Origin of the sequence: Kribbella sp. NPDC050820, from assembly GCF_040653975.1 — a bacterium.
In the GTDB taxonomy this organism is placed as follows: Bacteria; Actinomycetota; Actinomycetes; order Propionibacteriales; family Kribbellaceae; genus Kribbella.
This window is the reverse complement of sequence record NZ_JBFAHB010000025.1, coordinates 1-96273: the sequence shown is the minus strand read 5'-3', so window position 1 is coordinate 96273 and position 96273 is coordinate 1. Positions and strand designations below refer to the sequence as shown.

At 68.8% G+C, this 96273-nt stretch carries 93 protein-coding genes and 1 pseudogene; 61 read left to right on the top strand and 33 right to left on the bottom strand.

Going from position 1 to position 96273, the window contains the following annotated elements; translation table 11 throughout:
* The first annotated feature begins 119 nt into the window (after positions 1 to 119).
* The 9 genes from rimM to AB0H36_RS22325 all read left to right on the top strand — a co-directional run bounded on the left by rimM (position 120) and on the right by AB0H36_RS22325 (position 7119).
* Positions 120 to 668, top strand: a complete 549-nt coding sequence (gene rimM / locus AB0H36_RS22365) for a ribosome maturation factor RimM (protein WP_360526386.1) — start codon at positions 120 to 122, stop codon at positions 666 to 668.
* Complete coding sequence (trmD, locus tag AB0H36_RS22360) at positions 668 to 1867, top strand: tRNA (guanosine(37)-N1)-methyltransferase TrmD (RefSeq protein WP_360526383.1); 1200 nt, start codon at positions 668 to 670, stop codon at positions 1865 to 1867. Before rimM ends, trmD begins: the two co-directional genes overlap by 1 nt.
* Positions 1868 to 2057: 190 nt before the next feature.
* A complete protein-coding gene (gene rplS, locus AB0H36_RS22355) occupies positions 2058 to 2417 on the top strand; it encodes a 50S ribosomal protein L19 (RefSeq protein ID WP_360526380.1) in 360 nt (119 codons plus the stop codon).
* A gap of 100 nt (positions 2418 to 2517) precedes the next feature.
* On the top strand, positions 2518 to 3186 hold the full coding sequence (gene lepB, locus AB0H36_RS22350) for a signal peptidase I (protein WP_360526377.1): 669 nt from the start codon (positions 2518 to 2520) through the stop codon (positions 3184 to 3186).
* Positions 3183 to 3950, top strand: a complete 768-nt coding sequence (gene lepB / locus AB0H36_RS22345) for a signal peptidase I (RefSeq protein WP_360526374.1) — start codon at positions 3183 to 3185, stop codon at positions 3948 to 3950. Before lepB (AB0H36_RS22350) ends, lepB (AB0H36_RS22345) begins: the two co-directional genes overlap by 4 nt.
* 194 nt (positions 3951 to 4144) lie before the next feature.
* A complete protein-coding gene (locus tag AB0H36_RS22340; RefSeq protein WP_360526371.1) occupies positions 4145 to 4843 on the top strand; it encodes a ribonuclease HII in 699 nt (232 codons plus the stop codon).
* Between the two features lie 76 nt (positions 4844 to 4919).
* Complete coding sequence (locus AB0H36_RS22335; protein ID WP_012922325.1) at positions 4920 to 5243, top strand: DUF2469 domain-containing protein; 324 nt, start codon at positions 4920 to 4922, stop codon at positions 5241 to 5243.
* 201 nt (positions 5244 to 5444) lie between these two features.
* Positions 5445 to 6053 (top strand): sigma-70 family RNA polymerase sigma factor, encoded by a 609-nt coding sequence (locus AB0H36_RS22330; RefSeq protein ID WP_360526368.1) that lies wholly within the window; start codon positions 5445 to 5447, stop codon positions 6051 to 6053.
* Positions 6046 to 7119, top strand: a complete 1074-nt coding sequence (locus tag AB0H36_RS22325; RefSeq protein ID WP_360526365.1) for a CU044_5270 family protein — start codon at positions 6046 to 6048, stop codon at positions 7117 to 7119. Before AB0H36_RS22330 ends, AB0H36_RS22325 begins: the two co-directional genes overlap by 8 nt.
* A 462-nt stretch (positions 7120 to 7581) precedes the next feature.
* Here the strand turns inward: AB0H36_RS22325 and dprA are convergent, their stop codons facing one another.
* The 4 genes and pseudogenes from dprA to AB0H36_RS22305 form a co-directional block, all read right to left on the bottom strand.
* The gene (gene dprA, locus AB0H36_RS22320) at positions 7582 to 8856 is read right to left on the bottom strand and encodes a DNA-processing protein DprA (protein ID WP_360526362.1); all 1275 of its coding nucleotides are present in this window, start codon (positions 8854 to 8856) and stop codon (positions 7582 to 7584) included.
* Positions 8853 to 10431, bottom strand: a pseudogene (locus AB0H36_RS22315) (YifB family Mg chelatase-like AAA ATPase). The gene dprA and the pseudogene AB0H36_RS22315 overlap by 4 nt, the downstream one beginning before the upstream one ends.
* The gene (locus AB0H36_RS22310) at positions 10431 to 10787 is read right to left on the bottom strand and encodes a YraN family protein (protein WP_360526359.1); all 357 of its coding nucleotides are present in this window, start codon (positions 10785 to 10787) and stop codon (positions 10431 to 10433) included. Before AB0H36_RS22310 ends, AB0H36_RS22315 begins: the two are co-directional and overlap by 1 nt.
* Before the next feature lie 76 nt (positions 10788 to 10863).
* Entirely contained in the window at positions 10864 to 12474 is a 1611-nt protein-coding gene (locus AB0H36_RS22305) for an amino acid permease (RefSeq protein WP_360526356.1), read from the bottom strand.
* A gap of 136 nt (positions 12475 to 12610) precedes the next feature.
* On the opposite strand from AB0H36_RS22305, the gene AB0H36_RS22300 reads away from it, so the two are divergent.
* The 3 genes from AB0H36_RS22300 to AB0H36_RS22290 all read left to right on the top strand — a co-directional run bounded on the left by AB0H36_RS22300 (position 12611) and on the right by AB0H36_RS22290 (position 14618).
* Positions 12611 to 13552, top strand: coding sequence for a tyrosine recombinase XerC (locus AB0H36_RS22300; RefSeq protein WP_360526353.1), 942 nt, complete (start codon positions 12611 to 12613; stop codon positions 13550 to 13552).
* Between the two features lie 61 nt (positions 13553 to 13613).
* Entirely contained in the window at positions 13614 to 14093 is a 480-nt protein-coding gene (locus AB0H36_RS22295; RefSeq protein ID WP_360526350.1) for an Rrf2 family transcriptional regulator, read from the top strand.
* A gap of 126 nt (positions 14094 to 14219) precedes the next feature.
* Entirely contained in the window at positions 14220 to 14618 is a 399-nt protein-coding gene (locus AB0H36_RS22290; RefSeq protein ID WP_360526347.1) for a VOC family protein, read from the top strand.
* Here AB0H36_RS22290 and AB0H36_RS22285 read toward each other — a convergent pair.
* On the bottom strand, positions 14615 to 15361 hold the full coding sequence (locus AB0H36_RS22285; RefSeq protein ID WP_360526344.1) for a M23 family metallopeptidase: 747 nt from the start codon (positions 15359 to 15361) through the stop codon (positions 14615 to 14617). The two genes, AB0H36_RS22290 and AB0H36_RS22285, sit on opposite strands and share 4 nt — an antisense overlap.
* Before the next feature lie 314 nt (positions 15362 to 15675).
* Between AB0H36_RS22285 and rpsB the strand changes: the two genes are divergently transcribed.
* The 6 genes from rpsB (at position 15676) to AB0H36_RS22255 (ending at position 20590) form a co-directional block, all read left to right on the top strand.
* Positions 15676 to 16650, top strand: coding sequence for a 30S ribosomal protein S2 (rpsB, locus tag AB0H36_RS22280; protein ID WP_360526341.1), 975 nt, complete (start codon positions 15676 to 15678; stop codon positions 16648 to 16650).
* A gap of 134 nt (positions 16651 to 16784) precedes the next feature.
* Entirely contained in the window at positions 16785 to 17603 is an 819-nt protein-coding gene (gene tsf / locus AB0H36_RS22275; RefSeq protein ID WP_360526338.1) for a translation elongation factor Ts, read from the top strand.
* 52 nt (positions 17604 to 17655) lie between these two features.
* Positions 17656 to 18417, top strand: coding sequence for a UMP kinase (pyrH, locus tag AB0H36_RS22270; protein WP_360526336.1), 762 nt, complete (start codon positions 17656 to 17658; stop codon positions 18415 to 18417).
* A 183-nt stretch (positions 18418 to 18600) separates the two neighbouring features.
* On the top strand, positions 18601 to 19155 hold the full coding sequence (gene frr / locus AB0H36_RS22265) for a ribosome recycling factor (protein ID WP_360526410.1): 555 nt from the start codon (positions 18601 to 18603) through the stop codon (positions 19153 to 19155).
* Positions 19155 to 20003, top strand: a complete 849-nt coding sequence (locus AB0H36_RS22260) for a phosphatidate cytidylyltransferase (RefSeq protein WP_360526333.1) — start codon at positions 19155 to 19157, stop codon at positions 20001 to 20003. The genes frr and AB0H36_RS22260 overlap by 1 nt, the downstream gene beginning before the upstream one ends.
* Positions 20000 to 20590: a GNAT family protein gene (locus tag AB0H36_RS22255; RefSeq protein ID WP_360526330.1), complete on the top strand. Its 591-nt coding sequence runs from the start codon at positions 20000 to 20002 to the stop codon at positions 20588 to 20590. The genes AB0H36_RS22260 and AB0H36_RS22255 overlap by 4 nt, the downstream gene beginning before the upstream one ends.
* Here AB0H36_RS22255 and AB0H36_RS22250 read toward each other — a convergent pair.
* Positions 20583 to 21584 (bottom strand): MsnO8 family LLM class oxidoreductase, encoded by a 1002-nt coding sequence (locus tag AB0H36_RS22250; protein ID WP_360526327.1) that lies wholly within the window; start codon positions 21582 to 21584, stop codon positions 20583 to 20585. The two genes, AB0H36_RS22255 and AB0H36_RS22250, sit on opposite strands and share 8 nt — an antisense overlap.
* Before the next feature lie 28 nt (positions 21585 to 21612).
* Positions 21613 to 22182, bottom strand: a complete 570-nt coding sequence (locus AB0H36_RS22245) for a TetR/AcrR family transcriptional regulator (RefSeq protein WP_360526324.1) — start codon at positions 22180 to 22182, stop codon at positions 21613 to 21615.
* A 56-nt stretch (positions 22183 to 22238) separates the two neighbouring features.
* Between AB0H36_RS22245 and AB0H36_RS22240 the strand changes: the two genes are divergently transcribed.
* From AB0H36_RS22240 to rlmN, 3 genes are all read left to right on the top strand, one after another.
* Positions 22239 to 23222: a saccharopine dehydrogenase gene (locus AB0H36_RS22240; RefSeq protein WP_360526321.1), complete on the top strand. Its 984-nt coding sequence runs from the start codon at positions 22239 to 22241 to the stop codon at positions 23220 to 23222.
* Between the two features lie 114 nt (positions 23223 to 23336).
* On the top strand, positions 23337 to 23729 hold the full coding sequence (locus AB0H36_RS22235) for a C39 family peptidase (RefSeq protein ID WP_360526407.1): 393 nt from the start codon (positions 23337 to 23339) through the stop codon (positions 23727 to 23729).
* A gap of 33 nt (positions 23730 to 23762) precedes the next feature.
* Positions 23763 to 24884 (top strand): 23S rRNA (adenine(2503)-C(2))-methyltransferase RlmN, encoded by a 1122-nt coding sequence (gene rlmN / locus AB0H36_RS22230; RefSeq protein WP_360526318.1) that lies wholly within the window; start codon positions 23763 to 23765, stop codon positions 24882 to 24884.
* Positions 24885 to 24911: 27 nt separating this feature from the next.
* On the opposite strand, the gene AB0H36_RS22225 is transcribed toward rlmN, so the two are convergent.
* Positions 24912 to 25259, bottom strand: a complete 348-nt coding sequence (locus AB0H36_RS22225) for a nuclear transport factor 2 family protein (RefSeq protein WP_360526315.1) — start codon at positions 25257 to 25259, stop codon at positions 24912 to 24914.
* Positions 25259 to 25963, bottom strand: coding sequence for an alpha/beta fold hydrolase (locus AB0H36_RS22220; RefSeq protein ID WP_360526312.1), 705 nt, complete (start codon positions 25961 to 25963; stop codon positions 25259 to 25261). The genes AB0H36_RS22225 and AB0H36_RS22220 overlap by 1 nt, the downstream gene beginning before the upstream one ends.
* 40 nt (positions 25964 to 26003) lie before the next feature.
* Here AB0H36_RS22220 and AB0H36_RS22215 point away from each other — a divergent pair, with 40 nt between their 5' ends.
* Positions 26004 to 26465, top strand: a complete 462-nt coding sequence (locus AB0H36_RS22215) for a GNAT family N-acetyltransferase (RefSeq protein ID WP_360526309.1) — start codon at positions 26004 to 26006, stop codon at positions 26463 to 26465.
* Here the strand turns inward: AB0H36_RS22215 and AB0H36_RS22210 are convergent.
* Complete coding sequence (locus AB0H36_RS22210; RefSeq protein ID WP_360526306.1) at positions 26458 to 27552, bottom strand: Rossmann fold nucleotide-binding protein; 1095 nt, start codon at positions 27550 to 27552, stop codon at positions 26458 to 26460. The two genes, AB0H36_RS22215 and AB0H36_RS22210, sit on opposite strands and share 8 nt — an antisense overlap.
* Positions 27553 to 27619: 67 nt before the next feature.
* On the opposite strand from AB0H36_RS22210, the gene AB0H36_RS22205 reads away from it, so the two are divergent.
* Positions 27620 to 28909 (top strand): aspartate aminotransferase family protein, encoded by a 1290-nt coding sequence (locus AB0H36_RS22205; RefSeq protein WP_360526303.1) that lies wholly within the window; start codon positions 27620 to 27622, stop codon positions 28907 to 28909.
* Between the two features lie 75 nt (positions 28910 to 28984).
* On the opposite strand, the gene AB0H36_RS22200 is transcribed toward AB0H36_RS22205, so the two are convergent.
* The 5 genes from AB0H36_RS22200 to AB0H36_RS22180 all read right to left on the bottom strand — a co-directional run bounded on the left by AB0H36_RS22200 (position 28985) and on the right by AB0H36_RS22180 (position 33976).
* The gene (locus AB0H36_RS22200; protein WP_360526300.1) at positions 28985 to 29854 is read right to left on the bottom strand and encodes an amino acid ABC transporter permease; all 870 of its coding nucleotides are present in this window, start codon (positions 29852 to 29854) and stop codon (positions 28985 to 28987) included.
* Positions 29854 to 30501 carry an amino acid ABC transporter permease gene (locus tag AB0H36_RS22195; protein WP_360526297.1) on the bottom strand — a complete coding sequence of 216 codons (648 nt, stop codon included), beginning with the start codon at positions 30499 to 30501 and terminating at the stop codon, positions 29854 to 29856. The genes AB0H36_RS22200 and AB0H36_RS22195 overlap by 1 nt, the downstream gene beginning before the upstream one ends.
* A 94-nt stretch (positions 30502 to 30595) precedes the next feature.
* Positions 30596 to 31525 carry a glutamate ABC transporter substrate-binding protein gene (locus AB0H36_RS22190; RefSeq protein WP_360526294.1) on the bottom strand — a complete coding sequence of 310 codons (930 nt, stop codon included), beginning with the start codon at positions 31523 to 31525 and terminating at the stop codon, positions 30596 to 30598.
* 47 nt (positions 31526 to 31572) lie between these two features.
* The gene (locus tag AB0H36_RS22185; protein WP_360526404.1) at positions 31573 to 32301 is read right to left on the bottom strand and encodes an amino acid ABC transporter ATP-binding protein; all 729 of its coding nucleotides are present in this window, start codon (positions 32299 to 32301) and stop codon (positions 31573 to 31575) included.
* 169 nt (positions 32302 to 32470) lie between these two features.
* Positions 32471 to 33976, bottom strand: a complete 1506-nt coding sequence (locus AB0H36_RS22180; protein WP_360526291.1) for an amidohydrolase family protein — start codon at positions 33974 to 33976, stop codon at positions 32471 to 32473.
* Between the two features lie 101 nt (positions 33977 to 34077).
* On the opposite strand from AB0H36_RS22180, the gene miaB reads away from it, so the two are divergent.
* On the top strand, positions 34078 to 35550 hold the full coding sequence (gene miaB / locus AB0H36_RS22175) for a tRNA (N6-isopentenyl adenosine(37)-C2)-methylthiotransferase MiaB (RefSeq protein WP_360526288.1): 1473 nt from the start codon (positions 34078 to 34080) through the stop codon (positions 35548 to 35550).
* Positions 35551 to 35603: 53 nt separating this feature from the next.
* Positions 35604 to 36275, top strand: a complete 672-nt coding sequence (locus AB0H36_RS22170; RefSeq protein ID WP_360526285.1) for a phosphotransferase — start codon at positions 35604 to 35606, stop codon at positions 36273 to 36275.
* On the opposite strand, the gene AB0H36_RS22165 is transcribed toward AB0H36_RS22170, so the two are convergent.
* Both AB0H36_RS22165 and AB0H36_RS22160 read right to left on the bottom strand, forming a co-directional pair.
* On the bottom strand, positions 36272 to 38107 hold the full coding sequence (locus AB0H36_RS22165) for a LamG-like jellyroll fold domain-containing protein (RefSeq protein WP_360526282.1): 1836 nt from the start codon (positions 38105 to 38107) through the stop codon (positions 36272 to 36274). The two genes, AB0H36_RS22170 and AB0H36_RS22165, sit on opposite strands and share 4 nt — an antisense overlap.
* A 230-nt stretch (positions 38108 to 38337) precedes the next feature.
* Complete coding sequence (locus tag AB0H36_RS22160; protein ID WP_360526279.1) at positions 38338 to 38787, bottom strand: NUDIX domain-containing protein; 450 nt, start codon at positions 38785 to 38787, stop codon at positions 38338 to 38340.
* Positions 38788 to 39119: 332 nt separating this feature from the next.
* Here AB0H36_RS22160 and AB0H36_RS22155 point away from each other — a divergent pair, with 332 nt between their 5' ends.
* The 4 genes from AB0H36_RS22155 to AB0H36_RS22140 all read left to right on the top strand — a co-directional run bounded on the left by AB0H36_RS22155 (position 39120) and on the right by AB0H36_RS22140 (position 42470).
* Positions 39120 to 39947 (top strand): alpha/beta hydrolase, encoded by an 828-nt coding sequence (locus AB0H36_RS22155; RefSeq protein ID WP_360526276.1) that lies wholly within the window; start codon positions 39120 to 39122, stop codon positions 39945 to 39947.
* A 213-nt stretch (positions 39948 to 40160) separates the two neighbouring features.
* On the top strand, positions 40161 to 41177 hold the full coding sequence (locus AB0H36_RS22150) for a ScyD/ScyE family protein (RefSeq protein ID WP_360526273.1): 1017 nt from the start codon (positions 40161 to 40163) through the stop codon (positions 41175 to 41177).
* A 6-nt stretch (positions 41178 to 41183) separates the two neighbouring features.
* Complete coding sequence (locus AB0H36_RS22145; RefSeq protein WP_360526270.1) at positions 41184 to 41687, top strand: hypothetical protein; 504 nt, start codon at positions 41184 to 41186, stop codon at positions 41685 to 41687.
* A 99-nt stretch (positions 41688 to 41786) separates the two neighbouring features.
* On the top strand, positions 41787 to 42470 hold the full coding sequence (locus tag AB0H36_RS22140; RefSeq protein ID WP_360526267.1) for a DUF899 domain-containing protein: 684 nt from the start codon (positions 41787 to 41789) through the stop codon (positions 42468 to 42470).
* 18 nt (positions 42471 to 42488) lie between these two features.
* On the opposite strand, the gene AB0H36_RS22135 is transcribed toward AB0H36_RS22140, so the two are convergent.
* From AB0H36_RS22135 to AB0H36_RS22120, 4 genes are all read right to left on the bottom strand, one after another.
* The gene (locus AB0H36_RS22135; RefSeq protein WP_360526264.1) at positions 42489 to 43250 is read right to left on the bottom strand and encodes an META domain-containing protein; all 762 of its coding nucleotides are present in this window, start codon (positions 43248 to 43250) and stop codon (positions 42489 to 42491) included.
* A 131-nt stretch (positions 43251 to 43381) separates the two neighbouring features.
* Positions 43382 to 44620 carry a hypothetical protein gene (locus tag AB0H36_RS22130; protein WP_360526261.1) on the bottom strand — a complete coding sequence of 413 codons (1239 nt, stop codon included), beginning with the start codon at positions 44618 to 44620 and terminating at the stop codon, positions 43382 to 43384.
* A gap of 465 nt (positions 44621 to 45085) precedes the next feature.
* Entirely contained in the window at positions 45086 to 45328 is a 243-nt protein-coding gene (locus AB0H36_RS22125; RefSeq protein WP_360526258.1) for an antitoxin, read from the bottom strand.
* A gap of 95 nt (positions 45329 to 45423) precedes the next feature.
* A complete protein-coding gene (locus AB0H36_RS22120) occupies positions 45424 to 45639 on the bottom strand; it encodes a hypothetical protein (protein ID WP_360526255.1) in 216 nt (71 codons plus the stop codon).
* A 123-nt stretch (positions 45640 to 45762) separates the two neighbouring features.
* Here AB0H36_RS22120 and miaA point away from each other — a divergent pair, with 123 nt between their 5' ends.
* From miaA to ggt, 4 genes are all read left to right on the top strand, one after another.
* Positions 45763 to 46734 carry a tRNA (adenosine(37)-N6)-dimethylallyltransferase MiaA gene (gene miaA, locus AB0H36_RS22115; RefSeq protein ID WP_360526252.1) on the top strand — a complete coding sequence of 324 codons (972 nt, stop codon included), beginning with the start codon at positions 45763 to 45765 and terminating at the stop codon, positions 46732 to 46734.
* Positions 46721 to 47236 carry a SigE family RNA polymerase sigma factor gene (locus AB0H36_RS22110; protein ID WP_360526249.1) on the top strand — a complete coding sequence of 172 codons (516 nt, stop codon included), beginning with the start codon at positions 46721 to 46723 and terminating at the stop codon, positions 47234 to 47236. The genes miaA and AB0H36_RS22110 overlap by 14 nt, the downstream gene beginning before the upstream one ends.
* A gap of 2 nt (positions 47237 to 47238) precedes the next feature.
* Positions 47239 to 47934 carry a hypothetical protein gene (locus AB0H36_RS22105; protein ID WP_360526246.1) on the top strand — a complete coding sequence of 232 codons (696 nt, stop codon included), beginning with the start codon at positions 47239 to 47241 and terminating at the stop codon, positions 47932 to 47934.
* Between the two features lie 110 nt (positions 47935 to 48044).
* Positions 48045 to 49865, top strand: a complete 1821-nt coding sequence (gene ggt / locus AB0H36_RS22100) for a gamma-glutamyltransferase (RefSeq protein WP_360526243.1) — start codon at positions 48045 to 48047, stop codon at positions 49863 to 49865.
* A gap of 11 nt (positions 49866 to 49876) precedes the next feature.
* Here the strand turns inward: ggt and AB0H36_RS22095 are convergent, their stop codons facing one another.
* Positions 49877 to 50971: a M20/M25/M40 family metallo-hydrolase gene (locus AB0H36_RS22095; protein WP_360526240.1), complete on the bottom strand. Its 1095-nt coding sequence runs from the start codon at positions 50969 to 50971 to the stop codon at positions 49877 to 49879.
* A gap of 106 nt (positions 50972 to 51077) precedes the next feature.
* Here AB0H36_RS22095 and AB0H36_RS22090 point away from each other — a divergent pair, with 106 nt between their 5' ends.
* From AB0H36_RS22090 to AB0H36_RS22075, 4 genes are read left to right on the top strand one after another with little or no spacing between them, the layout of a single operon-like run.
* A complete protein-coding gene (locus tag AB0H36_RS22090; RefSeq protein WP_360526237.1) occupies positions 51078 to 51803 on the top strand; it encodes a GNAT family N-acetyltransferase in 726 nt (241 codons plus the stop codon).
* A complete protein-coding gene (locus AB0H36_RS22085) occupies positions 51790 to 52440 on the top strand; it encodes an SIS domain-containing protein (protein ID WP_360526234.1) in 651 nt (216 codons plus the stop codon). Before AB0H36_RS22090 ends, AB0H36_RS22085 begins: the two co-directional genes overlap by 14 nt.
* On the top strand, positions 52430 to 53557 hold the full coding sequence (menC, locus tag AB0H36_RS22080) for an o-succinylbenzoate synthase (RefSeq protein ID WP_360526231.1): 1128 nt from the start codon (positions 52430 to 52432) through the stop codon (positions 53555 to 53557). Before AB0H36_RS22085 ends, menC begins: the two co-directional genes overlap by 11 nt.
* Positions 53554 to 55107, top strand: a complete 1554-nt coding sequence (locus AB0H36_RS22075) for a D-aminoacylase (RefSeq protein ID WP_360526228.1) — start codon at positions 53554 to 53556, stop codon at positions 55105 to 55107. The genes menC and AB0H36_RS22075 overlap by 4 nt, the downstream gene beginning before the upstream one ends.
* On the opposite strand, the gene AB0H36_RS22070 is transcribed toward AB0H36_RS22075, so the two are convergent.
* On the bottom strand, positions 55094 to 55348 hold the full coding sequence (locus tag AB0H36_RS22070; RefSeq protein WP_360526225.1) for a hypothetical protein: 255 nt from the start codon (positions 55346 to 55348) through the stop codon (positions 55094 to 55096). The two genes, AB0H36_RS22075 and AB0H36_RS22070, sit on opposite strands and share 14 nt — an antisense overlap.
* Before the next feature lie 99 nt (positions 55349 to 55447).
* Between AB0H36_RS22070 and dapF the strand changes: the two genes are divergently transcribed.
* Together dapF and hflX are read left to right on the top strand one after the other, a co-directional pair.
* Complete coding sequence (dapF, locus tag AB0H36_RS22065) at positions 55448 to 56290, top strand: diaminopimelate epimerase (protein ID WP_360526222.1); 843 nt, start codon at positions 55448 to 55450, stop codon at positions 56288 to 56290.
* 82 nt (positions 56291 to 56372) lie between these two features.
* Complete coding sequence (gene hflX / locus AB0H36_RS22060; RefSeq protein WP_360526219.1) at positions 56373 to 57854, top strand: GTPase HflX; 1482 nt, start codon at positions 56373 to 56375, stop codon at positions 57852 to 57854.
* A gap of 60 nt (positions 57855 to 57914) precedes the next feature.
* Here hflX and AB0H36_RS22055 read toward each other — a convergent pair whose 3' ends face one another.
* On the bottom strand, positions 57915 to 60284 hold the full coding sequence (locus AB0H36_RS22055) for an immune inhibitor A domain-containing protein (protein ID WP_360526216.1): 2370 nt from the start codon (positions 60282 to 60284) through the stop codon (positions 57915 to 57917).
* Between the two features lie 208 nt (positions 60285 to 60492).
* Here AB0H36_RS22055 and AB0H36_RS22050 point away from each other — a divergent pair, with 208 nt between their 5' ends.
* Entirely contained in the window at positions 60493 to 61617 is a 1125-nt protein-coding gene (locus AB0H36_RS22050; protein ID WP_360526213.1) for a DUF5931 domain-containing protein, read from the top strand.
* Positions 61618 to 61732: 115 nt separating this feature from the next.
* Positions 61733 to 62377 carry a response regulator transcription factor gene (locus AB0H36_RS22045; RefSeq protein WP_360526210.1) on the top strand — a complete coding sequence of 215 codons (645 nt, stop codon included), beginning with the start codon at positions 61733 to 61735 and terminating at the stop codon, positions 62375 to 62377.
* 21 nt (positions 62378 to 62398) lie between these two features.
* Here AB0H36_RS22045 and AB0H36_RS22040 read toward each other — a convergent pair whose 3' ends face one another.
* Positions 62399 to 63583 carry a S8 family peptidase gene (locus AB0H36_RS22040; protein ID WP_360526206.1) on the bottom strand — a complete coding sequence of 395 codons (1185 nt, stop codon included), beginning with the start codon at positions 63581 to 63583 and terminating at the stop codon, positions 62399 to 62401.
* Positions 63584 to 63859: 276 nt separating this feature from the next.
* Between AB0H36_RS22040 and secD the strand changes: the two genes are divergently transcribed.
* The 3 genes from secD to ligD all read left to right on the top strand — a co-directional run bounded on the left by secD (position 63860) and on the right by ligD (position 69195).
* On the top strand, positions 63860 to 66163 hold the full coding sequence (gene secD, locus AB0H36_RS22035; RefSeq protein WP_360526203.1) for a protein translocase subunit SecD: 2304 nt from the start codon (positions 63860 to 63862) through the stop codon (positions 66161 to 66163).
* Positions 66164 to 66229: 66 nt separating this feature from the next.
* Positions 66230 to 68227 (top strand): ATP-dependent DNA helicase, encoded by a 1998-nt coding sequence (locus AB0H36_RS22030; protein WP_360526200.1) that lies wholly within the window; start codon positions 66230 to 66232, stop codon positions 68225 to 68227.
* Complete coding sequence (gene ligD, locus AB0H36_RS22025) at positions 68224 to 69195, top strand: non-homologous end-joining DNA ligase (protein WP_360526197.1); 972 nt, start codon at positions 68224 to 68226, stop codon at positions 69193 to 69195. Before AB0H36_RS22030 ends, ligD begins: the two co-directional genes overlap by 4 nt.
* Before the next feature lie 310 nt (positions 69196 to 69505).
* Here the strand turns inward: ligD and AB0H36_RS22020 are convergent, their stop codons facing one another.
* Together AB0H36_RS22020 and lexA are read right to left on the bottom strand one after the other, a co-directional pair.
* A complete protein-coding gene (locus AB0H36_RS22020) occupies positions 69506 to 70012 on the bottom strand; it encodes a glutathione peroxidase (protein ID WP_360526194.1) in 507 nt (168 codons plus the stop codon).
* Between the two features lie 48 nt (positions 70013 to 70060).
* Positions 70061 to 70837, bottom strand: coding sequence for a transcriptional repressor LexA (gene lexA, locus AB0H36_RS22015; protein ID WP_360526191.1), 777 nt, complete (start codon positions 70835 to 70837; stop codon positions 70061 to 70063).
* A gap of 353 nt (positions 70838 to 71190) precedes the next feature.
* Here lexA and AB0H36_RS22010 point away from each other — a divergent pair, with 353 nt between their 5' ends.
* Positions 71191 to 71712, top strand: coding sequence for a LysM domain-containing protein (locus AB0H36_RS22010; protein WP_360526189.1), 522 nt, complete (start codon positions 71191 to 71193; stop codon positions 71710 to 71712).
* 19 nt (positions 71713 to 71731) lie between these two features.
* Here AB0H36_RS22010 and ubiG read toward each other — a convergent pair whose 3' ends face one another.
* Both ubiG and AB0H36_RS22000 read right to left on the bottom strand, forming a co-directional pair.
* The gene (gene ubiG, locus AB0H36_RS22005) at positions 71732 to 72508 is read right to left on the bottom strand and encodes a bifunctional 2-polyprenyl-6-hydroxyphenol methylase/3-demethylubiquinol 3-O-methyltransferase UbiG (protein WP_360526186.1); all 777 of its coding nucleotides are present in this window, start codon (positions 72506 to 72508) and stop codon (positions 71732 to 71734) included.
* 33 nt (positions 72509 to 72541) lie between these two features.
* Positions 72542 to 73111, bottom strand: coding sequence for a GNAT family N-acetyltransferase (locus AB0H36_RS22000; RefSeq protein WP_360526183.1), 570 nt, complete (start codon positions 73109 to 73111; stop codon positions 72542 to 72544).
* A gap of 71 nt (positions 73112 to 73182) precedes the next feature.
* On the opposite strand from AB0H36_RS22000, the gene AB0H36_RS21995 reads away from it, so the two are divergent.
* The gene (locus tag AB0H36_RS21995; RefSeq protein ID WP_360526180.1) at positions 73183 to 73782 is read left to right on the top strand and encodes a TetR family transcriptional regulator; all 600 of its coding nucleotides are present in this window, start codon (positions 73183 to 73185) and stop codon (positions 73780 to 73782) included.
* Here AB0H36_RS21995 and AB0H36_RS21990 read toward each other — a convergent pair.
* Positions 73765 to 74715, bottom strand: coding sequence for a nucleoside hydrolase (locus AB0H36_RS21990; RefSeq protein ID WP_360526177.1), 951 nt, complete (start codon positions 74713 to 74715; stop codon positions 73765 to 73767). The two genes, AB0H36_RS21995 and AB0H36_RS21990, sit on opposite strands and share 18 nt — an antisense overlap.
* A 97-nt stretch (positions 74716 to 74812) precedes the next feature.
* Here AB0H36_RS21990 and AB0H36_RS21985 point away from each other — a divergent pair, with 97 nt between their 5' ends.
* Positions 74813 to 76678 carry a glycerophosphodiester phosphodiesterase family protein gene (locus AB0H36_RS21985; protein ID WP_360526174.1) on the top strand — a complete coding sequence of 622 codons (1866 nt, stop codon included), beginning with the start codon at positions 74813 to 74815 and terminating at the stop codon, positions 76676 to 76678.
* A 24-nt stretch (positions 76679 to 76702) separates the two neighbouring features.
* Here AB0H36_RS21985 and AB0H36_RS21980 read toward each other — a convergent pair whose 3' ends face one another.
* Positions 76703 to 77386 carry a GntR family transcriptional regulator gene (locus AB0H36_RS21980; RefSeq protein WP_360526171.1) on the bottom strand — a complete coding sequence of 228 codons (684 nt, stop codon included), beginning with the start codon at positions 77384 to 77386 and terminating at the stop codon, positions 76703 to 76705.
* Positions 77387 to 77838: 452 nt separating this feature from the next.
* Between AB0H36_RS21980 and AB0H36_RS21975 the strand changes: the two genes are divergently transcribed.
* From AB0H36_RS21975 to AB0H36_RS21935, 9 genes are all read left to right on the top strand, one after another.
* On the top strand, positions 77839 to 78594 hold the full coding sequence (locus AB0H36_RS21975) for a carbohydrate ABC transporter permease (RefSeq protein ID WP_360526168.1): 756 nt from the start codon (positions 77839 to 77841) through the stop codon (positions 78592 to 78594).
* Between the two features lies 1 nt (position 78595).
* A complete protein-coding gene (locus AB0H36_RS21970) occupies positions 78596 to 80311 on the top strand; it encodes a glycoside hydrolase (RefSeq protein WP_360526165.1) in 1716 nt (571 codons plus the stop codon).
* A complete protein-coding gene (locus tag AB0H36_RS21965; protein WP_360526162.1) occupies positions 80311 to 81696 on the top strand; it encodes an aldehyde dehydrogenase family protein in 1386 nt (461 codons plus the stop codon). Before AB0H36_RS21970 ends, AB0H36_RS21965 begins: the two co-directional genes overlap by 1 nt.
* Positions 81693 to 82640: a dihydrodipicolinate synthase family protein gene (locus AB0H36_RS21960; protein ID WP_360526159.1), complete on the top strand. Its 948-nt coding sequence runs from the start codon at positions 81693 to 81695 to the stop codon at positions 82638 to 82640. The genes AB0H36_RS21965 and AB0H36_RS21960 overlap by 4 nt, the downstream gene beginning before the upstream one ends.
* On the top strand, positions 82637 to 84322 hold the full coding sequence (locus AB0H36_RS21955; protein ID WP_360526156.1) for a dihydroxy-acid dehydratase: 1686 nt from the start codon (positions 82637 to 82639) through the stop codon (positions 84320 to 84322). Before AB0H36_RS21960 ends, AB0H36_RS21955 begins: the two co-directional genes overlap by 4 nt.
* Positions 84323 to 84636: 314 nt before the next feature.
* Positions 84637 to 85131 (top strand): transcriptional regulator NrdR, encoded by a 495-nt coding sequence (nrdR, locus tag AB0H36_RS21950; protein WP_360526153.1) that lies wholly within the window; start codon positions 84637 to 84639, stop codon positions 85129 to 85131.
* Between the two features lie 102 nt (positions 85132 to 85233).
* Positions 85234 to 88131, top strand: a complete 2898-nt coding sequence (locus AB0H36_RS21945; RefSeq protein WP_360526150.1) for a vitamin B12-dependent ribonucleotide reductase — start codon at positions 85234 to 85236, stop codon at positions 88129 to 88131.
* 120 nt (positions 88132 to 88251) lie between these two features.
* Positions 88252 to 89880, top strand: coding sequence for a helix-turn-helix transcriptional regulator (locus tag AB0H36_RS21940; protein ID WP_360526147.1), 1629 nt, complete (start codon positions 88252 to 88254; stop codon positions 89878 to 89880).
* A 65-nt stretch (positions 89881 to 89945) separates the two neighbouring features.
* Positions 89946 to 91019 carry a class I SAM-dependent methyltransferase gene (locus AB0H36_RS21935; RefSeq protein ID WP_360526144.1) on the top strand — a complete coding sequence of 358 codons (1074 nt, stop codon included), beginning with the start codon at positions 89946 to 89948 and terminating at the stop codon, positions 91017 to 91019.
* 141 nt (positions 91020 to 91160) lie between these two features.
* Here AB0H36_RS21935 and AB0H36_RS21930 read toward each other — a convergent pair whose 3' ends face one another.
* Complete coding sequence (locus tag AB0H36_RS21930) at positions 91161 to 91904, bottom strand: aldo/keto reductase (RefSeq protein WP_360526141.1); 744 nt, start codon at positions 91902 to 91904, stop codon at positions 91161 to 91163.
* Between the two features lie 139 nt (positions 91905 to 92043).
* Between AB0H36_RS21930 and AB0H36_RS21925 the strand changes: the two genes are divergently transcribed.
* Positions 92044 to 92673 (top strand): hypothetical protein, encoded by a 630-nt coding sequence (locus tag AB0H36_RS21925; RefSeq protein ID WP_360526138.1) that lies wholly within the window; start codon positions 92044 to 92046, stop codon positions 92671 to 92673.
* Between the two features lie 234 nt (positions 92674 to 92907).
* Positions 92908 to 94002, top strand: coding sequence for a hypothetical protein (locus tag AB0H36_RS21920; protein ID WP_360526135.1), 1095 nt, complete (start codon positions 92908 to 92910; stop codon positions 94000 to 94002).
* Positions 94003 to 94060: 58 nt separating this feature from the next.
* Here the strand turns inward: AB0H36_RS21920 and AB0H36_RS21915 are convergent, their stop codons facing one another.
* Positions 94061 to 94357, bottom strand: coding sequence for a hypothetical protein (locus AB0H36_RS21915; protein ID WP_360526132.1), 297 nt, complete (start codon positions 94355 to 94357; stop codon positions 94061 to 94063).
* Between the two features lie 139 nt (positions 94358 to 94496).
* Between AB0H36_RS21915 and AB0H36_RS21910 the strand changes: the two genes are divergently transcribed.
* The 3 genes from AB0H36_RS21910 to AB0H36_RS21900 all read left to right on the top strand — a co-directional run bounded on the left by AB0H36_RS21910 (position 94497) and on the right by AB0H36_RS21900 (position 95392).
* The gene (locus tag AB0H36_RS21910; RefSeq protein WP_360526128.1) at positions 94497 to 94850 is read left to right on the top strand and encodes an XRE family transcriptional regulator; all 354 of its coding nucleotides are present in this window, start codon (positions 94497 to 94499) and stop codon (positions 94848 to 94850) included.
* Between the two features lie 31 nt (positions 94851 to 94881).
* Positions 94882 to 95085 (top strand): KTSC domain-containing protein, encoded by a 204-nt coding sequence (locus tag AB0H36_RS21905; RefSeq protein WP_360526125.1) that lies wholly within the window; start codon positions 94882 to 94884, stop codon positions 95083 to 95085.
* A gap of 118 nt (positions 95086 to 95203) precedes the next feature.
* Positions 95204 to 95392, top strand: coding sequence for a hypothetical protein (locus tag AB0H36_RS21900; protein ID WP_360526122.1), 189 nt, complete (start codon positions 95204 to 95206; stop codon positions 95390 to 95392).
* The last annotated feature ends 881 nt before the right edge of the window (positions 95393 to 96273 follow it).

Here is a 96273-nt window from a genome sequence, read left to right as displayed (position 1 = left end):
CCTCGACTTGGCAACGCGCGACCTCTTGATACTCGGTGATCATCGTCCTGCTCCCCTCACCGGGTGCGGCCCTTCGCCATATCCTCAGGTCAATCGTGAACGGCAGAAGGGTTGTACCGGTGTTGGTGACAGTCGGGCGGATCGGCCGGGCGCATGGGATCCGGGGCGAGGTCGGCGTGGACGTCCGGACGGACGAGCCGGACCGGCGGTTCGCCGACGGCGCCACCGTCGTCACGTCGTCGAAGACGCCCCGGACGCTCACCGTCCAGACCAGCCGGTGGCACAGCGGACGGCTGCTGGTGAAGTTCGCCGAGGTGCCGGACCGGACCGCGGCCGAGCAACTGCGCAACCTGTTCGTGCAGTCGGAGGTGGACAGCGACGAGCGCCCCGAGGACCCGGACGAGTACTACGACCGGGACCTGGTCGGCCTCGCCGTACGCACGGCTGACGGCACCGAGGCGGGTGAGGTGATCGACGTCGTACACCTGCCGTCGCAGGACCTGCTGGAGATCCGCCGGCCGGCCGGCAACGCCGTACTGGTGCCGTTGGTCGAGGAGCTGGTCCCGGAGCTCAACGTCGACAAGGGATACGTCGTGGTGGCGGACCGGCCCGGTCTGCTCGACCCGGAGGGCGCCGAGGTGGTTCCGACCGAGCCAGGCGCGGACTGATGAGGCTCGACGTCGTCACGATCTTCCCGGAGTACCTGGCCGCACTGGATCTGTCTCTGGTCGGCAAGGCGGCGAAGAGCGGCCTGCTCGACGTCAACCTGCACGACCTCCGCGAGTGGACCTACGACCGGCACCGGACCGTCGACGACACCCCGTACGGCGGTGGCGCGGGCATGGTGATGAAGCCGGAGCCCTGGGGCGAGGCTCTCGACGCCATCGCGCCTCCGGACGGGCCTGCGCAGCCCCGGCTGATCGTGCCGACGCCGGCCGGCCGGCCGTTCACGCAGGAGCTCGCGTACGAGCTTGCCGCCGAGCCGTGGCTGACGTTCGCGTGCGGTCGCTACGAGGGCATCGACGCGCGGGTCGCGTCGTACGCGGCGGAGCGGATGCGGGTCGACGAGGTCTCCATCGGGGACTACGTGCTGAACGGCGGTGAGGTCGCCGTACTGGTCATGGTCGAGGCGGTCGCGCGGCTGCTGCCCGGCGTGATCGGCAACCCGGAGTCGCTGGCGGAGGAGTCCCACTCGGGCGACGGGCTGCTCGAGTACCCGGTCTACACGAAGCCGCCGACCTGGCGCGGGCACGACGTACCGGATGTCCTGCTGTCCGGCAACCACGGCCTGATCGCGTCCTGGCGGCACGAGGAGTCGGTACGGCGTACTGCGGAGCGCCGGCCGGATCTGCTCGCGGCGTGGGGCGATGTGGTCGCGGGGAAGGACGATGCGACGTCGTACGTCCGGCTCCTGCCCGCCACCGCGGCCGACGCAGGGGAGATCCACACGCTCCAACTGGCTGCCTTCCTCGCCGAGGGCCGGCTGTACGACGACTACTCGATCCCTCCGCTGACCGACGACCCCGGCGCCACGGCCGCCCGGCTGGAGCGTGGCACCGTCCTGAAGGCCGTCGCCGGCACCCGCATCGTCGGCTCCGTCCAGCTCGTCGTCGACGGCTCGGTGGGCCACATAGAGCGCCTGGTGGTAGCTCCTGACTGGCAAGGCCGCGGCCTCGGCCTCCGGCTGCTGCGCGCCGCCGAACAACTCGCCCCCGCCGACGTGACGGACTACGCGCTGAGCACCGGTGACCGGAGTACCAGCAACCTGGCGCTCTACCGGAAGGCCGGTTACCGAGAGCAACGACGAGAGGCTCAGACTCCCAAGGTCGACCTTGTCCATCTCACGAAGCGTCGCCGTCGCCGCTGAGCGCTGGTCACCCGGCGCAGTCGGCCCCGGCTGATTTCGTCCCGGCTGGGGCGGTGTGGCAAGATTGTTCGCTGCTGCCCTTCGGTGCTCCTGCCACAGGGGGTGACCACCGACCGGCAGCGTTTTGATGACTTCATCACCACTGACATTCGTGGGTGACCTGTGGCACGCGCGAGGAAGAGAACACCTGATGAGCAACGTCCTGAACGAGCTCGACAACTCGAGCAAGCGCGACGACATCCCCTCCTTCCGCCCCGGTGACACCGTCAAGGTGCACGTCAAGGTCGTCGAGGGCAACCGGTCCCGCGTCCAGGTGTTCCAGGGTGTCGTGATCCGGCGCCAGGGTGGTGGCCTGCAGGAGACCTTCACGGTCCGCAAGGTCAGCTTCGGCGTCGGCGTCGAGCGGACCTTCCCGCTGCACACCCCGATCGTCGAGAAGATCGAGGTCGTCACCCGCGGTGACGTCCGCCGGGCCAAGCTGTACTACCTGCGCGAGCTGCGCGGCAAGGCGGCCAAGATCAAGGAGAAGCGCGAAGTTCCGGCCTCCTGAGCTAGCCTCACGACGACGGTCAGGTATGGCGCCGAGCACTGCGACTCGCGCTCGCCCGGTAGCCAAGAGGGCACGTCGCAGCAAGGGTCGTCATCGCAGGATGAAGCAGCGGAATCCGCTGCTCAGCCTGCTCATCGAGATGAGCACGGTCACCGTGCTCGCGCTCGTCATAACGGTCGTACTGCGCCTGTTCGTCGCCGAAGCGTTCTACGTACCGTCGGAGTCGATGTACGACACGCTCACCACCAACGACCGGATCCTGGCCGAGAAGATCAGCTACATGCACCGCGACGTCGATCGCGGCGACATCATCGTCTTCAAGGACCCCGGCAACTGGCTGAACGAGGAGCAGGCCGAGCCCGGCCCGTTCCGGTCGCTCGGTGAGTTCGTCGGCATCCTGCCGCGCAGCGGTGAGGGTCACCTGGTCAAGCGGGTGATCGGCATCGGCGGCGACCGGGTGATCTGCTGCGACCGGGCCGGGCGGATCACCGTGAACGGCATCCCGTTGGACGAGCGCGAGTACCTGCTCCAGGACGCCAAGCCGTCGTTGACGCCGTTCAACGTGGCGGTGCCGGCCGGTCACCTGTGGGTGATGGGCGACAACCGCGCCGAGTCCGCCGACTCCCGCGCCCACATGGGCGGCCCCGGCGGCGGATTCGTCCCGGTCGAGAACGTGGTTGGCCGGGCCTGTTGCGTAATCTGGCCGTCTGACCGGATGACGATGCTGCGTCCTCCGGAAACCTTCAAGAAGCCGGGGCTGAAGAAGTGACCGATACACCGACGAAGACGCCGGAGAAACCCGCTCACCGCTCGGGGTTCGCCGCGGCCGCCCGTGAGTTCGTCCTGATCGTGGTCGGGGCCCTCATCGTCTCGTCGATCCTGCGCGCGTTCGTCGGGCAGATGTTCATCATCCCGAGCGAGTCGATGGAGAACACCCTGCTGGTCGGCGACCGGGTCGTGGTGGAGAAGCTCACCGACGTCGAACGCGGCGACGTGGTCGTCTTCGAGGACCCGGGCGGCTGGCTCGGCCCGGAGGAGAGCGGCCAGAAGCGCGGCTCGGTGGGCCGGTTCTTCGAGGTCGTCGGCCTGCTCCCGGACTCCAGCCACGGCCACCTGATCAAGCGCCTCGTCGGGATGCCGGGCGACAAGGTCGCCTGCTGCGACGAGAAGGGCCGGCTGCTGGTCAACGGCCAGCCGCTCGACGAGACCGCCTACCTGTACCCGGGTGACGCGCCGTCGCAGATGGACTTCCAGGTGACCGTCCCGGCCGGGCGGGTCTTCGTGATGGGCGACCACCGGTCCGCCTCCGGCGACTCCCGGGTCCACCTGAGCGACACCAGCGCCGACGGCGGCAGCACCGGCGACGCCGCCTTCGTCCCGATGGACAAGATCACCGGCCGCGCCGTCCTGGTCGTCTGGCCCGCCGGCCGCTGGTCCAAACTCGGCGTCCCCGACACCTTCAAGTCGGTCCCGGCGGCCACCCAGCCACCCCCCGACAAACCCTCCATCTCCCTCACCGCACCGCCGAAGTAATCGAGCCCCCCGGTGCCCCCAACCCCCACCCGCCCCCAGGCCCCGGCAGCCCCCTCACCCAACGCCAACCGCCCCCAGGTCGGGGGCGCTGACAGGCTCGCTGGGCGCCTGGCTGTGTGCGACTCACCCCGGGTGCCGCGGGGTCTGCGCGGGGTGCCTAGGGTTGGGGTTGTGGGTGGAGTTCGGAGGGCCGCATGAGTGTGATGCCCCGAGGCAGCACGGTGCGGCGGGACGCCGGTTTGTACGGGTACGAGCGCGCCCTGCGCCGCGTCGGCCTCGACCCGATCGCCGGCGTCGACGAGGCCGGCCGTGGACCCTGCGCCGGCCCGCTGGTCGCGGCCGCGGTGATCCTGCCGGACGGCAAGCGCGGCCAGATCCCCGAGCTCGCCGACTCCAAGCTCCTGACCGCCAAGGCCCGCGAGCGCTGCTACGACGAGATCCGCAAGCGCGCCCTGGCCTGGTCGGTCGTCGCCATCGAGGCCACCGAGTGTGACCGCCTCGGCATGCACGTGGCGAACGTCGAGGCGCTCCGGCGCGCGCTGTTCCGGCTCGACGTACGGCCGTCGTACGTGCTGACGGACGGCTTCGGCGTGGACGGTCTCGGCGTACCGGGCCTGGCGATCTGGAAGGGTGACCGCGTGGCGGCTTGTATCGCCGCGGCATCTGTGATCGCGAAAGTGACCCGCGACCGGGTGATGGAGCACTGGGACCAGGTGTACCCGCAGTACGGTTTCGGGATTCACAAGGGCTACTGCACGCCTGAGCACCAGGCGGCACTGGACGAATACGGCCCGTGCCCGCAACACAGACGGCGGTTCGAGAATGTCCGCCGCAGTCTGCGGCCCGATATGGGACAGAATGTGACCAGTCCCACCGGAGTGGAGAGCCTGTGAGTGAGCGTAGCGAGCGAACCGATAGCAGAGCCGCCCTCAGCGCTCATGCCGCAGCCGAGCGCAGCGAGGTAGAGGTATGAGCGCTGACGACCTCGAGAAGTACGAGACCGATATGGAGCTGCAGCTCTATCGGGAGTACAAGGACGTCGTCGGGATCTTCAAGTACGTCGTGGAGACCGAACGGCGCTTCTACCTGTGCAACGCGGTCGACTTGAAGGTCCGCACCGAGGGCGGTGACGTGTACTTCGAGGTGACGATGGCCGACGCCTGGGTCTGGGACGTCTACCGGTCCGCGCGCTTCGTGAAGAACGCCAAGGTCGTCACCTTCCGCGACGTCAACATCGAAGAGCTCGCCAAGTCCGACCTGGAAGTCCCCAAAGACTCCGACTTCGGCCGCTGACCCCACCCGGCCCACGGCGGGCTGCGTACGGCGGCGCTCGCCTCGCCCACCGCGGTGACCGGCCCGGCCGGGTCGCGCCTGTGCTCGTACACCTGGGACACACCTCGACACGCTTGCGGTGCTCAACTCGACCGCGCATTTGGGTGAGTGGGGAGCCGGCGTGAACGTTCGGGGCGTGTACGGGCAATCAGGGGTATGACAATGACCGACACGACCGAGTCCGTGGCTCGCGACCGACCGCCGCCCGACCCGACGGATGACCGGCCCGAGTTGGCGGGGCCGGCAGTGGCTGAGGAGTTTGCCCGGCTGTTCGACCAGCACGCCGTACCCATGCACAGGTACCTGGCGCGCCGGGTTGGCGCGGAGCAGGCGCACGACCTGGTCAGCGAGACGTTCCTGACCGCGTTCCGGCAGCGGCACACCTACGACCCGGCGACTGCCGCCGCGAAGGCTTGGCTGTACGGGATCGCGACCAACCTCGCCCGCCGACACGTCCGTCAGGAGGTCCGCGGCCTGCGCGCCACCGCGAGGGCCGGCCGCCGCGAACCCGACGACCTCGCCGCACACGACGGCCAGGTCGCCGAACGGGTCGACGCCCAGCAACTCGCCCGCCGGATCGCTCCTGCGATCGCGGACCTGTCCGAGGGCGATCGCGACGTACTGCTGCTCACCTCGTGGGCTGGACTGACCACGGTCGAGGTGGCGGACGCGCTGGGCATCCCGGTCGGGACCGTGCGCTCCCGCCTGCACCGAGTCCGCCGCCAGCTCCGCATCCTGACTGCCTCCGAGGAGGTTTCCGACCATGACTGACCTTCGCCCCACCGACAACCTCGACCGCGCGCTGTCGACGCTCCACGCCGACGTCGAGACCGATCCCGAGCGCATCGAACAGATCAGGGCCGCCTTCCTCGACGCCATGAGGCAGACCACCGATGAGCGCCCGGACCTCACGCCCGCCGCAAACGGTCGAACAACAGCGGTGGGCGTCAAGAAGCGCGGGCCGCGTCGACGGTGGCTGATCGCGGCCGCCGCGGCGATCGCACTCGTGGCCGGGGGAACGCTCTACACGTCGACGCTGACCGGCAGCTCGGCGGAGGCCAAGGTCGAGCTGGACGGCGCCGCGCAGCGGATCGCCGCGGCCAGCGACCCGGTCGTTGCGCCGGGCAAGTACCGCTACCTGGTCTGGCACGTCTGGAACAGGAACTACACGGAGACTCCTGGAGGCGGCCTGGAGTACCTGGAGGAGTCGGTGCGGGAGGTCTGGGTGCCGGCGGACATCCGCGGCACCTGGTACAGGCGAGACACAAGCACCGGACGCCACCAGTGGGTCAAGGGTTCCGACGAGGAAGCACGCAAGGCGGGCTTCACCTTCGACCGGTCCACCCAGACGGCGACGGCCAAGTGCGGCGCCTTCGAAGGCGGCGGACCGTGCGCCGAGAACGGCCGCTGGCAGGACCCGTCTCTCGAATGGATCGCCGGACTGCCCCGGGACCCGAACGCGCTGTATGAGCAACTGAAGAAGGACGGCACGATCGAAGGCAACGACCGCGGTGAGACTCAGCTGCTCGTCACGGCCCAAGACGCCCTCCAGACCGGCATGCTCCCCGCCGACCTTCGCGCCAGCCTGTACCGGGCCCTGGGCAACCTCAAGAACCTCAAGATCACTGACAAGGCAGCCAACCTGGACGGCCAGATCGGCATCGCCTACAGCAGCGACGACGGCTCCTCCCGCGAGGAGATCGTCATCGACCCCAAGTCCGGCGCCTACATCGGCTCCCGCGAAGTAGCCACCTCCGGCCGCAACCAAGGCCAAGTCCTCTCCTACAGGTCCTTCACCACCGCCACCGCCCCCGCCCCCTGGAAAGCCCCCCGCTAACCCCACCGCCCGATGGGCCCGCAACCAACCGGGCCCATCGGGCAGGTCCGCTCCCAGCACGGGCGATCGCCGCCGGAATCGTGCGCACTCGTGCCCTTGGGGCAGGTCCGGTATCAGCACGGGGATCGCCGTTGGATTCGTGAGCTCCGGGCCTATCGGGCATCGTGCTCAGTCAGCGCCGATGGTGAGGCCGGTTCCCGATTGATCGGCCCGGACGCGCCCTTGATGAAGTCGGGGCAGGTGCTCAGGCCCACTGGAAACCCCTGCTAACCCACTCCCGGATGGCTCCCGGCGCCCGGCCGGGGCCCATCGGTCGAGGTGCACCCTCGGCGCGGCTGGTTGTGTGGGCGTCTGCTGCCCACCCCAGTCGGCGAAGCCGGGAGCGGAGTGGCGGGACGGTCCGGCGTCTGCGTGGTGCGGTTGAGCGTGGGGGGAGGTGTCGGGTTCGGGTGGTGCTGGTTGTCATGGGGTGGGCGGGATTGGTGGTGGGGTGGTTGGGGGCAGGCGCCAGCCTGAGTCGTCGTGGTGGACGAGACCTTGGGCATCGAGGGCCTCCAGGGATTGTTGGGTGGTTTCCAGGTCCAGGCCTGCTGTGATGGCTATGCGGGCGGTCGGGGCCGGCGCCACCACGGGGACTGCGTCGAGGGTGCGGCGGAGGTCGTGGGCGAGATCGTCTGTGGGGGATTTGGGGGCCTGGGGGTACGGGGTCAGGCGGGTGCCTAGTGGGGAGATGGCTTCGATGATGTCGGCAACGTTGGTGACTAGTACGGCGTCGCGTTCGCGGACGAGGAGGTGGGCGCCTTCGGACATGCGGGAGGTGATGGGGCCCGGTACGGCGAGTACGGCGCGGCCGCATTGCTCGGCCCAGCCGGCACTGTTGAGGGCGCCGCTTCGGACAGCTGCTTCGATCACGACTGTGCCGAGGGTGGCCGCGGCGATCAGGCGGTTGCGGGCGAGGAAGCGCAACCTGGTGGGAGAGCAGCCCGGTGGCAGCTCGCTCACGACCAGTCCTTCCTCGACGATGCGGCTGAACAACGCCGAGTTGCGCCTCGGGTAGCTGACATCGGCGCCGCACGCGAGGACCGCCACCGTGACGCCTGAGCCGGCCAACGCACCACGGTGCGACGCCGCATCGATTCCGAATGCGCCGCCGGAGACCACCGTGATCCCGTTGTCCGACAGACCGGACGCCAGCTCAGCCGCGACATGTTCGCCGTACGACGAACTGGCACGAGCGCCGACCATCGCGACGGATCGCGTGAGCGCCTGGCGGAGATTTGCCGGGCCTCGAACCCATAGTCCGAACGGCACTCCGGCGCGGCGGCTCAGTTGCCCGGCTTCCGCAAGGATTTCGACCTGCTCAGGCCACTCGTCGTCGCCTGGGATCACGAACCGAACGCCGGATGCCGCAGCCCGCTCCAGGTCGCGCTCGGGGTTCGCCTCAGCGAAGCGGGTGGACCACCGCCCGAGGCCGGGAGCGCCGTGCTGCAGCAGTTTCCAGATCTCCAGCGCCTCCATCCCGTCGAAGGCCTGCAGCGCCGCCAGATCGCCGGGCTCGACCACTCGAGACAGCCCGACCCGAGCCAGTCGCTCGTCATCGCTCGGTCCGCTGACGGCCGACTTCGGCGAACCGCCCGTCCCGCCGACGCCGGCTCGGCCCAGCTGAGCCACGGCGGTCTGAGCCACCTCCGACGAGGTCGGGCGGAGGTCGGAGTTGGGTGTGCAGTTGGGGGTCATGCGGCTGTTCCTTTGAGGGGGCGGAGGTCGGTCAGGTCGGTGAGGGGCTCGCCGCTGCGGAGTTGGAAGGCTTGGTGGGTGAGCTCGGCCGTGGGTCTGTCGATGCCCAGGAGGTCGGCCAAGGTCCAGGCCAGGCGGACGACTCGGTCGAAGCCGCGGGCGGTGATGCGGCCGGCGGCGTACAGGTCCTCGAGCATTTTGTGGCTGGCGGCATCCAACGGGAACTCGCGGCGGAGCACCGGGCCGGGGATCTCGCTGTTGAGGATCCAGCCGGTGTCGCGGTACCGGTGTGCCTGCCGGTCTCGGGCCGCCTTCACCCGCTCGGCGACGACCGCCGTCGACTCGGACTTCTCCCCGTCGGCGACGGCCCGCGCGGCCGGCAGGATCTGGCGCTGGATATCGAGCCTGTCCTTGATCGGTCCGCTGATCCGTTGCCGGTAGCGCGCGAGCACCTGCGGCGTACACGTGCAGATGCCACGTGTCGTGCCGGACAGGCCGCAGGGACAGGGATTGGCCGCGAGCACGAGCATGAATCGCGCCGGGAACTTCGCGACAGCGGCCGACCGGTGGACCTCGATGTAACCCGATTCCAGCGGCTGGCGCAGCGTGTCCAGCGTCAGCGGATGCATCTCGGGAGCCTCGTCGATGAAGAGGATCCCGCGGTGCGCGCAACTGATCGCACCCGGCCGCGGCATCCCGGAGCCGCCGCCGACCAGACTCGACAGGGACGCGGTGTGGTGCGGCGCGATGAACGGCGGACGGACCACTAGCTCGGCATCGCTGGTGAGCAGTCCCGCCAGCGAGTGCACGGCCGAGACCTCAAGTGAGTCGTCCGTGCTCAGATCCGGCATCAGCCCGGCCAATCGCTCCGCCAGCATCGTCTTGCCCGATCCCGGCGGACCATGCAGGAACAGGTGATGACCGCCCGCTGCCGCAGCCTCGATCGCCCGCCGTCCTTCGCGTTGACCGATCACATCGTCCAGGTCCACCTCGGGCACCCGTGTCAGCGACTCGGACAACAGCCGCGGCTCGGCACGTGGTGGCGCCTCGTCCGGGATCTCGGCGCCGCGCAGCATCGCCAGTACTTGTCGCAGCGACCGAACGCCGTACACGTCGATGCCAGGAACCAGCCGGGCTTCACCCGCATTCAGCTCCGGTACGACGATGCGCGCGAAGCCGGACCGCGCCGCAGCCAGAGTCATCGCCAGCGCGCCACGGACCTCGCGGGACCCGCCCGTCGAGCCCGAGCTCGCCGATCATGGCGGAGTTGCGCAACGACTCGACCTCGATGACGCCGGCAGCCGCCAGAAGCGAACACGCGATCGCGACGTCGTAGTGCGAACCCGTCTTGGGCAGCGTCGCCGGTGAGAGCCCGATGGTGACCTTGCGGTCGGGGAATCGCTCGCCGCTGTTCACCACCGCGGCCCGGACCCGATCGCGCGCCTCGGACAGCGACGCGTCGGGCAGGCCGATCAGCGTTGTCTTGGGCAGGCCTTGTGCGATGTCGGTCTCGACCTCGACGAGGTGCCCTTCGAGGCCGACCAGCGCGACCGACCACGTCTGTGCGAGGGGCATCAGACCGCGCCCCTGACGTGGTCCACACGCGGCGGAGTGTTGTGGTCGAACAGGACGGCGACGATGTCGATCCGGATCGCCGCAGGCTTGAGCTGGTGGGTCTGCAGCCAGCGCCCGGCCAGCTTCCGCAGGGTCGTCAGCTTGCGGTAGGTGATCGACTCGAGCGGGCTGCCGTAGTTGAGCCCGCGACGAGTCTTCACCTCGCAGACGACGAGCGCGTCGCCCTCTCGCGCGACGATGTCGATCTCGCCCAGCTCGCAGCGCCAGTTGCGCTCGAGGATGACGAAACCTTCGGTCGTCAGATACCTCGCGGCGAGATCTTCGCCGTACTGCCCGACTGTCTTCCTGGTCCGCATCGGTGACCACCTCCGGCTAAGAACATGCCGGGATCAGGCACCGATTTCGGGGGTGACTTTTCGGGCTGTGGAGAACTCAGCTGCGCATGTGCTTGCCGCGGGTCGGCTTCTGCGGCGGGGTCCGGACGGCACGAAGCTCGCTCTCCGGTCGGATCGCCTGCAGACCGCCGGTACCGGGGTCGGTGTCGCCGAGGTCGAAGTCCCAGCTGTCCTCGTTCGCGAGCCGGCTGTGCCAGCGCCCGTACAGGCCGTAGATCAGCATGCCGACGAGCATCCAGATGCCGAACTTGGTCCAGGTGCTCGTCTTCAGGTTGAGCATCAGCCACACCGTCGAACCCAGCGACACGAGCGGGACCAGCGGCACCAGCGGCACCCGGAAACCACGCTCGAGGTTCGGCTCCGACCGGCGCAGGGTGAGCACGCCGATCGCACAGAACGCGAAGCAGAACAGCGCCCCGATGACCAGCAACTCTTCCAGCTCGAGCACTTGCGGGTAGAGCGTCAGGGCCAACGCGGCGAAGCCGGCTGCGGCGGCCGCACGGGCGGGGGAGGAGTACACGCGGCTGACTCGGCCGAGGCTCTTCGGCAGCAGGCCGTCACGACCCATGTTGAACAGCACGCGGCTCTGCGCGATGAGCACCACCATGATCACCGTCATCAGCGCCAGCAGTGCGCCTAGGTTGACCACCTTTGCGGCCCAGCCGACCCCGACTGCGGCCATCGCCTCCGACACCGGTGCGCTGCCGCCGAGCTCGCCGTACGGGCGCATGCCGACCAGGACGACGGCCATCGCGATGTACAGGATCGTGACGGCGCCGACGCCGAGCAGCATGCCCTGCGGGACCGTCTTGCGCGGGCTGCGCGCGTCCTCCGACGCGGTCGCGATCAGGTCGAAGCCGATGTAGGCGAACACGATCGAGCTCGCCGCGGTGAAGATACCCATCATGCCGAACGAGCCGAACGACGAGTCGAGGATCCAGCCGAGCAACGTCGGACTGGCCGTCGCGGGCGCGGCCCGGGCCATCGGCACGAAGGGCGAGTAGTTGTCGGTGTTGATGTGCATCGCGCCGACCACGATGACCAGCAGGATCACCGCGACCTTCGCGATCACCACGACCGTCAGCACCCGGGCCGACAGCTTCGTCCCGGTGACGACCATCGCGGTGAGGATCAGCAGGAGCAGCGGCGCGACCAGGTTGACCTTCGCGTCCGGCCCGAAGAACTGCGCGACTCCGGCGGGCAACGTCACACCGAATCCGTCGAGTGTCGCCAGGAAGTACGCCGACCAGACGCGGGCGACGATCGCGGCCGCGGTGACCAGCTCGAGCACGAGCGCCCAGCCGACCAGCCAGGCCCACATCTCGCCGAACGTCACATAGCTGAAGGTGTACGCGCTACCCGAGACCGGGATCGTGGACGACAGCTCGGCGTAGCAGGCCGCGGCCAGCACACACACGATCGCCGCGATGACGAACGACAGGATCACGGCCGGACCGGCGACCTTGGCCGCCTGGTTGCCGCTGATGCTGAAGATGCCGGACCCGATCATCACGCCCAGGCCAAGTACAACCAGGTCGCGACGACCGAACAGGCGCGGCAGACGGTGCCGCGCGTCCTCGACTCGAGTGAACGCCGACTCGACCGGCAGGCGCCGGCCTACGGTCTGTCCGTTCGCTGAGGGGGCCATGGTCAGGGGTGCCTCCGTTGCTACTAGGGCAATCGGGCCGAACAGTAGTCGACCGTCGGGCTGCGGACCAGACCTCCTCTCCTCGGCCCCCGCGCGGTGCCTTGCGATGCCGGGTCCGCTCCCGCATGGTCGAGGCATGGCGCCGGACGATGTCGGTACGACCCCTTCCTGGCCGGAAGGTTTCACAGCGTTACTGACCGACTACGAACGGCATCTGACGGCGGAAAGAGACCTCAGCAGACATTCGGTCAGAGCGTACCTTGGCGACGTCGCGGATTTACTCGAACATTTGATTCGGCTTGGTCACGATGATCTCGACGGCCTGGACATCCGCGGGCTGCGGTCCTGGCTGGCCAAGCAGCAGAGCCTCGGGAAGTCGCGCAGCACGATGTCGCGCCGCGCGACGGCCGCGCGGGTCTTCACCGCCTGGGCACAGCGAACCGGCCGGATCAGCACCGATCCCGGCGCCCTGCTCGCGAGTCCGCGCCCGCACAAGAGCCTGCCCGGCGTCCTCGGACAGGCGGACACCCGCGCAGTCCTGGACGCGGCAGCCGTAGCGGCTGACGACGGCAGCCCGATCGGGCTGCGCGACCTGGCGATCATGGAACTGCTGTACGCGACCGGGATCCGCGTCGGCGAACTCTGCGCGCTCGACGTCGATGACGTCGACCCGTCGCGCCGGGTGGTCCGCGTCTTCGGCAAGGGCCGGAAGGAGCGGTCGGTCCCGTACGGCGTGCCGGCCGAAGCCGCCCTCCGTCGTTGGCTCGACGAGGCGCGGCCGCAGCTGGTCCGGCAGGGGAGCGGGCCTGCGGTGTTCCTCGGCGCTCGCGGGGGCCGAATCGATCAGCGCGCAGTACGGCGGCTCGTCCACGAACGGATCGGCGTCGTCGACGCCCCTGACCTGTCACCGCACGGCCTGCGCCACACTGCTGCAACGCATTTGCTGGAAGGTGGTGCGGACCTGCGCAGCGTCCAGGAGCTCCTCGGTCACGCGTCGCTGGCGACGACGCAGATCTACACACACATCTCCACCGACCGTCTTCGCAAGGCCTACGAGCAGGCCCACCCACGGGCCTGAGCCCGAGTGTCTGTGGGTGGGGTACGGCGCGGGTACGGGGGAATGCGGCAGACTGCGGGGCATGCGGGTTTCGGCGAAGTCTGACTATGCGTTGCGAGCGCTGATCGAGATCACTCAGCGCTGGGTGGCCAACGACCCCTCGGTCGTGTCGGCCGAGGAGCTCAGTCGCGCCCAGGGAATCCCGCACGGCTTCCTGCAGGGAATCCTCGCCGACCTCCGGCGGGCGGGGATCCTGGCCAGTCAGCGCGGGCAGTCCGGCGGGTGGAAGCTGGCCGTGGATCCGAACGAGATCTCCGTCGCCGACGTGATGCGTGCAGTGGACGGCCCGATCGTCAGCATCTCCGGCGTCCGGCCCGAGAGCGTCGCGTACAACGAGCGCGCCGTCGTGCTGCAGCGGGTCTGGATCGCCGCCCGGGCGAGCCTGCGGGACGTGCTCGAGCACACCACGCTGACCGATCTGGCCAAGAACAAGCTCCCGGCCGGCGTCGAGCGCCGCTCCCGCGACGAGGACGCCTGGCAGGCCCGCGTCCCCGGCAGCTGACACCCGCAGGGTTCCGGCAGCTGACATCTGCACGGTCCCGGTAGTTGTCGGCCAGGTGGCGTGCCGTCGCCGGAGCTTGGTGTTAAAGTGTTGGCTTATATAAGCGGATACTTTAGGAGGAGAGAGATGGCTGGACAGAAGATCACCACGTTCCTGATGTTCGAGGGCGCGGCCGAAGAGGCGCTGACCTTCTACCTCTCGCTCTTCGACGACGCGGAGATCGTCTCGATCTCCCGCTACGGCGCCGAAGGGCCGGGGCCCGAGGGGTCGGTGATGCATGCGCTCTTCCGGCTCGCCGGGCAGGAGTTCATGTGCATCGACAGCTTCGTGAAGCACGACTTCACGTTCACACCGGCGGTCTCGCTGTACGTCGACTGCGCTGACGAGGGCGAGATCGATCGCCTGTACGCCGCGTTGTCCGAGAAGGGCGCGGTGCTGATGGAGCTCGGCGACCACGGCTTCAGCCGCAAGTTCGGCTGGATCAACGACCGGTTCGGAGTCTCCTGGCAGCTCAACCTCGCCTAGTGCCGCCTGATCATCAGGCCGGCAGCAAGAGTCAGCGCAGCCGCGGTCGCAACCACTGCCGCCGCGACTCGCTCGCCACGCGGCCGGGGCGCTGGGACGTCGGCCGCCGGTCGAGTTGCCACACGAGCCGACCGTTGGCCTGACCCGCCAGCCTGAGCCGTCGCGAGCCGGGGCGCCCGTCCGGCGTCACCTGGAAGGTCCGCTTGTCGAGCGGGCACGTCGGCTGGTTGGGGCGGGTGCGCATTGGGTGGCATCGAGGCGGCGGTGAGGGGTAGGAGGCGGACCGGTCGGTCGGGGAGGAGCGTCAGCGGGTTGAGGTACTGCTTGCCCTGGACGAGGCCCCAGTGCAGGCAGGTCGCTGGAGCGCAGTGCGAGCCTGCGGCCGAGAGGCGACCGATCACGGTCCCAGGCGTGACGCTCGTGCCCACAGGGACACCGGCCACGACCGGCTCGTACGTCGTACGCCGTACGCCCGTGGTGACCACGATGACACCGCGGCCGGCGAGCTGGCCGGCGTACGTGATCGTGCCCGCGGTCGCCGCGCGCACAGATTGACCGGGGGACCCGGACAGGTCGACGCCGCGGTGGCCCGGGAGCCAGGGTTTGGCCGGGAGATCGAAGCCGCGCACGACCGGGGGTCGTGGCGTCAACGGCCAGACGGCAGGATCCGGCGCCGCCGCGACCGGAGCGACGGGCGCCAGGGCGGGAGCCAAGGGGGTCAGAAGGCTGAGCAGAATCTTCATGCCTGGAACATGCCGCGAAACGGACCGCTCACGGACGGTGAGTTCGGGGCCTGTGGACAACCGGCCCCGGTTCGCATCCGTCCCCGCCCGTCCCGTACACTGCCGGTGGCGTCCCATGTGAGTGGGACGACTACGCATGCCCGCACAACAGTGCGTCCTCCTCGGTCCCGGCTGACCCCGGGATGAGGCCGTACGACGGGCATCAGGAGTGGTGGACCACCCGGCCCACCGCTGACAACCGAGTAGGCCCGGAACAGACGCCCGGGCCGAAAAAGGCCCGGATGAGCGCCCGGGCCGACAGGAGGAAACACCTCATGGCCGTCGTGACCATGAAGCAGCTGCTCGAGAGCGGCGTGCACTTCGGGCACCAGACCCGGCGCTGGAACCCGAAGATGAAGCGCTACATCCTCACCGAGCGCAACGGCATCTACATCATCGACCTGCAGCAGTCGCTGTCGTACATCGACCGCGCCTACGAGTTCGTCCGGAGCACTGTCGCCTCCGGTGGCTCGATCCTGTTCGTCGGCACCAAGAAGCAGGCCCAGGAAGCGATCGCCGAGCAGGCGACCCGGGTCGGCATGCCGTACGTGAACCAGCGCTGGCTGGGCGGCATGCTCACCAACTTCCAGACCGTGAACAAGCGGCTCCAGCGGCTCAAGGAGCTCGAGCTCATCGACTTCGACGACGTGGCCGCCTCCGGCGTCACCAAGAAGGAGCTGCTGCAGAAGCGGCGCGAGCACGACAAGCTGCTGAAGACCCTCGGCGGTATCCGCGACATGGCCCGGGTTCCGGCCGCCGTGTGGATCGTGGACACCAAGAAGGAGCACCTCGCCGTCGACGAGGCGCGCAAGCTGAAGCTGCCGATCATCGGCATCCTGGACACCAACTGCGACCCGGACGAGGTCGACTTCCCGATCCCGGGCAACGACGACGCGATCCGCTCGGTCGGCCTGCTGACCCGCGTGGTCGCCGACGCCGTCGCCGACGGCCTGATGTCGCGTGGTGGCCAGGGCGCCGCCGCGGCCGGTGAGGAGCTGGGCGCCGAGGAGCCGCTGGCCGCCTGGGAGCGCGAGCTGCTGGAGAGCCAGAACGGCACCGCCGAGGCGAAGACCGACGCGCCGGCCGCCGACGCCAAGGCCGAGGCCCCCAAGGCTGACGAGACCGCGAAGGCCGACGACGCCCCGAAGGCCGAGGAGACCCCGGCCGCCGAGGCTCCAAAGGCTGACGAGGCCCCGAAGGCTGACGAGGCCCCGAAGGCTGACGAGGCCCCGAAGGCCGACGAGGCCTGACAGCCCCTGGATGCCGCCCGGCCCACGCCGGGCGGCACCCGACCCCAAGCAGCAGCCTGACTGGCGCGCACGCCGGGCCACCCTGCACGCCGCCCATCCAGCCGCACCGCACCGACAAGACGAGAGAACGAGGAATGGCGAACTACACCGCCGCTGACGTGAAGAAGCTCCGCGACGCCACCGGCGCGGGCATGATGGACGCGAAGAAGGCGCTCGAGGCGACCGACGGCGACTTCGAGAAGGCGATCGAGGAACTGCGCATCAAGGGCGCGGCCAAGGCCGCCAAGCGTGGCGCCGAGCGCTCCGCCACCAACGGCCTGGTGGCCGCGGCGGAGAACGCGCTGGTCCAGCTCAACTGCGAGACCGACTTCGTCGCCAAGAACGAGCAGTTCCAGCAGCTGGCCGCCGACATCGTCGCGCACGCCGCCGCGAGCAAGGTGGGCGACATCGAGGGCCTGCTCGGCGAGAAGCTGGCCGACGGCAAGAGCGTCGCCGAGAACATCGAGGCGCTGGCCTCGGTGATCGGCGAGAAGCTCGAGCTCGGCAAGGTGGCCGTGTTCGACGGCCAGGTGACGGCGTACATGCACAAGCGCGCCGCGGACCTGCCGGCTCAGGTCGGCGTCCTGGTTGAGTTCGAGGGCGACAACGTCGAGGCCGCCCGTGGCGCCGCCATGCAGGCCGCCGCGATGCGCCCGCTGTACACCACCCGCGACGAGGTCCCGGCCGACACGGTCGAGAACGAGAAGCGGATCGCCGAGGCGACCGCTCGCGAGGAGGGCAAGCCGGAGCAGGCGCTGCCGAAGATCGTCGAGGGCCGGGTGAACGGCTTCTTCAAGGAGGTCGTGCTGCTCGAGCAGGCGTCGGTCCAGGAGAGCAAGAAGACCGTGAAGGCCGTGCTCGACGAGGCCGGCGTGACCGTGAAGCGGTTCGCCCGCTTCGAGGTCGGCGCCTGAGGCCCTGGCCGACTGAGGACAGCACGAAGCAACGATCGAGGAGGCCGGAATCGTGACGGAAGCCCTGGGTACCGAGACGAGACCGGCCTCTTCGCCGTTCGATCCGGCCTACCACCGGGTGCTGCTCAAGCTGTCGGGTGAGGTGTTCGGCGGCGGCAAGCTCGGCGTCGACCCCGACGTGGTGAACTCGATCGCCAAGCAGGTCGCCGAGGTGGCCCGGGCCGGCGTCCAGGTCGCCGTGGTGGTCGGCGGCGGCAACTTCTTCCGCGGCGCCGAGCTCCAGCAGCGCGGTATGGAGCGGAACCGGGCCGACTACATGGGCATGCTCGGCACGGTGATGAACTGCCTGGCCCTGCAGGACTTCCTGGAGAAGCTCGGGATCGAGACCCGGGTGCAGACCGCGATCACGATGGGCCAGGTCGCCGAGCCGTACATCCCGCGCAAGGCCGAGCGGCATCTGGAGAAGGGCCGCGTGGTGATCTTCGGCGCCGGCTCCGGCATGCCGTACTTCTCCACCGACACGGTCGCCGCGCAGCGTGCGCTGGAGATCGGCGCCGAGGCGCTGCTGATGGGCAAGCAGGGGGTGGACGGGGTCTACGACTCCGACCCGAAGAAGAACCCGGACGCGGTCAAGTTCGACCAGCTCTCGTACGACGACTTCCTGGCCCGCGGGCTGCGGGTGGCCGACGCCACCGCGATCAGCCTGGCCCGGGACAACGCGCTGCCGATCGTCATCTTCGGCCTCGAGGAGGGCAACATCGCCCGGGTCGTCCGGGGCGAGAAGATCGGCACCGTCGTCTCGCTCGGCCAGTAGCAGCCGCGCGTACGGCGTACGCCGTCGAGCCGGGCCGGGATCGGCCTGGCGGGGGACAAGCACTAGGATCGGTCGACACACGGGCATGACGTCCGTTGTCTGGTAAACCTGCGTTCGTAGGGTTGCTGTTGCTGGTTAAGGAGGCCGCGCCGAGGCGGCCCTGAGGAAGCGAGGAATGTCGTGATCGACGAAGCTCTCCGCGAAGCCGAGCAGAAGATGGCGAAGGCCGTGGAGGTCGCGAAGGACGACTTCGCCGCGATCCGCACCGGCCGGGCGCACCCGCAGATGTTCGCCAGCCTCCTGGCCGACTACTACGGCACGCCGACGCCGCTGCAGCAGTTGGCCGGCTTCCAGGTGCCGGAGCCGCGCACCGTGCTCATCTCGCCGTACGACAAGGGCGCGATGAACGCGATCGAGAAGGCCATCCGCGACTCCGACCTGGGCGTGAACCCGGGCAACGACGGCGCGGTGATCCGGGTCGTGATGCCGCAGCTCACCGAGGAGCGGCGCAAGGAGTACATCAAGGTCGCCAAGTCCAAGGCCGAAGAGGCCCGGGTCTCGGTCCGCAACATCCGCCGGCACGCCAAGGACTCGATGGAGAAGTCCATCAAGGACGGCGAGACCGGCGAGGACGAGGGCAAGAGTGCTGAGAAGCGGCTCGACGGGTTGACGAAGAAGTACGTCGACTCGATCGACGAGCTGCTCAAGCACAAGGAAGCCGAACTGCTCGAGGTGTGATGGGCGTCGAGAGCACGCCCGCGCCGAGTCCGAGCCCGAGCCGCGCCGGGCGGAACCTGCCCGCGGCGATCGGGGTCGGGGTCGGCCTGGGCGCGCTGATCCTCGGATCGCTGTTCTGGCAGAAGGTCCTGTTCACCTTCCTGGTGCTGGCCACCGTGCTGGTGGCCGTCGACGAGATGATCAAGGCCCTGCGCACCGGCGGGGCGGTCATCCCGCGGATCCCGCTGTTCGCGGGCACCTCGGCGATGCTGCTGGCGGCGTACTTCGGTGGGCCGATGGCGCTCCTGGTCGCGCTGGCGATCACGGTGCTGGCCACGATCTTCTGGCGGATGCCGGGGGGCTCGGTCGGGTTCGTTCGCGACGCGAGTGCCGGCGTGTTCCTGATCGGCTACGTGCCGTTGCTGGCCGGGTTCGCGATCCTGCTGGTCCAGCCGGAGGCGGACGGGCCGATGCGGGTGCTGACCTTCTTCCTGGTCGTGGTCGCCAGTGACGTCGGCGGATACGCGGCCGGCGTGCTGTTCGGCAAGCACCCGATGGCGCCGACCATCAGCCCCAAGAAATCCTGGGAGGGCTTCGCCGGCTCGACGCTCGCCTGCATCGGCGCCGGCATCGGGTCGGTCGTCTGGCTGCTCGACGGCGACTGGTGGGCCGGCGCGATCGTCGGCGCGGTGGCGGTCTGTACGGCGACCGTCGGCGATCTCGGTGAGTCGATGATCAAGCGGGACCTCGGCATCAAGGACATGTCCAACCTGCTGCCCGGTCACGGCGGCGTGATGGACCGGCTGGACTCCTTGCTGGCAACGGCTCCCGCGGTCTGGCTGCTCCTGCATCTGCTGGTGAAGGCATGACGATCGCACCGGACGGACGGCCGCTGGCCGGCAACGTCGTACGGCTGGACCGGCTCGTTGCCTCCGACATCGAGCCGTTGTACGACGCGATCGCGCACGAGCAGGTCTATGCGTCGGGCTTCGGCGGGGGGATCGCCGGCCTGCCTGCCGATGCGGCGGAGATGGCCGAGCAGTGGGTGGAGTCGTCGGCTCAGCGGGTGGCGTACGTCGTCCGGACGGTTGCCGACGACGGCACGGTCGTCGGTACGACGAGCCTCGGCGACGTCGACCTGGCCAACGAATCGGCGCACCTCGGCTGGACCGGGTACGCGCCGTCCGTGTGGGGGACCAAGGTCAACCCGGAGTGCAAGTTCCTGCTGCTCCAGCACGCCTTCGAGGACTGTGGTTTCGGCCGGGTGAAGATCCAGACCGGTACGGCGAACACCCGCTCGCAGGCCGCGATCGCAAAGCTCGGCGCGACCCGGGAGGGCGTGCTGCGCCGGCACAAGCGGCTCGCGGACGGGTCGTTCCGCGACACCGTGGTGTTCTCGATCCTGGCCGACGAGTGGCCGGAGGTCCGCAAGCGGCTCGAGGACCGGCTCAGCTGACGGTGCTGCGCGTCCCGGCCAGCTCGGCGAGAGCGGCGTACGTGCGCAGCAGGTCCGACCGGTCGTAGGTGCTTGTCGTCAGCAACACCTCGTCCGCGGCCGTGCGACGGACGAGCCCGCCCAGCGCGGAGTCGACCTGGTCCGGAGTGCCGTAGATCTGGCCGCGCAGCGACTGCTCGAAGAACCCGCGCTCCTTCTCGGTCATGGTCCGGTCCTGCACCGGCTCCAGCGGTGGAAACACCCCACGAGTGCGCGAGTAGGCGCTTGACCACGCCTCAGGCATCAGCAACTGCCGAGCCTCTGCCGTCGTCGCACCCACTGCAGCGGTCGTTGCCAGTACGACGTACGGCCGCGGAGCCCACGTGGACGGCTGAAAGTCGTTGCGGTAGCGATCCAGCAGCCGCAGCACGTCCGACTCCACCCGGCCGCCCGCGATGACCAGCGGCAGGCCGAGCGACGCTGCGATGAGTGCGCCCTCTCCAACCGCGAGGATGAAGGGCGGAACGCGCAGACCCTCGCCAGGGCGGGCATGCACCTGGTCCTGGTGCGTGCCCTCGAAGTAGCCGAGCAGTTCCTGGACCTGGGCGGCGAAGTCCTCTGCCGCGTCCTTCTCGACGCCGAGTGCGCGGCGGATGCCGTTCGTGAAGCCGACCGAGCGCCCCAGGCCCATGTCGATGCGGCCAGGGAACAGCGCCTCCAGCACGCCGAACTGCTCAGCCACGACGAGCGGGCGATGGTTCGGCAGCATCACGCCGCCGGTGCCGACGCGGATCCGGCTGGTGGCGGCAGCGACCGCAGCCGCGAGCACAGTCGGCGCTGAGCCGACCACACCGGGCACGCTGTGGTGCTCGGACACCCAGAACCGCTTGTACCCAAGCTCTTCCACCTGCTGAGCCAGCGCGACGGTCTGCCGAAGTGTCTCGGCCTCCGACTCACCGGTCCGCGTCCGGGATCGATCCAGCACCGACAACGGAACACCTGTCAGCGCGGCCATACCTGGTCCAACCGCTAGGCCCGCCTGCTCATTCCAGCTTCCCCACGATCAGATCCGTCAGCGCGGCGACCGCATCGGCGGCGGTTGCGCGCTGCAGCGTCAGCTCGGCGGCGATCGCCTCAGCCGCACCCAGCACGCCAATGCAGCGCAGCCGGAGTGCTTCCGCACTGAGGCTGGAGTACGGCGCGAGCGCGTCGGCCATCACCTTCGTGTAGCCGTCGAGCAGTTCGTGCTGCATCGCCTCGGCTTCCGGATTCCCCTTCAGCGCCGCGGAGACGACGGAGAACTCCGGCATGTCGGTGGCACAGGCGAAGTAGGCGGTGCTCATCACCCGAGCGATCGCCGGTGCGTTGGGTTCGGCGGCATCCAGCGCCTCGGTCAGCGCCGTACGGTGCCGTTCGTCGAGTCGTCGGTAGACCTCGAGCAGGAGGCCGGCGCGGGTGCCGAAGTGGTCGTAGACGATCGGCCGGCTCACGCCTGCGGCCTCGGCAAGCGTGACCAGGGTCAGACCGTCGGTGCCGCGTGCCCGCACCAGCCCGGCGGCGGCGTCGAGCAACTGGTCCCGCCTGGCCTGCTTCGACAACCGCACTTGCGTCATGCTCCGAGTCTAAGCTACAAAATGTAGGCTACAAAATGTAGGTAAGACTGGAGGGCATGGTGAAATCAGTTCTGATCCTGGGTGGTTCGGGTCAAGCCGGCTCCGGGGCGGCGGCGCTGCTGCGACGCTGGTACCCGGACCTGCCGCTGACGATCGCGGGTCGCGATCTCGACCGCGCGCAACGGGTCGCGGACGACCTCGGCGCCGCGACCGCTGTGACTGTCGACCTGCAAAGGCCCGATCTCGGTCTGCAGACCGATCACTCGGCGGTCATCGCGGCGCTTTGGGACAGTCAGCTGCACGGCTTGCGGTATGCGCAGGAGCGCGGTCTGCCGTACCTCAGCATCTCCAGCGGCCTGATCGAGATCGCTCCGGAAGTCGTGGCGACTGCTCAGCGCCCGAGTGCTGCCCCGGTCCTGGTGGCGAGTCACTTCTGTGCCGGCGTCCTGATCCCCGCGGTGATGGAGTTGGTCCGGGACTTCGGTCCCGTCGACACTGTCCGGATCGGTGCCGTGCTGGACGAGTCCGACATCGGTGGGCCTGCGGGACTGGCCGACCTCGAGCGCTGGTCGGTCGCTGCTCCGGCGGGATTGGTGCGGCGTGACGGGATCTTCGAGTGGGTCAGGGATCAGCAGGTCGGCGTGTCCACGCTCGACGGAACTGTGGTGCCGGGGGAGCGCATCGGCATTCTCGACGTACCGAGTCTTGCGTTGGCCACGGGTGCGGCGAACGTCAGCTTCGACTTCGCGGTCGGTGAGTCCGCGGGTCGGCGCCGGGGTGCAGGTCCGTCGCTCGAGGTCCGGATCGACCTCGAGCGAGCGGGGGAGTCGACCGGCAAGACGCAGTACCTCGTCCACCCTGAGGGGCAGCGTCCGCTGACTGCGCTCGGCATCGCCCTCGGCGTGGAGCGGCTGCTCGGCCTCCGTGGGGAGCCGGTCGCGCCGGGGATCCACACTCCGGAGGGCATCCTCGAGCCGGCGTACGTGGTCGAGCGCCTGATCGAGGTCGGTGCTGCCTTCGTCGATGGCCCTTCGACGTGAGTCGAAAGGGTTGGCGAATTTCTCACCGAACTCCTCCGGCGGTCGGAAACTGAGTAATGAGCTGACCACGCCCGGTCATCTCTCCCGTGATGCGGAGGAGCGCCATGAGCACGAATCTCAAGGCCGCGCTGTGCGTACCAGCAGACCGGGTACTGGTGCGGACCGGCGGCGACCCGGATCGCGCTGTCGGCGCGGATCTCGCCGCCGAGTCAGCAGCAGCTGGCCAACGAACTGCCCACCGACGAGAACGGCACCGACTGGATCGGCCAGGTGACCCGGGTGCTCAACAACCACCTCGGCACCGGCTGGTACGAGACCAAGGAGATGCCGAACGACCCGCCCACCCAGGCGCAGCGCGATCTGCTCTGGCGTGACGTCGTACTCGACATCGACAACAACTACCCGATCGTCGCCAACATCGTTGCCCCGGCCAACAACCACCCACCGGGCTACCCGAACTACACGACCCGCTGTGATCCTGGGCACGCTGGGGATGTGAATTTGTGAATGCCGCCGGGCGCGGGCGACAATGGGGAAGTTATGACTACCTCCCTTCCGCTTGTTTTCGATGAGCCGCGTCGTGCCAAGAAGCCGCCGCGGCACCTGGCCGACCTGTCCGGGGAGGAGCGGCGTACGGCGGTCGCCGCGCTGGGTGAGCCCGCGTTCCGGGCCAAGCAGTTGTCGAACCACTACTTCTCCCGGCTGGTGTCCGACCCGGCCGAGATGACCGATCTGCCGGCCGCGACCCGGGACAAACTGGTGGCGGAGCTGATGCCGCCGCTGCTCACCCGGGTCCGCGACCTGGAGTGCGACCGGGGGCAGACCCGCAAGACGCTGTGGAAGCTGCTCGACGGTTCACTGGTCGAGTCGGTCCTGATGCGGTACACGGACCGCACCACGATGTGTGTGTCCTCGCAGGCCGGCTGCGGGATGGCCTGCCCGTTCTGCGCGACCGGACAGGCGGGGTTGACCCGCAACATGACCACGGCGGAGATCGTCGAGCAGGTCGTCGACGGCGCCCGGGCGCTGGGTCGCGGCGAGATCGCGGGCGGGCCCGGCCGGGTCAGCAACATCGTGTTCATGGGCATGGGCGAGCCGATGGCGAACTACAAGGCCGTGATCGGCGCCGTCCGGCGGTTCACCGACTCGTCGCCGGAGGGACTCGGGATCTCGGCCCGCGGGGTCACGGTGTCGACCGTCGGCCTGGTGCCGCGGATCAACCAGCTCGCCACCGAGGGCATCCCGGTCACGCTCGCGCTGTCGCTGCACGCGCCGGACGACGAGCTGCGCGACGAGCTGGTGCCGATCAACAACCGCTGGAAGGTCGACGAGGTGCTGGACGCGGCGTGGGGGTACGCGCAGCAGACCAAGCGCCGGGTGTCGATTGAGTACGCGATGATCCGCGACATCAACGACCACGCGTGGCGCGCGGACCTGCTGGCCGAGAAGCTGGCGGCACGCGGCGACTGGGGCTGGGTGCACGTCAACCTGATCCCGCTCAACCCGACGCCCGGCTCGAAGTGGACCGCGTCGGACCCGGCCGACGAGCGCGAGTTCGTCCGCCGGCTCCAGGCCGGCGGCATCCCGACCACCGTCCGCGACACCCGCGGTCAGGAGATCGACGGCGCCTGCGGCCAACTCGCCGCAGCCGACAGGGCCTGACGATCCTGGGCTGGCCGGTCGGCCGGCTCAGTGGGCGCTGAGGACGTTCGGGCGGTCGAGGATCCAGCGCCAGCTGCCGTCTGGCTGACGGCGGGCTACCTCGGCGGTCGCAGTCTCTGGGCTCAGCACCGTGGAGGTGAGCGCCAGGTCGCCGAGCATCAGTGCTTCAGACCGCTTACCGAGGGCGACCAGTTGGTTCAGCTGTAGCTGGGCGAAGTACGCGCGGATCGCCGCCGCACCCTTGGCCAGGGACCCGTCGGGCAGCGCCAGTACGGCGTCCTCCTCGTACAGCGCGACGATGCCGTCGACGTCCCGCGCGTTCAGCCGGTTGACCAGGAGCCGGGCCAGGTCGTTGGGATGATGGGCCTTCTCCATCAGGCCAGCCCGGTGAGGATCTTCGCGAGGGCGGCGGGCTGGGAGAACATCGGCCAGTGGCCGGTCGGCAGCTCGACCAGCTCCCACTCGGGGGACTTGAGTTGCTCCGCGACATCGCGGGAGGGCTCGGCGCCGTCCATCAGGCACTTGATGTAGGTGGTCGGCAGCTGGCCGATCGGCCGGACCAGGTGGGCCGGCTCGGAGATGGCTCGCCCCGGGTGCGGCGTACTGCGGCTGACGATCAGGGCGATCGCCTCGTCGGACAGGTCCTGGTCGGCGTAGTCCTCGGCGGCCAGCGGCGGCCAGAACCCGCCTGACTCGGCCAACTGCCCCTCGACCCACGCGCGCCCCTCCTGGGACCAGCCGTCGACGAACGACTTCCCGTCGGTCGGGATGTTCGAGTCGACGTACACGACCCGCCGCAGCCGGTCCCCGATCCGCGCCGCCGCCTGCCCGACCGGAATCCCGGAGTAGCTGTGCCCCGCCAGCACGACGTCGCGCAGCTCGTTGCCCTCAACCACCGACACGATGTCCTCGACGTGCTGCGCCTGCCCGACCTGGGCCGAATCCGCCTCATGCCGCTCCGCGAGCCCGGCCAACGTCACCGGATACACGGAGTGTCCGTCCGCCCGCAGCCCTTCCGCCACCTCGTCCCAGGCCCAAGCCCCCAACCAGGCCCCCGGCACCAACACAAAATTCACCATGCCGCGCACCGTAGACGACCCCACCGACATAACTTGAACCATGCGCACAGAAGTACGACGGTACGCGGACACGGACCGCGAGGCGGTGCTGGCACTCGCCCCGCGGCTCGCTGAGGGAGTCGCCGAGTGGCGCGCACCCGACAAGGTGCGACAGGCCGTCACCCGCTGGGTGGAGGACGCTGTCGCGCGGGCGGGTGCGCCGGGCCGCTTCATCTACGTGGCCGAGGCCCGCGGGCAGGTGGCCGGGTTCGTGGCGGGGGAGGAGCGGACGCACTGGACCGGGCAGGCCGACGTGTACCTGGGGGAACTCGTCGTCGACGTCGCATTCGAGCGGAAGGGCGTCGGCCGGGCGCTGGTCGAGGCTGTGGTCGAGCATGCCGCCCGGGCCGGGGTTGACCGGATCACGCTGGAGACCGGGGCCGCCAACACGCAGGCGCGTCGGTTCTACGCCAGCCTCGGTTTCGCGGAGGAGGACGTTCGGCTCACCAGAGTCCTCAGCTGACCAGGGCGGCGGCCTCTTCGATGGTGTCGACCAGGTGGATGGTGGCGGACATCGGGCGGTTGGTGGCGAGGGACTGGAGCAAGGGCCAGACGGGGAGCCTGGTGGTCCAGTGGGCGATGCCCACGAGGATCAGGGGGATCTGGGTGGCGGGGTCGCCGTAGTAGTTGGGGGTGACGGCCTGGAAGATCTCCTGGACGGTGCCTGCGGCGCCAGGGAGGTACAAGATGCCGCCACGGGCACGGCTCAGCAGGACGTCCTCGCGCTGGGCGTTGGAGAAGTACTTCGCGATCGACGACGCGAACACGTTCGGCGGCTCGTGCCCGTAGAACCACGTCGGGATGGACACCCCACCGTTGCCCGGGAACTCACGCCGTACGTCGAGACCCGCGGCAGCCCACGCCGCCACCGACGGGCGGAACGACGGTACGGCGGCCAGCCGCGGCAGCGCCGTGTCGACGGCGGCATCGTCGTACCCGGCCAGGGAGGCACCGAGGTTGGCTGCCTCCATCGCACCCGGACCGCCGCCGGTGACGACTGTCTGGCCGGCCCTGGCGAGCGTGCGACCGAGCAGGACGGCCGAGCGGTACGCCGTACTGCCGCGAGCGATCCCGTGTCCGCCCATGACGCCGATCCAGGGCCGGTCGTCGGGCAGCTCGGTCAGGGCGTCGGCTATGGCGTGGTCGTGCAGCGCTGCCGCGAGTGTGCGGCCGGTGTCGCCCTTCTCGTCGTGCTGTCGGGACCAGGCGTAGATCCTGGCGTCCGGAGTGGCGTCGTACCCGTTCTCCAGGCCGGCGTAGAGCTCCTCGGCGTCGTACAGCGTGCCGCGGTAGGCGTCGAACGGCAGCGACGGGATGGCGGGGAAGACCAGGCCGCCGCCGTCGCGGATCCAGGCCTCGGCCTTCTCCTCCAGCGCGCAGCCGAGGAACAGCGAGCCACGCGGATCCAGCTCGAGGAGCTCCGCCGTACGCCCGGACAGGTCGACGGACTGCACCCGCCAGCCCTCCATCGTCAGGGCCCCGGCGGCCACGATCCGGTCGAAGTGCGCCAGCGACTCGATGTCGACGTGCGGGATGCTCGGCAATGTCACGCAGAGCACCTTAGTGCCGATAGACCGCCACTATGAGCAAGCGGCGCGATGAGGTAATGCTTAGGGCATGACACATGCGGAGCTCTGGGAGCGTCACAAGGCCGTCATGCCGGACTGGCTCGCGTTGTACTACGAGGAGCCGATCGAGATCGTGCAGGGGTCCGGCCGCCGGGTCACCGACGGCGAGGGCAACAGCTACCTCGACTTCTTCGCCGGCATCCTGACCAACGCGATCGGCTACGACATCGCCGAGATCTCCGACGCCGTGCGCGAGCAGCTGTCCAGCGGGATCGCGCACACCTCGACCGTGTACCTGATTCGCAAGCAGATCGAGCTGGCCGAGCAGATCGCCGAGCTGTCCGGGATCCCGGACGCCAAGGTGTTCTTCGCCAACTCCGGCACCGAGGCGAACGAGACGGCGCTGCTGCTCGCCACTCAGAACCGCCGCTCCAACCAGGTGCTGGCGATGCGGAACTCGTACCACGGCCGTGCGTTCGGCACGGTCGCGATCACCGGCAACCGGGGCTGGTCCGCGAGTAGCCTGTCGCCGGTGAACGTGCAGTACGTGCAGGGCGCGTACCGGTACCGCAGCCCGTTCCGCGACCTGCCCGACGCCGAGTACATCAAGGTGTGCGTCGACGACCTGCGCAACGTCATCGAGACCACCACCTCCGGTGACGTCGCCTGCCTGATCGCCGAGCCGATCCAGGGCGTCGGCGGGTTCTCGTCCCCGCCGGACGGGCTGTACGGCGCCTTCAAGGAGGTCCTGGACGAGTTCGGCATCCTGTTCATCTCCGACGAGGTGCAGACCGGGTGGGGCCGGACCGGCGAGCACTTTTGGGGGATCCAGGCGCACGACGTGGTGCCGGACGCGATGACGTTCGCGAAGGGCTTGGGCAACGGGTTCGCGATCGGCGGCGTGGTGGCCCGGCCGGACCTGATGGACAGCCTGAAGGCGAACTCGCTGTCCACCTTCGGCGGCAACCCGATCTCGACCAGCGCGGCGAAGGCGACCATCGACTACCTGCTCGACAAGGACCTGCAGGCGAACGCGGCCAAGCGCGGCGCCCAGCTGGCCGACGGGCTGCGCGGGATCTCCGAGGAGTTCCCCGAGCTCGGCGACGTCCGCGGCAAGGGCCTGATGCTGGCCGCCGAGATCGTCAAGCCCGAGGACCGCAGCCCCGACGCGGCCGCGACCGCCAAGCTCCAGCAGGAGACCAAGAACCGCGGCCTGCTCGTCGGCAAGGGCGGCCTCTACGGGAACGTACTGCGGATGGCCCCACCGATGACGCTGACCGAAGCCGAGACCACCGAGGCCCTGGAAATCATCCGCGACTCCTTCAACACCTTGCGCTGAGAACTGGAAAGCACATTCGACTGCCGCGCTGAACAGCGAAGCGCCCCCGGTACGTTGTGCCGGGGGCGCTTTGGGTTAGAGCGGGGCTTCCGCTGAGGTGGCGGCTTCCGCTGCGGAGGGCGGGGGAGTGCCCCGGACCTTGCGTTGGCGGCGGGAGCGGGCCTCGAGCCACCTGGCCAGCAGCGACAGCAGGGAGCACAGGCCGATGTAGATGATCGCGATGACGATGTACGTCGGGATGTACGGGAAGCCGTACTGGAGCCGGCCACCCATCTGCTTGCCCACGTAGAGCAGCTCGGCGTAGGTGATGATGAAGCCGAGGGCGGTGTCCTTCAGCAGCACGACGAGCTGGCTGACGATTGCCGGCAGCATCGACGTGATGGCCTGCGGCAACAGGATCAGCCGGACCACCTGGTTCTTCCGCAGCCCGGTCGCGTACGCGGCCTCACGCTGACCCTTCGGGACGGCGGCGATACCGGCCCGGAAGATCTCTGCCAGCACCGAGCCGTTGTACAGCGTCAACCCGAAGACGACCGCCCAGAACGGGCCCAGGCCGAGATCGAACTGCAGGTTGCCGTAGTAGAAGAAGAACATCAGGATCAGCAGCGGGATGGCGCGGAACAGCTCGACGACCAACGTCGCCGGTGCCCGGAACCACCAGTGATCGCTGATCCGGGCCGCTGCGAACACGGCGCCGAACAGGAGTGCGAGCACTGTGGCCAGACCGGCCGCCTTGAGGGTGTTGAGCAGACCGTTCAGCAGTTCCTGCTGGATCGACTCATAGGTGAACTGGATCCAGCGGCGTTCGGCGAACTGCCCGCTCTCGTTCAGCCGGTAGACCACCCAGCCGACGACGCCCAGCAGCGCGACGATGACCACCGCGTTCAGGATCCGGTTGCGCGCTTTCGCCCGCGGGCCGGGTACGTCGTACAGGACCGCACTCATCAGGCCACCGCCATCCGTCGCTCGGCCCACCGCTGCAGGAAGACCAGGGGAATGATCAGGATCAGGAACCCGACGGTGATCCAGGTCAGCGTGGCGATCTGGTTCTCACCGCGTTCGGCCATGACCGCCGGGATCGCACCGGCCTCCGCGACGGAGAAACCGGCCGCGATCGTGGTGTTCTTCAGCAACGCGATCATCACGCTCATCAGCGGCGGCACGATCGCCCGGAAGGCCTGCGGCAGGACGACGATGCCCAGCACCTGCATGAACGTCATCCCGACCGAGCGTGCGGCTTCAGCCTGGCCGGCCGGGATCGTGTTGATACCGGAGCGGACGACCTCGCAGACGAACGCCGACGTGTAGACCGTCAGCGCGACCACCGCGGACCAGAAGAACGTCGGCAGCGAGATCTGCATCTTCGGGGCACCGAAGACCAGGAACGCGAACACCAGAGTCAGCGGAGTGTTCCGCAGGACGTTCACGTAGCCGGTGCCGACGCCGCGCAGGGCCGGCACCGGAGAGACCCGGAACCCGGCCAGGATGGTGCCGAACACCAGGCTCAGGACCCCGGCGATCAGGAACAGCCTGAGGGTGGTCCAGAACCCTTCGACGAACAGTTCCCAGTTGTCTGTGAGGACCGAGAGCATCGCGACCTTCCAGAAATGAGTGGCGCGCAATCCCCAGAATCAGCGGAGCGCGGACCGGCCGCGACGCCCTGGCGGACGCCGCGGCCGGAGTGGATCAGTACTTCTCGAGCGGCGGCGGCGTCGAGTCCGAACCCGACTTGCCGAGCGTCTCGTCGTAGATCGCCTTCCAGGTGCCGTCGGACGCGGAGGTCTCCAGGATGGAGTTCACCTTGTCCCGCAGCGCCTTGTCGGCCAGCGGCAGGCCGATGCCGTACTTCTCGGTGCTGAACGGCTTGCCGACCACCCGCAGCTCGTCGGGTGCGGTCGCCGCGTAGCCCTTGAGGATCGCGTCGTCGGTGGTGACGGTGTCGACCTTGCTGTCCAGCAGTTGCGAGACGCACTCGGAGTAGGTCTTGAACTCGGAGATGTTGCTCGTCTCGGTGAGCTGCTCGTCCTTGACCCGCTGGATCGGGGTCGAGCCGGTCGCCGAGCAGACCTTCTTGCCCTTCAGGGCGGTCTTGCCGGCGTCCATCGAGGTGTCGTCCTTGCGGACCAGCAGGTCCTGGCCGGCGATGAAGTACGGTCCGGCGAAGCTGACCTGGGTCTTGCGCTTGTCGGTGATCGAGTAGGTGCCGACGTAGTAGTCGATCTCACCACCGGCGATCGCGGTCTCCCGGTTCGCCGACGGGATCTCCTTGTACTCGATCTTGTCCGGGTCGAAGCCCAGGTTGGCGGCCACCATCCGGGCGACCTCGATGTCGAAGCCGCAGCGCTTGCCGTCGGCGTCCTTGTACCCGAGGTTCGGCTGGTCGGCCTTCACGCCGACGACCGGGGTGCCGCGGCTCTTGATCTTGGTGAAGGTCGCGCTGCCGGCGACGTCGACGCCGGAGGCCGTGGTGAACTTGTGCAGTTCGCCGCACGCGTCGGACGCGGCGGCGTCGCCGGTGCCACCGCCACCGGCCGCGGGCTCGTCCTCCCCGCAGGCGCCGACGGTCAGCGCGAGCGCCGCGACGCCGAGGGTGGCGACGAGGTTGCGCATTCTCATGATCTGGTTCCCCTTCGTGTGGTTGCTGGTACGGCAGCGGGCGGACGTCAGTGCTTCAGGATCTTGCCGAGGAAGTCCTGGGCGCGCCGCGAGGTGGGGTTGGTGAAGAACTGATCCGGGGTGGCTTCCTCGACGATCTCGCCGTCGGCCATGAACACCACGCGGTTTGCCGCGGTCCGGGCGAACCCCATCTCGTGCGTGACCACGACCATCGTCATGCCCTGCTTGGCCAGGTCGATCATGACGTCGAGGACCTCCTTGATCATCTCCGGGTCGAGCGCCGAGGTGGGCTCGTCGAAGAGGATGACCTTCGGGTCCATCGCCAGCGCCCGCGCGATCGCGACGCGCTGTTGCTGGCCGCCGGACAGCTGAGCCGGGTACTTCGACGCCTGGTTGGCCACCCCCACCCGCTCCAGCAGCTCCATCGCCCGTGTGTCGGCCGTCTTCGGGTCCATCTTGCGGACCTTGCAAGGGCCGAGCGTGACGTTCTGCAGGATCGTCTTGTGCGCGAACAGGTTGAACGACTGGAACACCATGCCGACATCGGCGCGCAGCCTGGCCAGGGCTCGGCCCTCGCTCGGCAGCGGCTGTCCGTCCAGCGTGATGGTGCCCTCGTCGATCGGTTCCAGCCGGTTGATCGCGCGGCAGAGCGTCGACTTGCCGGACCCGGACGGGCCGATCACCACGATGACCTCGCCCTTGGCGATGGACAGATTGATGTCCTTCAGGACGTGCAGCTCACCGAAATGCTTGTTGACGCCGGTCAGGGCGACCAGGTCGGCCGCTCCGTCGGTGGCTGGCGTCAAGGTTCCGGAATCGCTCATGGCCAGAACCTAGCGGAGCCGGGGGTGTCGTCGCAGCGCTGGTCGGTTCCACGGTGGTAACGATCTGCAATATTGCCGAGCAGCCTGTGACCATCCGGTCACAGGGTGCTCGAAGTCTGTGTCAGCAGCAACCGCCCGCGGGGATCGTCGCCGCCGTGGGCGGCTCTTTCACAGCTGCCTCGACGTCGGCCAGCAGCCGCTGCCGCGCAGTGGGTGAGATCACCCGGCCGCGCGTGATCACGGTGTGGATCCGGCGGGTGTTGCGGATGTCCTGCAGCGGATCCGCGTCCAGTACGACGAGATCGGCGACCTTGCGTGGTTCGACCGACCCCAGGTCGTCGCGCAGGCCGAGGAACCGGGCCGGCTCGACGGTGGCGGCGTACAGGGCCTGGCGGGTGGTCGCGCCGGCGCCGACGAGGAGCTCGAGCTCGTCGTGCAGGGCGAAGCCCGGGACCGAGTACGGCGTTCCGGTGTCGGTGCCGGCCAGGATCGGGACGTCGTAGGCGAACAGCTCGCGGACGAATCGTTGCCGCCACGCCCACATCTCGTGCTGCCGGGCGATCTCCTCGGCCGGCCGGTTGGCCTTGTAGAGGGTCTCGAGCGCGTAGTCGTAGGTGAAGACGGCGTCCGCGCTCAGGTACTTCGCCAGCGCCGGATCGAGCGTCGCGTAGTCGGGCCTGTCGAGCACGCTGTGCATGGTGAGTGTCGGCGTGACCCGGGTGCGGTTACGGCGCAGCGTGCCGAACACGTCGGCGGCGCGGGCCCGGCTGAACGTGTTCGCCGCGAACCACTCGATCGGGTGCAGCTGGCGGAACCAGGAGTTGTAGTCGCCGGGCTTCACCGTGATGTCGGCGATCATCCGTCGTACCTCGACCTCCCAGGTGGAGACGGCGAGGCCGAGCGAATGAATGTGCTCGATGCTGCGCTGGCCGGCGTTGCTGACCTGCTGCGAGGTGAGCTGGTCGGGCCCGTGGCCGTGCACGGTCAGGCCGGTCTTGCGGGCCTCGTCGAGGATGGCGGCGTACGACGGGGGGCTCAGGCGCGAGTACACCTTGACGAAGTCGGCGCCTTCGGCCTTCACCCGTCGTACGGCGGCCCGCGCGGACGGCTCGTCGCCGACCACGATGACCTGGATCAGGTTCGGGTCCCACAGCGTCGGGTCGCCGTCGATGATGTTGCTCGCGACCACCATTCGCGGGCCGAGCAGAGTGCCGTTCTCGATGCGGTCGCGCCAGTCGTACAGGGCCGGGTTGGTGCCGGCCATCTCGCGGACCGTGGTGACGCCGTTGGCCAGGTAGAGCGGGGGAGAGACGCGCTCGTCGCCGATGCTGTGAACGTGCATGTCGGCCAGGCCGGGGATCACGAACTTGCCGGTGAAGTCGAGCTCGACGGCGCCGCGCGGGACCGGGAGGTGGCGGCCGACGCCGATGATCCGGTCGCCGCCGATCAGGACGGTCTGGTTGCGGTCCCGGCGGCCGGTCGCGACGTCGATGACGGTCACGTTGGTGAGGGCCGTGACGTGCTTCGGACCTGCCACCGCCTGGCTGGTCGTGAAGGTCGTGCCGCCGGCGATCACGGCGGCGCCGGCGGCGGTGCGGGCGAGGAACTGACGGCGAGAACTGTTCATGCCCTTCACTATTCTGGCCGGGCAGTCGCGCGTCAGGGGTAGCAGGCAGCCGGTCCCAGGTAGGGATTTGTCTACCGCGGCACGTACTCTAGGTGGCTGTCATGCGTACTTACGAGGTCCGCACCTACGGGTGCCAGATGAACGTCCACGACTCCGAGCGGCTGCGCGGCCTGCTGGAGGACGCGGGCTATGTCCGCGCGCCCGAGGGTGACCAGGCCGACGTGGTCGTTTTCAACACCTGCGCGGTCCGGGAGAACGCCGACAACAAGCTGTACGGCAACCTCGGCCACCTCGCGCCGGTGAAGGCTCGCAAGCCCGACCTGCAGATCGCGGTCGGCGGCTGCCTGGCGCAGAAGGACAAGGCGTCGATCGTGCGCAAGGCGCCGTGGGTCGACGTGGTCTTCGGCACGCACAACATCGGTTCGCTGCCGGTGCTGCTGGAGCGGGCCAGGGTTGAGCAGGAGTCGCAGGTCGAGATCCTCGAGTCGCTCGAGGTGTTCCCGTCCACGCTGCCGACCCGGCGCGAGTCGCCGTACTCGGCCTGGGTGTCGGTCAGCGTCGGCTGCAACAACACCTGCACGTTCTGCATCGTGCCGGCGCTGCGCGGCCGCGAGAAGGACCGCCGCCCGGGCGACGTGCTGGCCGAGGTCGAGGCGCTGGTCGCCGAGGGCGTGCTCGAGGTGACGCTGCTGGGGCAGAACGTGAACTCGTACGGCGTCGAGTTCGGCGACCGCTACGCGTTCGGCAAGCTGCTGCGCGCCTGCGGCACGATCGACGGGCTGGAGCGGGTCCGGTTCACCTCTCCGCACCCGCGGGACTTCACCGCGGACGTGATCGAGGCGATGGCCGAGACGCCGAACGTGATGCCTTCGCTGCACATGCCGCTGCAGTCCGGCTCGGACCGGGTGCTGAAGGCGATGCGGCGCTCGTACCGGCGGGATCGGTACCTTCGCATCATCGAGGACGTGCGGGCGGCGATGCCGGATGCGGCGATCACGACCGACATCATCGTCGGGTTCCCTGGGGAGACCGAGGAGGACTTCCAGGGCACGCTCGACGTGGTCCGGCAGGCGCGGTTCTCGGGCGCGTTCACCTTCCAGTACTCGAAGCGTCCCGGGACGCCGGCCGAGTCGATGGAGGACCAGGTTCCGCGGGACGTCGTACAGGACCGGTACGAGCGGCTGGTCGCGCTGCAGGACGAGATGGCCTGGGAAGAGAACAAGAAGATCGTCGGGCGGTCGCTCGAGGTGCTCGTGGCCGAGGGGGAGGGCCGCAAGGACGCCGCCACCCACCGGCTGAGCGGGCGGGCGCGCGACAACCGGCTGGTCCACTTCGCGCTGCCGGATGGTGTCGAGCCGCCGCGACCGGGTGACGTGGCAACGGTCGAGGTCACGTACGGCGCGCCGCACCACTTGGTCGCCGACGTCTTCGGCTCCGTACGCCGCACCCGCGCCGGCGACGCCTGGGAACGCACCCAGGACCAGCCTGCTTCAGCGCCCGGCGTGATGCTCGGAATGCCCACCATCGGCGCCAAGCCCCTCGAACCCGCCACCGGCGGCTGCCAAGTCGGGTGACCACCGAGCGCGGCCCAGCCGACACCCGCCCCCCGGCCGATCGGCCCGGTGCCGTGCCCTTTCCACTTCTTTCCCCTGATGCCGAGCCGTTTGCGGCGGGACGAGATGCCGACGTTTATGCGCTCGACGACTCCTGGGTGCTTCGGCGGTATCGCAACGGGCATCCGGTGCGGGATGAGGCCGACTTCATGCGCCACGTGGCGCAGTACGACTACCCGGTGCCCACCGTCCGCGAGGTCGACGGCCCCGACATGGTCGTGCAGCGCCTCGACGGACCAACCCTCGGCGACGCCGCGATCGCCGGCGACCTCACCGCAGTCCAGGTAGGCGAGATCCACGCCGACCTGCACCGCCGCCTGCAGGCGATCCCGGCGCCCAGCGGTACGCCGGGTCTGGTCGTCGTACACGGTGATCTGCACCCGCTCAACGTGATCGCGACTTCCGACGGCCCGGTCGTCATCGACTGGCGGAACGCTTTCGAAGGCACCGCCGCGTTCGACGTCGCGATGACCGCGCTCATCTTCGCCCAGGTCGCGCTCGACCCGTCGTTCGAAGCCCTGACCCCGCTCCTGCACGAAGCGCTCGGCGCCTACCTCGCCAACTCCATCGACCCGACCCCGGGTCTGCCGGACGCCCTCGCCGTACGCGGGCGCAACGTCACCCTCACCCCGGAGGAACTGGCGTTGCTGCCCGCGCAGGAAGAGCTGATCCGCTCCTACCTCTAGGTGTTCAGGAACTGCGACGGTTCGAGCGCGCGGGTGACGATCCTGAGCTCGCCGATGTGCCCGGCGAAGGCCTGCTCGATCACGTTGTCGTAGTGGTTCGCGGCGACCAGCCACGGCCGGCCCGCGGTCGCGAGCCCGTTCGACGGGGTCGCCGGATTGCGGAGCAGCGGCGACGAGTCGACGTACAGCGTCGAGTGCCGTCCGTCGTTGACGACCGCGAGGTGGAACCACCGGCCGGCGACCTGCTCGTGTCCCCAGTTGGTGAACGTGTCGTTGTGGTCGACCGGGTACACCGCCCACTGCAGCTGGCGCCCGCCGGAGAACGCGAGGTTGACGACCGGCTCCAACGGGTCGCTACCGGTCTTGCCCGCGTCCTTGCCGGTGCCCATCCGGCTCAGCAGTCCCTCCCAGGCGTGGTCGGCGCCGTCGTCGGCCAGCTTTACGAAGGCCTCGATCGTGTAGCCCTTGGTGAACGTCATCGCGTTGAGCGGCGCGTTGTCCGCCGTACGCAGATAGCCTCCGCGGGCCGGGCGCTTGCCGCCGGCAAACAACCAGCTGGCGTGACCGGGCTGGTCCGGGTGGAACTCGGTCGACGGGCGTGGCGCCTCGCCTGCGAGCTGGACCCTGGTCAGGTGGTTGCCCTGACCCGAGTGGTCGGTCACCTGGTCTGCGAGCGGCCCGTCGAACCTCCAGTACGCCGCTGTGCCCGGGATCACGAGCTGCTTCGCCGGCCGCGCCGGGCGCACCGGGACCGGAGCGAACCCGGCGAACCGCTGCTCGAAGTCGATCGGCACGCTGAACCGGTTGGTGTCGTCGGTCAGCTCGATCTCGCCCTCGGCCAGCTCACTGCGCCGGGCCGGGTCCTGGCCGAGGATCCACGGCGCGACCGTCTCCACGTCGATCGTGTTCCGGGCCAGGTCGAAGTGGTAGAGCCGGATCATCGCGGACCCGCCGTAGTACCGGTCCTGGTAGTTGGTCAGGTGCAGGTGCACGTCGTTGCCGGCGGCATTCTTCCGGGTGGTGCGGCCGGGCGGCCAGAAGTGACCGTTCAGCGTGAGGAAGATCTGATCGTTGTCCTCGATCAGCTGGTCCCAGACCCGGTTGCCGTGGTCGGTGAAGTACGCGACCGGGTTGCCGTGGTCGGCGTTGACCAGCTCGTGCGTGGTCAGGATGACCGGCATCCGCGGGTGCGCCGCGATCACCCCGCGGGCCCAGGCGAAACTCGCGTCCGACGGCCGCCAGTCCATTGCCAGCAGCAACCACTGCCGCCCGGCCGCGCGGAACACGTGGTAGCTGTTGTACCCGTTCTGCGTGGAACCGCCGTACGTCGCCATCCGCCGGAACCGCTGCGGGCCGAAGGTCTTCAGGTACGCCGAGTCGCCGCGAGTGTCATCCTTCGACGCGTCGATGTCGTGGTTGCCGGCCAGCACGGAGTACGGCATCCGGGCCCGGTCGAGCACCTTGAACACCGGGTCGGCCTGCGCGAACTCGGATGCCTGCGCGTTCTCCACGACGTCCCCGAGATGCGCGGTGAACACGATGTTCTCCGCCCGCCGCTGCTCGACCAGATACTCGAAACTCGCTGTGAGCGGCGCCGAGTCCCCCCGATCCAGATCGAACAAGTACTGCGTGTCCGGCACCACAGCCACCGTGAACCGCGGGTCCTCGGTGTCACCGCCTTGGCCCGCCGCTCGCGCCGCTTGTCCTGCCGCTTGCCCTGCCTGGGGCGTTGCCCCGGCCTCCTCGGCTCCAAGCACGCCGGGCGCGATCACCACCCCTGCCCCGAGCACTCCTGCCTGCAGCACCCGCCGCCGACTGGTCCCGTCGTCCATCCTGCCTCCAAGTTCGCTGACTCAGCAGCGAACTCTAAAGCGGTTCAGCACGCCCCGGGGTGAACGCCAGACGAACGTTCCCACCCATCCGCCAGTCATCGGGTGGCCTCCCAGGAACCGGTGGCCTTCAACAGGCAATAACCCACGCCACCCCACCGGAACTTGTTCAAGCCCCCGCCGGCCGACTCAGAACCTGTTCACGCCCGCGGCAGTCGGTGCCGGCTGCTGAGTCAGAACCCCTGGACGACAATCGGCGGTACGCCCCCGCCGTACAAGCCGGCCAGCACCCGCGCCTCATGCGGCACCACCGGATCCGGCAGCTTGTCCAACGCAAACCAATCGAGCCTGTCGGCCTTCCCCGGCTCCATCAGCCGTGGCTCACCGCTCCACTTCGACGCCGTGAAGAAGAAGTCCACCCGCTCATCGATCCACTCCCCGTTCCCCCCGGTCCGATGCATCGCAGTCACCGGCACCAGATCCGCCGGCTCGATCTCCACCCCCACCTCTTCCCGAGCCTCCCGAATCGCCGCCGCGAACACCGACTCGTCCTTCTCCACATGCCCCGCCGGCACCGCCCAGTACCCATCCATGTATCCGGTGTTGGCCCGCAGCAACATCAACACCTCATCCCCCCGCCGCAACACCACATAAGCCGCCGGCACCACCCGAAACCGATCCATCCCCCGACCCTAACCACCCCCACCGACACCCCGACACGCGCCCAACGGACACCACTCCGCGGCGCAGCCCCATCGGCGCCTTCGGCGCAGCGCGAACTGCCGACGCGTCCGCAGGTGATGCGCGGATGTGCTGTGGACCCGGGCCGGGCGCGGGAGCGGTCACCGCTTCGCGGCGGCTGACTTGTCGGCGCCTTCGGCGCGGCGCGAAGTGTTGACGCGGCCGTGGGTGGTGCGCAGATGTGGTGTGGAGCCGCACTCTGCCGTCGCGTTGTCGGGGACAAGCACGTCGAGGAGATTGCGAAGGTGATCGCCCCGGCGGGCTGGACTGCGGGATGGGAGTGTGGGTGTTTGCGCTATTGTCCGCAGGCATGTTTGGGGTGCGAGGTCGGGCGGGGCATTTGGCGTGGTATCGGACCGATGAGGTGGGGGCCGAGGTCGCTTTTCTGCACGGGTTTTCTGACTCTGCGGAGTGTTGGGAGCCGTTGATCGGGGCGATGCCTGGGATTCGGGCGCTGGCGATTGATGCGCGGGGGCACGGCGAGTCCGGGCTTCCGGAGGAACCGATCCGGTATGACGGACACAGCGACGATGCCGCACTTGTGCTGTCGGATCAGCCACGTGACGGCGGGGTGGTCGTGGTCGGCCACTCGATGGGTGCGATGGCGGCCGCCCACCTGGCCGCGGCTAGGCCGGACCTGGTCCGTGCGGTGGTGCTGGAGGACCCGCCGCCTGGTGCGCCGGCTGGCGACCAGCAGGCCCGGCCGTGGTCCGAACCGCAGTGGCTCGCGGATCTCCGGGCACTTGATCTGCCGTCACGGATCGCGCGGGGCCGGTCCGCGGACCCCGGTTGGCCCGATGACGAGCTCGATCCCTGGGCAGTGTCGAAGGCGCAAGTCAACCCGCATCTGTTCGATCTGCCGTTTCAGGACGCTGGCCCGCTGACCGAGCTGCTGGCCGAGATAACGTGCCCGGTACTGCTGATCCATGGGGACACCGAACGCGGCTCGCTGATCTCCACCGAGTACGCGGAGCGCTGTGCCCGCGCGGCGGCCGGCGAGTTCCGGGCGGTACACATCGCCGGTGCCGGCCATTCGGTGCGACGCGACAACCGCGCGCAGTACGTCGCCGTACTCACCGCGTTCCTCGACCGGCACCACTGAGCGTTCGCGCACCCACCGAGTGAGGCGGCTCTAGAAAGCGATTGATTGTCACCACGACGCGCGTCGGACCCCGACATCCCTTGACCTGTTGGTGATGTGGGTGGAGGCTGGCGAAGGGGTTCACGATGGTTCCCGACAAGGGGCCGGGGCTGTCAGATCGAGGCCACCGCTCAGCGGCGACCGTTGTTGTAGTGCTTGACCCGGGGGAATCGCATGTCTGCCACGCGTCGGAGCGTTCTGCTTCTTGCTGCCTTCGTCCTGGTGACGGGGGTGATGACACCGACAGCGAGCGCGCACGAACGGCGCGGGCCGTCGGTGACCCAAATCGCCAGCTTCGGCAATGGCACGCCCGTCACCGGAAGCACGATCGGTCCCGACGGAGCGCTGTACGTCACCGACGGAAGTGCCGGCAGCGTACTGCGGATCGACCGCCGAACTGGTCGCGTCACCACCTACGCCACGGGGTTACCGCGCAAGGCCCTTCCTACTGACTTCGGCGGACCGGTGGACATCGCGTTCGTCGGCCGTACTGCCTATGTGCTGGTCACGTTGGTCAGCGGAAACATCGCCGGTACTCCGTTCGGCGACAGTGCCGACAAGAACGGCGTCTACCGGCTCCAGCGCAACGGCGTTCTCACTCTCGTGGCTGACATCGGGCAGTGGTCGGCGGACAATCCTCCCGTACCCGCGATCTTCATCGACACCGGCGTGCAGTACGCCATGGAGCCGTACCATGGCGGGTTCCTGGTGACTGACGGACACCACAACAGGGTTCTGCAGATTCATCGGAACGGCGCGATCACCGAGGTTGCGACGTTCGGAAACGTCGTACCGACCGGGCTCGAAGTGACCAAGAACCGGGTCTACATCACCCAGCTCGGGCCGAACCCGCACCTGCCGGAAACCGGCAAGGTCCTCAAGCTGCGCCGAGGAGCGGAACCAATCGAGATCGCCAGCGGGGCGCGCATGCTCGTCGATGTCGAGCGAGGGCCGGGCGGCAAGCTGTTCGCGCTGTCGCAGGGGCAGTGGAACGGCGTGGGCGAGGGTACGCCGGCCTTCCCCGACACCGGTCGACTGGTCGTGGTCAAACACAACGGCAGCCTGGCGCCGGTCGTTGACCACCGCGGACGAGAGCTCGTGCTCGACCGCCCGACGACTATGGAGTTCGTCGGGCACACGGCGTACTTCGTCTCGGTCGTCGGCGGCGTCTACAAGATCGACAACCTCTGATCAGTCGTGGCCGCCATAAACGACCCCAAGGGGACCGGAGCGCAGGACTGGCTGCCGTTGGACGTGACGGGCGACGCCAGGTACTCGGAGGAGCGGGATCGCGTCAGCGCCATGCTGAAGCATCTGCAGGCGTACGACGGGGGCATGCTGTGGGATGCATCGACGTCAACACTCACGATCCAGATGACGACGGAGGATGCCCTTCAGCAAGCACGACTCCTGCTGCTGGTCACGAGTCCGACGTGGTTGCGGGTGATGTTCGTACAGGTTCAGTACTCCGCCTTGGAGCTGACGGAACTCGCCAGCCGGCTCCTCGAGCACCAGACCGCCTGGGCCGGCGCCTCGGGCCTCGGCGGCGGTGCCGACCTCCGCGCGAACCGGGTGCAGTTCGTGCTCAACCGCAACCACGAACACGCCGACACGCTGATCCAAGCAGTCAACGCCTTGAACGATCCGCGAATCACCCTCGATGTCTACACGTCCACCAGAACCAAGCGCCGACCCCGCTGAATGAGAGGGCAACATCGCATCCCTGGCGTTTACGGGGCGTGCGGCAAGGTCACCGGGCACGGATCGAGCCGGAGCAGCTCAGGGCGAAGGAGTGATTCCGTGAAAACGCCACCTGTCGTGTCGGCCGAGGAGTGGAACGCGGCCCGTGAGGAGCTTCTGCGCAAGGAGAAGGAGCACACTCGCGCGAAGGACGCGCTGGCGGCCGAGCGTCGCCGGCTGCCGTGGGTACGGGTCGAGACGCAGTACATCTTCGAGGGGCCGGATGGAAAGGTGGGCCTGCCCGACCTGTTCGAGGGGCGCCGCCAGTTGATCGTCTACCGGCACTTCTTCGAGCCTGGCGTCGCCGACTGGCCCGCTGGCGGTTGCAGCGGCTGTGCGATGTTCACCGACAACCTCGGCCACCTCGCACACCTGAATGCCCGCGACGTCACGTTCGTGCTGGTCTCTGCCGCTCCGCAGTCCGACATCAAACGCTACCGCGACCGCATGGGCTGGGACGGTGTGCCCTGGTACACGACGCAGGACGACTTCTCGAAGGACTTCGGCGTCGACGAGTACTTCGGCCTCAACGTCTTCATCCGCGACGGTGACGAGGTCTACCGCACCTACTTCACCAACGCGCGCTCAGCGGAACAGATCGGCAACGTCTGGAGCCTGCTCGACATCACCCCGCTCGGCCGCCAGGAGGAGTGGGAGGACTCACCGGAGGGCTATCCGCAGGAACCGCCGTACCAGTGGTGGCGCCGCCACGACGAGTACGGCACCCCCGAGGACGCCGGCTGACGAGCCAACTACTGAGGCTCAGGGGTTGGCGGTGAGGTCGAGGCCGATTCCGGTTGGGGCCAACAGAGTCAGGCGGTTGTAGTCGATGGCGTAGGTGACCCTGGCGGCCCGAAGTGTGGTCAGGATCGCTGTCTCCACGTCGGCGGTTTCACCGGTGCAGGCGCGGTCGGTGGTGACGACGTCGGTGATTGTCAGCTTGGTGCTGGTGCGGCTGATGGTGCCGGAGATTTCATTGCAACCGGTCGAGCCGGTCAGACGTTCGCCGTCGAAGGTGAGCCACGCTTCTTGGGCGCGATGGTGGTAGCGAAACAGGTCGCCGTTCTCGATGGTGGTGACGAGCTTCCATCTGGTCCCGTCGAGCGGGAAGTCTGGTTCGACGACCTTCCGGTCCAGCAGCGTGATCGTCGTACCGCCTGAGCTGAGGGTGAGCTGGTCACCGTCCAGGTGCCAGCTGGGTTGGCTCATCAGAAACTCGCAGAGCCAATCGTCCTGAGCCAGCAGCGGCGCTTCACAACCGACTTGGGTGATCTCGTATCCGTTGACCCACAACCTGCCGTCGGCCAACAACTCCCCAGCCGCGGCCCACGCGCCAACCCTGTTGCATCCGGCAAACGCCCTGAGCACGTCATGCACGCGCGGACCTTCCTCGTTCGGGTTCGGCACCTCCTCGAACTCCACCCGCACCCGCGTATCCGACACCAACTGCTTCGGTCGACCATCCACCATCACCGCCGTGGACAAATAAGTCCTGCCCATCGGTGACCCACTCGACCCGCTCATCCTCGGCTCCTCTCCAAAACCGGCGGGGTCCGGGGCGGCCTGTCCATCATGCTCGATCCGCCGTCGGTTCGTGCTGAAGAGCTAGGTCCAGTGCAATCCGCGAGTCCGCGTGGCTCACGCTTGGCAGCTACTCAGCTTTCCTCGTTGTCGTCGCGTCGACGGAGGGCTCGCCCGGTGATCCGGCTGGGGAGTCTGCCGGTCACCGATTTGGCGCGGTCGAAGGTCTCGTTGCCGAGGCGCCTGGCGGCATCGACGCCATCTGCTCCCGCCTCGAGCGCTTTGTCTCTCACCTCTGTGGCCGCGTCCGCCCATCGCCTCGCCTCCAACGACTCGCGACCGCCCTCGATACCGAGCCGCCCGTGGAAGTCGACGACGGCGATCGCGACATGGTTGCTCGCTTGCACAACTTCCCGCGAGTTGGTCGGGTGCAGCAGCACCTTGGTGTTGGCCGTTCCGGCGGCCGCATCCATGCGGGCCATCAAGCGCTCGGTGCTCCGCGAGATGACTTCCAGCCGGTTGTGACGCGCAGCCCGGAGTGCGAGGCGATGCCGGTCCAGTTCGTCTGGAGACGCATCCAGCACGCGGTCGAGCTCGAGCACGGCGATCGCGTCCTGCAGTTGGAAGCAGCGAGCCAGGACGGCGAGCCATTCCTGGACCTTGGACTCGGCCTTCTTGGCCGTCTTGGCGAGCTCACCGATCTTGGGCTCGCTCTCCATCTTCTCAGCGAGTGCGTCGAGTTGACGCAACGCGTACGCCTGGGTTCGAGCGATCGTGATCGTGGTGGATTGCACCTTCGACCACGTGACCTCGGAGACCCGGCCCACCTTCTCTCGGATCGTCATGGCCTCCTCGATCACGAAGTCCACGCCGATCATGTCCGCCAGCACAGCGTCCTGCTGGGCGCGGAGCACGTCGTCGACCTTCTTGTCGATCGTGGCGAGATAGTCGGTGATCTCATCCATTGCCTGCTGCATCGCAAGCTGCGCCATGATCCCCGCCGCACCAGCCAGAACCGCCGGGTTGGTCAGAAGCGTTCCGGGCCTCGCGAATTCGACGAATCCCTTGATCTGGCCGCTGTTCCCCTTCAGCACACCGGTGCTGAGTCCCGTCTCGGAGCTCTTCCTCAGCCCGTGTTTGTGGGCAAGCCGCGCGGACTCCTTGGTCAGCTTCACCCAGCGACCCGAGTTGGCTGCAATCTCGGAACCTGCCTGTGCAGCTGCAGCCCCGGTACTGAGGACAGATCCGAGCCGTGGCAGTCCGAGGTCCTTCGACGGCAGTCCCTCGGAGACGAGCCAGCGTTCGACAGCCATCGGATTCCCGATGACCGCCAGCCCGTCGCCGTCACTGATCAGCTGAATTTCGTCGTCCATCGTCGGCTCCTCAAACTGTCGGCAGGCGTCGGGCAGTCGCGCGCAAGCCTCGGTGGTGGGCGCTCTGGCTACACCTGAGGGAGCTCAGGTACCGCTGGACGTTCAGTTCGGATTGCCTGCGCAAGCAGGTTCTTTGCAAATGCCTGCTCCGGGTACTGCAGACTCATTTACGTCCCCCTCTGCAATCGACGGTCGCGGAATCCGACCCGTCGGTGCGCGCGTCACGCGACACCAGCCCCAATTACCCCATCCCCGCGCGGAGCATACACCTTCTGTGACGAGGAGAAGCCCCACGGCACAAGTAGTCCGGCTCCGACTGTATTTGACCTGCGTGCCGATGGGGGCGCCGCGACGGCTGGGAGGCGGCCGATGGGGCTGTCGCGCCGTAGGCGTGTCCGAGTTCGCCGTACCAGCACCTGGACATGGTGGAGGGCCGCAAGGGGTCCTTGCGGCCCTCCGGTGTGGCTAGGCGGGGCGGTTGGTGTCGGGGATGTCGTCGTTCTGGCCGTCGAGGTTGTCCAGGCCTTCCTTGGCATTGTCGACGCCCTGATCGATCTTGTCGCCGTACTTGCCGCCCGTCTTCTCGTCGACCAAGTCGCCGGCCTTGTCCAGGCCCTGGCCCACCTTGTCGCCGTGCTGGTCGACCAGGTCGCCGGCCTTGTCCTTCAGGTCCTCGGCCTTGCCCTTGAACTTGTCGAAGATGCCCATCTGCGGGGCTCCCATTCCTGCGTAGTTGAATGCTTACAGACAGCTAGCGGTGATCTTCGCATCTACGACGCCGGAACTGTGGGATCTCCGCTTTGTCAGACGCCGGATCCCTCGATGTCGCCACCGGACTCGATGTCGCCGCCCGACTCGATGTCGCCGCCCGACTCGATGTCACCGCCGGAGTCGCCCTCGCCGCCGTCGCCGCTGACCTCGATGTCGCCGCCGCTGCTCTTCAGCGCGTCGAGTTCCTCACCCCCGAGGTCCACGGCTTCCTTGGCCCGGTCGGACCCTTCTTCGATCGGATTCGTCACTTCGTTCCTCCCGTAAATCAGTATTGCGATCTGGAGTGTTCCTATCCAAGATCACGGGTCATCCACAAGACCGGTGGCACCCTCTTGGCGCAGTCTTCACCGGGGTGCTGCCAGACTGGAGTGATGGCCGAACCACTCGTCGTCGCGGTCGTCGGGCCCACCGCGGCCGGCAAGTCCGACCTGTCCGTTGCCCTGTGCAAAAACCTGGGCGGTGAGGTGGTCAACGCCGACGCGATGCAGGTCTACCGCGGGATGGACATCGGTACGGCGAAGATCAGTACGGCGGAGCGCGACGGCGTACCCCATCACCTGCTGGACATCCTCGACGTGACCGAGACAGCGACCGTGGCCGAGTTCCAGCAGCTGGCTCGCGCGGCGATCGACGACTGCATCGGGCGGCAGACGGTGCCGGTGCTGGCCGGCGGGTCGGCGCTGTACGTGCGGGCGATCCTGGACGACTTCGTCTTCCCCGGCACCGACGCGACCGTCCGGGAACGGTTGGAGGACGAGCTCGCGCACCTAGGGTCCGGAGCGCTGCACAAGAAACTCGCCGCGAAAGACCCGGCAGCGGCCGAACAGATCCTGCCGAGCAACGGGCGGCGGATCGTCCGGGCGCTGGAGGTCATCGAGATCACCGGCGGGCCGTACGTCGCGACGCTGCCCGAGCACCGCTACGTCTACCCCGGCGCGGTGCAGCTCGGTCTCGACGTACCGCGGCCCGAGCTGGACGAGCGGATCGGGCGGCGGGTCGACCGGATGTTCGACGCGGGTTTCGTGGACGAGGTGCGAGATCTGCTGAACAAGGGTTTGCTTGAGGGCAAGACGGCCAACCGGGCCCTCGGCTACTCGCAGGTGATCGCGTTGCTCGACGGTGAGATCAGTGAACCCGAGGCCCGGGAGCGGACCGCGCAGGCCACCCGCCGGTTCGCGCGGCGGCAGGACTCATGGTTCCGTAAGGACCAACGCATCACTTGGCTGCAGTACGACGACCCCGATCTGGTGGAGAAGGCACTAACTGTGATGGCCGGAGGCAACCGACGGGGGATCGGCGGCGTAGTCGGGGTGCAAGAAAGCACAGGGCATGCGAGGGGGTGACCGTGAGGCGGAGTTCCGCGAGTACCTGCTCGCGGACCGAACCCGACTGATGAGGACGGCACTGCTGCTCACCGCGGGTGACGTGCACACCGCGGAGGACCTGGTCCAGACCGCCTGTACCCGGGTGTACGTGCACTGGCACCGGATCCGCCACGAGGGCGCCGGGCCGTACGCACACCGCATCCTGGTCAACGCGTTCCTGGACGAGCGCCGCCGGGCCGGGCGCCACCCGGAGCTGGTGACCGCGGAGACGTTCGAGCCGCGGCTCACCGACGAGGTGGACCCGGTGGACACGCTCGCAGTACGGCGGGCCCTGCTGGAGCTCGCGCCGCGGCAGCGCGCGGTCCTCGTGCTGCGGTACTTCCAGGATCTCGACGTGGCCAGCTGCGCGCGGATCCTCGACTGCACCGAAGGCACCGTGAAGAGCCAGACCGCGAAGGCGTTGAAGAGACTGAAGGATCTGATGAGTGAGGAATCGGATCCGGCGACGGGGAGTAGCTAGAAGTGGACGAGGTCAAGAAGCTGCTGGAGGGGTTCGCCGATCAGGCGGCGGACGGGCTCCCGCCTGCCGACATCGACGCGGACGTCGCCCGCGGCCGGCGCGCGCTGCGCCGGATCAAGCGGCGCCGCCGGGTGACCGGCGTGCTGTGTGTCGCCGCGGTGTCGGCCGCCGTGCTCGCGGTCGGCAACCAGGTGAAGTGGTGGAACAACGGCGGCTCCGAGGTCGCGACCGGCGAGACCGAGCAGACCGCGGCCGCGAGCGAGGCCGCGACGCCGACGCCGTCGCCGATGATCGCCCAGGGGGAGGAGACGGTCTCGACGTACGCCGGCCCGATGGTCGAGCTGGTCGCGAACAACCAGCCGTGGAACTCGATCGGCTGCACGCTCGCCCCGAAGGGCTGGACGCCGGAGACCCCGATCCCATCGAATCGCGTGGTGCTGTCCGGGACGGCGGTGCGGACCACGGACGTCGCCACCAAGGTGGTGCTGCACGCGACGTCACAGGCGGCGTCCGGCCTGACCGACGTCCGGGTGACCGACGCGGACGGCAAGACCTTCCACATCGGCACCCTGAACGGCCGCCTCAGCGGTCAGGTGAAGCTCGCCGACCGCTGGCTGGTGGTCGAGCTCCCGGCCGGCAACGCGAACTGGAACGACCAGACCCTGCAACGCTTCATGGCCTCCTGCACCGTCAACTAGCCCGCACCGTCAACTAGCTAACACCGTGAACTAGCCGCGCCAGAACTAGCGCCACCGCCGACTTCGGGATAGGCAAGGCTTGTCCTGAAAAACGTCGACGGGAGTATCCGGTGACACCGAAGAAGCTGGTCGCATCCCTGTCTGCTGGTGCGCTTGTCCTGTCCGTCCTGACCGCGGGTACCGCGGCCGCCCGACCACCGCAGCCGCCGGTGAAGACGCCGACCTCGATCGGGTTCGGCGGGGCCGTGTCCTCGGTCGACCCGGAGGCGACGAAGGTCGGCCTGAACGTCCTGCGCCGGGGCGGCAACGCGGTCGACGCCGCCGTGGCCACCGCGGCCGCGCTCGGCGTGACCGAGCCGTACTCGGCCGGCATCGGCGGTGGCGGGTACTTCGTCTACTACGACGCCAAGAAGCGCAAGGTCTCCACGATCGACGGCCGCGAGACCGCCCCGGCCGGGATGAAGATCGACTCGTTCGTCAACCCGGCGACCGGCCAGCCGTACCCGTTCGCGCAGCTCGTGACGTCCGGCCTGTCGGTCGGCGTGCCGGGGACGCTGGCGACGTGGGACTCGGCGCTGAAGCAGTGGGGTTCGCTGTCGCTGCGCAAAGCCCTGAAGCCGGCCGCGGACCTGGCCGACCGCGGGTTCGTGGTGGACGCGACGTTCCGCGGCCAGACGCTCGACAACAAGGCCCGGTTCGCGCAGATCGTGCCGACCGCCGAGCTGTTCCTGCCGAACGGCGACGCGCCTGTGGTCGGCTCGGTGTTCAAGAACCCGGATCTCGCCGACACCTACCGGCTGATCGGGAAGCAGGGCCCGTCCGCGTTCTACAACGGCCCGCTCGCGTCGGAGATGGCCGCGACCGCGCAGAACCCGCCGAAGACCGCGGACGCGACGCTGCCGGTCTTCCCCGGCAAGCTCACGACCGCTGACCTGGCGGCGTACGAGACCATCGACCGGGCCCCGACCAAGGTCCGGTACGACGGCCTGGACGTCTACGGCATGGCTCCGTCGTCCTCCGGTGGCACCACGGTCGGCGAGGCGCTCAACATCCTCACGCCGCAACACCTGGGGCAGCTGTCGACCCCGCAGGCGCTGCACACCTACCTCGAGGCGTCCGCGCTGGCGTTCGCGGACCGTGGCGCATACGTCGGTGACCCGGCGTACGTCGACGTACCGACCAAGGAGCTGCTGTCGCGTGGCTTCGGTGCCGAGCGTTCCTGCCTGATCGACCCGGACAAGGCGGCCATCAAGCCGCTGGCGGCCGGCTCGCCTGATGGCGACTACGAGCCCTGTACGCCGGCAACCACCGTCACCGACCGGCCGGACACCGAGGGGCTGTCGACGACGCACCTGGTCGCCGCGGACAAGTGGGGCAACGTCGTCTCCTACACGCTGACGATCGAGCAGACCGGTGGTAGCGGCATCACGGTCCCGGGCCGCGGCTTCCTGCTGAACAACGAGCTGACCGACTTCTCCGCAGTGCCGAACGTCAACGACCCGAACCGCATCGAGGCCGGCAAGCGGCCGCGGTCGTCGATGTCGCCGACGATCGTGCTGCGCGGCGGCAAGCCGTTCCTGGCGCTCGGTTCGCCGGGTGGTTCGACCATCATCACCACGGTCCTGCAGACGCTGACCAACCGGCTGGACCGCGGCATGACGCTGCCCGAGGCGGTCGCCGCACCTCGCGCGTCCCAGCGCAACACCGCGAACGTGACCGCAGAGCCGCCGTTCATCACCGCGTACGACGCCGCGCTCAAGCCTTACGGTCACGTGCTCGTCCCGTCCGGCGACGCGTTCACCTCGGCCGCCGAGATCGGTGCGGTGGCGGCCCTGGAGTTCCTGCCCGGCGGAGCGATTCTGGCGGCGGCCGAGCCCACCCGACGGGGCGGCGGCTCGGCCGGCACGGTCAAGGAGATCTACCCGCGTTAGCTCAGCGCGATCTAGATCGTCCTGATGATCGCGGCGACCAGGTCGGCCCGTTCGGCCAGGCTCGCCGCGATCACCTGCTCGTGGCTCGCGTGGGCGCCCTTCCCACGCGGGCCGAAGCCGTCCAGCGTCGGCACTCCCAGCCAACCGGTCAGGTTGGTGTCGGCCGCACCTGACGCCGCCTTGCCGCCGACCTCCTGACCAACCGATCGACCGGCTTCGGCGACCTGCACCAGCAACTCGTCCACGGCCGCCGACGGCTGCCAGGCCGGTCGGTTCGACAGCACGGACACGGTCAGTACGGCGTCCCGCCGTACCGGCTGGAGTCCGGTCACGGCATCGAGCACCGCACGCTCGGTCTCCGGATCGACGAACCGGAACCCGAGCTCGGCCGCCGCCTGCCCTGGTACGACGTTCGTCCGCCCGCCGCCCGTGATCGTGCCGACATTGCACAGCACGTCGCCGTACCGCGCAACCAAGGCCCGTACGACGATCAGCTGGTCGACGAGCTCGTCGATCGCGGAGACACCGCGGCCCGGGTCGAGGGCCGCGTGCGCTTCGCGGCCGGTGACCTCGATCCGGAGCCGGCTGCTGCCGCGGCGGGACGTCTTCACGTCGCCGTTGGGGTGCGGCGGTTCGAGGCCGAGCGCGGCAACCACGCCGGCGGACTCGGCGGTGACGAGGTCGCGGGCCGACGGCGAACCGACCTCCTCATCGGCCGTCACGATCACCCGGACCGGTCGGTGGTCGTGGTCGGCGACCTGTTCGAGCGCAGTCTCCAGGACGACCAGGCCGCCCTTCATGTCGAAGACGCCGGGACCGTGGATCACGCCGTCCTGCTCGCGCCACGGCATCTGCTCGAGCCGGCCGATCGGCCAGACCGTGTCGTGGTGCCCGAGGAACAGCAGCGGTGCCTCCTCGGCGCGCGGGCCGCGGCCGGGGAAGTCGGCGACGACATGGTCGCCAGTCGCTGCCGCTACCCGCCGGGCGGTGCCGCCGAGGTCGCCGTACCGGTGCAGGAGGCGGTCGGCGAAGGCGTTCAGGGCGTCGGTCGCCCCGGTCGGGGTCTCATGCTCGACGTACTCGCGCAGGCGGTCGATCATCCTCATGGATAGTCAACGTATCATCATTCGGTCACCGATTGACTGCCTCTGTCCGTGAGGGATTTACTCAAGACGGCATCAGGATCCGTTTCATATCTTTGAGGAGCTCGTAGTGGCGTTCCGGCCCGTCACGCTCACCACCGCTGAGCGGTTCGCGGAGGCGGCCGCGCTGTACCGCGCGGTCTTCGGCTACCAGGACCCGGAGTACGCGCTGAATCCGCGACTCCTCGGCGCGCTGGTCAGCAACGGCGGCTCTGTTGTCGGCGTTCTCGACGAGGACGATCGGCTCGTCGCCTTCGCCTACGGCTTCTGCGGCACCGACCGGCGCGGCTTCTACCACTACTCGCAGTCGGCCGTGGTGGCCGCGGACCAGCAGGGCCACGGCCTGGGCCGCCTGCTCAAGCACGCGCAGCGCGAGGTCGCGCTCAGCCACGGCATGACCCGGATGCGCTGGACCTACGATCCGTTCCAGATCCGCAACGGTCACTTCAACCTGGACGTGCTCGGCGCGCGTGGCCGCTGGTACGCGCCGGACATGTACGGACCGGGTGGCGACCGAGTGGTCGTCGAGTGGAACCTGCATGCGCAGCCACGCGCGCAGGACCACCTCGAGCTCGAGTTGACCGAGGCGGACTGGGGAGTCCTGGGCGGCGCTGGGGACCGCCCGTGGCTGGCCTTGCCGTCCGATCCGGCTGCGGTCACGCCAGAGATCGCGGAGCGCGTCCGCCAAGGGTTCCTGGACCTGCTCGGCAAGGGCCTCGCGGCCGACTCCTGCCGCCGGTTGCCGAACCGGACCGCGGTCTACCTCTTCGGGGCGGCGGACGATGGCCGGAGCTGACGAGGCGCGCAACCGCGAGCTGGCCAGTCCGCACGAACGGTTCGACGCGCGGCTGCAACGTCGGTCGTCGACGCTGCTGCAGCGCCGGGTGGTCGAGCAGGAGCGGGCGTCGATCGAGGCCGCCCTGGACCAGATCCTGGCCGACGACTCGATCGCCCAGGCGGCGGCCCGGATCGTCGCGGCCCGCCGGCGCTTCATCGCGGGCTCGGCGAAGTCGTTCTCGTACGCGTCGCTGCTCGCCTTCGACCTCAGCGCCGGCCTGTCCCAGGTCACGCTGATCGACGGCACGGTCGTGCGCGGGATCGACGTACTGTCCGATGTCCGGTCCAGCGACCTGATGGTGGCGTTCTCGCTGCGTCGCTATCGCCGCGACACCGTCGAGCTGGCCCGCGCCTTCGTCGAGGCCGGGGGTGAGCTCGTCGCGGTCACCGATTTCGAGGATGCGCCGCTGGCGAAGTTCGCGGACCAGTGCATCTATGTCGCGACCGGCAGCGCGTCGTACGTCGACTCGCCGACAGTCGTCGCGTCCGTGCTGCACGTGCTGGCGACCTTGACCACGGCCAGCGCGAAGGGCGCCCGCCGGCGCCTCGGCGAGCGCGATCGGCTGAACACGGAGTTGGGACTGTATGTCAACTGAGCTGACCGTCAGCACGGCCCGGCTGCATCGGGTTCGGCTGCCGCTGGTGCACGCGTTCCGCACCAGCTCGCACCGCAAGACGATGCTCGACCACATCCTGGTCGAGCTGATCGACGGCTCGGGCGCGGTCGGCTGGGGCGAGATCGCGTCGTCATCCGATCCGTACTACGCGCCGGAGACTGTCGAGACATGCTGGCACCTGGCCGAGCACTACCTGCTCCCAGCCGTGCTCGGCAAGCCGTGGGAGCGGCCGGAGGACGTGCCGCAGTTGTGGGGCAAGGTCCGCGGCAACCAGTTCGCCAAGGCCGGTGTTGATGTGGCCGCCTGGGTGCTGTGGTCCGCGACGCAGGGCATCCCGCTGGCGCAGGCGCTCGGCGGCACGCGCACCGAGGTCACGGCCGGGGTGTCGCTGGGCATCGAGCCGAGCATCGCCGACCTGCTGACCGAGGTACGGCGACAAGTCGCGGCCGGCTACCCGCGGATCAAGCTGAAGATCGCACCGGGGTGGGATGTCGAACCGGTCCGCGCTGTCCGGGCCGACTTCCCTGACCTGGACCTGCATGTCGATGCCAACGGCATCTACACCGAGTCGGTTGAGCACCTGGCCGCCCTGCGCGCCCTCGACGAGTACGAGCTGACCATGATCGAGCAGCCGTTCGCCCCTCGCGACCTGCTCGCCCACGCCCGTCTGCAGCGGCACCTGGTCACGCCGATCTGCCTGGACGAAAGCGTGGAGACGCTCGCAGACCTGGAGACGGCGCTCGCGCTGGATGCCCTGCGGGTGCTGAACATCAAGGTGTCGCGGATGGGCGGTCTCACCGCCGCTCGCGCCGCGCACGACCGCGCCCGGCGGGCCGGCATCCCGGTCTGGTGCGGCGGCATGCACGAGTTCGGCGTCGGCCGGGCCGCCAACGTGGCGATCTCCAGCCTGCCCGGTTTCAGCCTCCCGTCGGACGTGTCCGCCTCGGACAAGTACTACGCCCAGGACGTGATCACGCCATCCGTGGTCGCCAGGCAGGGCCTCGTACAGGTGCCGACGGCAACTGGTCTCGGGCATGACGTCGACACCGACCTGATCGCCGCGCACACTGTGGCGACGCTCGAGGTGAAGGCTTGATCGCGATCACCGGCGGCCAGGTCATGGACGGAACCGGGGCCGATGCCGTACCCGCGACCGTTCTGGTCGACGGTGAGCGGATCGTCGACGTCGTACCGCCGGAAACGCCGGTCGCCGATGCCGAGGTGATCGATGCCACGGGCAACGTGGTGACACCCGGGTTCATCGATCTGCACTCGCACGCGGACTTCACCGTGCTCGCCGCGCCGGAGGCGACCACCCAGCTGTCCCAAGGCGTCACGACCCTGGTGACCGGGAACTGCGGCTGGTCGCCGTTCCCGATCACGGATCTCGAGTCCTTGAAGGCGGGTACGGCGTTCCTCGACCCGAAGCACGACTGGTCCTGGCGGGACGCCGGCGGTTTCGCCGACGTGGTGGAGTCGGCGGTGAACATCGCGCTGCAGGTCGGACACTGCTCGCTGCGCCTGGCTGTCATGGGCGGCGCCGACCGAGCGCCGTCGCCGGACGAGCTGCGGCAGATGCAGGCACTGTTGCGGGAGGCCGCGGACCAGGGAGCGGTCGGGTTCTCCACCGGGCTGATCTACGCGCCGGGGACGTACGCCTCCGCGGAGGAGGTCGCGGCGTTGGTGGCGACCGCGGGGGAGTGCGGGCTGCTCTACTCGACGCACATCCGCAACGAAGGCGCCCAGCTGATCGAGGCGCTCGACGATGCGATCGCGGCCGCCCAGGCCGGTGGTGCCCGGTTGGAGGTCTCCCACCTCAAGGCCGTCGGTGCACCCAACTATGGCCTGGTGAACCGGGCTCTCGAACGCCTCGACCAGGCTCGCGCCGACGGCCTCGACCTCGGCTGGGACGTGTACCCATACACCGCTTCCAGCACGACCCTCACGACCCGGCTCCCCAGTTGGGCCTTGGCCGGTGGCACCGCATCCCTGCTGGCCCGGCTGAAGGACCCGACCGAGCGAGAGCGGATCGCGAATGACCTGCGCACGGCCGACCTGTTCAACCCGCAAGCTGTTGTGATCGCGTCCCTGCCGCCCGGGCGCTACGAGGACAGCCGCGGCCTCAGCGTCGCCGAGATCGCTCGCCGCGACGACGTGGACGCGGCCGAGGCGGTCCTGCGCGTCCTCGAGCACCACCAGGCCGCGGTCAGCGTCGTGAACCACGCGATGAGCGAGGACGACGTCGTGACAGTCCTTCGGCATCCGTGCACCAGCGTGGCGAGCGACGGCTGGGTGCTCGCCGGCTCCGGATCCGGGCATCCGCATCCCCGCAACTTCGGGACGTTCCCACGGGTCCTCGGCCGGTACACCCGCGACCAGGGCGTCATCACGTTGCCCGAGGCAATTCGCCGGATGACGTCACTGCCCGCGTCCCGGCTGGGCCTCGACGACCGGGGCGTGCTGCGACCGGGTGCCGTCGCGGACCTCGTCGTACTCGACCCGGCCGAGGTTGCGGACCGCTCGACGTACGACGATCCGTGGCAGCTGTCGACCGGGATCGAGCAGGTCCTCGTGGCGGGCGATCCGGTGCTGCGGGACGGCGTACCGACGGGACGTAGGCCGGGGCGCGTGCTCAGGGCTTCTTGAAGCGCTTCGGAGCTGTGGGCAAGGGCGTCGGCGCGGTCGACCGCTCATCAGTCGTCTCCAGCCAGCCGTCGTACTCGGTGAGGAGGTCGTCCAGGACCGCGTGATCAGGATCCTGGAGTACGACGACCCACGGGTGGTCCTCGTCGTCGTCCTCACCGTGGAAACGGCCCCGCCGGACGACGCCGTCCAGCCGGTCGGCCACCGCCTCGGCGTCGTCTCGCTCCCAGAAGTAGGCCTCCATGGGGACACCGTACGATCTTCATATGGGCGAGCGAAGCGAGGCCATCATCAAGCACAGTGACCCATCGTCATCCGCGCCCGGAGCGAAGCGAGGACGTGGATGACGACGTTCCCCTGGCTGAAGGGCCACGGCACCGAGAACGACTTCGTGCTGCTGCCCGACCCGGACGGCACGATCCACGGGGACCTCGACGCCGGGCTGGTGCGGTTCCTTTGCGACCGGCACGCCGGGATCGGGGCGGACGGCGTGCTGCGGGTGATCGAGGGCGGCAAGCAGCCGTACGTCGAGGACGGCGGCGACTGGTTCATGGACTACCGGAACTCCGACGGCTCGATCGCCGAGATGTGCGGCAACGGCATCCGGGTCTTCGTCCGGTACCTGGTGGACGCCGGGCTGGCCGGCGACAAGCCGGTCCGGGTCGGCACCCGCGCCGGGATCAAGGAGGTCGTCCAGAACGACGACGGCACCTTCACCGTCGACATGGGCGAGCCGGTGCTGCCCGGCCCGGCCGGGATCGTGGTCGAGGCGAACGGGCACCAGTGGCCGGCCATGCACGTCGACATGGGCAACCCGCACGCGGTCGCGTTCGTCGACTCCCTGAGCGAGCCCGGTCACCTGGTCGACCAGCCGCTGTGGTCGCCGGAGGAGGCCTTCCCGGCCGGCGTGAACGTGGAGTTCGTCATACGGCGGGGGCCGAACGACGTCGACATGCGCGTCCACGAGCGCGGTGCGGGGGAGACGCGGTCCTGCGGGACGGGCACGTGCGCGGTGGCGGTGGCGTCGGCCCGCCAGGCGCGGCAGGAACGGCCGGTCACTTACCGTGTCGGCGTACCCGGGGGTTCTGTGACCGTTACGTGGCGTGCGGACAACCACCTCGAGATGACCGGGCCGGCCGTGATTCACGCTCGCGGGGACTTCGACCGGGCCTGGTTGCCTGCCTGAAGGGAATTCAGCCGGGGCGTGGGGCGTTGACGTCTGAAATCGGGTCGCCTGTACTGGTGGCCCGTGCCACGATGGAAGGTATATGACGACCCATTCGAACTTTTACGACGAGACCACCGACGTCGAACTCGACCTGATCCAGGGCGATGACTCCGGCGATTCGTTGACGGGTCACGACTCGGAGCTCAGCACCGAGGGGCTCGAGCTCGAGGAACGCCAGGCGCTGCGCCGCGTGGTCGGCATGTCGACCGAGCTGACCGACATCAGCGAGGTCGAGTACCGCAAGCTGCTGCTGGAGCGGGTGCTGCTGGTCGGCGTCTGGACCGAGGGCAGCGCCGAGGACGCGGACAACTCGCTGGCCGAGCTGAAGCTGCTCGCCGAGACGGCCGGCTCCGAGGTGCTGGACGGCGTGATCCAGCGCCGCAAGAAGCCGGACCCGGCGACCTTCATCGGCTCCGGCAAGGTGGTCGACCTGCGCAACCTGGTCGCCTCGCTCGGCGCCGACACCGTGATCGCCGACGGCGAGCTGGCTCCCGCGCAGCTGCGCAACCTGGAGGACCGGCTCAAGGTCAAGGTGGTCGACCGGACCGCGCTGATCCTGGACATCTTCGCCCAGCACGCGAAGAGCAAGGAAGGCAAGGCCCAGGTCGAGCTGGCCCAGCTGCAGTACATGAAGCAGCGGCTGCGCGGCTGGGGTGGCAACCTGTCCCGCCAGGCCGGTGGACGCGTCGGCGCGGCCGGCGGCGGTATCGGTGGCCGTGGTCCCGGTGAGACCAAGATCGAGACCGACCGGCGCCGGATCAACACCAAGATCGCCAAGCTGCGCCGCGAGCTGAAGTCCATGCGGGGCACCCGGTCGACGCTGCGCCAGGAGCGGCGCCGCAACCTGATCCCGTCGGTCGCGATCGCGGGCTACACCAACGCGGGCAAGTCCTCGCTGCTGAACAGCATCACCGGCGCCGGCGTCCTGGTCGAGAACGCGCTGTTCGCGACCCTTGACCCGACCACCCGCCGGACCACCACGTCCGACGGCCGGGTGTTCACCCTCACCGACACCGTCGGGTTCGTCCGGCACCTGCCGCACGACATCGTCGAGGCGTTCCGCTCGACGCTGGAGGAGGTCGCGGACGCGGACCTGCTGCTGCACGTGGTCGACGGCTCGCACCCCGACCCGCTGGCGCAGATCCAGGCGGTCCGCGAGGTGCTGGCCGAGATCGGGGCGTCCGACGTGCCGGAGATCATCGTGATCAACAAGGCCGACGTGGCCGACCCGATCGCGCTGGCTCCGATCCTGCACCGCGAGTCGCGGGCCCTGGTGGTGTCGGCGCACACCGGCGAGGGCATCGACAAGCTGCGCGCGCTGGTCGAGGCCTCGCTGCCGCAGCCGGACGTGGCCCTCGACGTGCTGCTGCCGTACGAGCGCGGCGACCTGGTGTCCCGGATCCACTCCGAGGGCTCGGTCGACCAGCTCGAGCACACCGCCGAAGGCACCCGGGTCAGCGCCCGGGTCCACCCGGCGCTGGCCGGCGACCTCACGCCGTACCAGGTGGCTGCGGCCAAGTAGGACCAACAGAAACCGGCCCCGGGAGCAGCTCCCGGGGCCGGTTTCCTGTTACTCAAGGCATCAGCTGCGCTTGGTGACACGGACCGTCATGGTCGTGCCGTCGCGGTCGAGAACCCTGATGTTGACGCCATTGTTCGGGACCTTCACACCGGCACTCGGCTGCTCCGCGTACCAGTAGGTCTTGCTGTCGTTGAAGGTGGACACACCGGCCTGGCCACGGATGTAGCTCGGCTGGCCGTTCGTGTGCAGCGTGAACGAATCCGCCTTCTCCAGGCCGAACGGAGCGTCGTACCCGCTCACCCGCGGCCGCCACAGCGTGCCGTCGATCTTGTTGATCGGGACCGGGTGCGAGTCGATCGGCAGGATCAGACCCGAACCGGGGTGCTCGTTGGTGTTGTTGTCGTCCACCGAGGTGTCCCAGTACGAGACCAGCAGGCCGTCCTGGTACGGGAAGTGCTCGACCCAGTCCGGCTTGGTGTTCAGGAAGCCGAAGTTGTACGGGCCGGTCTGCAGGTGCTGGTCGTACGACACGTAGTTCAGGTGCGACGCCAGGTAGAAGTTGTCGTGCAGGCTGGTGAAGCTCGCACCCATCGAGCTGAAGCCGTTCAGCGTGCAGCCCTCGGGGGTCGCCTCCGCTCCGGACTCGACCAGCGTGGTCGAACCGTTGGTCACCTTGATCTCGTCGGCGAAGAAGCCCTTGCCACCCGCCGCCGGGTCGGTGCTGTAGCGGAACTGCAGGCCGACCGTCTTGCCGGCGAACGCCGACAGGTCGAAGGTCGCGTCGACCCAGCCGTTGCTGGTGCCGTCGATACCGTTGCCCTCGGCCGCGTTCGCGATGCTGCCGGGGATCGCCTGGTAACCGGTGCCGTCGTTCACCTCGACGTAGGCGTAGTCACAGGCCGTCGTACCGCAGTCCTCGATGTCCCAGTTGGCCTTGAAGCTCAGCGTCGTGGTGCCCGCCGGGATCGCGACCTGCCGGCTCATCGTGTTGTTGAGCAGGTGGCCACGGCCACTCCACCAGGACTTGCTGCCGGCCGCCGGCGGGACGAGCTCGTTGACCCGTTCCTTCTTCGGCAGCGTGACCACCAGGCCCTGGGCCTTCTTCGAGTTGTACTCGTGCGGGCCGAGGACGACGGTCTTGTTCTGGCCGGCCGCGACGACCTCGTAGTCCAGCCAGCCCAGCTGCAGCTTCTCCCAGGCGCCGAAGTCGGCCGCCTGCTCGCCGATACCGCCGTCGGTGGCCTTGCCGACCCGGCTCTGCGCCATGATCGACCACCAGTTCACGTGGTTCTCGACGGGCGGGCCGGAGGTGTCGTACAGGTCGGGCAGACCGAGGTCGTGCCCGTACTCGTGGGCGAAGACGCTGATGCCGCCGTTCTCCGGCTGGATGGTGTAGTCGCCGACCCAGAACCCGGTGTCACCGACCTGCGCGCCACCGACCGGGTTGTTCGCCGGACCACCGGCGAAACCGGCGTACCAGCGGTGCGACCAGATCGCGTCCTCACCCTGCCACGGGTCGCCGTCGGCCTGGTCGCCGCCGGAGTGCACGATCTGGAAGTGGTCGATGTAACCGTCGGCCTCGTTGAAGTTGCCGTCACCGTCGAAGTCGTAGCGGTCCCACTGGTCGAACGTCTTCAGCTCGGCGGCGATCTCCGCGGTGGTCCGGCCGGCCGCCTTCTGGTCGGCGACCCACTGGTTCACCGCGTCCCGGATCAGGAACCAGGTGTTGTTGCAGACGTTGCCGCCGCACGGGAAGCCGTTGGACCGTCCGTAGCGGGCCTCGTTGTACTGGACCTTGACCCAGTCGGTGACCTCGCCGTCGACGCTGTAGCGCCCGGACGACTGCTTCTCGTAGTACTTCTTCACCGAGTTGCCGGTGCCGAAGTACATGTCCTGGAAGTACTGGCGGTTGTAGTCGGGGTGCCAGACGGTCGAGTTGTCGACCGAGCGGTCCGGCTCCGGGATCGCGTTGTGCAGCGGTCCGTCGAACGTGGCCGGGCCTGGGAACGCCGTCGAGGTGTCCTGGTCGGGGTAGCTCGGGTGCCGGGTGTTGCCGAACTCGGCGAGGACGACGAAGATCCGGTCGGTCTTCTCCCGGCCGAGCTCGACGTACTGGTCGACGCGTCCGGTGGTGGCGTTCGTGACGCCCTTCGCGCCCTTCGCCTTCGGGCCGAGGTTGACCACGGTGCTGGCACCGCGCTTCTCCACCTTGGCCTGGCCGCTCAGCACCTTGGTCAGGGCTTCCTGGCGCAGCTCGCGACGCTTGTCCTCGAGCGGACTCGGTAGTTCGTCCCCGGTGGGCGCCTCGCCCGCGACTTGCGCGGCGTCCACCTCCGGGGACTGCTGTGCGGCGTTACCGGCTGTGGCGAGACCCACCCCAGCAGTCGCCGCCAGTGCCAGGCTCACGAGCCCGACGGGTAGCTTGCGCACAATTCCCCTCCGTAGTTATATGGATACCCGCCGCGCTTGGTGACGCGACGTGTTCAGAGCTCCCCCGAGCGTGTTCTGCGCGACAGTAGGTCAAAATCGGTGATTCCTGAAGCACATACCGGAAAATCCCGGAAACCCGCGGGGAATCCTGCATCGTCACGGGGAACTACTCAGGCGGCCGGACCGTCACGGTTGGCACACTGTCCGCGTGGAGCGAGACTCGGTCGACCTGCTGCAGCCGCTGTGGCGCGCGCTGGTCGTGTTCCGGCTGATCACCTGGGCGTTCGCGTGCTTCGGCGTCTGGACCCGGTGGGACGGGATCGTCCGGCCGTACGGCGCAGTGCTCCAGATGACGATCATGGGCATCTGGACGGTGATCTCCTCGATCGGCTACAGCCGGCGCTGGGGACGGCGCAACACCCGGCTGGCGTTCGCCGACCTGGTCGTCACGATCGGCTGCATGTACCTGACGTTGCTTGCCCAGCCGCTGCTGGACATCCGGGCCGGCGCCTCGGTGCTGACCTCGGTGTGGGCGGCCGGGCCGGTCATCGCGCTGGCGATCTCGCGTGGCCGGGACGGCGGCCTGCTCGGTGCGGCGGCAGTCAGCCTGGCGCTGCTGTCGCTGCGCGGCGTCGACAACGTCTCCAAGATCCTCAGCAACGTCCAGCTCCTGCTGGTCGCCGGTCTGGTCGTCGGGTATGCCGCTTCCACCATGCGCCAGGCGGGAGCCCGACTCCGGGAAGCCATCGCCGCCGAGAGCGCGACCGCGGAGCGGCTCCGGCTCAGCCGGTCGATCCACGACGGCGTGCTGCAGGTGCTGGCCCAGGTGCAGCGCCGCGGCACCGCGATCGGCGGCGAGGCGGTCGAGCTGGCCAAGCTGGCCGCCGAGCAGGAGGTTGCCCTGCGCACCTTGATGTCGTCCCGGCCGACCGTTGCCGAGGGTGACCGGATCGACCTCTGCGGTCTGTTGTTGCCGTTGGCCACCACGCGGGTGGATGTCGTCGTACCGGCCGGGCAGGTGCTGCTGCCGGCCGCCGTCGCCGAGGAGCTGGTTGCCGCGGTCAAGGAAGCGCTGAGCAACGTAGACAAGCACGCAGGCCCGGACGCGCGGTCCTGGGTGGTGGTCGAGGACCTCGGCGACGAGGTGCTGGTGTCGATCCGCGACGATGGAGCCGGTACGACGCTCGCCCGGCTGGAGGAGGCCCGGTCCGACGGGCACCTCGGCGTCAGCCAGTCGATCCGCGGCCGGATCACCGACCTGGGTGGCTCGGTCGCGGTCCGGACCGCCCCCGGCGAAGGAACAGAGTGGGAACTGAAGGTAGGTACGGCATGACGGTATTGATGCGACGCCTCCGGCGCCGCGGGCCATGGGGCTTTGACTCCCGGCCTTCCCTCGTCCCTCCGGTCGCTTCGCTCCCTCCACTCCTCAGTCCAGGCCGGGAGGCCCCATGACCAGGGTGATGATCGTCGACGACCATCCGATGTGGCGCGAAGGCGTCGCTCGGGACCTGGGCAGTCGCGGGTACGACGTGTGCGCGACCGCCTCGGACGTCGCCGGCGCGGTGAAGATCGCGCTGGCGACTCGGCCGGACGTGGTGGTCATGGACCTGCAGTTGGGCGACGGCTCCGGTGTCGACGCGACCCGGGAGATCACCACGGCGCTGCCGGACACCAGGGTCCTGGTGCTGTCGGCCAGCGCCGAGCAGGACGACGTACTGGCCGCTGTGAAGAACGGTGCGTCGGGCTATCTGGTGAAGTCGGCGTCCCTGGACGAGTTCGACGACGCAGTACGGCGTACTGCGGACGGCGATGCCGTGTTCAGCGCCGGACTGGCCGGACTGCTGCTGGGGGAGTACCGGCGACTCGGGACCGACTCGTCAGGTCCTGAGGTGCCGAAGCTGACCGAGCGGGAGACCGAGGTGCTCCGACTCGTCGCACGTGGGCTCACTGCCCGGCAGATCGCGACTCGGCTGGTGCTGTCCCACCGGACGGTGGAGAACCACGTGCAGAACACCCTGCGCAAGCTGCAACTCCACAACCGGGCCGAACTGGTCCGCTACGCGATCGAGCACGGGATAGACGCCCCCGAGTGACCCCGGGGGCGTCCCCGTGGCCTACAGGCCGTTGCTGTAGAGCAGGCGGTTCACAGTGCCGCCGGTGGAGCCTCCGCTGATCACGTTGGGCGTGGCGTTGGTTTCGATGTACGACTTCACCGTGGCCGGGCTCGCCGACGGGCTGCCCTGCAGGTAGAGAGCCGCGACACCCGCTACGTGCGGCGTGGCCATCGACGTGCCGTTGTACGACCCGGTGGTGTTACCGGGCAGCGTGGACACGATCGCCGAGCCCGGAGCGTAGATGTCCACGCAGGACCCGGTGCTCGAGTACGACGCCCGCGCATCGGTGCTCGTGGACGCCGCGACCACCAGCGCGGTCGAGATCTTGCGCGGCAGCCGGTCACACGAGTTGGCACCGGTGTTGCCGGCCGACGCGGCCAGGAAGACGCCGGAGTTGATCATCGCGCGCAGCGAGTTCTCCAGCGTGGTGTTCGCGCTGAAGTTCCACGAGGCGTTGGCCACGGCGGGCTTCACCGCGTTGCGGGTCACCCAGTCGACCGCGGCGATCGCCGAGGACGCCGTACCGCCGCCGCTGCAGTTCAGCCACTTCACGCCGTGCAGCCGGACGCTCTTGGCCACGCCGTACGACGCCGAGCCGATGGTGCCGGCCACATGGGTGCCGTGCCCGTTGCAGTCGGTGTTGTTGGAGTCGATGCCGTTGAAGTCGAAGGTGGCCCGGCCACCGAAGTTCGGGTGCGACGGGTCGACGCCGGAGTCGATGATGTAGGCGTGCACGCCGGAGCCGGTGCGGTTGTAGGTGAACGACTTCGAAAGTGGCAGGTTGCGCTGGTCGATCCGGTCGATCCCCCACGACGGCGGGTTGGTCTGGGTCGCGTCGAGCACGTTCTGCACGTACACGTCCTGCGAGATCGCGACCACGTCCGGGCTCTTCTGCAGCGCCGCGACCTGAGCGGGGCTGAGCTTGGCACTGAAGCCGTTGACCGCCGTGCTGAACTGGCGCTGCGGCGCGATGCCGAGGCCACTCTTCAGCCGGACGCCCTTCTTGAGCTCGACGATGTAGGTGTCCTTGACCGCGGTCACACCGGCCTCGGCCTTCGCGAGCTGGACCGGGACGATCCGCTGCGGTTCGGGGGTGGGCGCGGCGCCGGCGGTGCCGGCGGTCGCCAGGGCGAGTGCCGGCACCAGAGCGGCGGCGCCGAGGGACAGACTGATGCGATGACGCACGGTTCCTCCTCAGGGAACTCATCACCCACCGGGGCGGAGGGGTGATCACCCTCGGTCCGCAGGCGACTACGCAACGAGGGTGCTGAGAAGCTAGGGCGTGCTCACCTGAGGCGTCAATCAGTTCGGTTGCGACCTGATGCCATGGCACTCCCTGGCCGCCTGGATGCGCTTGAATGGCTTCGTACACTGTGCGTTCCACGCCGGGCCGGGTCTGGATGTGGTGTGCTCGCTTTCATGACACCCGCCGGACGCGGGTGCCCAGCTCCGGAGGCTGTTGTGAACCGGTCGTCCATCGTTCGTGCGCTGCTCGCGCTCGTCGTCCTGGCCCTGTCGACGTACGTCGTCCTGACGGCCCAGCCGAAGCTCGGGCTCGACCTGCGCGGCGGCACCCAGATCGTGCTGCAGGCGAACGACTCGCCGACGGTGAAGGCCGACAAGACCAACACCGACAAGGCGATCCAGGTGCTGCACCGCCGGATCGACGCGCTCGGGGTCAGCGAGCCGAGCGTGACCCGGCAGGGCGAGAACCGGATCATCGTCGAGTTGCCCGGTGTGCAGGACCCGCGCGAGGCCGCACAGGTGATCGGCAAGACCGCGCAGCTCACGTTCCACGAGGTGCTCGACCAGGTCGCGACGAAGCCGGCCAAGCCGGCCGCCGGCGAGACCTACCTGCCGCCCGAGGCCGGCGGCCAGGGCTTCCTGCGCCTGGCCAAGCCGGCGATGACCGGTGAGCTGGTCAGCGGCGCCGAGGGCCGGCTCGACCCGCAGCAGGCCGCCCAGGGCTGGTTCGTCGAGATGAACTTCAAGGGCGACGGCGGCAAGATCTGGGCGAACATCACCGGCAAGGCGGCCTGCCAGCCGGTGAACACGCCCCAGCGGCTGATCGCGATCGTGCTCGACAACGAGGTGATCAGCGCGCCGCAGGTCGACCCGAACGGCGGCAACCAGCTCTGCAACGTCGGCATCGGCGGCGGCAGCACCACGATCACCGGCGCCTTCACCGAGCCGGAGGCCAAGGACCTGGCCGCGCTGATCTCGGGTGGCGCGCTGCCGCTGCCGGTCGAGGTGATCGACCAGCGCACGGTCGGCCCCTCGCTGGGCAAGGACGCCATCGAGGCCAGCGCGATGGCCGCGATCATCGGCCTGGCGCTCACCGCGGTGTTCATCATCTTCATCTACCGCCTGGTCGGCGTGATGGCCGTGCTCGGCCTGATCGCCTACTCCGGGATGTCGTACGCCGCGCTGACCGCGCTCGGCGCGACCCTGACGCTGCCCGGCCTGGCCGGTTTCGTTCTCGCGATCGGTATGGCGGTCGACGCGAACGTGCTCGTCTTCGAACGGGCCCGCGAGGACTACATCGCCGGCCGGACCGACGGCCTGCGCAGATCGCTGCGCAGCGGCTTCCAGAACGCGCTGTCCGCGATCGCCGACTCCAACATCACCACCCTGCTGGCCGCCGGCCTGCTGTTCTTCCTGGCCGCCGGGCCGGTGCGCGGTTTCGGTGTCACGCTGAGCATCGGTGTGATCTCGTCGCTGCTGTCCGCCCTGGTCGTCGTGCGGGTGCTGGCCGAGTTCTTCGTCGCCCGCAAGTTCGTGCAGAAGCGCCCGGGGACCAGCGGTATCGCCGGCCACGGACGGGTCCGGACCTGGCTGGAGGCGAAGCGTCCGTCGCTGATGCAGCACAGCAAGCGCTGGCTGCTGATCACGGTCGCGGTGATCGCCGTCTCGGTCGCCGGGATCGTGGTGCGCGGGCTCAACCTCGGCATCGAGTTCACCGGCGGCCGGCTGCTCGAGGTCAGCACCTCCGAGCGGATCACGCCGGACCAGGCCCGGGCCGCGGTCGCCGAGGCCGGCTACCCGAACGCGGTGGTCCAGGCGTCCGGCACCGACGACATCACCGTGCGGACCCAGACGATCAGCGACGACGAGGCCGAGAAGATCCGCGAGTCGATCTCCCGGATCGGCGGCGGCTCCGAGGTGATCCGCAACGAGAGCATCGGCCCGTCGCTGGGCACCGAGCTGCGCAACAAGGGCCTGATCGCCCTCGGCATCGCGTTGCTCGCGCAGCTGCTCTACCTGGCCGCGCGGTTCCGATGGACGTACGGCGCGGGCGCCGTACTGGCCCTGCTGCAGAACGTCGCGGTCGTGATCGGGGTGTTCGCCTGGACCGGCAAGCCGATCGACGGCATCTTCCTGGCCGCGATCCTGACCATCATCGGGTACACGGTGAACGACTCCGTGGTCGTCTTCGACCGGATCCGGGAGACCCGCAGCGCCCGGTCGACCGAGAACCTCGGACCGGTCATCGACACCGCGATCGTGAACGTGCTGCCGCGCACCATCAACACCGGTATCTCGACGCTGTTCATCCTGACCGCGCTGCTGTTCCTGGGCGGTGATTCGCTGGCCGACTTCGCGCTCGCGCTGCTGCTCGGCATCCTGGTCGGGACCTACTCGTCGAACCTGACGGCAGCGCCGCTGCTGCTGGAGCTCGAGCGCCGCTACCCGGCGCCGCCGCCGCGGCCGAAGCGTCCGCAAGTGGACCGGGACGCGCAGCCGGACCGCGGGGCTGTCGTCTAGCTCTCTTGGGGTTGTCCACAGCCTGGCCTGGCGGACCGGAAATCTGTCCGTGCCGCGGGCTAGGGTGTGGCGGTGGGAGTCGACGTACGCGAACTGCTCGAAGCCGCTGTCTCCGGAATCAACGGTCAGACCCGGCCTGGTCAGGTGGAGATGGCCGAGGCCGTCAACACCTCGATGCATGACGGCTCCCACCTCCTGGTCCAAGCCGGCACCGGCACCGGCAAGTCGCTGGGCTACCTGGTGCCCGCGCTGGTGCACGCGATCGAGGACCGGCGCGTCGTCGTCTCCACCGCGACCCTGGCGCTCCAGTCCCAGCTGGTCGACCGCGACGTGCCGGCGCTGCTCGACGCGACGGAGAAGCTGCTGCCACGCCGGCCGAAGTACGCGATCCAGAAGGGTCGCAACAACTACGCCTGCCTGCACCGGATCCGGGAGGGCGCGCCGGACGACGACGGCATGCTCATCGACGTGCCGCCGCCGGGCCAGATCGGCCAGCAGGTGCTGGAGTTGCGCGACTGGGCCGAGCAGCAGCTGGTCGACGGCGAGGCCGGCGACCGCGACCACGCGCCCTCACACCAGTACCAGGCCTGGCAGCAGGTCGCGATCGCGGCTCGCGAGTGCCTCGGCGCGCAGAAGTGCCCGTACGGCGAGGAGTGCTTCGCCGAGAAGGCCAAGGACGAGGCCCGCAAGGCCGACATCGTCATCACGAACCACGCGCTGCTGTCGATCGACGCGTTCGAGAACCGCACCGTCCTGCCCGAGCACGACGTCGTCATCGTCGACGAGGCCCACGAGCTGCCGGCCCGGGTGACCGGCGCCGCCGGTGACGAGCTGTCGCCGCAGATGGTCGAGCGCGCCGCGAAGCGGGCCCGCCGGTTCGTGGACGACGACAAGGCCGACGACCTGATCGACGCCTCGGACGCGCTGCGAGCCGCGCTGGACGGGACCCGCGAGGGCCGGATCGAGCCGTCGAACGCGCCTGTGCTCGAGGCCGCCGCGCTGGTCCGCGACGCCGCCCGCGCGCTGTACTCCGACCTCAACAAGAAGTCCGACGACAAGGACGACGACCCGGACGGCGCCAAGCGGCAGTCGAAGGGCGCGGTGAAGGAGATCTTCGACGTCTCCGAGCGGGTGGCCGCGCTGAGCGACGCGGACGTCGTCTGGATGGTCGATCGGGACCGCTTCGGCCGCGAGCTCCGGATCGCTCCGCTGACGGTCGCCGGCCTCCTGCGTGAGCTCGTGCTGAAGGACCGCACCGCCGTGCTGACGTCGGCGACGCTCACGCTCGGCGGTGACTTCGACGCGATCGCCCGGCAGGTGGGTCTGCGGCCGGCGGACAAGCTGGCTGACGACGACGAGATGCCCGACCTCGGCGAGACCTCGGAGACGGGTCCGCTGCCGTGGCGCGGGCTCGACGTGGGTTCCCCGTTCGAGTACGAGAAGCAGGCCATTCTGTACGTCGCCAAGCACTTGCCGCCGCCGCATCGCGACGGGCTCGGCCAGAAGCAGTTCGACGAGATCATCGACCTGGTCACGGCCGCCGGCGGCCGGACGCTCGGCCTGTTCTCGTCCCGCCGGGCCGCCGAGGCCGCGACGGCTGCAGTCCGGGAGGCGACCGATCTCAAGGTGCTGTGCCAGGGCGACGCGCAGCTGGGCGAGTTGGCCCGCGAGTTCGTCGACGACCCGGAGACGTCGCTGTTCGGCACGCTGTCGCTGTGGCAGGGCATCGACGTACCGGGCTCGACCTGCAACCTGGTGATCATCGACCGGGTCCCGTTCCCGCGCCCGGACGAGCCGCTGATGGCCGCTCGCCAGCGCGCCGTCGACGAAGCGGGTGGGAACGGGTTCATGGCGGTCGCCGCCACGCACGCCGCGCTGCTGCTGGCGCAGGGGACCGGCCGGCTGATCCGCCGCAGCTCCGACCGCGGCGTGGTCGCCATCCTCGACCCCCGCATCGTCACCCAGCGGTACGGCGCCTTCCTGCGCGCCTCCTTGCCGCCGATGTGGCCGACCGCCGATCGTGAGAAGGTGCTCGGCGCGTTGAAGCGGTTGCAGGCGACATGAGTCCGGTGACCAGCCCGCCGGTGCTGCCGATGATGGCGGCGCTCGGGGAGATGCCGTCCGGCGCCGGCTGGTCGTACGAGATGAAGTGGGACGGCATCCGGGTGATCGCCGAGGTGGACGACGGCGTCTGCCGGTTGTGGTCGCGCAACAGCCGGGACGTGTCCGGCGGGTACCCCGAGCTGATCGGTGTTGCGCAAGCACCGGGGCTGCGGCTGCCCGCCGTACTGGACGGCGAGATCGTCACCCTGGACGAGAACGGCGCGCCGTCGTTCGGCCTGCTGCAGCGGCGGATGCACGTCCGCGACCCACGGCAGCTGCGGCACCTGATCACCGAGGTGCCGGTGTCGGTGCGGCTCTTCGACCTGCTCCGGTTCGACGGCAAGTGGTTGCTCGACGCAACGTACGACGACCGGCGCGGGCTGCTCGACTCACTCGACATCGGCGACCCGTTCTGGGAGACCCCACCGGCGTACGACGACGGGGACGCGGCGCTGGAGCTGTCCGCGTCGACCGGGCTCGAAGGCGTGGTCGCGAAACGCCGGAAGTCCCGCTACCTGCCGGGCCGGCGCAGCGCGGACTGGATCAAGGTCAAGCCGGTGAAGACCCGCGACGTCATCCTCTGCGGCTGGCATCCGGGAGAGGGGAACCGGGTGGGCAAGATCGGCTCGTTCTACTGCGGCGCCTACGCCGAACCCGGTGGTGAGCTGCTCCTGATCGGCAAGGTCGGGTCGGGCCTCGACTTCGCCACGCTGGACATGCTCGGCACCGAGCTCGCCGGCCTCGAGATCGACCGCCCGGCGTTCGATCCGGCCACGATCCCGACGTCCGACCGCCGGATCGCGCACTGGCTCGACCCGGTCCTGGTCGCCGAGGTCACCTACTCCGGCTGGGCCGCCGACGCCCGCCTCCGCCATCCCGTCTGGCGCGGTCTCCGCCTCGACGTCGACGCCGACACCGTTGTGGTCTGATCCGCTGCCCCTGATCGGTCTGGTCTGATCCGCAATTGCCGCGCGACACGCCGATGCGCGTTCTCGTCTCAGTAATTGGACATCACGGGCGAATGCACGCGAATGTGCGTGTGCGCGGGGAGAAAGTCCGGCGGAGCCTGCCCGGGGAAATTGTCCGGAATGCGGCGAGAATTCCTGTGCCGGTGCGACGGATGGTGTTCAGGTGTCTCATTGCCGGGAAGATTCCAGGCAATGCCGGCAGGAACTCTGGTGCTTTTCACGTCAACTGCTGCCGGCTGCGGAATCGCCGCCACGATTCCGCCCGGGTGAGTCAGTCGTTCGCTTCCCGGGAGGGTGCGGGAACCGCGAGGGCCGCCTCGATCTTGTCGGCCAGCTTCTCGGGGGAGTGGGTCGGCGCGTACCGTGCGATCACCCCGCCGTCCCGCCCGATCAGGAACTTGGTGAAGTTCCACTTGATCCGCCCGCCCAGCAGGCCGCCCTGCTCACGCTTCAGCCAGTTGTACAGCGGCAGCGTCTTCGAGCCGTTGACGTCGATCTTGGCGAACATCGGGAACGTGACGTGATAGATCGTCGAGCAGAAGTTCGCGATCTCGTTCTCGTCACCAGGCTCCTGGTGGCCGAACTGGTCGCAGGGGAAGCCAAGCACCGAGAAGCCCTGACGCCGGTACGTCTTGTAGAGCTTCTGCAGTCCGGTGTACTGCGGGGTCTGGCTGCACTGCGACGCCGTGTTCACCACCAGGAGCACCTGGTCGCGGAAATCGGCAAGCGACTGTTCATTGCCTTCTATCCGCCGTGCGCTGAAGTCATAGACAGTCATGACTCAATGCTGACACGACACGCCCGACTTCGCTCGCCGTCTGACATGTCAGACTCGGCGCAGAACTGTTACGACCTTTCCGAGAATGATCGCGTCCTTGCCGTCGATCGGTTCGAACGCTTGGTTGTGTGGTAGCAGCAGAATCTCGGTCTTGGTCTTCTTGAACGTCTTCACGGTCGCCTCGCCGTCGATCATGGCAGCGACGATGTCACCGTTGTCCGCGGTCGGCTGCTGGCGGACCACGACCCAGTCGCCGTCGCAGATCGCCGCGTCGATCATCGACTCACCCTTGACCCTGAGCATGAACAGCGTGCCCTCGCCGACCATGGCCTTGGGTAGCGGGAAGACCTCCTCGATCTCCTGCTCGGCAAGGATCGGGCCACCGGCGGCGATCCGGCCGACCACCGGCACGTAGGCCGCGTCCGGGTGCACGTCGCCGGCGCCGGTCTCGTCGTACGTCGTCTGGCGCACCGGGCCGAGCGTGGACCGGCGGGCGGCGGCGTCGACCTCGCCGGGGTAGCGGACCTCGATCGCGCGCGGCCGGTTCGGGTCGCGGCGGAGCAGGCCCTTCTGCTCCAGCACACGGAGCTGGTGCGACACCGAGGAGGAGCTGGTCAGCCCGACCCGCTCGCCGATCTCGCGCATCGACGGCGGGTAGCCGCGGCGGTCGACGGAGTCGCGGATGACGTCCAGGACCCGGCGCTGGCGCGGGGTCAGGCCGGTCGCGTCGGCCGGGCCGTCGGGCAGCTCGGTCACGGTCTGCTCCGTGACGGTCTGGTCCGTGGACTCCTCGTCCTTGCTGGAACCGCTCGGCGTCCTGGCCATCGGTGGTTGCTCCTCGGGTCGGGCCGGCGGTCCGCCGGCCGAGCTTGCTCGACTGACATGACCGTAGACCGAATCCTGAGATTCTTCAAACATCTGTTCGAAGGCGTGTCGGTTCGCACGCCTGTTCGTGTGTCCGGTTATAAGGCGCGCGCGACCCTGGGGAATTTCCTGGGCGTGTCCCGGTTGGAGGTGGTTGCGCGACAGGCACTGCTCGGTTAATCATTCGTACAGGCGTTCGATCGAACAGGTGTTCGGACCGGGTCGCCGCCGGAGTCTTCGGAAACTGTCGGAGGCGCCCGGTAGACAGGGATCGACACCGCAGGACGAGGTCTGAACGAGGTTTGGAGGATCCGATGAGCACAGCGGCGACAGGCGCGGCGGCGCTGGTGACCGACGGCGCGACGGCCTTCGCGCCGACGGCCCCGGTCCGGCGCTGGTCACCCGAGACGGCCCCTGAGGCTCGGCCGCGCCGCCGGCCGCGGATCGCCGGCACGACGACCGAGCGGCTTCCGGTCCGTGCGTGCTCCGGTGACGAGATCGGTCGCCACCATCGGCGCGAAGGAGCCGCCGAGGCGCCGCTGCGATTGACCCGCCGCGGGCGGATGCTGCTGACCGCGCTGTCGGTGCTCGTGTTCGGCTCGGCCGTCGTCGTGCTGGGCCTCCGGATCACCGGCGTCCTCGAGCCGGGTCCGAACTTCACGCACACCGTCCCGGTGCAGGTCGCGCCCGGCGAGTCGCTGTGGTCGATCGCCCAGGAGACGAATCCGGCCCAGGATCCCGCCATCGTGGTCGAGAGGATCGCCGACCTGAACAACCTGGCCACCGCCGCCGACGTGGTCCCCGGCCAGACCCTGCAGATCCCGATCGCCCGCTGAGCCGCGGCCAGGCTGACCGTCAGGCCATCTTGACGGCGTAGCCCATGTAGGAGACCGAGGTGTCCTTCACCTCGCCGACGTCCATCGAGCGGCTGAGCTGTCCGAAGCTGATCCGCCCGCGCCGCGCCTGGGCGAAGTTCCACACCAGCGCCGCCTTGTTCGACCGCGGCCCGAGGCCGGTGATCTCGCCGAGCCGCATCCGGTGCCGACGCAGCACTTCCTCGAGTTCGGTCGGCTTGATGAACAGCTCCCAGGAGTGCAACTCGGTGTCGACGACCCGGGTCAGACGCCACTCCTGCATGACCTTGATCGCCAGCATCTTCGACGCGCCGGTCCGGTTGATCGTGTCGAACAGGTAGACCCCGCCCGGCTTCAGAATCCGGGCGGTCTCGCCGATCACGCGGTCCAGGTCGGAGATGTGTTCGAGAACGTCACAGCAGTACGCCAGGTCGAAGGTCTCGTCCCGCAGCGGAAGCCGCTCACCCGTCGCGACCGCGTAGCCGATGCCGAGCCTGCCCGAGTCGGCGTGCCGGCGCGCGGTCCCGACCGAGACCGAGGACGGGTCGACGCCGGTCACCGCGCACCCGAGCCTCGCGAACTCCTCGGCCAGGAACCCGCCACCGCACCCGACATCCAGCGCCCGCAGCCCGGCCGGCTCCAGCCCGACCCGGTCCAGTACGGCGCGGAAATACGCGAACCGTCCCGGTGTGAAGCTCCCGTGCAGCATGTTCAGCGGATTGGCCTCGTCCCACCAACTGTCGCCGATCCGGTTGTAGATCTGGTTGTCGATCCCCACAGCAACCACCCCCGGCACCAGTAAACCAGCAGGTCAGGAGCGGGTACGGCGCCATTCGTCCGCCCGCAGCGCGTAGACGTACTCGCTGGCCCACTCGCCCTTGAAGAACGCGCACTCGATCAGATGGCCCTCCCGGCGCATCCCGAGTCGCTCGAGCAGGATCGCCGAGGCGGTGTTGCGGTCGTCCAGAATCGCGCAGATCCGGTGCAGCCCGAGATCCTCGAAACCGAGTCGCAGGGCCTCGCGCGCCGCCTCGGAGGCGTACCCCTTGCCCTGGTAGTCGGTGTGCAGCGCATACCCGATCTCGCCCTGGCGATCGGTGTCGCTCGCCCACTTCAGCAGGACCTCACCGATCACCGTGCCCGTCTCGCGGAGCTCGATCGCGAGCACGAGCCACTGGCCCGGCTCGGTCAGCGCGTCCTGGGTGAGCTTGGCCTCGAGCGCCTTCCGGGTCTGTTCGCGGTCCCGCACCGGCCACGGCGTGTACCGCACCACCTCCGGTCGCGAGTGGAACGCGAACAGGTCGTCCAGGTCCTCCATCCGGTGCGGCCGCAGGTCGAGCCGCTCGGTGCGCAGCGGATAGGTCGGGCGTAGTCCAGGCACGGTGCCGTCCTTCGAGTAGGCTGTCTAACGACATTAGACAGCCCGGCAGGGCCGGCCGACAACGAGGTTTCGTGACCGAACGACGTCATCCTTCGTCGCACACCGCGGCCGGCATTTCGGTGAGCGCGATCGCCGACGCGGCGCTGGCGGCCATCCGGACCGACGGTGTGAGCGGCCTGACCATGCGATCGGTGGCCGAGCGCCTCCGGGTCCGCGCGCCGTCCCTCTACCACCACGTCCGGAACAAGGATGAGCTGCTCGACCTGGTCGCCCGGAACGCCTTCGACCAGTTCGTCGCCGCGGACCGGACGGCGTACGACGAGGTCCGCAGCGTCGACGACTGGATCGCGGTGACGACGGCCGGCGCGCTCGAGTTGCGCGACTTCTACGCCGGTCACCCCGGTCTGGCCGGACTGATCCAGGCCAAGGCAACGCCCGATCGCGACCAGGGTGACGGATCGCGCGCGGAGCTAGTCCGCACGCAGATCCGGTCCCTTGTCGCTCTCGGCGCACCGGAGTCGCAGGCGCGGGCCGTCTTCGAGACCAGCGCGCACTGGACGCTTGCGGCCGTGGTGGCCGAGCCGACCGAACCCGATCGCTTCGCCGCCGGCCTCGACCTGTTCATGGCCGGCGTCCGCGCCCGGCTGATGGAGCTACTTGACCGTGCCTAGCCAGAGATCGACGTACCGCGCGCTGTCCACCGCCGTCGCCACCTGTACGACGGTCGGCGAAGGCCCATGTGGATCGCTGGTGAGGTCGGCGGTCCAATCGCGGGTGTCGACGATCGTCCGCCCGCGCGACCAACTGCCGGACAACTCGACCCGCAGCGGGAACGCCTGGGTGGTAAGCCCGGCCGGGTCGATCACCGCGCAGACCGCACCGCCGTCGCCGATGCTCGCACCCTCGGCTGCGTACAGCTCGCTGCGCTTCTCGATCAGCTTCCGCGCCAGCTCGGCACTTGGTGAGCCGCCCAGCGATCGGGCCTGGTCGAGCGAGATCACCACGTCGTAGAAGACGTCCAGCCCGTACATCGTCACCGGCACGCCGAGCTCCGCGGCAGCGGTGAGCACGACGGCCGCCGCCTCCGGGTCGGTCCAGATGTTGAACTCCGCCGAGGCGGTCGCGTTCCCGATCCCGGCCGCGCCACCCATGAACACGATCTCGCGGAGACCCGCCGCCGCGTCCGGGTAGGTGCGGAGCAGCAGCGCGATGTTCGTCATCGGCGCGAGTGGGATCAGCGTCACCAGCTCGCCTGACGCGGCGGCTGCCCGCAGCATGTCGCGGAGTAGCTCGACCGCGTGGCCGGCGCCCGCCGTACGTGTGGAACGCGGCCAGTCGAGGTTGCCGAGGCCGTCGGCGCCGTGCACGTGCGGCGCGTTGCGGACGGGTTGGAGCAATGGCACCGCGGCTCCGGCTGCCACCGGCACGTCTGGGCGTCCGGCAGCGTCCAGGACGGTCAGGGTGTTGGCCACCACGTCGTCGAGCCCGACGTTGCCGCCTACACACGTCACTGCCTTCAGGTCGAGCTCGGGGTGGCGGGCGGCGAGCAGGAGAGCGCAGGCATCGTCCAGCCCGGTGTCGACGTCGAGAATCACCGGTTTCATGCCGCCATCCTGACCCATCAGCGGATCCACCCGGCGTTGGCGGTTAATTCATCACACGCTCTGGTTCTGTTGGTGCCGGTTTCCTACGGTCCTGGCCATGATGCTCATGTCACGCCGCCCCCGTGCAGTACTGGCCGCGCTCGCCTCTGGAGCCACCATTACCGCCTTCCTGGTCGCACCGACAGCCGTCGCCGAGCCGTCTGCCATGCGGTTGGCCGACCCCACGCCGACGGTCAAGGAAACCTTCGACGGTACGGCGTTGCCGGCCGGCTGGACGCCCGTCGAAGGCACCTGGAAGGTGCAGAACGGCCGCCTGGTCGGCACCTCGGCCAGTTCGAGCCAGCAGAGCCGGATCACCTTCGGCACCCCGCTGACCGACTTCCGGATCGAGGGCCACCTGCGCTTCGAGTCCGCCCTCGACGCCGGCCGCTGGGTCGCGTTCGGGCTCGACCTCGCCCCGAGCGGCGCGGTCCCGTGGTCGATCGCGACGCTGCGGAACGGCTCCACCGCCACCAACGGTCTCGAGTTCGCCCAGCGCACGCCCACCAACACCTGGAACGTCACCGACACCGCCGCCGCGCCGATCCAGGTCGGTGTCGGCAAGGAGGTCGCCGTAGCCGTCGAGGTCCGCGGCACTCGCGCCACCTGGTACGTCGACGGCCGCGAGTCGCTGCGCACCACGATGGTGAACCGCAGTACGACGGGTGTGCAGGGGCTGCTCGTCAACGGGGCGACCGTCTCGTTCGACGACCTGACTGTCACGCCGCTGGCGAAGGAGTCGTTCATCCGCAAGCCGGGTGCGCCGCTGCGGGTGTGGGCACACCGCGGTGGTTCGTCGGCCGCTCCGGAGAACACTGCCGCGTCGGACGAGGTCGCGCGCCGCGCCCGCGCCGAGTGGATCGAGAACGACGTCCAGCCGACGAAGGACGGCGTACCGGTGATCCTGCACGACACCACGGTCGACCGGACCACGGACGGCGCCGGCGCGGTCCGGTCGCTGACCGCGGAGCAGGTCGCCGGGCTGGACGCCGGGTCGTGGTTCGCTCCCGCGTACGTCGGTCAGCGCGTGCCGACTCTGGCGTCGCAGCTCGACGGACTCAAGACGCGCGGCGGCAACCTGCTGCTCGAGGTCAAGGGTGAGCACACGCGGGCTTCGGTCGAGCGGATCGTGCAGGAGATCCACAGCCGGGGGATGAGCAGCCGGGTGTTCGTGCAGAGCTTCGAGCCGCAGCACCTGCGGTGGGTCCGTGAGCTTGCGCCGGAGCTGCCGCTCGGCCTGCTGCGGTCGACGCTCGACCCGGATCCGGTCGCGATCGCCAAGGACCTGGAGCTGTCGGCGTACAACCCGTCCGACGCCGCCTTCCAGACCCGGCCGGGAATCGTCGGCGAGCTGCACGCGGCCGGGGTCGCGGTGAACGTGTGGACCGTGGATGACGCGACCCGCTGGAACGCGCTGGAGAAGGCCGGCGTCGACGGCATCATCACGAACCGCCCGGCCGAGCTGGCTGGCTGGAACGCCGCATTCGCGCAGCGGGTCAAGCCGGCCGCGACGATCCTCAGCCCGGCGGCGGGGGAGCGGATCGACCGCGCCCAGCAGCTGCGCGTTGCCGTCGGCAACAACTCCGCGGAGCCACTGGCGATCACCCTCGACGGCGCGTCGATTGTCAACGGTTCGATTGTCGACACTACGACGCTGACGGCCGGCAAGCACGTCCTGAAGGCGACCGTCGCCGGCTCGACGGTCGAGAGCAGCTTCGACGTGATCGCGACCCCGACCGGGCTCGCCAACCTGATCCTGACCTCCGGCGCCACCCCCTCGACGGTCTCGACGATGGCGACGCTGCTCGGTCAGAAGCAGTACGCCGCCCTCGCGACGTACGCGAACACGCCGGCGGCTCGCGGCCTGACCGCCGTACGCCGCCAGCAGATCATCGCCGAGGCGACCGCGCTCGCCGCGCGCTGACGCAAGCCCCGCCCGTCGCCGCGCTCAGCTGTCGTGACGCGCGGCGATGAGGCGGTGGTAGGCGCCGGTGAGGTGGTTGTCGATCGCCTCGGCGGCGGCCGTCGCGTCGCCGCCGGCGATGATGTCGCGGATCGCCTTGTGCTCGGCGTACGCGATCTCGTGGAAGTCGGGCCGGGCGACGTGCCGCGAGTACAGGAACATCGCGACCTGGCTGCGGATCTGCTGCCAGGCCCGGTCCAGCCGGGCGTGCGCGGCCGCCTGGTACAGCACGTCGTGGAACGCGAAATCCAGGTCCAGCGCTGTCTGCGGCTCGTAGTCCGGCCCGAGCGCCCGCATCTTCTCGAGTACGTCGTCCATCGCCGCCAGGTGGGCGTCGGTCAGCCGGGGGAGTGCCCGCTTGACCGCTAGCTGCTCCAGGCTCAGCCGGAGCGTGTAGATCTCCTCGACGTCATCGTCGGTCAGTGCGATGACCTGGGCGCCGCGGTGCCGGCGCAGCACGACGAGACCCTCCCGCTCCAGCTCGATCAGCGCCTCGCGGATCGGGCCCCGACTCATGTCGAGAGCGGTCGCCAGCTCGCCCTCGGGCAGGTGCTGGCCGGGCGCGAGCGCGCCGCTGACGATCATCTGCCGCAGCGCCGGTACGACGGTCGCCCACAACGCCGGGCTGCGCTCGGCCTGCCGGGCGAGCTGATCGAGCGGTCCAGCCACGGTCGTCCTCCATCGGTGTAAATGGTCGATTGTTAACCATTGACTTTTGACAACGCCGAGACCAGGCTAGCCGGTAGACCCCCACACGGCGAGCCCCCGCCGGAGACCCCGGCCTCGTGCTCACCCGCCGGCTCGGCTGCCCTTCCATTCCCCGTTCGACCTCGACTCACGTCAGAGGGAGACCCCGTGCTGCCCACCTACCGCCCGAGAAGGCTCACGACACCGACCAACAGCAGACCAGCAGGCCCCACGCATCCACCCAGGATCTCCAGACGGCGGGCACTCGCCCTGGGGGCGGGGAGCGCCGCGGCGCTGGCCGGCTGTTCCTCGCCGTTCGACGACACGACCCGGGGTGGTGGACGGGTGCTGGAGTTCACCACCTTCTACACTGGCCCCGACGGCGCCCTGATGCAGACCATTGTTGATACAACAGCTGCCAGGACGACGTCGTCGTGCGGTTCACCGCCCCCGCGTACGGCGGTGACTACCTGACCAAGATCCTGACCGCCTCGCTCGCCGGCGCCCCGCCCGCGATCATCGCGCTGCACAGCTACGAGATCCCGCCGCTGCGCCGGTTCCTGCACACCATCGACTTCAGCACGGTCGTCGCCGTGGTCTCCACGGTGCTGGCGCTGCTGGTCTGCTCGATGGCCGGGTACGCGCTGGCGAAACTGCCGTTCCGCGGCAACGCGGCCGTCCTCGGGTTGCTGCTGGCAACGATGCTGATCCCGGGCGAGGTCGTGCTCGTCCCGCTCTTCCAGCAGTTCCGCGAGCTCGGCCTGCTGAACACGTATGGCGCCCTGGCCCTGCCACACATCGTGTCGCTGCTCGGCGTCGTCCTCGTCCGGCAGTTCATCGTGAACCTCCCCGACGACCTGATCGACGCTGCTCGGGTCGACGGCGCCGGAGCGTGGCAGACGTACCGGCACATCGTCGTACCGCTGATCCGCCCGGCCCTGGCGACGCTCGGGATCCTGGTGTTCCTGGGCAGCTGGAACGACTTCCTCTGGCCGCTGATCTCGACCAGCTCGCCGAGCATGCAGACCCTTCCGCTCGCGCTCGTCACGTTCCGGTCCGCGTACGGCGACGTTGACTACGGCGTCGTGATGGCGTCCGCGGCACTCGCGATCACTCCACCACTGCTCGTCTTCTTCCTCGCCCAGCGATTCATAATCGCCGGAATCAGCACCACCGGACTGAAAGGCTGACATGACCCCGAACGCCTCTCCCAGCGACGTTCAACGTCTTCCGTACGCCCCTTCCGACCCCTCCGCGACCCCGCTGCGCACGGCTCGCGTCACCGTCGACGCCTCCTCCGACGCCGGCGTTCTCGACCGGCCGTGGGCCAGCCTCGGGTACGACGAGATCAACTGGACCTACACGCCCCAGGGCCGCCGGACTTTGCAGACAATCGGACGATTCGCGGAGACGCCGTACCACGTCCGGCCGCACAACATCTTCAACAGCGGGACCGGTCTCGGGCTGCCGCATTGGGGGAGCGGCAACGTCTACCACGAGGACGCGGACGGCAAGCCGTACTACGACTTCACGATCGCCGACCGGACCTACGACGCGATCGTCGGCTCCGGCCACCACCCGCTGGTCGAGCTCGCCTTCACCCCGCTCGCCCTGGTGCCCGAGTCCGCCAAGGAGGAGTTCCCGTTCGAGAACAGCCCCAGCCAGTACAGCGCCTACGAGGCCGGCTGGTGGTCGTACCCGCCGAAGGACTACGCGAAGTGGGGCGGCCTGGTCGCGGCTCTCGTCGAGCACTGCCTGGAGCGGTACGGCGCCGACGAGGTCAAGCACTGGCTCTGGGAGCTCTGGAACGAGCCGGACATCTCGTACTGGCGCGGCACGCCGGAGCAGTTCCACGACCTGTACGACGTGACCGTCAAGGCGATCCGGGACGTCTACCCGGAGGCGCGCGTCGGTGGCCCGGCCGTGACCGGCGGCGACCGGGGCGCGGTGTTCCTGCACGGCTTCCTGCAGGCCTGCGCCGAACGCGACCTGCCCGTCGACTTCGTTTCCTTCCACACCAAGGGCTCGCACTTCACACCGTGGCGCACCTACGGCCCGATCGGCGCGCCGGCGCCCGAGCAGCAGTCGCCGTCGACGCCGAAGATGCTCCGCGAGATCGACCGCGCCCTGCGTGTCATCGAGCAGTTCCCGCAGTACGTCGACGCGCCGGTGATCGTGGACGAGTGCGATGCCTCGGTGCCCGCTCACTGGGGCATCTACGACAACGCGAACTTCGCCTACCGCAACAACGAGTACTACCCGGTGTTCCAGGCGAAGCTGATGAAGAAGGTGCTCGACCTCAACGCGCAGCACGCCGCGAAGGTGCACGAGGCAACCACCTGGAGCTTCTCGATGGAGGGCGAGCGCTACTTCGAGGGCACTCGAAGCTTCGTCACCGCGTCCGGGATCGAGAAGCCGCTGATGAACGCCTACCGTGCCTTCGCCCACCTCGGCGACCGGCGCCTGGCCGCGACCTCGGACCGGTCGGTGGACATCTCCGACATCAGTGCCCTGGGCAACGGGCTGGCGGAGGAGGTCGACGTCATCGCGAGCCGCAGCTCGTCCGACGGCAGCGTCGCGGTCCTGGTCTGGCGGCACGCCGACGACCAGTACGCCGATGGCAAGGAGGCGACCCGTGTCGACCTCCAGGTCGACGGGCTCGAGACCGGTGCCTGGACCGTGCAGCACTACCGGATCGACCACAGCCACAGCAACAGCCACACCGTCTGGGAGGACCTGGGCGCGCCGCAGGACCCGACCCCTGAGGAACTGGAGAAGATCACCGCCCGGCAGGGACTCGAGCGGTTCACCGATGACGACGAAGTGCAGGTCGACGGCGTGCTTGGTTTGCAGCTGGAGCTTCCACTCCCGTCGCTGAGCCTCGTGATCCTGACCAAGGTGGCCTGATGTTCATCGGTGGTGTCTGGCGCGAGGCGTCGGACGGCCGGACCATCGACGTACTGAACCCGGCCACCGAGCAGGTCGTTGCCCAGGTTCCCAACGCGTCGGACGCGGACCTGGACGACGCGCTTGCGGCAGCCGCGTCCGGCTTCGCGGTCTGGCGTCGTACGGCGCCTGCCGACCGGGCCGACGTACTCGATCGGGCCGGTCGGCTGCTGCTCGAACGGGTGCCGCAGATCGCCGTGATCCTGAGTGAGGAGCAGGGCAAGCCGATCGCGGAGGCCGAGGCCGAGGTCCGGCAGTCGGCGGAGTACTTCAGCTGGTTTGCGGGTGAGGCGGTCCGGTCGTACGGGCGGTTGTTGCCGACGGCACCGGGTCGCCGGTCATGGGTGGAGCGGCGGCCGGTCGGACCGGTCGCCGCCTTCACCGCCTGGAACTTCCCGGCTTCCCTGCCCGCTCGCAAGCTCGCGCCGGCGGTGGCTTTCGGCTGCAGCATCATCGTGTGCCCGGCGATCGAGGCGCCGCGTACGGCGGGTGCGCTCGTGCAGGCGTCGACGGACTCGGGTGTCGCCGATGGCGTGGTCAACCTGATCACGGGTGATCCGCCGCGGGTGAGTGAGCGGCTGATCGGGTCGGACGTGATCGCGAAGATCACGCTGACCGGGTCGGTGCCGATCGGTCGGACGCTGGTGCGGCTGTCCGCCGAACGGCTGCAGCCGTTGACGCTCGAGCTCGGCGGTCATGCGCCGGTGCTGATCTTCGACGACCTGTCCGCCGACCAGCTCGGGCGTGCGGCGGACGCAGTGGTCCGGGCGAAGTTCCGGAACGGCGGGCAGGTGTGCATCTCACCGAGCCGGATCTTCGCGCAGCGGTCGATTGTCGACAATCTGATTGCAGGCGTGCTGGAGCGCGTCGACGGGCTGGAGATCGGCCCGCTCGCCAACGCGCGCCGGCGGGATGCGGTCGCCGCGCTCGTCGAGACGAGTGGGGCCAAGGTGCACTCCGGTGGGGTGCGGCCAGACGGTCCCGGGTTCTTCTACCCGCCGACCGTGCTCACCGACATTTCGCCCGGCGCGGCGGTCCTTCGAGACGAGCCGTTCGGGCCGATCATGCCGATCCTCCCGTTCGACGACCTCGAGGACGGGCTGGCCCAGGCGAATGCGGTGCCGTACGGCTTGGCGGCGTACGTGTTCACGGCGGACCTGCAACGCGCCGACGCCGCGGTCGCCGGGCTGGATGCGGGCATGATCGGTGTCAACGAGCTGGCCCTGGCGTCCGCGGCCTCGCCGTTCGGTGGGGTGAAGCTGTCCGGCTACGGCAGGGAAGGTGGCACCGAGAGCCTGGAGGCGTACACGGTGGCCACTGCGGTGACGACGAGAGGAGCTCCATGACGTTGGATCCCGGGGTGTGGGGTGTGCTGGCGACGCCGTTGACGGCGGACGGCTCGGCCGTCGACACCGAGTCGCTGGCCCGGCAGGTCAGGCACTACGAGGCGATCGGCGCGACCGGGCTGACCGTGCTCGGTGTCTTCGGTGAGGCGGCCCGGCTGACCCCGGCGGAGCGGCTCACGGTGGTGGAGACCGTTGTCGCGTCCGGCGACCTGCCGCTCGTGATCGGAGTCAGCGCACTCGGGCTCGAGGAGGTGTGTGCGGAGGCCGCGAACGTCTTGCCTGCAGCGGGATCTCGCCTTGCCGGACTGATGGTTCAAGTGAACTCCAGCGATCCGGGGGCCCTGAGCAATCACCTCAATGAGGTGGCCGACCGCACCGAACGGCCGCTGGTCGTCCAGGACTACCCGGTGATCAGTGGTGTTCCGATCGCGACCGCTGACCTGGTGGCCGCCGTACGCCGGGTCCTGTCTGTGGTTGCGGTGAAGTCCGAGTCGTCCCCGAGTCCACCTGCTGTTGCCGAGCTGGTTGCTGGACTCGACGTGCCGATCTTCGGCGGTCTCGGTGGCACCTGTCTGCTCGACGAGCTCGCCGTCGGCGCGGCTGGTGCGATGACGGGCTTCTCCGTTCCGGAAGGGCTCCTTGCGTGCGTGAAGGCCTTCCGGGACGGCGGCTTCGACGCGGCGCGGGACGTATGGCGCGACTACCTCCCACTGGTCAACTTCGAGTTCCAGGCCGGGATCGCGTTGGCCCTGCGCAAACGCAGCCTGGTCCTGCGCGGCCTGATCGCCCACGACACCGTCCGCCCACCCGCCGCCACACCCCCAGAAACCATGCTGCGCCTCCTAGCCGAACACCTCCACCGCACACCGTCCGTCGCCCTCCCTCCACCACCCGAACAACCCACCCCCTCAACATCCCCCGAGCGAAGCGAGGGGTTGCTTTGAGTGGTATCTACCGGGGTCTCGTCAGCTACGGGGACCGGGACTTCTCTCGGTTCCTGCGACGCGCCTTCCTGCACGCGAGCGGGCGGTCACCGGAGTCACTGGACCGTCCGGTGGTCGGCATCGCCACCTCCACCAGCGACTTCAACCCCTGTCACCGGCAGCAACCGGAGCTGGTCCAGTCCGTCGCCCGCGGCATCATCGCGGCCGGCGGGCTGCCGATGGAGTTCCCGACCATCTCGCTCGGCGAGAGCTTCCTCGAACCGACCGCGATGGTCTACCGCAACCTGATGGCGATGGACGTCGAGGAGCTCGTCCGGGCCCAGCCCATGGACGCCGTCGTACTCGTCGGCGGCTGTGACAAGACCGTGCCGGCCCAGCTGATGGGCGCGTTCTCGGCCGGTAGGCCTGCGATCCAGCTAGTCACCGGCCCGATGTCGACCGGCCGGCACCAGGGCGAGCGGCTGGGTGCGTGCACCGACTGCCGCCGGTTCTGGGCCCGCTACCGGGCCGGTGAGGTCTCCGACGCCGAGATCGGCCGGGTGGAACGCAACCTGGCCACCACTGCCGGAACCTGTGCGGTAATGGGGACCGCCTCCACGATGGCCTGCATCGTAGAGGCGCTTGGCATGGCCTTGCCGGACAGCGCTGCCGCACCAGCTGTCCACGCCGACCGCCTACGCATCGGCGAGGCAACAGGCGCGGCAGCCGTGGCGGTTGCCGAGGCAGGCCGTACGCCGGACCAGGTAGTCACGGCCGCCTCCGTCCGCAACGCACTGCGTGTGCTGCTGGCGATTGGCGGGTCCACCAACGCGCTGATCCACCTGACCGCAATGGCCGGACGGCTCGGTCTGCCGATCGATCCGGATGAGCTGAACGAGCTGAGTGAGACCACACCGGTCCTGGTAGAGCTCAAGCCGACCGGTGCGCACTACATGGAGGATCTACATGCTTCTGGCGGACTACCCGCCGTACTGCATGAGCTGAGGGACCTCCTGGACCTGTCTGCCCGCACTGTGACGGGCGAGACGCTGGGGGAGCGGCTTGGCTCCGGGCCCACCTGGGTGGATCGAGAGGTGGTGCGGCCGCTGGACGCGCCGAGCCGCGAGAAGGGCGGACTGGTCTGGTTGCGCGGCTCGCTGGCGCCGTCCGGTGCGCTGATCAAGCGGTCTGCTGCTGATCCCGCTCTCTTCGAGACCACTGGGCGCGCTGTGGTCTTCAGTTCACTCGAAGACCTCGCAGCCCGCGTCGACGACCCAGACCTCGACGTCGAGGCGTCCGACGTACTGGTGCTGCAGAACGCCGGCCCGCTCGGCGCCGGCATGCCCGAGGCCGGGTACTTGCCCATCCCGGCCAAGCTGGCGCGGTCCGGCGTACGGGACATGGTCCGGATCTCCGACGCCCGGATGAGCGGTACGGCGTACGGCACGATCGTGCTGCACGTGACGCCGGAGGCCGCGCTCGGCGGGCCGCTGGCGCTGGTCCGCACGGGCGACCGCATCCGGTTGTCCGTGTCCGAGGCAGGCCTCGACCTGCTCGTCTCGCCCGAAGAGCTGGACGAGCGCCGGGCAGAGCTGCCCAAGCTTGACACGCCACCGGTGACCGGCTACCGAAAGTTGTTCCGCGACCACGTTCTGGGAGCGGACCAGGGCTGCGACTTCGACTTCTGCCGACCTGCCTCCTGACCCCTGCGAACGCCCCAGCGACTGTCCTGCGCTGACCCCTGCGCGGCCCATAGTTTGCGCCTCCAGGGGGTCATTGCGGCGACGCCACGCGGGACTACACGGGGCCGCGCGAGTGTTGGAACGAAGAGACGCGCGCGGGATTCGGGCGTTCTTGCAAACTGTCGGAGCAGCGATCTAACATCCCTAGATGTAGTGGTTACACGGGTGTAATTTTCCACAGGTAGTGGTCAGTTGCACACAGCTTCTACACAAGTTGTCCCCAGGCAGATCCACAGGCCGCCGCAGTGACGGCCTCACGGGAGGAGTGATTCGTCGTGCACTGTCCGTATTGCCGGCACGCCGATTCCCGGGTTGTGGACAGCCGCGTGGCCGAGGACGGCGGAGCGATCCGCCGCCGCCGGCAGTGCCCGGTCTGCGAGAAGCGGTTCACCACTGTGGAGCAGATGCAGCTCACGGTCGTGAAGCGCTCCGGCGCGACCGAGCCGTTCAGCCGGGAGAAGGTCATCAACGGAGTCGGCAAGGCCTGCAAGGGCCGGCCGGTGGACGTCGACGCGCTGGCCCGGCTGGGGCAGCGGGTCGAGGACGCGCTCAAGGCGAGCGGCTCGCCGGAGGTGCCCGCGCACGAGGTCGGACTCGCGATCCTCGGGCCGCTGCGGGAGCTCGACGAGGTCGCCTACCTGCGGTTCGCGAGCGTGTACCGGCAGTTCGAGTCCGCCGACGACTTCGAGACGGAGATCGCGCTGCTGCGGGCGGAGAAGGAGCCGGAAGGCACCGAGCCGCGTCCGCTGAAGCCGACCCAGCAGACATAAATCGGGGAACCAGCAACACCACGCAGTACCAGTGGTTGAGCAGTACCAACGGGGCGGTCCCGACAGACCGCGGCAGTGCAGACAATTGGGCGAGGAGCAACCATGACAGAGACGGTGACCGGCCACTCGGGGTCGACCAAGAGGTCGGCGGCCGGGTTCCGCGGGCGCAAGAGCGCCCCCGCGGGACTCACCATCGAGCGCATCTTCACGACCGAGGGAGTACATCCGTACGACGAGGTGACGTGGGAGCGCCGCGACGTCGTGCAGCAGAACTGGAAGACCGGCGAGACGGTCTTCGAGCAGCGCGGGGTCGAGTTCCCCGACTACTGGAGCGTGAACGCCTCCACGATCGTCACCACCAAGTACTTCCGTGGTGCGGTCGGCCACGACAACCGCGAGTGGAGCCTCAAGCAGCTGCTCGACCGGGTGGTCAAGACCTACCGCAAGGCCGGCGAGGAGCACGGGTACTTCGCCACGCCGAAGGACGCGGAGGTGTTCGAGCACGAGCTCACCTGGATGCTGCTGCACCAGTACTTCAGCTTCAACTCGCCGGTCTGGTTCAACGTCGGGACGTCCTCGCCGCAGCAGGTGTCGGCCTGCTTCATCCTCGCCGTCGACGACTCGATGGACTCGATCCTGAACTGGTACAAGGAAGAGGGCCTGATCTTCAAGGGCGGCTCCGGCGCCGGCCTGAACCTGTCCCGGATCCGCTCGTCCAAGGAGCTGCTGCAGTCCAGCGGCGGGACGGCCTCCGGCCCGGTCTCGTTCATGCGCGGCGCGGACGCCTCCGCCGGGACGATCAAGTCCGGCGGCGCCACCCGGCGGGCGGCCAAGATGGTCGTGCTCGACGTCGACCACCCCGACATCGAGGAGTTCGTCGAGACCAAGATGCGCGAGGAGGAGAAGATCCGGGTCCTGCGCGACGCGGGCTTCGACATGGACCTCGGCGGCCGCGACATCACCTCGGTCCAGTACCAGAACGCGAACAACTCCGTGCGCGTCACCGACGAGTTCATGCGCGCGGTCGAGGAGAAGGGTGAGTTCGGGCTGCGGGCGCGGCTGGACAACTCGGTGATCGAGACCGTCGACGCGCGTGAGCTGTTCGACAAGATCTCCCAGGCCGCCTGGGCCTGCGCCGACCCGGGCCTGCAGTACGACGACACCATCAACGACTGGCACACCACGCCGGAGACGGGCCGGATCACCGCGTCCAACCCGTGCTCGGAGTACATGCACCTGGACAACTCGTCCTGCAACCTGGCGTCGCTGAACCTGATGAAGTTCCTCCGCGACGACGACTTGTTCGACTCGGAGAAGTTCGTCAAGGCGGTCGAGCTGATCATCACCGCGATGGACATCTCGATCTGCTTCGCCGACTTCCCGACCGAGGCGATCGGCGACACCACCCGCGCGTACCGGCAGCTGGGCATCGGCTACGCGAACCTCGGTGCGTTGCTGATGGCAACGGGTCACGCCTACGACTCCGACGGTGGTCGCGCACTGGCGGGCGCTATCACCTCGCTGATGACCGGCACGTCGTACAAGCGCTCCGCCGAGCTGGCCGGCGTCGTCGGCCCGTACGACGGCTTCGAGCGCAACAAGGACGCGCACACCCGGGTGATGCGCAAGCACGCCGCGGCCAACGACGCGATCCGGACCATGCACGAGATCGACAAGGACGTCCAGAAGCACGCCACCGCGGCGTGGGACGCCGTCCTGAAGGTCGGCGCCAAGAACGGCTGGCGCAACGCGCAGGCCTCGGTGCTCGCGCCGACCGGCACCATCGGCTTCATGATGGACTGCGACACCACCGGCATCGAGCCGGACTTCTCGCTGGTCAAGTTCAAGAAGCTGGTCGGCGGCGGCTCGATGCAGATCGTCAACCAGACGGTGCCGCGGGCGCTGCGGCAGTACAACTACACCGAGGAGACGATCGAGGCGATCGTCGAGTACATCGCCGAGCACGGTCACGTCGTCGACGCGCCCGGCCTGAAGCCGGAGCACTACGAGATCTTCGACACCGCGATGGGCGAGCGGGCGATCAAGCCGATGGGCCACGTGCGGATGATGGCGGCCGCGCAGCCGTTCCTGTCCGGCGCGATCTCGAAGACGGTGAACCTGCCGGAGACCGCGACCGTCGAGGAGATCGCCGACGTCTACTTCCAGGGCTGGAAGCTCGGCCTGAAGGCACTGGCCGTCTACCGCGACAACTGCAAGGTCGGCCAGCCGCTGGCGGACGCGAAGGCGAAGAAGGCCTCCGCGGCGGAGGCTGTCGCGGCCGAGGCCGCGGTGGCGGAGAAGATCGTCGAGAAGGTCATCGAGTACCGGCCGACCCGCAAGCGCCTGCCGAAGTCGCGGCCGTCGCGGACCACGTCGTTCAGCGTCGGTGGCGCCGAGGGCTACATGACCGCCGGCTCGTACCCCGACGACGGCCTCGGTGAGGTCTTCCTGAAGATGGGCAAGCAGGGCTCGACCCTGGCCGGGGTGATGGACGCCTTCTCGATCGCGATCTCGATCGCACTGCAGCACGGCGTGCCGCTGGAGACCTACGTCCAGAAGTTCACCAACCTGAAGTTCGAGCCGGCCGGCCTGACCGACGACCCGGACGTCCGGATGGCGCAGTCGATCATGGACTACATCTTCCGCCGCCTGGCCCTGGACTACCTGCCCTTCGACGAGCGCGCCGCCCTGGGCATCTACTCCGCGGAGGAGCGGTCCCGCCAGCTCGACACCGGCTCCTACGAGCCGGTCCCGGTCGAGATCTCCGAGGCCGAGTCCCTGAAGTCGGTCGAGCCGGCTCCGGAGCCCGCGGGCGAGGTCGTCGAGGCGGCCGCCGCCAAGCCGGTCAAGGGCGAGGCGCGGACGACGGCCGAGATGTTCGAGCTGATCACCGGCACCTCGGTGGACGCGCCGCTCTGCTTCACCTGCGGCACGAAGATGCGCCCCAGCGGCTCCTGCTACGTCTGCGAAGGCTGCGGCAGCACCTCCGGCTGCAGCTGATCCACCTGCTCGGCAGCCTCAGCTGCCTGGTCGGCACCAGCCGACCGCCTGGCTGAAAGCGCCACGGCCCCCGGGACTTCCCACTTTCCCCGGGGGCCGCAGCGCGTCTACCGTCAAGGGGTGGAGGAGGTCGGCGGTCTCCTTGCGGCCGGGGAGAAGGCGCTCGGCGACGGGGACTGGGTGGCGGCACTTGCTGCGTTCGGGTCCGACGAGGTCTGTGAGACCGCGGAGGGCCTTTCCGGGCTGGGGAACGCGCAGTGGTGGCTGGGCGACGTACGGGCCGCCTTCTCGAGCTGGGAACGTGCCTACGCGCTGTTCCGCCGTACCGACCCGGCCGAGGCCGTCTTCATGGCGCTCGGCCTCAGCATGCTGTATGACGCCAACTTCGGCGACCGCGCGGCGGCACAGGGCTGGGCTGCGCGGGCAGTCCGGGTGGCTGCCGAGGTCGACGACCCTGTCGTCGTGGCTTGGGCCTCGCTGGCTCGAGCCGGCACCTCGGACGACAAGGCGGCAGTTGCTGCTTGGTGTGAAGCGGCGTACGAGGTCGGGATCGAGGCGGGGGACCGCGACCTCGAGCTGTGTGCACTGAGCATGTGGGGAGCCGCGCTGATCGACCTCGGCCAGATCATCGAGGGCACTGCGCTTATGGACGAGGCACTTGCCGGTGCGCTCGGGGGTGAGGGCGCTCGGCCGGACACGGTCGTCCTTGCGAGCTGCCTGCTGATGCGGTCGTGCGTCCGCGGTGGCGACTACCTCCGTGTCGTGCAATGGGTCCGCTCACTCGATGCCTTCATCGCCCGGTATGGCTGTCCCTACCTTCACGCATCTTGCAGAGCGTCGTACGGCGGAGTGCTCGTCTCCACTGGGGATTGGCCGCGCGCGGAGGACGAGCTGAGTGCTGCGATGGAGCTGGCCCGCGACGCGCTGCCGGCTGTGCAGGCAGAGGCGGCTGCGTTCTTTGCTGAGCTCCGGCTGGCGCAGGGCCGAGTCGGTGAGGCTCGGCAACTCCTGACTGGTTTCGAGGATCGCCCCGTCGTACGCCCGGTCCTGGCAGCTGCCTACCTGGCCGCCGGGGAGGTGGCGACGGCTGTCTCGCTCGTACAACGTCAGCTGGAGGGCGCATCGCCTCTGGAAGAGGCCCGGCTGCGTGAGGTGCTCGGCTCCGCCTGTCTGGCGTCGGGTGACGTGGCAGGCGCGGCCGCGGAGGCAGAGCGGCTGTCTGACCTGGGTACGACGACTGACAGCGGGCTGATCGCCGCACGGGCTGCTCGGCTGTGTGGACGGGCGTTGCTGGCGCAGGGGGAGTGTCAGGCGGCCGTGGCTCGGCTGGCGGCGGCTCAGACCTGGTTCGGGCTGTTGGAGATGCCGCTCGAGGTTGCACGTACCCGGATGATGTTGGCGCAGGCGATGGCGCCGTACGACCCGGCCCCTGCGGTTGCCGAGGCACGAATCGCTCTTGCGGTGTTCGAAGATCTGGGGGCGGCTGCTGATGCTGACGCGGCGGCTGCGTGCTTGCGGGCTGCTGGTGCCACGGCTGCTCGCGTTGGGCCTCGTGGGCTGGGGTTGTTGACGAAGCGGGAGCATGACGTGCTCGCCGTACTGGCTGAGGGGTTGCCGAATCCGGAGATCGCGGCCCGGCTGTACATCAGTCGTCGTACGGTCGAGCACCACGTGGCGAGCATCCTGTCGAAGCTCGGCCTACGGAACCGCACCGAGGCGGCCGCCTACCTCACCCGGGTCCACGAATAGGCGAACTCACCGATGCTCCAGCCGGCCTCGCGGTGTGACGCTGCGGGTGGGGATTGGAGACCACCATGAGCGAGACAACGCTGGACACGACCCGGCTCGAGGCCTTCGGGCAGCAGATGAGCGACGTATTGAACCATGGCACGCTCGCGTTGCTGACGAGCATCGGCCACCAGGTCGGCCTGTACGACGCCCTCGCGGAGTTGCCGCCGGCCACCAGCCACGAGATCGCCGGCGCCGCCGGCCTGCATGAACGGTACGTGCGGGAGTGGCTCGGCGCGATGACCGTCGCCCGGATCGTCGAGTACGACGCTCGCGACCGCACGTACCGACTGCCGCGCGAGCACGCCGCGTTCCTGACCCGCGCAGCCGGACCGCAGAACCTCGCGGCGGCGACTCAGTTCATCGCGCTGCTCGCGGGAGTCGAGTCCTCGCTGGTTGAGTGCTTCCGGCGGGGTGGTGGCGTGCCGTACTCGGAGTACGTCGAGTTCCACCGGCTGATGGCCGAGGACAGTGGCGCGGTCTTCGACGCGGCCCTGATCGACGAGATCCTGCCGCTCGTGCCTGGGCTGCCTGGGCGGCTCTCCTCGGGGATCGACGTGGCCGACGTCGGGTGTGGGAGCGGGCATGCGATCAACGTGATCGCCGCCGCCTACCCGCAGAGTCGGTGCGTGGGCTACGACTTCTCCGCCGAGGGGATCGCCGCCGGCCAGGCGGAGGCTTCGGCACTCGGCCTGACCAACGCGCACTTCGTCGTACGCGACGCCGCCGAACTGGGCGAGCACGAACGCTTCGACCTCGTCACCGCCTTCGACGCCATCCACGACCAGGCGCACCCGGCCAAGGTCCTGGCCGGCATCGCTGACTCACTGCGCCCTGGCGGCACCTTCCTGATGGTCGACATCCAGGCCTCCAGCAACCTGGAGGACAACTTGGACCACCCCTTCGCGCCGTTCCTCTACAGCATCTCCACCATGCACTGCATGACCGTCTCCCTGTCCCTCGACGGCGACGGCCTAGGCGCGGTCTGGGGCGAACAGAAGGCCCGCCAACTCCTCACCGAAGCCGGCTTCACCGACATCCAAACCACCCACGTAGAAGCCGACGCCTTCAACACTTACTACATCTGCCGAAGGCCCTGATCGCCGCTGGTCGGGGCGGACCAGCTACACGCTGAGCTGGGTGTCCGCGCCTGGTGGAGGTTCAGTGGCCTGAACGGTCCGAGTCGGCTGCTGGTCTCGCCGTACCGTCGAGGGCAGCCAACGACGCCAACTCGGCATCGGTCAGGTCGAAGTCGAACACCGCCAGGTTCTGCTCGAGCCGCGTCCGGTTGACCGACTTGGGATCGGTACGACGCCCTGCTGCGTCTCCCACCGCAGCACAACCTGCCCCGGCGCCCGACCATGCTCCTCCGCGATCTGCCGCACCGCCGCGTGCTCCAACAGGTCGGTGCCCTTCCCGAGCGGACTCCACGCCTCGGTCACGATCCCGTGCTGCTGGTGAAACTCACGCTCGACCGGCTTGGCCCACACCGGACTCAGCTGCACCTGATTGACCTCCGGCGCCATTCCGGTCTCGTCGATCAGCCGCTGCAGATGCGCCGGCTTGAAGTTCGACGTACCGATCGCCCGCACCAACCCCGCCTCGCGCAGCGCGATCAGCCCTTGCCACGCTTCGACGTACCGATCCTGGTCCGGGTTCGGCCAGTGGATGAGGAGGAGGTCGAGGTAGTCGACACCGAGCTTGTCCGCGCTCGCCTCGAACGCCGTCCGGGCCCCGTCGACGCTGTGCCACCGTTTGTTGAACTTCGACGTCACGAACACCTCGTCCCGCGGCGCGCCCTTCAGTGCCCGCCCGACGCCGGTCTCGTTGCGGTAGTTCTCCGCGGTGTCGACCAGCCGGTACCCGGCCTCGAGGGCCTCCGAGACCACCCGCTCGGCGTCGCCGTCGTCCAACGGCGACGTGCCGAGCCCGATCCGTGGCATCGAGGTCCCACCACTCAGCGTGACGACCGGGACTGAACTCATCGCGTTTCCTCCTTCGCGGGGACGGCGTACGGCCACCGTACGTCGCGCCCGTCTCAGCGCACCGAAACGGGGCAGCGAACTGTCGGGGGCGTAGTTCATCATGGTGCGGCGGGATCGGATCGTGCGGAGGGGGAGGCGAATGAGGAATCGGCTGATCACTCTTGTGGACTTGGGTCTTGACAGCTCGTTCGACGCGTCGATGAGCTTCGTCCAGGGCATCACCGGGAACATCAACGCGGGCTGGGACCAACCGGTCATCGATGTGAACTTCGTCCGAACCCGAGACCACGAGACCGCGTTCTCCGCGCTCACCACGCCCTCGACCGTCCTGCACGTGATGGCTCACGGTGACCACAGCGAGGAGCCCTCCTTCCTGTCCACCGACGGCAAGACCCAGGTCTCGCTGCGGTCGCTGGCCGAGTGGTTCCTCGACCGCCAGTGGGGTATCGCCAGCGGCGTGGTGATTGCCGACGGCTGCAAGACCGGCATCGGCAAGTGGCAGCGAGCCATCCGCGACTGCCTCCAGGACGACATCACCTACATCGGCACCAGCACCGTCATCGGCTGGTACGAAGCCACCGTCTTCTGCTCCGCCTTCTACGGCGCCCTGGTCCGCAACCGCGGCCTCGGCCGCACCCCCGCCGAACAAGGCTGGGACGCCGCCACCCGAGCCATCGCCGCCTACGAAACCCTCACCGACGCCCGCTGCCCCTACAAACCAGTCCTCCTGACCCCCTCCCGCCGAGCCCTCCGCTCCCTCACCGGCTGACCTCCGCTCCTTCACTGGCTGACCCGCTTCCACACGTCCCGACCACACCAGCCCACCGACACGCGGGCGGCGGCTACTTTGGGTGAGGGATGGGAGACTCTTGGTGGGCTCGTCACGTGGCGAGGTCCGTGCTCTGGGTTGCCGGTGACCCGGGTGGCGGGAGGACGGGGAAGCCGTCCGATACGCATTGGCCGACCTGCTGACGTCCGCCCGACGTGGTGAAGGAACGCCGCCATGAAGCTCCATCGGAACTCCCTCCTGACGGCTGCCGCCATCGTCGTGGTCCTGTACGTCGTCTGCCTGATCGTCGGCCTGCCGACCTGGGCCGCGACCGTCCTCACAGTGGTACTGCTCGTCCTCCTGGCCGTGGTCTGGAAGCAACCCGATCCGCCGCGGCCCATCGTGACTCCGACGCCTGCTCCGCCGTCCGTCGTACTCCCGGAGCCGGACCCCGTCTTCAGCGGACCGCCCTCGCGCACGCTCGCCGACGTACGGCTGCCGTCCGCGTCGCCCGATTTCCAGTTCAGCTTCTCGGCCGTCGTTCAGTGGTCGACCGTGTTGACCGGAGCGCGGCACGCCGACCTCGGCGCAGTCGCCGTCCACGCCCTGCTCGAGCGCGCCCGGGCTCTGACTGCGACCCAGCAGGTGACCGAGGAGTCCCTCAATCAGCACCGGCTCGCCGCGCTGCTCGGTGAGCCCGCGCTCGACGAGAAGGGACAGGTCCGCTGCTGGGCGACCGAAATCCGCCTCCGCCTGCCGGACGCGGACCAGAAGCACCTTCTGCACCTCGCCGCCCTGCACCGCCGAGAGCACACCACCTTGCTCGAACGCCGGATGGAGCAGGACAAACGCACGTACCTGAAGGACGACGTCTTCGCCACGCCCGGCTCGGCCGCAGTCTGGTGGCTGGTCAACAATCCCGGCGAGGTCGAGACCGCCCTCGGCCTCCTCGACACCCTCGCCGAACTCTCCGCCGCCGCCAACGACCTTCCGATACGACGCTCGTCCGCTGAGGCCATCGAACAAGCCAGGCCGACCCGCGCCGAGCTCGACTTCAACTCAGCCGTCGACCACCTCCTCGAGCCCGGCGAGCGCACCGGCCGGACAACGGATCCGACAACAACCCCGGCAGCCGATCCGACACCAGACCGGACGGCCGCACCTACCGCGAGGCACGCCGACTCGCAGCAGCAGCCCGAGGCCGCCGATGCGAGATCCGCCCAGCCACCAGCCGGCGCCGACGTACCTACGACCGCCCGCAACGGGACTGCGAAGCCGTCGAGCCAGCCACCAGATGGCAAGTACCGGGAAGAGTTCTATTCGGAGTAGGTCGGTGAGGCGGGCCGGCTGCAGGGTGGACCCGCCCCACCGAGCTCGCGGGCGCACGTCAGCCATCCAGCCACTCGACGGTGGTCGCGCCGTTGTGACCGTGGACCGTGAGCAACGCCTCGATGCCGTCCGGCCAGACCGTGGTGGTCGGATATGGCCCGCCCCAGTGCAAGGCGACACTTCCGTCGCTCCACTCGACGCCCTCGGCGACGACGCCCGTACCGCTCACACCGGAGACGTCGACGTGGCGGACCAGCTGGAAGCAGCGTGGCCCGGACTTGGTCGCGACCTTCAGATGGCGCCGTCGCGGGGGCGTCCGCAGCAGCGTGGTGCTTCGACCGCTGATCTCGTTCATGCCTGAAGTCAACGCTCGCGGCGGCGTCCTCACCAGGAACTGAACAGGTATCCACAGGGCACAAATTCGGCACTCTGGCAATCACCCGATCGCCGTAACCTGATTGCAAGGAGTGATCAACGCGCAGGGAGTGAAACCGATGACCCTCATCGAGAAATGGACCGGCCGGCACGCGCATGCCTTGCGCGAGGCGCTCCGGTTGACCAACGAAGCGTTCGCCGAGCACCTCGGCATCGCGCCGCGGACCGTGACGAAGTGGCGCGAGCGCCCGGACATGGAGCCGAGCCATTTGATGCAACAAGCACTCGATACCTCGCTGAGACAGGCGCCTCCCGACGCCAGGATCAGATTCGCGGCGAACCTGGGCCGCGACGAGCCGCAACTCATGCTCGACCACGATGCCCTCAGCCGGCTCAACGAGGCGCTCGGTGATCTCGCCCGCGCCGTGGCGCGCCTCGAGTCGGCCGAGCCTGAGCGATCATCGGCACACTAGGGCGAGGTCGACGGACCCGAGGGGAGTGCAGGTGAGGCGACGACTGGTGAACTCGTCGAGTGTGCGATCGGTCGGCTGGTCCGACGGGACTCTGGAGCTCGAGTACGTCAACGGCTCCACGTACCAGTACTACGAAGTCCCGCAGACCACCTATGCCGCGCTGCTCGCTGCGCCGAGCATCGGCACGTACGTGAACGCCCACGTCAAGCCTCACTACGACTACCGCGAGGTTTGATCCGGACCGTTTCTGTAGGCGTCGCGGCGGGAACCGGATTGACGATCGACACGGGGGTGCGCCCAGCCCTGGAGGTGACATGCGCACTCGTAGAGCGTCTACGACTGGTTCTCGCACGGTGGCCATCATTGTCGTTGTCTGGTTGCTGATCGGCTTCGCGGCCGCTGCCCAACGGAACTACTTCGCAGGAGCCGATGCGACGTGCGCCAAGGTGGGCACGACGTTGGTCACCATCGTGGTCGGCCCACTGAACTACGTCGGTGCCAACCCGAAGATCGACTGCAGCGCACCACAACCGTCGAGGTAGCCGCGAGCTCGAGGCCGAGCAGGACTGTGCTCGGAAGAGGCGCGGCAGCCGGGAATAGCTTCCGTACGGCGCCGGTTACACCTGATGCCGTCCGGTTCAATGACCCCGGGCCTCAACCTCAGCCGCTACGAGCGGCCACTCGCCGAGAGGCGTCTGCTGGACGGTGCGGTACGTGACTGGTGGGAGTCGGCAAGCCCGGCTCCCACCAGGTCTCGCAGCCCAACCGACCTCTGACGGAACCTCGGGTACGACGACGTGGTGAGCCGTCGGCGTGGACGCCGTACGGAATCCACTGGAGGCCGCTTGAGTGGTGGGGCATCATGGGAGATGTCGCTCGCGGAGACGCGAGTGAGTGATGTGACCAGAGGGACCGACGACTGCCTCGCGGCCGTGCCGGCTGACCGGCTCCGAGGGTGCTTCGTGAGGGTTCGGACAGGGTCCGGCACCCCGATTTGCATCTTCACCGCGAATGTCAGTAATGTTCTTCTTGTTGGAGCGAGACGCAGGACGCGAAAGCGGCCGGTCCTCCGACAAACTCCCTGAAGGTCTCGGAAGCCGAAACACGCCTCGGCGGGTTTCGGACACTGAGTCGCGCAGGGAGGCTGGGACGAAAGAGGCCGATTTGACCGGCCCCGGACGAAACAGTAAAGTAGGGCGAGTTGCCCCGGAGCTTCAAACGAAAGTCTGAAGCGCGGTGTGCGTCCGATTCTTGAGAACTCAACAGCGTGCCGAAAGTCAATGCCGAAAGATGCATTAACCCCGTTCACAGGCATTGGGCGATTTTCCTGCCCCTGGTCGTTTCGACTGTGGGTTTGGGTTGTCTGTTGTTCTGTGGCGGATTCCTTTGAAATATTTTGATTCAAGTCAGTTTGATTGTTTCT

Bases quoted from the DNA above. Each gene is read 5' to 3' on its own strand.
- trmD (WP_360526383.1), top strand. From the start codon at position 668: ATGAGGCTCGACGTCGTCACGATCTTCCCGGAGTACCTGGCCGCACTG.
- rplS (WP_360526380.1), top strand. From the start codon at position 2,058: ATGAGCAACGTCCTGAACGAGCTCGACAACTCGAGCAAGCGCGACGAC.
- lepB (WP_360526377.1), top strand. From the start codon at position 2,518: ATGAAGCAGCGGAATCCGCTGCTCAGCCTGCTCATCGAGATGAGCACG.
- AB0H36_RS22340 (WP_360526371.1), top strand. From the start codon at position 4,145: ATGAGTGTGATGCCCCGAGGCAGCACGGTGCGGCGGGACGCCGGTTTG.
- AB0H36_RS22335 (WP_012922325.1), top strand. From the start codon at position 4,920: ATGAGCGCTGACGACCTCGAGAAGTACGAGACCGATATGGAGCTGCAG.
- AB0H36_RS22330 (WP_360526368.1), top strand. From the start codon at position 5,445: ATGACCGACACGACCGAGTCCGTGGCTCGCGACCGACCGCCGCCCGAC.
- AB0H36_RS22325 (WP_360526365.1), top strand. From the start codon at position 6,046: ATGACTGACCTTCGCCCCACCGACAACCTCGACCGCGCGCTGTCGACG.
- dprA (WP_360526362.1), bottom strand. From the start codon at position 8,856: ATGACCCCCAACTGCACACCCAACTCCGACCTCCGCCCGACCTCGTCG.
- AB0H36_RS22310 (WP_360526359.1), bottom strand. From the start codon at position 10,787: ATGCGGACCAGGAAGACAGTCGGGCAGTACGGCGAAGATCTCGCCGCG.
- AB0H36_RS22305 (WP_360526356.1), bottom strand. From the start codon at position 12,474: ATGGCCCCCTCAGCGAACGGACAGACCGTAGGCCGGCGCCTGCCGGTC.
- AB0H36_RS22300 (WP_360526353.1), top strand. From the start codon at position 12,611: ATGGCGCCGGACGATGTCGGTACGACCCCTTCCTGGCCGGAAGGTTTC.
- AB0H36_RS22295 (WP_360526350.1), top strand. From the start codon at position 13,614: ATGCGGGTTTCGGCGAAGTCTGACTATGCGTTGCGAGCGCTGATCGAG.
- AB0H36_RS22290 (WP_360526347.1), top strand. From the start codon at position 14,220: ATGGCTGGACAGAAGATCACCACGTTCCTGATGTTCGAGGGCGCGGCC.
- AB0H36_RS22285 (WP_360526344.1), bottom strand. From the start codon at position 15,361: ATGAAGATTCTGCTCAGCCTTCTGACCCCCTTGGCTCCCGCCCTGGCG.
- rpsB (WP_360526341.1), top strand. From the start codon at position 15,676: ATGGCCGTCGTGACCATGAAGCAGCTGCTCGAGAGCGGCGTGCACTTC.
- tsf (WP_360526338.1), top strand. From the start codon at position 16,785: ATGGCGAACTACACCGCCGCTGACGTGAAGAAGCTCCGCGACGCCACC.
- AB0H36_RS22260 (WP_360526333.1), top strand. From the start codon at position 19,155: ATGGGCGTCGAGAGCACGCCCGCGCCGAGTCCGAGCCCGAGCCGCGCC.
- AB0H36_RS22255 (WP_360526330.1), top strand. From the start codon at position 20,000: ATGACGATCGCACCGGACGGACGGCCGCTGGCCGGCAACGTCGTACGG.
- AB0H36_RS22250 (WP_360526327.1), bottom strand. From the start codon at position 21,584: ATGGCCGCGCTGACAGGTGTTCCGTTGTCGGTGCTGGATCGATCCCGG.
- AB0H36_RS22245 (WP_360526324.1), bottom strand. From the start codon at position 22,182: ATGACGCAAGTGCGGTTGTCGAAGCAGGCCAGGCGGGACCAGTTGCTC.
- AB0H36_RS22240 (WP_360526321.1), top strand. From the start codon at position 22,239: ATGGTGAAATCAGTTCTGATCCTGGGTGGTTCGGGTCAAGCCGGCTCC.
- rlmN (WP_360526318.1), top strand. From the start codon at position 23,763: ATGACTACCTCCCTTCCGCTTGTTTTCGATGAGCCGCGTCGTGCCAAG.
- AB0H36_RS22225 (WP_360526315.1), bottom strand. From the start codon at position 25,259: ATGGAGAAGGCCCATCATCCCAACGACCTGGCCCGGCTCCTGGTCAAC.
- AB0H36_RS22220 (WP_360526312.1), bottom strand. From the start codon at position 25,963: ATGGTGAATTTTGTGTTGGTGCCGGGGGCCTGGTTGGGGGCTTGGGCC.
- AB0H36_RS22215 (WP_360526309.1), top strand. From the start codon at position 26,004: ATGCGCACAGAAGTACGACGGTACGCGGACACGGACCGCGAGGCGGTG.
- AB0H36_RS22205 (WP_360526303.1), top strand. From the start codon at position 27,620: ATGACACATGCGGAGCTCTGGGAGCGTCACAAGGCCGTCATGCCGGAC.
- AB0H36_RS22200 (WP_360526300.1), bottom strand. From the start codon at position 29,854: ATGAGTGCGGTCCTGTACGACGTACCCGGCCCGCGGGCGAAAGCGCGC.
- AB0H36_RS22195 (WP_360526297.1), bottom strand. From the start codon at position 30,501: ATGCTCTCGGTCCTCACAGACAACTGGGAACTGTTCGTCGAAGGGTTC.
- AB0H36_RS22190 (WP_360526294.1), bottom strand. From the start codon at position 31,525: ATGAGAATGCGCAACCTCGTCGCCACCCTCGGCGTCGCGGCGCTCGCG.
- AB0H36_RS22180 (WP_360526291.1), bottom strand. From the start codon at position 33,976: ATGAACAGTTCTCGCCGTCAGTTCCTCGCCCGCACCGCCGCCGGCGCC.
- miaB (WP_360526288.1), top strand. From the start codon at position 34,078: ATGCGTACTTACGAGGTCCGCACCTACGGGTGCCAGATGAACGTCCAC.
- AB0H36_RS22165 (WP_360526282.1), bottom strand. From the start codon at position 38,107: ATGGACGACGGGACCAGTCGGCGGCGGGTGCTGCAGGCAGGAGTGCTC.
- AB0H36_RS22160 (WP_360526279.1), bottom strand. From the start codon at position 38,787: ATGGATCGGTTTCGGGTGGTGCCGGCGGCTTATGTGGTGTTGCGGCGG.
- AB0H36_RS22155 (WP_360526276.1), top strand. From the start codon at position 39,120: ATGGGAGTGTGGGTGTTTGCGCTATTGTCCGCAGGCATGTTTGGGGTG.
- AB0H36_RS22150 (WP_360526273.1), top strand. From the start codon at position 40,161: ATGTCTGCCACGCGTCGGAGCGTTCTGCTTCTTGCTGCCTTCGTCCTG.
- AB0H36_RS22135 (WP_360526264.1), bottom strand. From the start codon at position 43,250: ATGAGCGGGTCGAGTGGGTCACCGATGGGCAGGACTTATTTGTCCACG.
- AB0H36_RS22130 (WP_360526261.1), bottom strand. From the start codon at position 44,620: ATGGACGACGAAATTCAGCTGATCAGTGACGGCGACGGGCTGGCGGTC.
- AB0H36_RS22125 (WP_360526258.1), bottom strand. From the start codon at position 45,328: ATGGGCATCTTCGACAAGTTCAAGGGCAAGGCCGAGGACCTGAAGGAC.
- miaA (WP_360526252.1), top strand. From the start codon at position 45,763: ATGGCCGAACCACTCGTCGTCGCGGTCGTCGGGCCCACCGCGGCCGGC.
- AB0H36_RS22110 (WP_360526249.1), top strand. From the start codon at position 46,721: ATGCGAGGGGGTGACCGTGAGGCGGAGTTCCGCGAGTACCTGCTCGCG.
- AB0H36_RS22095 (WP_360526240.1), bottom strand. From the start codon at position 50,971: ATGAGGATGATCGACCGCCTGCGCGAGTACGTCGAGCATGAGACCCCG.
- AB0H36_RS22085 (WP_360526234.1), top strand. From the start codon at position 51,790: ATGGCCGGAGCTGACGAGGCGCGCAACCGCGAGCTGGCCAGTCCGCAC.
- menC (WP_360526231.1), top strand. From the start codon at position 52,430: ATGTCAACTGAGCTGACCGTCAGCACGGCCCGGCTGCATCGGGTTCGG.
- AB0H36_RS22070 (WP_360526225.1), bottom strand. From the start codon at position 55,348: ATGGAGGCCTACTTCTGGGAGCGAGACGACGCCGAGGCGGTGGCCGAC.
- dapF (WP_360526222.1), top strand. From the start codon at position 55,448: ATGACGACGTTCCCCTGGCTGAAGGGCCACGGCACCGAGAACGACTTC.
- hflX (WP_360526219.1), top strand. From the start codon at position 56,373: ATGACGACCCATTCGAACTTTTACGACGAGACCACCGACGTCGAACTC.
- AB0H36_RS22045 (WP_360526210.1), top strand. From the start codon at position 61,733: ATGACCAGGGTGATGATCGTCGACGACCATCCGATGTGGCGCGAAGGC.
- ligD (WP_360526197.1), top strand. From the start codon at position 68,224: ATGAGTCCGGTGACCAGCCCGCCGGTGCTGCCGATGATGGCGGCGCTC.
- AB0H36_RS22020 (WP_360526194.1), bottom strand. From the start codon at position 70,012: ATGACTGTCTATGACTTCAGCGCACGGCGGATAGAAGGCAATGAACAG.
- lexA (WP_360526191.1), bottom strand. From the start codon at position 70,837: ATGGCCAGGACGCCGAGCGGTTCCAGCAAGGACGAGGAGTCCACGGAC.
- AB0H36_RS22010 (WP_360526189.1), top strand. From the start codon at position 71,191: ATGAGCACAGCGGCGACAGGCGCGGCGGCGCTGGTGACCGACGGCGCG.
- AB0H36_RS21990 (WP_360526177.1), bottom strand. From the start codon at position 74,715: ATGAAACCGGTGATTCTCGACGTCGACACCGGGCTGGACGATGCCTGC.
- AB0H36_RS21985 (WP_360526174.1), top strand. From the start codon at position 74,813: ATGATGCTCATGTCACGCCGCCCCCGTGCAGTACTGGCCGCGCTCGCC.
- AB0H36_RS21970 (WP_360526165.1), top strand. From the start codon at position 78,596: ATGACCCCGAACGCCTCTCCCAGCGACGTTCAACGTCTTCCGTACGCC.
- AB0H36_RS21965 (WP_360526162.1), top strand. From the start codon at position 80,311: ATGTTCATCGGTGGTGTCTGGCGCGAGGCGTCGGACGGCCGGACCATC.
- AB0H36_RS21960 (WP_360526159.1), top strand. From the start codon at position 81,693: ATGACGTTGGATCCCGGGGTGTGGGGTGTGCTGGCGACGCCGTTGACG.
- AB0H36_RS21945 (WP_360526150.1), top strand. From the start codon at position 85,234: ATGACAGAGACGGTGACCGGCCACTCGGGGTCGACCAAGAGGTCGGCG.
- AB0H36_RS21935 (WP_360526144.1), top strand. From the start codon at position 89,946: ATGAGCGAGACAACGCTGGACACGACCCGGCTCGAGGCCTTCGGGCAG.
- AB0H36_RS21930 (WP_360526141.1), bottom strand. From the start codon at position 91,904: ATGAGTTCAGTCCCGGTCGTCACGCTGAGTGGTGGGACCTCGATGCCA.
- AB0H36_RS21925 (WP_360526138.1), top strand. From the start codon at position 92,044: ATGAGGAATCGGCTGATCACTCTTGTGGACTTGGGTCTTGACAGCTCG.
- AB0H36_RS21920 (WP_360526135.1), top strand. From the start codon at position 92,908: ATGAAGCTCCATCGGAACTCCCTCCTGACGGCTGCCGCCATCGTCGTG.
- AB0H36_RS21915 (WP_360526132.1), bottom strand. From the start codon at position 94,357: ATGAACGAGATCAGCGGTCGAAGCACCACGCTGCTGCGGACGCCCCCG.
- AB0H36_RS21910 (WP_360526128.1), top strand. From the start codon at position 94,497: ATGACCCTCATCGAGAAATGGACCGGCCGGCACGCGCATGCCTTGCGC.